This window comes from Bacillus sp. ISL-39 (assembly GCF_018613295.1).
Lineage (GTDB): Bacteria > Bacillota > Bacilli > Bacillales > Cytobacillaceae > Mesobacillus.
The window spans coordinates 230,686-328,083 of record NZ_JAGGQM010000005.1; the positions used below are offsets into that span (position 1 = coordinate 230,686).

98 protein-coding genes, 2 pseudogenes and 1 riboswitch (1 of these 101 only partly in view) are annotated in these 97,398 nt (G+C 43.8%); of the genes and pseudogenes, 23 read left to right on the forward strand and 77 right to left on the reverse strand.

Annotated elements, in window-relative coordinates; translation table 11 throughout:
• Positions 1-130, reverse strand: partial view of a flagellar motor stator protein MotA gene (gene motA, locus J7E37_RS07185; protein WP_214780339.1) — the 5' end (the start) only. It extends 665 nt beyond the left edge of the window; the window shows 130 of its 795 coding nt (coding positions 1-130); its start codon is at positions 128-130; its stop codon lies off the left edge, out of view.
• Positions 131-1,108: 978 nt separating this feature from the next.
• On the opposite strand from motA, the gene J7E37_RS22590 reads away from it, so the two are divergent.
• A complete protein-coding gene (locus J7E37_RS22590) occupies positions 1,109-1,813 on the forward strand; it encodes a methyl-accepting chemotaxis protein (protein ID WP_251009547.1) in 705 nt (234 codons plus the stop codon).
• 75 nt (positions 1,814-1,888) lie between these two features.
• Here J7E37_RS22590 and J7E37_RS07195 read toward each other — a convergent pair whose 3' ends face one another.
• Complete coding sequence (locus J7E37_RS07195) at positions 1,889-2,263, reverse strand: DnaJ family domain-containing protein (protein ID WP_192469633.1); 375 nt, start codon at positions 2,261-2,263, stop codon at positions 1,889-1,891.
• Positions 2,264-2,442: 179 nt separating this feature from the next.
• Here J7E37_RS07195 and J7E37_RS07200 point away from each other — a divergent pair, with 179 nt between their 5' ends.
• The gene (locus J7E37_RS07200; RefSeq protein WP_215023260.1) at positions 2,443-4,257 is read left to right on the forward strand and encodes a solute:sodium symporter family transporter; all 1,815 of its coding nucleotides are present in this window, start codon (positions 2,443-2,445) and stop codon (positions 4,255-4,257) included.
• Positions 4,258-4,739: 482 nt separating this feature from the next.
• Here the strand turns inward: J7E37_RS07200 and cydB are convergent, their stop codons facing one another.
• The 3 genes from cydB to J7E37_RS07215 form a co-directional block, all read right to left on the reverse strand.
• Entirely contained in the window at positions 4,740-5,768 is a 1,029-nt protein-coding gene (gene cydB, locus J7E37_RS07205) for a cytochrome d ubiquinol oxidase subunit II (RefSeq protein WP_215023261.1), read from the reverse strand.
• The gene (locus J7E37_RS07210; protein ID WP_215023262.1) at positions 5,758-7,110 is read right to left on the reverse strand and encodes a cytochrome ubiquinol oxidase subunit I; all 1,353 of its coding nucleotides are present in this window, start codon (positions 7,108-7,110) and stop codon (positions 5,758-5,760) included. Before J7E37_RS07210 ends, cydB begins: the two co-directional genes overlap by 11 nt.
• Before the next feature lie 232 nt (positions 7,111-7,342).
• Positions 7,343-7,954: a peroxiredoxin gene (locus J7E37_RS07215; protein ID WP_251009527.1), complete on the reverse strand. Its 612-nt coding sequence runs from the start codon at positions 7,952-7,954 to the stop codon at positions 7,343-7,345.
• A gap of 114 nt (positions 7,955-8,068) precedes the next feature.
• Here J7E37_RS07215 and J7E37_RS07225 point away from each other — a divergent pair, with 114 nt between their 5' ends.
• On the forward strand, positions 8,069-8,233 hold the full coding sequence (locus J7E37_RS07225) for a hypothetical protein (RefSeq protein WP_214735699.1): 165 nt from the start codon (positions 8,069-8,071) through the stop codon (positions 8,231-8,233).
• Between the two features lie 127 nt (positions 8,234-8,360).
• Positions 8,361-8,678 carry a YbjQ family protein gene (locus J7E37_RS07230; protein WP_214735700.1) on the forward strand — a complete coding sequence of 106 codons (318 nt, stop codon included), beginning with the start codon at positions 8,361-8,363 and terminating at the stop codon, positions 8,676-8,678.
• Between the two features lie 47 nt (positions 8,679-8,725).
• On the opposite strand, the gene J7E37_RS07235 is transcribed toward J7E37_RS07230, so the two are convergent.
• Together J7E37_RS07235 and J7E37_RS07240 are read right to left on the reverse strand one after the other, a co-directional pair.
• Positions 8,726-9,145 carry a GNAT family N-acetyltransferase gene (locus tag J7E37_RS07235; RefSeq protein ID WP_214735749.1) on the reverse strand — a complete coding sequence of 140 codons (420 nt, stop codon included), beginning with the start codon at positions 9,143-9,145 and terminating at the stop codon, positions 8,726-8,728.
• A gap of 54 nt (positions 9,146-9,199) precedes the next feature.
• Positions 9,200-9,631: pseudogene (locus J7E37_RS07240) on the reverse strand (NUDIX hydrolase); the annotation flags it as partial.
• 85 nt (positions 9,632-9,716) lie between these two features.
• Between J7E37_RS07240 and J7E37_RS07245 the strand changes: the two are divergent.
• Both J7E37_RS07245 and J7E37_RS07250 read left to right on the forward strand, forming a co-directional pair.
• Positions 9,717-11,813 carry a DNA topoisomerase III gene (locus tag J7E37_RS07245; RefSeq protein WP_215023263.1) on the forward strand — a complete coding sequence of 699 codons (2,097 nt, stop codon included), beginning with the start codon at positions 9,717-9,719 and terminating at the stop codon, positions 11,811-11,813.
• A gap of 334 nt (positions 11,814-12,147) precedes the next feature.
• Positions 12,148-13,416 carry an MDR family MFS transporter gene (locus tag J7E37_RS07250; RefSeq protein ID WP_214735702.1) on the forward strand — a complete coding sequence of 423 codons (1,269 nt, stop codon included), beginning with the start codon at positions 12,148-12,150 and terminating at the stop codon, positions 13,414-13,416.
• Positions 13,417-13,654: 238 nt separating this feature from the next.
• Here the strand turns inward: J7E37_RS07250 and J7E37_RS07255 are convergent, their stop codons facing one another.
• Positions 13,655-14,050, reverse strand: a complete 396-nt coding sequence (locus tag J7E37_RS07255; protein WP_214735703.1) for a hypothetical protein — start codon at positions 14,048-14,050, stop codon at positions 13,655-13,657.
• A gap of 211 nt (positions 14,051-14,261) precedes the next feature.
• On the opposite strand from J7E37_RS07255, the gene J7E37_RS07260 reads away from it, so the two are divergent.
• The gene (locus tag J7E37_RS07260) at positions 14,262-15,494 is read left to right on the forward strand and encodes an aminopeptidase (RefSeq protein WP_215023264.1); all 1,233 of its coding nucleotides are present in this window, start codon (positions 14,262-14,264) and stop codon (positions 15,492-15,494) included.
• A 506-nt stretch (positions 15,495-16,000) separates the two neighbouring features.
• On the forward strand, positions 16,001-16,273 hold the full coding sequence (locus J7E37_RS07265; protein WP_192469644.1) for an acylphosphatase: 273 nt from the start codon (positions 16,001-16,003) through the stop codon (positions 16,271-16,273).
• 40 nt (positions 16,274-16,313) lie between these two features.
• Here J7E37_RS07265 and J7E37_RS07270 read toward each other — a convergent pair whose 3' ends face one another.
• From J7E37_RS07270 to J7E37_RS07280, 3 genes are read right to left on the reverse strand one after another with little or no spacing between them, the layout of a single operon-like run.
• Entirely contained in the window at positions 16,314-17,552 is a 1,239-nt protein-coding gene (locus tag J7E37_RS07270; RefSeq protein ID WP_215023266.1) for a hypothetical protein, read from the reverse strand.
• Between the two features lie 12 nt (positions 17,553-17,564).
• Positions 17,565-17,957 carry a DUF6114 domain-containing protein gene (locus tag J7E37_RS07275; protein WP_215023268.1) on the reverse strand — a complete coding sequence of 131 codons (393 nt, stop codon included), beginning with the start codon at positions 17,955-17,957 and terminating at the stop codon, positions 17,565-17,567.
• Positions 17,958-17,971: 14 nt separating this feature from the next.
• A complete protein-coding gene (locus J7E37_RS07280; protein WP_214735707.1) occupies positions 17,972-18,544 on the reverse strand; it encodes a DUF6230 family protein in 573 nt (190 codons plus the stop codon).
• Positions 18,545-18,751: 207 nt separating this feature from the next.
• Here J7E37_RS07280 and J7E37_RS07285 point away from each other — a divergent pair, with 207 nt between their 5' ends.
• From J7E37_RS07285 to J7E37_RS07295, 3 genes are all read left to right on the forward strand, one after another.
• Positions 18,752-20,251: a response regulator transcription factor gene (locus J7E37_RS07285; RefSeq protein WP_215023270.1), complete on the forward strand. Its 1,500-nt coding sequence runs from the start codon at positions 18,752-18,754 to the stop codon at positions 20,249-20,251.
• Between the two features lie 98 nt (positions 20,252-20,349).
• Positions 20,350-20,718, forward strand: a complete 369-nt coding sequence (mscL, locus tag J7E37_RS07290; RefSeq protein ID WP_214735709.1) for a large-conductance mechanosensitive channel protein MscL — start codon at positions 20,350-20,352, stop codon at positions 20,716-20,718.
• 818 nt (positions 20,719-21,536) lie between these two features.
• Positions 21,537-21,869 carry a DUF3243 domain-containing protein gene (locus J7E37_RS07295; protein ID WP_192469650.1) on the forward strand — a complete coding sequence of 111 codons (333 nt, stop codon included), beginning with the start codon at positions 21,537-21,539 and terminating at the stop codon, positions 21,867-21,869.
• A gap of 78 nt (positions 21,870-21,947) precedes the next feature.
• Here the strand turns inward: J7E37_RS07295 and J7E37_RS07300 are convergent, their stop codons facing one another.
• Complete coding sequence (locus tag J7E37_RS07300; RefSeq protein ID WP_215023272.1) at positions 21,948-22,916, reverse strand: magnesium transporter CorA family protein; 969 nt, start codon at positions 22,914-22,916, stop codon at positions 21,948-21,950.
• Between the two features lie 153 nt (positions 22,917-23,069).
• On the opposite strand from J7E37_RS07300, the gene J7E37_RS07305 reads away from it, so the two are divergent.
• Positions 23,070-23,333, forward strand: a complete 264-nt coding sequence (locus J7E37_RS07305) for a hypothetical protein (RefSeq protein ID WP_214735712.1) — start codon at positions 23,070-23,072, stop codon at positions 23,331-23,333.
• Positions 23,334-23,422: 89 nt separating this feature from the next.
• A complete protein-coding gene (locus J7E37_RS07310) occupies positions 23,423-24,082 on the forward strand; it encodes a TrkA C-terminal domain-containing protein (RefSeq protein ID WP_214735713.1) in 660 nt (219 codons plus the stop codon).
• A gap of 14 nt (positions 24,083-24,096) precedes the next feature.
• On the opposite strand, the gene J7E37_RS07315 is transcribed toward J7E37_RS07310, so the two are convergent.
• The 4 genes from J7E37_RS07315 to J7E37_RS22220 all read right to left on the reverse strand — a co-directional run bounded on the left by J7E37_RS07315 (position 24,097) and on the right by J7E37_RS22220 (position 28,580).
• Positions 24,097-24,483 (reverse strand): DUF1284 domain-containing protein, encoded by a 387-nt coding sequence (locus tag J7E37_RS07315; protein ID WP_251009548.1) that lies wholly within the window; start codon positions 24,481-24,483, stop codon positions 24,097-24,099.
• Between the two features lie 115 nt (positions 24,484-24,598).
• Complete coding sequence (locus tag J7E37_RS07320; protein ID WP_215023274.1) at positions 24,599-25,930, reverse strand: polysaccharide biosynthesis protein; 1,332 nt, start codon at positions 25,928-25,930, stop codon at positions 24,599-24,601.
• A gap of 442 nt (positions 25,931-26,372) precedes the next feature.
• Positions 26,373-28,262 (reverse strand): ribosomal protection-like ABC-F family protein, encoded by a 1,890-nt coding sequence (abc-f, locus tag J7E37_RS07325; protein ID WP_215023276.1) that lies wholly within the window; start codon positions 28,260-28,262, stop codon positions 26,373-26,375.
• Positions 28,263-28,424: 162 nt separating this feature from the next.
• The gene (locus tag J7E37_RS22220) at positions 28,425-28,580 is read right to left on the reverse strand and encodes an RAxF-45 family protein (protein WP_285289108.1); all 156 of its coding nucleotides are present in this window, start codon (positions 28,578-28,580) and stop codon (positions 28,425-28,427) included.
• A gap of 520 nt (positions 28,581-29,100) precedes the next feature.
• Between J7E37_RS22220 and J7E37_RS07330 the strand changes: the two genes are divergently transcribed.
• On the forward strand, positions 29,101-29,295 hold the full coding sequence (locus J7E37_RS07330; protein WP_192469657.1) for a hypothetical protein: 195 nt from the start codon (positions 29,101-29,103) through the stop codon (positions 29,293-29,295).
• Positions 29,296-29,517: 222 nt separating this feature from the next.
• Here the strand turns inward: J7E37_RS07330 and J7E37_RS07335 are convergent, their stop codons facing one another.
• From J7E37_RS07335 to J7E37_RS22025, 10 genes are all read right to left on the reverse strand, one after another.
• Positions 29,518-29,700, reverse strand: coding sequence for a hypothetical protein (locus tag J7E37_RS07335; protein WP_214780211.1), 183 nt, complete (start codon positions 29,698-29,700; stop codon positions 29,518-29,520).
• 18 nt (positions 29,701-29,718) lie between these two features.
• Positions 29,719-30,351 (reverse strand): response regulator transcription factor, encoded by a 633-nt coding sequence (locus J7E37_RS07340; protein ID WP_214735718.1) that lies wholly within the window; start codon positions 30,349-30,351, stop codon positions 29,719-29,721.
• The gene (locus J7E37_RS07345) at positions 30,344-31,390 is read right to left on the reverse strand and encodes a sensor histidine kinase (protein ID WP_214735719.1); all 1,047 of its coding nucleotides are present in this window, start codon (positions 31,388-31,390) and stop codon (positions 30,344-30,346) included. The genes J7E37_RS07340 and J7E37_RS07345 overlap by 8 nt, the downstream gene beginning before the upstream one ends.
• Positions 31,387-32,121 (reverse strand): cell wall-active antibiotics response protein LiaF, encoded by a 735-nt coding sequence (gene liaF, locus J7E37_RS07350; protein ID WP_215023278.1) that lies wholly within the window; start codon positions 32,119-32,121, stop codon positions 31,387-31,389. Before liaF ends, J7E37_RS07345 begins: the two co-directional genes overlap by 4 nt.
• Positions 32,122-32,258: 137 nt before the next feature.
• The gene (locus J7E37_RS07355; RefSeq protein WP_214735721.1) at positions 32,259-32,903 is read right to left on the reverse strand and encodes a PspA/IM30 family protein; all 645 of its coding nucleotides are present in this window, start codon (positions 32,901-32,903) and stop codon (positions 32,259-32,261) included.
• A gap of 30 nt (positions 32,904-32,933) precedes the next feature.
• Positions 32,934-33,278, reverse strand: coding sequence for a lmo0954 family membrane protein (locus tag J7E37_RS07360; protein ID WP_214735722.1), 345 nt, complete (start codon positions 33,276-33,278; stop codon positions 32,934-32,936).
• A gap of 181 nt (positions 33,279-33,459) precedes the next feature.
• Complete coding sequence (gene safA / locus J7E37_RS07365) at positions 33,460-34,068, reverse strand: SafA/ExsA family spore coat assembly protein (RefSeq protein ID WP_215023281.1); 609 nt, start codon at positions 34,066-34,068, stop codon at positions 33,460-33,462.
• A 323-nt stretch (positions 34,069-34,391) separates the two neighbouring features.
• Complete coding sequence (locus J7E37_RS07370; protein ID WP_214735724.1) at positions 34,392-34,958, reverse strand: YflT domain-containing protein; 567 nt, start codon at positions 34,956-34,958, stop codon at positions 34,392-34,394.
• Between the two features lie 140 nt (positions 34,959-35,098).
• Complete coding sequence (locus J7E37_RS07375; RefSeq protein WP_214735725.1) at positions 35,099-36,241, reverse strand: trans-sulfuration enzyme family protein; 1,143 nt, start codon at positions 36,239-36,241, stop codon at positions 35,099-35,101.
• Positions 36,242-36,325: 84 nt separating this feature from the next.
• A riboswitch (SAM riboswitch) is annotated at positions 36,326-36,427 on the reverse strand.
• Between the two features lie 124 nt (positions 36,428-36,551).
• A complete protein-coding gene (locus tag J7E37_RS22025) occupies positions 36,552-37,733 on the reverse strand; it encodes a CBS domain-containing protein (RefSeq protein ID WP_251009528.1) in 1,182 nt (393 codons plus the stop codon).
• A gap of 363 nt (positions 37,734-38,096) precedes the next feature.
• Here J7E37_RS22025 and J7E37_RS07385 point away from each other — a divergent pair, with 363 nt between their 5' ends.
• Positions 38,097-38,963, forward strand: coding sequence for a YitT family protein (locus tag J7E37_RS07385; protein ID WP_215023282.1), 867 nt, complete (start codon positions 38,097-38,099; stop codon positions 38,961-38,963).
• A gap of 77 nt (positions 38,964-39,040) precedes the next feature.
• Here the strand turns inward: J7E37_RS07385 and J7E37_RS22225 are convergent, their stop codons facing one another.
• From J7E37_RS22225 to J7E37_RS07405, 5 genes are all read right to left on the reverse strand, one after another.
• Entirely contained in the window at positions 39,041-39,175 is a 135-nt protein-coding gene (locus J7E37_RS22225; RefSeq protein WP_023625781.1) for a hypothetical protein, read from the reverse strand.
• A gap of 24 nt (positions 39,176-39,199) precedes the next feature.
• Entirely contained in the window at positions 39,200-40,687 is a 1,488-nt protein-coding gene (locus J7E37_RS07390) for an amidase family protein (RefSeq protein ID WP_353049991.1), read from the reverse strand.
• A 169-nt stretch (positions 40,688-40,856) separates the two neighbouring features.
• Positions 40,857-41,999 carry a DEAD/DEAH box helicase gene (locus J7E37_RS07395; protein WP_214735728.1) on the reverse strand — a complete coding sequence of 381 codons (1,143 nt, stop codon included), beginning with the start codon at positions 41,997-41,999 and terminating at the stop codon, positions 40,857-40,859.
• Positions 42,000-42,354: 355 nt separating this feature from the next.
• Complete coding sequence (locus tag J7E37_RS07400; protein WP_215023284.1) at positions 42,355-44,742, reverse strand: immune inhibitor A domain-containing protein; 2,388 nt, start codon at positions 44,740-44,742, stop codon at positions 42,355-42,357.
• 340 nt (positions 44,743-45,082) lie between these two features.
• Positions 45,083-48,565, reverse strand: a complete 3,483-nt coding sequence (locus tag J7E37_RS07405; protein WP_215023285.1) for a bifunctional 2',3'-cyclic-nucleotide 2'-phosphodiesterase/3'-nucleotidase — start codon at positions 48,563-48,565, stop codon at positions 45,083-45,085.
• 280 nt (positions 48,566-48,845) lie between these two features.
• Here J7E37_RS07405 and J7E37_RS07410 point away from each other — a divergent pair, with 280 nt between their 5' ends.
• Entirely contained in the window at positions 48,846-49,898 is a 1,053-nt protein-coding gene (locus J7E37_RS07410; RefSeq protein ID WP_215023287.1) for a M20 family metallopeptidase, read from the forward strand.
• A gap of 34 nt (positions 49,899-49,932) precedes the next feature.
• On the opposite strand, the gene J7E37_RS07415 is transcribed toward J7E37_RS07410, so the two are convergent.
• From J7E37_RS07415 to J7E37_RS07485, 16 genes are all read right to left on the reverse strand, one after another.
• Positions 49,933-51,111 carry a hypothetical protein gene (locus J7E37_RS07415; RefSeq protein ID WP_215023288.1) on the reverse strand — a complete coding sequence of 393 codons (1,179 nt, stop codon included), beginning with the start codon at positions 51,109-51,111 and terminating at the stop codon, positions 49,933-49,935.
• 137 nt (positions 51,112-51,248) lie between these two features.
• The gene (locus tag J7E37_RS07420) at positions 51,249-52,433 is read right to left on the reverse strand and encodes an HD-GYP domain-containing protein (protein WP_215023290.1); all 1,185 of its coding nucleotides are present in this window, start codon (positions 52,431-52,433) and stop codon (positions 51,249-51,251) included.
• A 229-nt stretch (positions 52,434-52,662) separates the two neighbouring features.
• Positions 52,663-53,889 carry an ATP-binding protein gene (locus J7E37_RS07425; protein WP_215023292.1) on the reverse strand — a complete coding sequence of 409 codons (1,227 nt, stop codon included), beginning with the start codon at positions 53,887-53,889 and terminating at the stop codon, positions 52,663-52,665.
• A 177-nt stretch (positions 53,890-54,066) separates the two neighbouring features.
• On the reverse strand, positions 54,067-54,420 hold the full coding sequence (locus J7E37_RS07430) for an SCP2 sterol-binding domain-containing protein (protein WP_251009529.1): 354 nt from the start codon (positions 54,418-54,420) through the stop codon (positions 54,067-54,069).
• Between the two features lie 118 nt (positions 54,421-54,538).
• Entirely contained in the window at positions 54,539-55,330 is a 792-nt protein-coding gene (locus J7E37_RS07435) for an ABC transporter permease (protein WP_215023296.1), read from the reverse strand.
• Positions 55,331-55,341: 11 nt separating this feature from the next.
• Positions 55,342-56,130: an ABC transporter permease gene (locus J7E37_RS07440; protein WP_215023298.1), complete on the reverse strand. Its 789-nt coding sequence runs from the start codon at positions 56,128-56,130 to the stop codon at positions 55,342-55,344.
• Complete coding sequence (locus tag J7E37_RS07445) at positions 56,105-57,130, reverse strand: ABC transporter ATP-binding protein (protein ID WP_215023300.1); 1,026 nt, start codon at positions 57,128-57,130, stop codon at positions 56,105-56,107. The genes J7E37_RS07440 and J7E37_RS07445 overlap by 26 nt, the downstream gene beginning before the upstream one ends.
• 280 nt (positions 57,131-57,410) lie before the next feature.
• Complete coding sequence (locus tag J7E37_RS07450) at positions 57,411-58,946, reverse strand: SulP family inorganic anion transporter (RefSeq protein WP_215023302.1); 1,536 nt, start codon at positions 58,944-58,946, stop codon at positions 57,411-57,413.
• 109 nt (positions 58,947-59,055) lie between these two features.
• Positions 59,056-59,361, reverse strand: coding sequence for a DUF5658 family protein (locus J7E37_RS22450; RefSeq protein WP_353049992.1), 306 nt, complete (start codon positions 59,359-59,361; stop codon positions 59,056-59,058).
• Positions 59,362-59,478: 117 nt separating this feature from the next.
• A complete protein-coding gene (locus tag J7E37_RS07455) occupies positions 59,479-60,603 on the reverse strand; it encodes an LPXTG cell wall anchor domain-containing protein (protein ID WP_215023304.1) in 1,125 nt (374 codons plus the stop codon).
• Positions 60,604-60,659: 56 nt separating this feature from the next.
• Positions 60,660-61,415, reverse strand: a complete 756-nt coding sequence (locus J7E37_RS07460) for a TasA family protein (protein ID WP_215023306.1) — start codon at positions 61,413-61,415, stop codon at positions 60,660-60,662.
• A gap of 98 nt (positions 61,416-61,513) precedes the next feature.
• Complete coding sequence (locus J7E37_RS07465) at positions 61,514-62,092, reverse strand: signal peptidase I (RefSeq protein WP_215023308.1); 579 nt, start codon at positions 62,090-62,092, stop codon at positions 61,514-61,516.
• Between the two features lie 21 nt (positions 62,093-62,113).
• Positions 62,114-62,776, reverse strand: a complete 663-nt coding sequence (locus J7E37_RS07470; RefSeq protein WP_215023310.1) for a hypothetical protein — start codon at positions 62,774-62,776, stop codon at positions 62,114-62,116.
• A 272-nt stretch (positions 62,777-63,048) separates the two neighbouring features.
• A complete protein-coding gene (locus tag J7E37_RS07475) occupies positions 63,049-64,725 on the reverse strand; it encodes an acyl-CoA dehydrogenase family protein (RefSeq protein ID WP_215023311.1) in 1,677 nt (558 codons plus the stop codon).
• Positions 64,722-65,087, reverse strand: a complete 366-nt coding sequence (locus tag J7E37_RS07480) for a MerR family transcriptional regulator (protein ID WP_483297203.1) — start codon at positions 65,085-65,087, stop codon at positions 64,722-64,724. The genes J7E37_RS07475 and J7E37_RS07480 overlap by 4 nt, the downstream gene beginning before the upstream one ends.
• Positions 65,088-65,182: 95 nt before the next feature.
• Positions 65,183-66,340 (reverse strand): murein hydrolase activator EnvC family protein, encoded by a 1,158-nt coding sequence (locus J7E37_RS07485; RefSeq protein WP_215023313.1) that lies wholly within the window; start codon positions 66,338-66,340, stop codon positions 65,183-65,185.
• A gap of 190 nt (positions 66,341-66,530) precedes the next feature.
• Between J7E37_RS07485 and asnA the strand changes: the two genes are divergently transcribed.
• Positions 66,531-67,535 carry an aspartate--ammonia ligase gene (gene asnA, locus J7E37_RS07490; RefSeq protein WP_251009530.1) on the forward strand — a complete coding sequence of 335 codons (1,005 nt, stop codon included), beginning with the start codon at positions 66,531-66,533 and terminating at the stop codon, positions 67,533-67,535.
• Positions 67,536-67,797: 262 nt separating this feature from the next.
• Here the strand turns inward: asnA and sdaAA are convergent, their stop codons facing one another.
• The 5 genes from sdaAA to J7E37_RS07515 all read right to left on the reverse strand — a co-directional run bounded on the left by sdaAA (position 67,798) and on the right by J7E37_RS07515 (position 72,387).
• Positions 67,798-68,703: an L-serine ammonia-lyase, iron-sulfur-dependent, subunit alpha gene (gene sdaAA, locus J7E37_RS07495; RefSeq protein ID WP_215023314.1), complete on the reverse strand. Its 906-nt coding sequence runs from the start codon at positions 68,701-68,703 to the stop codon at positions 67,798-67,800.
• 27 nt (positions 68,704-68,730) lie between these two features.
• The gene (gene sdaAB, locus J7E37_RS07500) at positions 68,731-69,396 is read right to left on the reverse strand and encodes an L-serine ammonia-lyase, iron-sulfur-dependent subunit beta (protein WP_215023315.1); all 666 of its coding nucleotides are present in this window, start codon (positions 69,394-69,396) and stop codon (positions 68,731-68,733) included.
• Between the two features lie 149 nt (positions 69,397-69,545).
• On the reverse strand, positions 69,546-70,571 hold the full coding sequence (locus tag J7E37_RS07505; RefSeq protein ID WP_214780163.1) for a GGDEF domain-containing protein: 1,026 nt from the start codon (positions 70,569-70,571) through the stop codon (positions 69,546-69,548).
• Between the two features lie 288 nt (positions 70,572-70,859).
• Positions 70,860-71,855 carry an anti-sigma factor gene (locus tag J7E37_RS07510; protein WP_251009531.1) on the reverse strand — a complete coding sequence of 332 codons (996 nt, stop codon included), beginning with the start codon at positions 71,853-71,855 and terminating at the stop codon, positions 70,860-70,862.
• The gene (locus tag J7E37_RS07515; RefSeq protein WP_214780160.1) at positions 71,842-72,387 is read right to left on the reverse strand and encodes a sigma-70 family RNA polymerase sigma factor; all 546 of its coding nucleotides are present in this window, start codon (positions 72,385-72,387) and stop codon (positions 71,842-71,844) included. Before J7E37_RS07515 ends, J7E37_RS07510 begins: the two co-directional genes overlap by 14 nt.
• Before the next feature lie 555 nt (positions 72,388-72,942).
• Between J7E37_RS07515 and J7E37_RS07520 the strand changes: the two genes are divergently transcribed.
• Both J7E37_RS07520 and J7E37_RS07525 read left to right on the forward strand, forming a co-directional pair.
• Positions 72,943-73,287 carry an ASCH domain-containing protein gene (locus tag J7E37_RS07520; protein ID WP_215023316.1) on the forward strand — a complete coding sequence of 115 codons (345 nt, stop codon included), beginning with the start codon at positions 72,943-72,945 and terminating at the stop codon, positions 73,285-73,287.
• 3 nt (positions 73,288-73,290) lie between these two features.
• Positions 73,291-73,731, forward strand: a complete 441-nt coding sequence (locus J7E37_RS07525) for a hypothetical protein (protein WP_214780155.1) — start codon at positions 73,291-73,293, stop codon at positions 73,729-73,731.
• A gap of 214 nt (positions 73,732-73,945) precedes the next feature.
• Here J7E37_RS07525 and J7E37_RS07530 read toward each other — a convergent pair whose 3' ends face one another.
• From J7E37_RS07530 to J7E37_RS07635, 22 genes and pseudogenes are all read right to left on the reverse strand, one after another.
• Positions 73,946-74,200, reverse strand: a complete 255-nt coding sequence (locus tag J7E37_RS07530) for a hypothetical protein (RefSeq protein WP_214780153.1) — start codon at positions 74,198-74,200, stop codon at positions 73,946-73,948.
• Positions 74,201-74,297: 97 nt separating this feature from the next.
• Positions 74,298-74,759: an SRPBCC family protein gene (locus J7E37_RS07535; protein WP_214780150.1), complete on the reverse strand. Its 462-nt coding sequence runs from the start codon at positions 74,757-74,759 to the stop codon at positions 74,298-74,300.
• Positions 74,752-75,102, reverse strand: coding sequence for a MerR family transcriptional regulator (locus J7E37_RS07540; protein WP_215023318.1), 351 nt, complete (start codon positions 75,100-75,102; stop codon positions 74,752-74,754). Before J7E37_RS07540 ends, J7E37_RS07535 begins: the two co-directional genes overlap by 8 nt.
• Before the next feature lie 400 nt (positions 75,103-75,502).
• Positions 75,503-75,925, reverse strand: coding sequence for a protein-tyrosine phosphatase family protein (locus J7E37_RS07545; protein WP_214780146.1), 423 nt, complete (start codon positions 75,923-75,925; stop codon positions 75,503-75,505).
• Positions 75,926-75,940: 15 nt separating this feature from the next.
• Positions 75,941-77,713, reverse strand: a complete 1,773-nt coding sequence (arsA, locus tag J7E37_RS07550; RefSeq protein WP_215023320.1) for an arsenical pump-driving ATPase — start codon at positions 77,711-77,713, stop codon at positions 75,941-75,943.
• Positions 77,714-77,727: 14 nt separating this feature from the next.
• A complete protein-coding gene (arsD, locus tag J7E37_RS07555) occupies positions 77,728-78,075 on the reverse strand; it encodes an arsenite efflux transporter metallochaperone ArsD (protein ID WP_214780141.1) in 348 nt (115 codons plus the stop codon).
• Positions 78,076-78,134: 59 nt separating this feature from the next.
• Positions 78,135-78,557 (reverse strand): arsenate reductase (thioredoxin), encoded by a 423-nt coding sequence (gene arsC, locus J7E37_RS07560; protein ID WP_214780138.1) that lies wholly within the window; start codon positions 78,555-78,557, stop codon positions 78,135-78,137.
• Positions 78,558-78,576: 19 nt separating this feature from the next.
• On the reverse strand, positions 78,577-79,872 hold the full coding sequence (locus J7E37_RS07565) for an arsenic transporter (RefSeq protein WP_214780136.1): 1,296 nt from the start codon (positions 79,870-79,872) through the stop codon (positions 78,577-78,579).
• A 15-nt stretch (positions 79,873-79,887) separates the two neighbouring features.
• Positions 79,888-80,232 carry an ArsR/SmtB family transcription factor gene (locus J7E37_RS07570; RefSeq protein ID WP_214780134.1) on the reverse strand — a complete coding sequence of 115 codons (345 nt, stop codon included), beginning with the start codon at positions 80,230-80,232 and terminating at the stop codon, positions 79,888-79,890.
• Between the two features lie 189 nt (positions 80,233-80,421).
• On the reverse strand, positions 80,422-80,652 hold the full coding sequence (locus J7E37_RS07575) for a thioredoxin family protein (RefSeq protein WP_215023322.1): 231 nt from the start codon (positions 80,650-80,652) through the stop codon (positions 80,422-80,424).
• 19 nt (positions 80,653-80,671) lie between these two features.
• Positions 80,672-81,673 (reverse strand): permease, encoded by a 1,002-nt coding sequence (locus J7E37_RS07580; protein ID WP_214780130.1) that lies wholly within the window; start codon positions 81,671-81,673, stop codon positions 80,672-80,674.
• Positions 81,666-82,037 (reverse strand): ArsR/SmtB family transcription factor, encoded by a 372-nt coding sequence (locus tag J7E37_RS07585; RefSeq protein ID WP_215023324.1) that lies wholly within the window; start codon positions 82,035-82,037, stop codon positions 81,666-81,668. Before J7E37_RS07585 ends, J7E37_RS07580 begins: the two co-directional genes overlap by 8 nt.
• 120 nt (positions 82,038-82,157) lie before the next feature.
• The gene (locus J7E37_RS07590) at positions 82,158-82,805 is read right to left on the reverse strand and encodes a response regulator transcription factor (RefSeq protein ID WP_215023326.1); all 648 of its coding nucleotides are present in this window, start codon (positions 82,803-82,805) and stop codon (positions 82,158-82,160) included.
• Positions 82,795-84,678 carry a histidine kinase gene (locus J7E37_RS07595; RefSeq protein WP_215023329.1) on the reverse strand — a complete coding sequence of 628 codons (1,884 nt, stop codon included), beginning with the start codon at positions 84,676-84,678 and terminating at the stop codon, positions 82,795-82,797. Before J7E37_RS07595 ends, J7E37_RS07590 begins: the two co-directional genes overlap by 11 nt.
• Positions 84,675-85,598: a substrate-binding domain-containing protein gene (locus J7E37_RS07600; RefSeq protein ID WP_215023330.1), complete on the reverse strand. Its 924-nt coding sequence runs from the start codon at positions 85,596-85,598 to the stop codon at positions 84,675-84,677. The genes J7E37_RS07595 and J7E37_RS07600 overlap by 4 nt, the downstream gene beginning before the upstream one ends.
• Positions 85,599-85,733: 135 nt before the next feature.
• Positions 85,734-85,927: pseudogene (gene tatA / locus J7E37_RS07605) on the reverse strand (twin-arginine translocase TatA/TatE family subunit).
• Between the two features lie 14 nt (positions 85,928-85,941).
• Positions 85,942-87,018 carry a 4Fe-4S dicluster domain-containing protein gene (locus J7E37_RS07610; protein WP_215023335.1) on the reverse strand — a complete coding sequence of 359 codons (1,077 nt, stop codon included), beginning with the start codon at positions 87,016-87,018 and terminating at the stop codon, positions 85,942-85,944.
• 23 nt (positions 87,019-87,041) lie between these two features.
• Entirely contained in the window at positions 87,042-87,653 is a 612-nt protein-coding gene (locus tag J7E37_RS07615) for a TorD/DmsD family molecular chaperone (protein WP_215023337.1), read from the reverse strand.
• Between the two features lie 19 nt (positions 87,654-87,672).
• The gene (locus J7E37_RS07620; RefSeq protein ID WP_215023339.1) at positions 87,673-88,356 is read right to left on the reverse strand and encodes a 4Fe-4S dicluster domain-containing protein; all 684 of its coding nucleotides are present in this window, start codon (positions 88,354-88,356) and stop codon (positions 87,673-87,675) included.
• A gap of 19 nt (positions 88,357-88,375) precedes the next feature.
• A complete protein-coding gene (locus tag J7E37_RS07625) occupies positions 88,376-90,919 on the reverse strand; it encodes a molybdopterin-dependent oxidoreductase (RefSeq protein ID WP_215023341.1) in 2,544 nt (847 codons plus the stop codon).
• 27 nt (positions 90,920-90,946) lie between these two features.
• Positions 90,947-91,867 (reverse strand): NrfD/PsrC family molybdoenzyme membrane anchor subunit, encoded by a 921-nt coding sequence (gene nrfD, locus J7E37_RS07630; RefSeq protein WP_215023343.1) that lies wholly within the window; start codon positions 91,865-91,867, stop codon positions 90,947-90,949.
• A 140-nt stretch (positions 91,868-92,007) separates the two neighbouring features.
• Entirely contained in the window at positions 92,008-92,253 is a 246-nt protein-coding gene (locus tag J7E37_RS07635; protein WP_215023345.1) for a helix-turn-helix domain-containing protein, read from the reverse strand.
• Between the two features lie 214 nt (positions 92,254-92,467).
• On the opposite strand from J7E37_RS07635, the gene J7E37_RS07640 reads away from it, so the two are divergent.
• The 4 genes from J7E37_RS07640 to J7E37_RS22230 all read left to right on the forward strand — a co-directional run bounded on the left by J7E37_RS07640 (position 92,468) and on the right by J7E37_RS22230 (position 94,181).
• On the forward strand, positions 92,468-92,800 hold the full coding sequence (locus J7E37_RS07640) for an ArsR/SmtB family transcription factor (RefSeq protein WP_102264965.1): 333 nt from the start codon (positions 92,468-92,470) through the stop codon (positions 92,798-92,800).
• Positions 92,801-92,959: 159 nt separating this feature from the next.
• Positions 92,960-93,130, forward strand: a complete 171-nt coding sequence (locus J7E37_RS07645) for a hypothetical protein (RefSeq protein WP_215023347.1) — start codon at positions 92,960-92,962, stop codon at positions 93,128-93,130.
• Between the two features lie 19 nt (positions 93,131-93,149).
• On the forward strand, positions 93,150-94,013 hold the full coding sequence (locus J7E37_RS07650; protein WP_215023348.1) for a permease: 864 nt from the start codon (positions 93,150-93,152) through the stop codon (positions 94,011-94,013).
• A gap of 36 nt (positions 94,014-94,049) precedes the next feature.
• Positions 94,050-94,181, forward strand: a complete 132-nt coding sequence (locus tag J7E37_RS22230; RefSeq protein WP_285290300.1) for a hypothetical protein — start codon at positions 94,050-94,052, stop codon at positions 94,179-94,181.
• Between the two features lie 231 nt (positions 94,182-94,412).
• Here J7E37_RS22230 and J7E37_RS07655 read toward each other — a convergent pair whose 3' ends face one another.
• The 3 genes from J7E37_RS07655 to J7E37_RS07665 form a co-directional block, all read right to left on the reverse strand.
• Complete coding sequence (locus tag J7E37_RS07655; protein WP_251009532.1) at positions 94,413-95,633, reverse strand: hemolysin family protein; 1,221 nt, start codon at positions 95,631-95,633, stop codon at positions 94,413-94,415.
• A 166-nt stretch (positions 95,634-95,799) separates the two neighbouring features.
• Complete coding sequence (locus tag J7E37_RS07660) at positions 95,800-96,351, reverse strand: undecaprenyl-diphosphatase (protein ID WP_215023352.1); 552 nt, start codon at positions 96,349-96,351, stop codon at positions 95,800-95,802.
• A 98-nt stretch (positions 96,352-96,449) separates the two neighbouring features.
• Positions 96,450-96,950 carry a flavodoxin domain-containing protein gene (locus tag J7E37_RS07665; RefSeq protein WP_215023354.1) on the reverse strand — a complete coding sequence of 167 codons (501 nt, stop codon included), beginning with the start codon at positions 96,948-96,950 and terminating at the stop codon, positions 96,450-96,452.
• Between the last annotated feature and the right edge of the window lie 448 nt (positions 96,951-97,398).

Below are 97,398 nucleotides of genomic sequence, written 5' to 3' on the forward strand. Positions count from 1 at the left end.
CAGTACCCACCAATATAATTAAGATCGCTGCCGGATTGGCAAGGGCACTCGGACTAACCCCTTTGAACACCATCCCGACTCCTACCGCAATGATCGCTAATATGACACCAATGATCGACGACTTATCCATGTACGACTCCCCTGTCTGCTTTACTTCTATTTCTGTCTTTAGGTCTTCCAACAGTCATAAATATCTCTTTTTATTTCGACATATTTTAAAAAATCTTAAGTGATGGCCCGTAAAAATAATTTTTCATGAACAATAAAGATTCAGATTTCTTATGCCGATATAGTATAAGTAAGAACTAAGAACATCTAAGGAGGATTTTACGTGGAGGCTATTCAAAATCTCCGCAGGCAGGATACGAGAAAGAAAAACATCTTGATGCTCAGCACTTATTCGGTATCCTTGATTGCGACATCTGCATACACCCTCATTGAAAAAGAACCGATTTTGAAAACGATGGTTTATGTAAGCGAATTAACATTTTTTGTACTGTTTTTCCTGATATTCCAGCTATGGCTTAAGAAGGAGTCCTTGTTCCCTTATGCTGCTTTTGCGGCAATCTTCATTCATCATTACTTTTATATCGGAATGTTCGGAGGCAATGGGGGATTTTTGCTCGTCCTGCTATTCCTGGCGGTCTTTTCGGCCATCCATTTTGAAATAAAGATCTTTGTTACCGGATACACCCTCGGGCTGGTGGGAGTCGTATTGAACACGTTGCTGGCCACAGAAAACCAGGACTTTTTAAGCAGCACATTCACAGCGATTCTCCTTTGCTATATTTTGCTTGGCGCAGTGCTGTTCGTCTTGATCCGTTTAAATGGAAATGCCTTTAAATCACTGGAAGCTTTTCTTGCGGAATCTGAAAATGAAAAAGTCCGCAAAGAGCAGCATAGTGCCCTTCTGCATGGTGAGCTGCTCGTCGTGACGGAGAGTCTCGGTAAAATAAATGGACAAATCCAGACCCATCTGTCTTCGCAAACAGAAATGAAAATCGCTGTAAATGAAATTTCTGCCGGAAGCCAGGTTCAGACTGAACAGATCAACCAAATCTCCGAAAATGCAGAACTGACAAAGCAAAGAATGGATGAAATGTCCGATATGTCCGTCCTGCTCTCTGACAATACTTTGCAGGCTGCAAAAGCATCCGAGAGCGGCTCCGTTAAACTCACCGAGCTCCAGGGCGACATGAAGGAGCTGGCTGCTTCAATTTCCGAACTCAGCCAGACATTCTCCATGCTCACGAAGAAGATTGAAGAAACGAACGGGTTCATCGTCAACATCCGCAACATCACAGAGCAAACAAATCTGCTTGCGCTCAATGCCTCGATTGAAGCTGCACGCGCCGGTGAGGCAGGCAAAGGCTTCTCAGTTGTTGCCAATGAGATACGCAAGCTTGCGGAAATGACAAAAGAAACAGCAATCCAAATTACCGAGAACCTTACTTCTGTTAATGAAACAAACTCAGCAGCTCTGGAGAAAATGAACGACAGCAGTGAAAAGCTGGCAGAGAGCCGTTCCGCAGTCGGAGAGGTTTCCGGTTTCTTCACGGAAGTCAGCAGCACCCTTCGTGAACTGACGAACCAATTCAGCCAATTCGAATTGACTGTCAGTGATGTTAAAAATCAGACAGGCGGTGTTGAAGCCTCAACACGTGAGCTGGCGGCCATCATTGAGCAGGCAACAGCAGGCCTGGAAGAAATGAACGCAACGATTGAAACATTGAATGACGATAATGAGACAATCGCAGCATACGTCAGCCAAACAGCAGCAGCTGCTGAAAAAATCAAAACACTCGGAGCGTAAGCAAATCCGTAGTTGATTGAAACATCTTAATAACAGAAGGGCCAGGCTGGAGTTTTCTCCGCCTGGCCCTTTATTTTATAACAGCTTCTTTTCAATTTTCCGTTCGTAATTTTTAAATAGAGAGGAATTTGTTTTAGCTCCCCTGCTGGACATGATTTTATTGTACCTTAGGAGCTTCTGACTAAGTTCCTGGTTCAGTCTGTCTTTTTCTTCTGGATTTTCACATGTACGAATCAAATCCTCGATGGACATCACTTCCTGCCTGAGCCTCTGTTCTTCTGGAGAAAAACCTGCATTTTTCAGCATCTTGTAGGCCATTCTCAGGTCCTCTGGCACGGCTGACATATCTTCTAGATTCAAAGGCTTTCCGTAGCCAGGCAAATTTTCAAACTCTCCATCTTTGTATGCACGCTTGATTCGATCCTCCGACACCACCATTGAAAAATCCATCTGAACCACTCCAGTCGTCCATTTTTAGTATTTCTCCTATTATTATATTATTTTAATCCAGTATTTTCTAATTTAAATATTTGGTAAAAGAGATGATTTTATCACACTAAAGGTTTAAAGAGTTAGCAAGCAGGTTATTTAGTATGTAAAATAATTACACATCAAGGGGTGTCGACAAGATGTTTTTTGGGGGTATAGGATTTACTCTTATTTCAGCAGCCTTTTTCATGGGGCTCGTCGCGTGGTATTCGTATGTAAAGACAAAAGGAGAAGTCAGCGATTCAGCTGGATATTTTCTAGCCGGCCGCGGGTTGACCGGCGGCTTTATTGCAGGTTCTCTCCTGCTCACCAACCTTTCGGCAGAACAGTTGGTAGGCCTGAATGGACAAGCCTACCGTACCAATCTTTCCAACATGGCATGGGAAGTGACAGCTGCTTTTGCCATCATCATCATGGCCATCTATTTGCTGCCAAAGTATCTTCGCGGCAATTTCACAACGCTGCCTGAATTTTTGAGCAAACGATATGATGAAGGTGTCAGGCAGTACACGGTTCTTCTCTTTATGCTTGGATACATTCTTGTTACCGCGCCTTCGATGCTCTATTCAGGTGCACTTGCCGTATTGCAGCTTTTCAACTTTCCAGAGCTGTTCGGCATCTCGTATGAAGCATCTGTCTGGATTGTCATCTGGCTCATAGGAATCATCGGGGCCATCTATGCGATTTTCGGCGGACTGAAAGCTGTTGCGATTTCGGATACATTGAATGGGATTGGCTTGATTATCATTGGCCTTCTTGTCCCAATACTGGGCCTGATCGCACTAGGCGATGGCAATATTGGGGACGGGATGAAACAAATCGCTACTACGAACCCTGAAAAAATGAATTCAATTGGGACAAAGCAAGATTCCGTTCCATTCGGCACCATTTTTACCGGGATGATTTTCGCTAACTTATTCTACTGGGCTTCAAACCAATATGTCATCCAGCGTACCCTTGGGGCGAAAAACCTGGCAGAAGGCCAAAAAGGCGTTTTGATTTCCGGATTCTATAAACTGCTAGTGCCGCTGACGATGATGATTCCCGGCGTCATTGCCTTCCATATGTACGGAGATGGGCTGAAGTCAGTTGACCTGGCTTATCCAGCGTTGATTTCCGATGTATTGCCAACCTGGATGTCCGGCTTCTTTCTGGCTGTCCTGCTTGGCGCAGTACTAAGCTCATTCAACTCATTATTGAATAGCGCAGCAACGATGTTCGCGCTTGATATTTATAAAGCACGCTTTAACCCTGAAGCAGATGACCGCAAAATAATATCGGTAAGTAAAATAGCTGGGACACTGCTGGCTGTCGTATCATTATGTATCGCCCCGATGCTGATGAACGCACCCGAAGGATTATGGGATTTAATCAGAAGGTTCACAGGCTTTTTCAATATTCCAATCATCGTCATCTTGCTTGTCGGGATTTTCACAAAACGAGTACCTGCACTTGCAGCTAAAGTCGTGATCATCTTCCACGTGATCACTTACTATATGCTCGTTTGGGGTACGCAGCATCTATTCGATTTTGCTGTACCGATTCATTTTATCCACATTTACGCAATCTTGTTTGTAGTCGAAGTGGCAATCATGATCGCCATCGGAAAATGGAAACCAACAGCAAAGCCATATACTTTCCACTCCGAGGCAGCAGTCGACATGGTACCATGGAAGTACTCGTTGCCTGTATCTGTTGTCCTGCTGGCGCTCGTTGCCATCATCTACGTCGTCTTCTCGCCAATTGGATTAGCGTACGATGGAGGTTATGTTTCTTCAGCATTTTGGCCAATCATCACTGGGATACTTGCGATTACAGTCTTACTATCTTATCTGGCAATCAAAAAATGGAACAAAGCCTATGCCGGTTATCTCTTTACAGAAAATCCGGTTAAAGCAAACAAGGAAAAAACATTGGATAGAACCAAGCTTAAACCGACCACAACAGAATATTAATTTGTATTTTGAGACCTATCATTGTACTGGTAGGTCTCTTTTATTTAAATCTAATCAGGCTCGGATTACTCCCAGGGAGAATGGTTAATAGACATTTCGTAGCCTTTCCTTACCTGAAATGTCCATTAAACCTCTTTTATTAGACATTTTGCTGCTGCTCCTTGCCAAAAATGTCCATTAAACCCCTTTTATTAGACATTTTACTGCTACTCCTTGCCTGAAATGTCCATTAAACCCCTTTTATTAGACATTTTGAGGCTGCTCTTTGCTGGAAATGCCCATTAAACCCCTTTTATTAGACATTTTGCTGCTGCTCTTTGCTGGAAATGTCTATTAAATCCTTTCCAATAGACATTTTAAGATTTCGATGCTCCGGAAATGTCTATTATCCACTTTTGCCCTCTTGAAACTCTACCTGCTGGACAAGCATTAAAGCAATTCCCCACATAATCAAAGGCGTCTGGTCACCCAGACGCCTTTCCTTATTGATATCCCTTTGCGCTTTCCTTTAATATTTTATCCTTGAAAAGTGTGTAGCTCCAGGACTGGTAGGCAATGATAATTGGCACGAAAATGACTGCAACGACGAACATAATGGTCAGGTTGAGCTTGCTGCCTGCAGCATCAAAAAGTGTCACGCTGTAGGCATTGTCTATTCTTGATGGCAGCATGTTCGGGAACATCCCTACGAAGCCGAAGGCCATTTTTGTGAAAATCGTCAAGCAGACAGCGGTAAAGGCATAGCCGATTTTCTTTTTAAAAATAAAGTAGACTGCCACGAGCATCGCAGCCAGTGCGATTACCGGCACAGTCCAGAGGATCGGTTGCTGTGAGTAATTATCCAGCAATGGCGTCCTGTTCACTGTCGCCAGAAAGAACAGCGACAGCATCGCCGGAGCCATGCCAGCCATTATCCGTGATATTTTGTATGCTCGGACTGCGGTTTGCCCTGCTGTCTTCAGCTGAATCCATAATGAACCAGACAGAAGGAACAATGAGACAAACAGCAATCCTCCCAAAATGCCATAACCATTCAACAAGCTGAACAAATTGCCTTCATAGCCATTGGCACCGATCAATAATCCACGGTACAGATTGGCGAAGGTGACACCGAATAAGAAGGCGATCAAAAAGCTGCCGGTGAAGAAGCCCCATTTACACGCTGCCTGCCATAGCGGGTTGTCGTCCTTATGCATGAATTCAAGTCCGATGGCCCGAATGAACAAAGCAATCAGCACCAGGAACAACGGCGTATACAAAAAGCTGAACATGTCCGCGTAGACAGCCGGGAAGGCCGCAAATGTCGCTCCTCCAGCTGTTATCAGCCAGACCTCATTCCCGCCCCAGAAAGGTCCGACCGCCTCCTGGAGCTGGTTACGCTCCTGGCGGTTTTTAGCGATGAACGGGAACAGCATCCCGGTCCCAAGGGTGTATCCATCGAGGATAAAATAAACCGTCCAAATCAATCCCCACAAACCGAACCAAATGATTGCAAGTGTATCATGAGACATGTTTCACGCCTCCTCCAAGGCCATATTTAACCTCTGATTCCGGACCTTTTTTCGCATATTTGATGATCAAATAGACATCTGCTATCAATAAAACTGTGTAAAAAATGACGAGAGCTGCCAAGGAGAAGATCACCTGGGACAACGCGATTGGCGACACACCCTCAGATGTCTTCATCAATCCGTACACAACCCATGGCTGTCGTCCCGCCTCTGCTACCATCCAGCCGGCATTAATCGCCAGATACGGCAGCAGTACAGAATATAGGACCAGTTTCAAGTATTTTGGTGAGTTCTCCAGTTTGTTTTTCCGATAAAGGTACAAGCCGTACCAGGAAACAGCCAGGAAAAAGACTCCTAGAGCGACCATTACCCTGAACGCGTAAAAGACCAGTTCCACGTTAGGCCGTTCATCCTTGGGAATGTCTTTCAAACCAGTGACTTTCCCATCAAAGGAGTTGGTGTAGAAGAAGCTGCCCAATTTCGGAATGCTGATTGCCTCAAAAGCATTGCGCTCGTTTTCCTGATCGGGAATCTGGATAAGATGGAATGGCATGTCCTTTTGTGTCTCCCAGACTGCCTCCATAGCCGCTCCTTTTGCCGGCTGCATTTTAGCAGCGAAAACACCGGACTGGTGCCCGATGATTGGTGTGAGAGTCGCAGAAAACAAGGCCATGGCAAGACCGTACTTGAATGACTTTTTATAAAATGCCGTTTCGTTTTTCCTGAGCAGGTGGTAAGCACTGATGGCCATCATGAAAAACGCCCCCACAATATAGGCACTTACAACAGTATGTACGAACATATACCAGGCATAAGGATTAGTGACGAGCTCCCTGAAGCTGTTCAATTCGACTCGGCCATTGTTAAGAACATAGCCGACCGGGTTTTGCATGAAGCCATTGGCAGTAATGATCCAGAGAGCAGAAATATTCGTACCGAGAGCGACCATCCAGATCGAAAATGCCCGCAGTTTTGGTGAAAACTTATCTTTTCCGAACAGCCAGATGCCCATGAAGGTGGATTCAAGGAAAAAGGCGACCAGAGCTTCAATCGCGAGCGGCGACCCGAAAATATCGCCCATATACTTCGAGTATTCGGACCAGTTCGTGCCAAATTGAAATTCCATCGTAATGCCGGTAATCACACCAAGCACAAAGTTGATCGCGAACAGTTTTCCCCAATAATCAGCCATTCGCTTATACGTCTGGTCCAGGGTGCGTGCATACTTTGTCTCCATGATGGCAACGAGAATGACTAAACCAATCGTTAATGGGACAAATAAAAAATGATAAAAAACAGTCACAGCAAACTGGATCCGGCTTAATATCAGGACCTCATCCATCTTTGATACCTCCCTATTTATTATTTGTGAAATTTTTAACATAATCTCAATTCTATTTTAAAAAAACTTTGTGAGTGATATCGGAGATTTTTGTTGAGAATTTGTGACATTTTTATCCATCAATTGTGATGCTGGTCACAGACAAACAAGAATAACGTATCGCCTTGGTCAGTCACGACAAGCGCTGGAGCTTGACATAAAAACAGGCCCTGATTATCAGGACCTGCACGCATTAAATATTTCCTATATTTGATGGGTCTGTACTGACTCCTTGCTGGCCCGGCACCCAGTTCGCCGGCACACCTTTTCCTGTTTGTTTTGCATACTCGAAAGCCTGCAGCATCCTTACGTGCTCAGGAAGGTTGCGGCCGACATTTCCGGGATAAGTAAGCTTCGCTCTGATAATGCCACCGGGGTCGATGAAAACTGAAGTCCTGAAGCAGGCTCCAGTTGTCACATCTAGAACACGGTAAGCACGGCTGATTACCTGCGTCCTGTCGCTTACCATTGGATACGTAACATTTTTCAAAGAAGGAGAAGTCTCTTTAAAAACCTTGTGTGAATAAGCACTGTCAGTGCTGATTGCCAGCAATTCAGCACCCAGCGCTTTTATATAAGGGTATACAGCGGCGACCGCCGCCAGCTCTGTCGGTCAAACAAAGGTAAAATTACTTGGGTAGAAAAATAAGATGACCCACTTTCCCCGATAATCCTCAAGATTAATCTTCTTTATGTCACCATTGATCAATGCATCAGCTGTAAAAAGCGGGGCCTGGTCATCCCGGTTCGCACAAAAAACAGTCGGACATTCAACCAAATCCTCAGCGTACAATTTTTCATCCATTGCAGCCGCCCTCCTTTATTTAAATTTGTATCTATACAATCATATGCAGCTGATTTCTTATATTTCAGGTTCCAACAGGAAAAACTAGATTGAACAAGAAAGGAGGGTTCATGAATGAGCAGAGGCAAAGGGTTCAACCACAAGAAAAAAGGCCATCCAGGAGACCTGCCCTCAGGCGCATTAAAACCAAAGCGTCCTGAAACAGAGGCGCAGGAAGATGAGGAATTCCTAGTCGTCCAGGAGGCGTTCAAAAACCGTGTAGAGGAAGACGAAGCATAAATAATGGCTGGACCTGGCAAATAATAGCCGGGTTCTTTTTTTATTGAAACCTTTTTCCAGAGGGAATCGTATAAGTAGTTATTCACAGTTTTTTAACAGAATAACAAGAATTGGAGGAGGAATTAATATGATCGTAACTACAACTTCGACTTTGCAGGACAGGGAAATTGAGAAATATCTAGGGATAGTTTCTGGGGAAGCAATTATGGGAGCCAATGTCGTGCGCGACTTCCTTGCAAGTGTTACCGATGTGATTGGCGGCAGAAGTTCGGCCTATGAGAACAAGCTTGCCGAGGGCCGCGAAATTGCGATTCGAGAAATGGAAGATAAAGCCCGCCGCCTGGGTGCAAATGCCATAATTGGTGTCGACCTCGATTTTGAAACATTGCGGGAAGGCATGATGATGTGCATCGCTACAGGTACTGCGGTGTATATTAAAGAATAAAAGGTTAAGGGCCAGGCAGAGTGCCAGGCCCTTCTTCTTGCTTTGAATTAACCCTGTCGTTTTTTAAAATGGGCAAGTACAAGTCCGTTGCCTACAACTGAGTCATTCTGCCGCTTGAAGCCTAGTTTTTCATAAAGCTTTGTTGCCGGCTTGTTGTCTGCACCTGTTGAAACGAGCATTTCTGAGTATCCAATCTGTTCTAACTGAAAAATCAGCTTTTTGGCAATACCTCTGCGGAAAAAGTCAGGGTGAACCATCATCCGATGGATATCGATAACTTTCCCTTCTTTCTTAAAAGAGAGCGCCCCAGCAAGCCTGCCTTCCATATAATAGCCAATGAAGGTTTCTCCACAATCCTGAAGCTGCTCGAATGTTTCCTTTAACGGCGGGATTTCATCTGTGCCGATTAGATCTGCTTCTATTTTGTATGATTTTCTCTGCAGCTCCAGCACCTCGGCACACTCCATAATAACATTAAGATTGATATGCCTGAATTCAGGCAAGAATCCGCTGTCTTTTATTTTGTTTATAATCAGCTTTTGCCTTTCTGTTAACGAAGGCAGGCTGTTTAACGGGAAAAAGCGCAGGTCCTTGCTCTCCCCATCATTCATCTTCAGCTCGCCTTCCCAATACTCGCAGGCATACAAAGCGATCGCATTATATATCTCATCGCCATTAGGATATCGGAAATAGTATTCTTCCCCGGCAACCATTTCTAAAAATTTCAGCCTTTTTAAATGCAGACCTGTTTCCTCGAGTAATTCCCTGTGTGCCGTTTCCTGAAAGCTTTCTCCAGGCTCCATCGCCCCTCCCGGAATTCCCCACCTGCCTGTATCAGTCCTTAGCTGCAGCAATACTTCATATTCCCTATTGAAAACAAGCACAGCGGAACCGACCAGAATGAGAGGCCTGCTGCCAATAAGTGCGCGGATTTCTTTAATATAGTCGCTCATGGTCTCCCCCATTACAAAAAATCTCCTATTTCATTTATACTAAGTAAAGCATACGTAAAATTGTTGTGTTTTGAAAGGAGCAATCATGAAATCATTAGTACTTGCAGAAAAACCAAGTGTTGCCCGTGAACTCGCGCGTGTACTTGGCTGCAATAAAAGTCATAAAAGCTATTTCGAAGGAAATCAATATATCGTCACCTGGGCGCTCGGCCATTTGATTGAATTGAAAATGCCTGAGAATTACGACCCAAAATATAAGGTTTGGAAGCTTGAGGAGCTGCCGATCATCCCGGATAAAATGGGATTGAAGGTGATCAAGCAGACGAGCCACCAATACAAAGCCATTGAACACCTTGCTGAACGCAAGGATGTCGGTGAATTCATTATCGCCACCGACGCCGGTCGTGAGGGTGAGCTGGTCGCCAGGTGGATTCTCCAGCGCATCAACTGGAAGAAACCAATCAAGCGATTGTGGATTTCCTCACAGACGGACCGCGCCATCAAGGACGGTTTTAAAAACCTCAAGCCTGGCAAGCAGTATGAGGATTTGTATGAATCTGCTGTCTGCCGTGCAGAGGCTGACTGGCTGATTGGTTTGAATGTTTCAAGGGCATTGACAACGAAATTCAAGGACCCTTTATCTGCTGGCCGTGTCCAGACACCAACACTCGCCATGGTTCTGGAGCGCGAGGATGAAATCAATAAGTTCGTGCCTAAGGAATACTGGACACTCCAGGCGAAGGTCGGCTCTTTGAATGCTGAATGGGAGCATAATGGCGAAAAACGGATATTTTCAAAGGAAAAAGCAGAACAAATTCAAAAGAAGCTAACCAATAAGAAGGCTTTGCTGCAATCGATGGACCGCAAACAAAAATCAGAACCTCAGCCGCTTCCTTATGACCTGACGGAACTGCAGCGTGACGCCAATAAGCGTTTTGGCTTTTCGGCAAAGAAAACATCCAATGTCCTGCAGGGATTGTATGAACAGCATAAGCTCGTCACCTATCCGCGTACGGACTCGCGCTATTTGACGACCGATATGGAAGCGACAATGGCGGACCGCCTGCAGGGAATCATGTCCGGCTATCGTGACGAAGCGAAGCCTGCCCTTGCCCAAAAAGGAAAAGTTCAGGCGCGCCGGGTATTCAATAATGAAAAAGTAACCGACCACCATGCGATCATCCCGACAGAGGAGCGGCTTCACCTTGCCGATTTATCACCGGATGAACGGAAGCTGTATGATTTGATCGTCCGCCGATTCCTGGCTTTATTTTACCCGGCTTATCAGTATGAAGTAATCCATGCTAATTTCGATGTCGAAGGGGAATCACTGTCAGCTCGGGAAACGAACATCATGGAAATCGGCTTTAAAAAGGTACTCGGGAAAGACGAGGATGATGCAGGTACACAATCTTTGGGCCATCTTGAAAAAGGCAAGAGCTACTCAGTTGGCCAGATTAGCATGAATAAAAAAATGACCGAACCGCCGCTTCGATTGTCAGAATCGGATATCCTGGCAAAAATGGAGAAATTCGGGCTCGGCACTCCGGCAACGCGTGCGGAGATCATTGAGCGAATCATATCGTCAGAGGTCGTGGAAAGACAGAACGGCCGCCTGTATCCAACGAAAAAAGGCAAGCAGCTCATCGACCTGGTGAATGATGAACTGACTTCTCCTGAACTGACGGCAAAATGGGAAAAGGAGCTTGAAGAAATCGCCCGCGGAAAAGGCGATCCGAAGGCGTTCAAGAAACGGATCCGTGAACAGACGGCGCGCCTTGTTTCCGAAATCAAGACGAGCGATAAAACCTACCGCGCCCATAACCTGACAGGCTCGAAATGTCCTGAGTGCGGTGAATTCATGAAGGAACGCAAGACAAAGGAAGGACGCATCCTTGTCTGCTCAAGCCCCGAGTGCGGCTTCCGCAAGCATAAGGATCCAAAGCTTTCACAAAGACGCTGTCCTCAGTGCCATAAACGAATGGAAATCCACAACGGCAAGGCAGGCGCCTACTTCCAGTGCCGCCGCTGCAATGTCGTTGAAAAGGCAGAGGATAGAAAGAATAAAGGCGTATCCAAGCGTGAGGAACGAAAGCTGAAGGAAAAATACTCGCCATCCCAGGAAAACTTCGGCACCAGCCTCGGAGACTTGCTGAAGGCAGCAATGGAAGATAAAGATTAAAACTCTATAGTAATACCTAAAGCGGCCCTCGTGCCGCTTTTTTTAATCGATAGCATGTTGAACGCCAACTATTGAAAGATTAAACTTGTAAAAAATTCCTTGGGAGTAGTATGATATTCGTTGGTTGTCATTCAAATAGGCTCTTTTTTCGTAAACTTTTTTACTTTCTCAACCAAAAGTAAAAACCGGCACCTGGTTTTTACGAGTACTAAAGCAATCTTGATTCAAAGGTCTCCTCGGAAAGAGCCCCGACACCTTTTTTAGCGAGATTTTAGTATATGTCGAAAAGCAACAATCAATGCGAAAACAGCTTTTAGATAAAAGGAGTAACATCATGAGGATTAGGGATTGGGATCGAAACTTGAAGATTCGCTTGTTTGGCGAGGCTTTAATGAATATAACATTTTGGATGTTTTTCCCGTTTTTAACGATTTATTTTGCGGAAAGTTTCGGGAAGGGCAACGCGGGCTTCCTGCTCGTCTTATCCCAGGTCTTTTCGGTATTCGCCAATTTGATGGGCGGGTATACCGCCGACCGGTTCGGGCGCAAACGGATGATGGTGATTTCAGCTTTTGGCCAGGGAATTGCCTTTCTTGTTTTTGCCTATGCGGTTTCACCATGGTTCACCTCGCCGCTGCTCGGGTTCATCTGCTTTACGCTCGTCGGGATGTTCGGCTCCATTTACTGGCCGGCCAGCCAGGCGATGGTTGCGGACGTGGTCCCTGAAAAAGACCGCAGCAGTGTATTCGCGATTTTTTATACGCAGATCAATATTGCTGTTGTTGTCGGCCCGATTCTCGGAGCCATTTTTTATGTCAAGTACCGGTTTGAATTGATGATAGCGGTCGCAATCATCTCCATCCTGCTTGCGCTAGTCCTCGCAAAATGGACGCGTGAAACAGTACCTGCTTCAGCAAGGCAGGCACGTGCGGAAAATGGGAAATGGTATGACTTCCTTAAAGAGCAGATCGCTGATTACAAGGTCATTATCCAGGATAAGGTTTTTCTCATGTTCATTATCGCAGGGATTTTAGCGGCGCAAACATTCATGCAGCTTGATTTGCTATTCCCTGTTTACACAAAGGATACAGTGCATAATCAAACCGTTCTTGAACTTGGCAGCAAGGTATTCACCGTCAATGGCGAGCAGGCTTTCGGATTGATTCTTTCTGAAAATGGCTTGCTGGTAGCCCTCTTTACTGTCGTTGTAACAAGATGGGTGACCCGTTTCCGCGAACGAAACGTGTTTGTATTGTCCTCGCTCATTTATGCTGTGGCGATTTTGATGTTCGGTGCGACAAATTGGATTTGGGGCTTAATTGCAGCAATGGCTGTGTTCACGTTGGCTGAGCTGATGACAGCCGGGCTGCAGCAAACCTTCATTTCCAACCTGGCACCTGAACAAATGCGCGGCCAGTATTTTGCCGCCGCTTCATTGCGATATACGATAGGCAGGACGATTGCACCGATCAGCATCCCGCTCACTGTCTGGATCGGTTACGGCTGGACGTTCACCATCCTCAGCATTCTCGCCATTTTGAGCGCGGTACTGTTCTGGGTGATGTTCCGGATGTATGACAGTAAGAAGGCTGCCGGTGTTTGAGCGAAATTATTAAATTGAAATACGGATTTTAGTATGAATTTTGAGTTGGTCGATATATTTCAGAATGTGGTCGATATATTTGGATTTTCGCTGATTTATCGCAAAAAGTGGTCGATATATTTGGATTTTAGCCAATATATTAATTAGAAAGTACAAACATAGTATGATGAAGTCTATTAAAAATTCCAAACACATAAAAAATCCATGCAGAAGCGGATTCTGCATGGATTTTTATTTATTATTTCACCTTTGCCTCGCTATATTTAAAGGTCATGAACACAAATAGCAGGAAGCTGAGAAGCAAAGTTGATCCGCCGACGATATAAAACACCATGGTGAAAGTTTCTGGCAGCGGGAATGGTTTCACGTTATAAAGCCACATGCCCAGAGTCAAGCCGAAGCTCCCAATGATTGCTGTCCAGACATGAAATAATGCTAGTTTTGAAGTTCTGGGCACGACATAAGAACGGTAGTAACTTGAGAAAGCAAACAGACTAAGCCAGCCAACAACCAGTATATGTGCATGGACCGGGCGGATGGCATAACTGCCGGCACCAGCCATATGCGAACCGAGGAATGCCCCAATGAAAGCATAGATCGCTGATAACCGCAATAAAACTACATCAAATTTCATCTCTTAGTAACCTCCTATACCCCTTTTTATACCGCTCTATTTTACCCTACGCTGCTGCCTTGATGCTAGTTTGATAGGCTAGCAATTTTAGACAGGTAAAGAGCGTCCATTTCCGGCGCTATAATGTCTAGTTAAGTCGAATGACTTAAGTTTCTTTTTTCCTATAAAATCGTTACAATGTAAAAGAAGATTCAGAAAAGGAGCGAAATAAATGAGTGACTTTCAAACCAATTTAGAAAAATATGCGGACCTTGCTGTCAAGGTTGGCGTTAACATCCAGAAGGACCAAACGCTTGTCATCAATACAACGATTGACTCTGCAGAGTTTGTCCGTCTTGTTGTGAAAAAAGCGTACGAATCCGGCGCTAAAAATGTTGTAGTAAACTGGAATGATGATGTTGTGAACAGGACGAAGTACGACCTTGCACCAGATGAGGCGTTTGCGGAATATCCTGAATGGCGCGCACGCGAAGTAGAAGACCTTGCAGAGAACGGCGCTGCTTTCATGTCAATCGTTTCTTCTAGTCCTGACTTATTGAAAGGTGTGAAGTCTGAGCGCATCGCCAACTTCCAAAAAGCCGCTGGTACCGCACTTTCAAAATACCGTAAATACATACAGTCCGATAAAGTAAGCTGGACAGTCATTGCCGCTCCTTCTGAAGGATGGGCAAAAATGGTGTTCCCTGAGGAAACTGCGGAAACAGCTGTGCAGAAGCTTTGGGATGCAATTTTCAAAGCAGTCCGTGTGGATACACAAGATCCGGTTGCTGCATGGAAAGATCATGATGCTTCTCTTCATAAAAAGGTTGATTACCTGAACAGCAAGCGTTACAAGAAGCTTCACTATAAAGCACCAGGTACAGACCTGACAGTCGAGCTTCCTGAGAAGCACATTTGGGTTGGCGCTGGCAGCGTGAACGAGCAAGGACACGAGTTCATGGCAAATATGCCGACTGAAGAAGTCTTCTCAGTTCCGTTGAAAACTGGCGTGAACGGGTATGTTTCAAGCACTAAGCCGCTTAGCTACGGGGGAAACATCATCGACAACTTTAAGCTCACTTTTGAAAATGGAAAAATCGTCGGCGTTGAAGCAGAAGAAGGCGAAGAAATCCTGAAGCAGCTCGTGGCGACTGATGAAGGTTCACACTATCTTGGTGAGGTTGCCCTTGTACCATTCAACTCGCCGATTTCTCAATCAAATGTATTATTCTTCAACACATTGTTTGATGAAAACGCGTCAAACCACTTCGCAATCGGAAGTGCTTACGCATTCTGCGTAGAAGGCGGCAAGACGATGTCTTCAGAAGAACTGGCTGAAAACGGCCTGAACGAAAGCATCACGCACGTCGACTTCATGATCGGTTCCGATAAAATGGACATCGACGGCATCACAGCAGATGGATCTGCTGAGCCAGTGTTCCGCAATGGAGACTGGGCTTTGTAAGATTGGAAATGTGAAAGCAAACAGCCGGACATTTCACTCTGTTCGGCTGTTTTTTTACGTGTTCGGGAAATCTTTATTACAGAAGTGAGACCTGCTCCTGACAGCTCTTGCTCTTTTCCTCTCCAACCCGCCCGAACTTGGCTTTACTTCTGACAACTTTTACTCTAACCTCCTCAAACCTGTCTTAATTCAGGCGTTATTTTGACAGCTTTTCTGCTTTTGCATCCAATCTTGTCTTAATTCCTTCGTTTTCTTGACAGCTTTTCTGCTTTTGCAACCAAACCTGTTTTAGTCCAGAATTAACTCTGCCACCATATCCACCCCTTCTCCTTACTTGCCCAGTTTCTGCTGCCTGCTAGTTCGTTTCGAAACTACATTAACCAAAATATAAACTTCCTTTTCCCTTATGCACCAGATATCACTGTGCTATAATGAAGTTACCAAGCAATCATTACATATAACATTAGATATATTGTTAACCTATTTGTTTATCTGGGGGCGACGTCTTGATCCAATTACAAATTATTGTGACGGGTGAGGTTCAGGGTGTGGGGTATCGGTATTATACTCAAATGAAGGCGATCCAGTTTGGCATTACTGGCTGGGTGAAGAACCTGCAGGAGGGCGGCGTTGAAATCCTTGCTTCTGGTTCCAGACCTGACCTTGAAAAGTTCATCGATGAAGTACGGAGGGGCAATCCTTTCTCCACTGTTGACCATATTGAAGTGAACGAAACAGAGAAAACCGAAACCTATAAGTCATTCGCAATAAAATATTAAAAAGGCAGAGGAGCCATCCTCTGCCTTTGCTGTGTAAAAGTTAGAAATCAATTATAGAACCATCAGGCTCTTTTAAAATAGCCTCCCTCATCTTCTTCAGCTGTTCTTCCTCGCTTGGCTTCAATCCTAGAAGTGACAGAAGTCCGAGAGAATCGAGAAGCCCTTCTGTCCATTTTTCAAGCTGATCTGTCAACGTTGCGTCTGTCGGGCATAATTCATCTAGCATTTTGTTTTCGGCCAGCGCCTTATCGATCAATTCCAGTGCCAGCTCTTTTGTGATCTCGCCATTTGCAGCCTCCAGCTTTTCGCACGCTGTTTTGGCTGTTTCATCCATGGTCTCCTTCACCGGCTCAGCCACAGGCTCTGTCACTTTTTTTGCCGTGTCCGTCGTTTCCTTGGCGATCTCATTTACAGGTTCGGTCACTTTGCCGACTGTCTCTTCAACAGGAGATACTACCTTTTCAACTGTGTCTTTCAGTGGATCGCTCACCCCTTTTAGCGGGTCTGTCACCTTTCCGATTGTATCCTTGAGGGGATCGGTCACTTTGCCGATTAATCCATCAATCGGGTCCGTCACTTTCCCGATTGTTTCATCAAGCGGATCCGTTACTTCATCAAGCAAGTCATCGACTGGCTCGGTAACCCCCCCTATCATTTCCTCCACCCCATCCTCAGTAGCACCTTCGCAAGTTAGCGGAAGCTGGCCGCTGGTGATTTTCTCGATTTCCTTCTTCATCTGTCCAAAAGGCATTGCCCCAAGCTCCTGTAAAATTTCCAATTTGCCTGGCTTCTGTACTCCGCCATCACCATTTACTGTTTGGAGTTTTAACTGGTCGAGGCTGCTGTTTGCTGCATTCATGGAATGGGCGACCATCGTCACGCCTTCAAGAGCCGCATTCGGAATGATTTTTGCCGCGTGCACGCATGCTCCCTGGAATGAAATGGCGCTGGCATCGACCTGCATCCCTTTAATATGAACAGGGCCGCTTGCTTTCATTGTGAGGCTAACCGTCCCTCCCGAAGTCTTGAACTGTTTTGTCAGCCTCATGCCGTAAATCTTTGCTGAGTCGTAGGTGATCCGCAGCATTGGCCTAGCACTTGAGCCGGAGGTCTCGCCGACGATAATCATCGCTTTCATATTTTCGCCAACAACTCGGTCAGCCTGGATTATAAATCCCTCTGCATCAATGCCTGCTGCATTCGTTTTTTCAATAAAAGGGAAGAAGGACAATGCAGCTAGCTGAAGGCACATCACTACTAAAAATATTCGATTCTTCATTTCTTCTCCCCTTTATCCCGTTTTGGCTGGCTGCACAGCGGCATCCGCGACAGGTGCTCCTGCCGACTCTTCCGCAGGCACCATCCGCCATGCTGTCAGCAAGGCCCCGCCGATGATACCGAATATCGTTCCAAAAAGGAAGCCGCCCAGAGCGCCGATGACCGATAGTATGGATAAAAAGATGACGATGATGCCCAGCGCTTTAGAGGCACTCGGCAAAAAGAAGGACATCAGTCCCATCAGTGTGATCAGGCCGCCAAACAACAAGCCGATGACGGCTACCGATCCTGGAAGAAAGGTGCTTAGATAAAGATTCAATGGTACCCATAAAATCATCAGTCCGCTTAATACGGTCAAAATTGCTCCAAAAAAAGGCCTCGTGTGCCTCCATTTTTTAAAAACCATGCCTGTCACCTCGATTATTTCTTATCGATTTTTTCCACCGTCAATTTCATGCCAGCCATATTGATCGTTTCCTGGAATAAGTAATGAGTCTTCAATTTGGCATTTTCAAGGATAATTGTGCTCGATGTTTGCTGGAACTGTTTTGTCCAGTCCGTGCTGTTATTTTCTTCTAGCACAAGGTTTTGGAACTTGGCATTTGCTTCAATCAAGCCAGCATCATGCTGAAGTCCTGAAATCTGTACAGGTTTCGATGCCTGGATTTTAACGCGGATCCAGTCTCCGCCAACCTGAAAATCCTTGTATAATTGCAGATTGTCGATAGTCAGGGTTTTAATGATATTTGTACCTTGTGGAGCGGCGTCTGAACTGCTCGTTTCACCAAGTTTTGGGTAGAACTTGTAGCCTTCACCTTCAAGCTTATCGAACTCAACATAAAAATCTCCTACACCCGCAATCGGGACTGCATATGCGACACCTGATACACCGAACGACACCAGTAAGATTCCAAGCGCAAGAAGTCCAGCTGCCAGCGCACCCCAAAAAACCTTCTTATTCGTCTTGCTTTCCATTACGACAGCTCCGTTCAAGGAAGCCACCTCCATTAAAATATTTTTAAAATTCAAAATTAATTCTTGTTAATAACATATCCCCGAAAAATCAAGCCTACAACTCCGAAAAAAATCGTTAACAACGTGGTAACCCCGTTAAGTGTCGGGGTATAAAGAAGTGACGGACATAATTCTGAATTTTTAAACGAATGTTATTTTACCAGAATTTGAGAGTGAGGTTGCCTGATGGAACATAAGATTGAGGATTTGGCCATTAGAGGTTTATTTCTTTTAAAAGAATGCGAGAAACCGTTTCTTAAAGAATGGCTACATTTAAAGAAGGACATGAAAGCCTGGCAAAATAATCTTGTATCTGAATTTGAGAGCATGATTGTCTATGGCTTCAACAACCTTTCACGGACCACTTTTGAATCTTCAAATGATTTCATCCAGTTATTAGTCCTAAGGTGGCAAAAACGCCACCCTGAATTCGTCGATGATTTTGACGCCATCTTTCTGATCAGCGCAGTTGAGAACTTATTTCATAAAGCCTTAAAGAAAAGGAATGCTGGATTCCTCGAGCACCAGGCGGTACAGGTCTTTTTTACGAGAATTCTCGACAAGGTCCTGCGGACGCAGCAGCTGGAATACCAGGATGATAAATGGCTGAAGATGATGTTGAGCCTGCGTGCAGTTCCTAGTAACTGGCTTGCGGTCATCCGCAATGAAAAATCCCAATGCAAAGTAAACAAAATCGTTTGCGCCGATGACCTTTTGGTAAATGAACAGCTGGTCACCATATGCGAGGGGCTTCAAGCTGAGCATGCATCAGACCTGTCAGTGGCGCTTTCCAGATTGTTGTCACCAGGAGAGGAACATCCTCAAATTATCACGGTACCATGCCTGACGGAAACACTGTTAATCTGCGTGAAAGATAAAGCGGAGACTGTGACAGAGGCGCAAAAGGAAACTTTTCGAAAAATGTATCTGAAACAAATGAAGCTGAATCACCTGGAAAGTGAACTTGAGTGGAAGGATGCTACCCTTCTGTTCCAGCAGCGGCTGATCCGTTCCCAAAGCGCTTCGGAAGCTGTTAAAATGATTACCCAGGGCTTGGTTGATTACCTGCCATTTTCACGCTGCGCCCTGTTCATCTATTCCCCCGGGGAGCACAGCGGAGTCGGCGTTCATGCCTATAACGTCAATACAGGCTCTGTGCAGCACATCAAGGAGAGTATTGCCGAATTTCCGCTGCTTACGAAATACTTGAAGCAGTTCAGCCATTCCAAACCAATTTTTATCGAAGATGCAGCTGAAATTTTGCCTGTAAAATACGTCCATGATTATTGCCTGAAATCATTGGTTGTCCTGCCAATCTATGTGCCTGCTGAAAATAAACTGATTGGTCTTGCACTGCTTGACCGCGGAGAACACAAATCATTTACCGTCAACAACCAGACCCTGACCGCTCTTATCAAATTCGGACAATATGGCGGTGAATTGTTGAACCAGTACTATGAGGATGCCGTCCAGCTTTTCGGAGTCCAGCGTGCCGTACTGACTATCCGTGAACGAGAGGTGCTCAAGCTGATTGCCGAAGGTGCTTCCATCAATGAAGCTGCTGACGCACTCCACCTCAGTTCCTACACTGTGCGTGACTATATTTCAGCCATCATCCAAAAACTCGATGCGAAAAACCGGACCGATGCAGCCGTCAAAGCGTTGAAAATGAGGTTGATTCAGTAAAACTCGGGCCTGCTCCCCTGATGGGAGCAGGCCCTATTGCTTTTTGCCTCACAATCTCGCAGTATATATAAGATATAAACCTTAGGGGGAACATTAGGATGTGGAATGAATTCAAGAAATTCGCCTTTAAAGGCAATGTGCTGGATCTCGCTGTCGGAGTCATTATCGGGGCCGCATTTGGAAAAATCGTTTCATCGCTTGTCGATGACATTATCATGCCGATTGTAGGACTGGCTACTTTTGGCGCTGACTTTTCTGATCTTAAATACAAAGTAATAGCATATGGTTCGTTTCTTCAGGCCGTCGTCAACTTTTTCATCACCGCCTTTGCCATTTTCATCTTTGTGAGAATCATCAACCACTATCGAAAAAAAGAAGCGGCCAAGCCTGCAGCTCCTGTTCCTGATGTAAAAGAAGAGCTTTTAAAAGAAATCCGCGATCTTCTGAAGGAACAAAAACAAATCTAATCTTCCTATTATTGGATTTAATGCCAACTTTTAATTGAGTTTATTAAGTTTTCTGTGATTTCACGCGGGTATATGTATAGTGCAAGGCCAATACAAAACCTAGAAGGGACTGGTTAAAGTGCAAAACTTTACGGCGACTTCGGAATACGTCATTGGCTTAGCACCCGGAGGAAGATTTGCGTTGCTATCTCAAGGAACGCTGGTCTTGAATCGATGGACTTAACATCGATGGACCGCAATTTTTTGAATAGCTTGAGCAGGACACTCCTCTAAGTAAGTCCGCAGGATATGAGCAACGCCAATACTGGTTATGAAGGGACTGGTTAAGTTGAAAGACTTTACGGCGACTTCGGAATATGTCATTGGCTATGCAAGCGGAGGAAGATTCGCGCTGCTGTCTCAAGGCACGCTGGTCTTAAATCGATACATTTAAAATCGATTTACCCCAGAGCGCAAATTGAATAGCAACAACAGAATTACTCCTCCCATCGTCCGTATGTCGGACTCAAAAAAGGTGCAGGCCCAGCGGCCCGCACCTTTTTTGATTAAAGCTCTTTTCAACAAAAAATGAATTACAAAACAAAAAAAATTCGGCACCTGGAATTTTTTCTTTTTGATGTCTATTAAGATTAGTGAAAATTACTTTATCATAAGCGAAAAGAGCCCCAAAGTATCACCCCTCATCAGATATTCGCGCCAGGAAAAATTTATCTCTAGTATTTTCCCTTTTTTATCTAGTTCTGAATGTGCTCCTCCAGGTTTACTAGATTCGGCCATCAGGGTATTTAATATATATCTTTCACAAGGAGGTTTTTTACATGGAAAAAGACCATATGATTCATAAAGATGGCGAAGTCGATACTAGCAAGGTGGATGAGACCCTGGAACGGATGGATACGCAGCAGGCGGATGAGATCCTTGGGGATTTCAATGAGTTCAGGACTTATTTAAGCAAACGGATCAAGCTTGGCAAAACAGCGGGGCTTGATGAAGAGCAGCTTGCGAAAACGGCGGAAAAGGTTGCCGATTACCTTGCTGATAATGTCACACCGCGAAACAAAGAGGAGCAGCTGCTGCAGGAGCTTTGGAAGGTTGGCACAAAAGAACAACAGCATGCTCTTGCACATATGCTTGTAAAATTGGCTGAATAAAAGAATCGCCCGCTCTCCGGGCGATTTTTCTGTCCATGCTTTTATTTTTCTAAACACTAGGAAGCAGTTTATCGAACGTCATTCAAAGAATCTGTTCTTCTTTTTCACTTTCAGGATATCTCCAATCCAGCCTTTTTTCTTCAAATAATAGTATAGGCCTGCTGTTGTAGCGAATATTAACACACCGGCAAATACATAGCCGAATTTCCATTCAAGCTCCGGCATGAACTTGAAGTTCATTCCCCACACCGCTCCCCAAGCTGTTACTGGCGTAAACAGGATTGTTATGACAGTCAGGGTCTTAAAGATTTCATTTCCGCGATGGGTCGAGACGACTTCTTCTAATCTGATCATTGTATCGATTGCCTCCTGGTATTCTGTCAATAACATCCTGATGCGCTCTACACGGGTTTCAACGCGGTTGAATTCTGCCTGTTCGTGGACGCCTTTTCCATATGCCTCTTCTGCGATGAATTTTAACTCAACAATCGGAATAACTAGATTTTTCCATATCAGAAGCTCATGGCGATTTTCATAGATTCTCTCGAGGATTTCAAGGTTGTTCTGTTCCTTCATTTCCCATAATAATTCATGAAGTCGTTCTTCATAGGCATCGATCTTTTGCAAATAGCTCGCTAAAATTTTACCCAGGAGAATGAAAAAGCCTTCAACCGCATTTTCGGCCTGTTCCATCTGTTTGTGAACACCAATATCACTAACATCAAGTATGGAAAAGTCAAAATCCACCGTTATAAAGAAGTCTTCGCAGATGTAAAAATGAAAAATGTTTTTCTCTCCTTTCTCCTCGATATCCTGCTGATAAATAAGAGAGCCCCAAATGTACTCATCTCCCTTAGTCTCGGTATTCAGGTCAAGGAGATTTGCTTTGCGGTCTTTTATATTTTCTAACCATTCTCGTCTAGCGGGACTTTGTGAGATAAGCTCCTTTATCTTCTCCTCATCTTTCTGTTGGAAATCATACCATTTCCATCTTTTTTCATTAAATATATGTTTCAATGGTCTCAGACCTTTCATTATGTTTATCAACTAATTACTACTCTTCCCTTTATCAGCCAGCTTGAAACGATTCGTCTAATACTTGGCAAACCTACCATTTTAAAAATGTTTCTGAATTTTATAGAGAGGGTAAAAAAGAGTACAGACAAAAGCATAAACTAATCATTAATAGGAGGGGTAAATATGCAAGCAAAAGCAAAAAATGCAGTCATGTTAGGTGTAGGAGCCGCAGCATTATGGATGGCAATGAAGCCTGAAAATAAAGCAAAACTTACCGAGATGGCCACCCAGGTAAAAGAAAAAGTCATGCCATCCAAGACAGATGTGCTGCCAGTACAAAAAGCCGGCAACCCAGACCCAAATGATGTCGAAGACAACAAAATGGTCAGTGAAGGTTCTATGTACGGAGTGAACTATTACAACGAGAACTTACAAGAACAGCGATAAAAATGTCCGGGGAAAGCCTTCCCCGGTCTATTTTTGTTTAATTCACACCTCGTCGATCAATACTATATAGGGCGAGGGGGATGGAGGTTATGGGTATCCTATTCATTTTCATCTATCTGTTCATTGTTTTTACAGTGATTGAGATTAACACATCCATATTTGTGGCAACCGGCCTTGACCGGAAAATCGCCCGGTTCCAGGTCATTTCGATGCTAACGGGCACTGGATTCACGACCGGTGAATCCGAATTGATCATTGATCATCCTGTCAGAAGAAAACTGGGGGCTTTCCTGATTTTGTTTGGGGCATTCTCGCTGGCAGTCATCATCTCTGCTATAAGTAAGCTTTTATCTGATAGCTTTTATACCATGGAAATAGCCTATGTTGCTGTCGGACTTTTAGCATTGTTATTTATTTTAAAGGCGCCGACAGTACAAAAGAAGATCGGCCAAAAGATGAAAAGTGAATTAAAAGAGAATTACGAGTTAGCAGATTTGCCAATCAGTGATGTCCTTTTGATGGACGATGATGATGAGGTCAGGGAAATTGCTCTAAAAGAAGACTCCCGATATGCGGATAGGACGTTCGATGAAATTGTGGACAAAGAGGATGATGTCATGCTCCTATTCATCAAGAGAGGCGCAATCAATATCCGCAACAAAGCATATGATACCAAACTGGAGCCTGGCGATAAACTTATTTTATATGGCAACAACCCCCGGATAGAAGAAATATTTGAAGATGCCTGACCCGATGGTTTGGTTCATCCACCGCGAGTCAGGCATTTATTGTTTTCTCTGAGCTTGGCAATTCCTTCTTTGCACACTCCGTATTGCAGCCATGAACAGTTTTTGCAAAGCATATCAAGGTCATCTGGTTCAACCTTTTCCGCCGTCCACTGGACAAGCTCAGATTTTAGATAATGTTCTCCCGGTACCAGCCCCAGATGACGAATGACATTCCCATCCATCGTCAGCACATGTTCATTCGAACCCTCACTCGCCTCACAAATCTCAAGCCCCCTATGCGGACAAGACATGCATGCGTCATCAAACGCAGCGACCACCTTTATGTAAAAATCCTGCTCAGGGTCGCGTATATCTTTTACGATACTCTCCATCTTTTTCACAAATTCAGGGCTGTAGCCCATCCCCCGGAAACCATGCACACAGAGGAGATGGTGCCCGCGCAATACTTTTTCCACTTCATCACTCCTGAAAAATTAAGCTGTATAATTAATTCTGCGAAAGTTCTTTGTTTTCCTGTTAAAATCTCGAATCTTTAATCGGGCTCTTAGCCAGCCAGGTAATGCCGATTTTTTTGCAAATCGTCAGGTAGTGCAGCAGTAAGATGACCATACTCCCCGTATTCATTCCGACGATGACCCCTTCCATCCTCCATTCGGGTCTCGAGCCCAAGAGGTAAATAAGGGAAAAGGTAACAATCGTAGCATAAACAGAGTGAATAAAGGCGTCCTTCACCAATCCAAGTCCGATCAGATAAGCCTGCATCGGTATAGTAAAGTAGTGGAACAGGAAGTATGGCGCAAGCAGCTGCAAAAATACTGCTGCCTGCTTAGAATGAAAAAAAGTATTGGTCAGAGGCTCTGCCAGAAAGTAAAAAGCCGTTACAGCTGGCAATCCATAAAGCAATGTCAGCAGCATTACTTGCTGAAGCAGTTTTTGCAGCTTGAAGAACTCTTTTTCCGCATAAGCCTTCGATACAGTCGGAATCAGGATGATCAGGAACGAATGGGCTATAAACGCCGGGAAAAATCCAATCGTCATTGCGATTCCCGCCATCATCCCGAATTGTTCCGTTGCCATTTCGGATGATAACCCTGCACTGACAATCGCAAATTTTATCAAAAACGGCTGAACAGCATGTGTCAGCGAATGAAAAATTCTCAAGCCGGTCGTCGGCACGGAAACCTCCACCAGACTCTTTCTCACCTCTCGCCCGCTTACATGCTTACCCGGAACACTTTTAATCCTTTGGTAAGACATAACAAAGTAATGTAATAGATAAAGGAAGACAACGAGTTCGCTTCCCGCCAGTGTGCAAAAGGCAACAAGGAGAGCTGTTTCGCTCCCAAACTCAAAAAACTGAAAAACCGCTGAGAGCAGCAGGAGCTGAACAGCTCTTCTGATAAAATGGGAAATTGCGATTTTTCCCATATCCTGTTTTCCCATGAAAAATCCCCTGGCGATAGCGGATATTGTCATAACCGGTATCAGTGACAGGACGACCCATTTAAGCAGTGGGTGATAATCCTTGAACACAGGAATGATTGGAAGCACAAAAGCAGCCGCAATCAGCAAAATCGCAGTGAATACTACCGCCAGCCTGATGGCATGCTTGATCATGCTCCGGTGGTAAGACTCATCCCTCTCCGCGATCATTTTTGAAATCGACACCGGCAGCTCAAAGCTCGCGAGCATCATGATCAGGAAAATCGTCGGCAATATCGTCATGTAATGCCCCATCCCGCTTTCCCCAAGCTCCCTTGCGAGAATCATATTGACGAGGAACTCCACCACTTCTCCAAGAAAAGTAGCAACCACAAGGATAGACATCCCTTTTAAAAAAGTATTCATAGCTTCTCTCCCAATCCTGTCTCATTTACTCCTATAAACATATGAGACAAGTCCGGACAATATGAAAGGGTAAATTTTGAGGTGTATGCGTGAGTCATCTTCCACTGTTTGGCGAGTTTTCATAACAAGGATTACATTTCAATAGCGGAAAGTTTTATTTTTATAGCGATATTCTTATTATTTATACAGAGTTTCATTTTTTTATAGCGGTATTCTTATTCTTTATAGCTAATTTCTTATTTTAATAACGAGTTCCTTTTAAATATAGTGGAATTCTTATTTTTATAGCGAGTTTTCATTTTTTATAGCGGCTTTTTGTTTTTTATAGCGACTTTTCACTTTTTATAGCGACTTTCTCCTTTTTATAGCGAATTGGAAATTCCAGCATGTTTTTTCCAGTAAAATAAAGGAAGAACTGCTAATATAAGCAGTTCTTCAACTATCATGATATTTCCTCAAGCTTTGAATACAGCTGGTTTCGTTTTGACTCTAAAACTTCTTTTTCAGCATGAAGCTCCTGGAGCTTTGCGAGATCGGTCATTATGGCCATTTGCTGTTCAAGCTCGCCAATTGATTTTTCATGACTCTCGATTTCCTCAAACAGAGCTTCTTCATCTATAACAGCTTCCTTGACTGTTTCTTGCCTGATTGAATGCTTTACAGATTCCGCATGTGCAGGTGCTGCAGCCTCCCACAGCTTCCTCTTCTCCGCCATTTTCACTCTCGCCCGGTCATAATTGCCTTCTATTTCCGTCAGCTCTCCGCCCTCCAGCCAGTAAACCTTATCAAATAGCTTATTCAAGAAATAGCGATCATGGGAGACGGCCAGGAGCGTACCCTCGAACCCTGCCAGCGCTTCTTCCAGTACTTCTCGTGAATCGATATCCAGATGATTGGTTGGCTCATCTAGAATCAGGAAATTGAGATCCTGGTGCATCAACTGCGCGAGACGAAGCCTCATTCGTTCGCCGCCGCTCAGCTGGGAAACTTTCTTAAAGACATCCTGACCATAGAACAGGAAACCGGCGAGCACATTCCGGGCCTCTCCCTCATTCATGACTACCTCATTCCGGAACGCATCTAGCACGGTGCCGTCCTGGCTGGAAAGCTCCATATGCTGTGATAGGTAACCGATTTTGACATTGCTTCCGTTTCGGACTTCTCCTTGGTCAGGTGCAAGTTCACCCTGGACGAACTTCAGCAGCGTTGTTTTACCCGAACCATTTTCGCCGACAATCGCCGCACGGTCCTGATAGTGAAGCTGAAGATTAACCTTCGAGAAAAGTTGTCGATCTCCAAATGATTTATGCACATCTTTAAAAACGAGTACGTCCTTCCCGCTTCGCGCACCTGTATCCAGTTCGAAATTCATTTTCTTCCTGTTTAAAATCGGCCGGTCCAGCTTCTCCATCCTGGCGAGCGCTCTCTCCATGTTCGTCGCCCTTTTATGGAGAGCCGCACTTGGCGGGTTCGATCTATTCGCCCAGTCACGCAATCGCTTGATTGCCTCTTTCATTTTCTTGATTTTTCGCTGTTGCTCTTCAAATGCCTGGAATTCCCGCAGTAATTTCGCTTCTTTTTCCTTGATGAACCCGGAGTAATTGGCATGATAGAGGTCAATTTCTCCATCTTCAAGGTCGAGGATTTTTGTCGCTGTTTCATCAAGGAAATAACGGTCATGCGAGATAATCACAACGGTACCATCATATTCTTTCAGAAACTCAGCCAGCCACTCAGCCGCCATGATATCAAGGTGGTTTGTCGGCTCATCGAGAAGCAATAAATCTGGATTCTTCAGCAAACTCAGCCCCAGACCGACCTTCGTTTTCTCACCGCCGCTAAGGCTGTTAAAATTCGAATCAAGCATGCCCTCAATCTTCAAGCCGTTGGCAATGCGGTCAATATTTGCTTCCATTTCATAACCGCCTCCGAGAGTAAACTTCTCCTGGAGAACTCCGTATTTCGCCAGCAGCCTTTCAAGCTTATGCGAATCCTCGCCGGCTTCTGCCATCTTGGTTTCAAGCTGCTTCATCTCCGCCTGAACTTCAAGTAACTCGTCAAAGGCTGTTTCCAGAACTCCCCTGGCGGTTATCCTCTCCTCATAAACAGGAATCTGGGCCAGGTAGCCGATGTTCAAACCTTTTTTCCAATGTATCTTTCCTTGATCCGCTTCTTCCATGCCCGCGATCAGCTTCATCAACGTTGTCTTGCCGCAACCGTTGGGTCCGACCAGCCCAACCCTGTCCTTCTCGTTTATTTCAAAAGACAAATCTTCAAAAATCAGATTGCCTCCGTACATTTTGCTTATATGGTTAATACTGCAAGCTATCATCATTTTTCCCTCCTATTAACGATCCCCCTTTTCAGCTGACGCCGCCCGGTTTGTTTTAAAAGCACAAAAAAGCCAGGGGCAGATGGCTCTGCTCCTGGCTTCTGGATTCCTTGAATGCAAAGAGAGACTTAGCCTGCCCTCCACATTCACCGAAACATATTCCTAAGCGGGAAAAGAGATGATCCTACCGTTTGTATTTGATATTGAGCTGTTAAAAAAGGACATACGTATCCCATTGGCAGCTGCAACAGCAAATTTTGCACGACAAAAATAAAGGAATTCATTCCAAAATCCGCGTACAAAAACAGTCTTGATCATCTCTCCTCACCTCCGTTCAATAATAGTTAGGTTTATTTTACAATTCCATTATTATTTTAGCAAGTTTTTCCTGATTTGTTCCCGGTCTTATGATGAAATCGTAAAACCGGTAACATAAACAACGGATATGTTCCCGGTCTCATGATGGACCAGTAAAACCGGGCATATAAACAAAGGATATGTTCCCGGTTTTGGCGAGGAAAGGAACAACGGGCCACATATGTAAATGGCAGACTTCTTTCGCAAATCCCCTTGTTTCTGCTGATCACAATCCAATTGCCATATCCTATTTCAGCCACAATTTCTCCCCGTTAAAACCAACCAGTGCCAGCCACTGTTCCTGAGCGTTACTGCCTCATTCAATAACTTATCTCTGTTAATCACAGGTTTGATTAATTCCATGTCTGGTCTCTCACACTGACTTTTTTCAATTTTTCCCAGAACAATAATGTTGTATATAAAGCGTTTAAGCTAGCTTGGCTCACGGGTAAGGGATAACTAATGAAGGAGTGGGTGACAAATGCTGAGACAACTGGAACTTTCTGATTACCAGCTCTGGATGTGTAAAAAGATAAAGGAAAAGTTAGCTGAAAAGCATGACTATATAAATAGCGCTTCCCGTTATCCAAATGAGTTTGAGGAACGGGAAGTCATATCCATAGCGCTAAGCGAAATGCTTATGAAATTAGATGTAATCGACAAAAAAGCGAATTAGATTAGCGGGGGCCATTGGCCTCTTTTTTGTTGGCTGTTTTCGGAAAGATTTTTGTTGAAATCCTAAAGCCGATTTCAACGTAATATATGGCCATTTTGCAGGTCGGTATTAAGTTTGCACGCTCTTTTCTCACAAAAGAGTCAACTTTGCGAAGAAAAATAGGTCATTCCATCCTATTTTGTAGACAATAGCAACAAAGTTTGAGAAAAGAGCCTTTTTGTTTTATTGATCAAAATGATCCTGAGTTGAATCCTTCCTTCTCAACTCCGTGAGGATCTCCGTCAACAATGCTTCCTGTCTTTTTGTGCTGGTGACCAGCATGACAAAAAGGACTATTAAAACGATAGGCAGACCGATTGAAAGCAATATCCCAAACAGGCCAAACAAACCAAAAAACGGCTCCATACAGTGCACCTCCCTTTGTTATTTTACGATAGAATGCCTGAATGCATAAATGACTGCCTGGGTTCTGTCCTGGACCTGGAGCTTGCTTAAGATATTGCTGACATGTGTCTTCACCGTTTTCAAAGCGATAAACAGTTCATCGGCAATTTCCTGGTTGGTCTTTCCCTCGGCAATCAGCTTCAAGACTTCCATTTCCCGCTCTGTCAGCTCTTCATGCAGCTCGACGTTGTTCTTCTGGCGCATTTTCATCATCATCTTTCCCGTCACTTCTGGCTCGAGCACTGGCTGGCCTGAGTATGTAACTCTTACCGCATTAGCAATTTCACTGGCTTTCGAGGTTTTCAGCATATAACTCGTTGCCCCGGCTTCGAGCGCGGGGTATACTTTTTCATCATCAAGGAAGCTGGTCACGATGATGATTTTCGCTTCGGGCCATTGCTCGATAATCTGCTTTGTCGCCTCGATACCATCCATTTCCTTCATGACCAGATCCATGAGGATGATATCCGGCCGCAGCTCGAGCGCCATCTCGACACCCTTCTTCCCGTTATCCGCCTCGCCGATTACCTCAATATCCGGCTGGGCCGATAAATACGACGAAACGCCAATCCGCACCATTTCATGGTCATCTACAAACACAACTTTAATCATTCTTCTCACCCGCCACCACTAAAATTGGAACCTTGACTTCAAGCCTGGTCCCTTTGTTCTCGACACTGACTATCTTCAATGTCCCGCCGATTTCCCCCGCACGTTCGTGCATATTCTGGAGGCCATATGATCCTGCTTTTGCTTCTTCTACGTTAAAACCAATACCATCATCGACAATACGCATGATCACTTTATCATCGCGCTTGATCAACAATACTTCGAGCTCTTCCGCCTTTGCATGGCGAAGCGTATTCGAAACAGACTCCTGGAGAATGCGGAATAAATGGTCTTCGACTCCCTTATCCAACGGGAATGGCTCGACCTTCCACTTGATATCCATAGTGACTTTCTGCCTTAATTCGATCAATAATTCTTCGATTCCTTCTTGCAGGCATTTGCCCTTCAAGGCAACGGGACGCAGGTGCAGAAGCAGCGCCCTCATTTCGAGCTGCGATTGATGGATCATTTCCTCGACCATCTTCAGCTGCTTTGTTTCCCGGTCTTCGGAAGGGCCCTTTGTTTCATTGATCGCAGACATCAGCATCGATGCCGCAAAAAGCTGCTGGCTGACAGAGTCATGCAGTTCACGCGCCAGCCTGTTACGTTCCTGTGAAATGATCTCCTGGATCCGCGACTCTTGTTCCTCTGCTTTTTCAGTCGCCAGCCGCTGTGACAGCATCGCTTTTTCAGAGATTTGCTTATGAAGCTTCCCTACTCTTTTTGAAATCGAGGAAATTTCTGCGTATGTCTGATTCGATTCAATTTCGGGCTCCTGTCCTTCTTCCAGCTGAAAAAGCCAGTTATCAACCGTCCCAAATTGTTTTCGCCAGTATGTCCCAGACGCCATACCAAACGCGACACCCAACACAACACTAATGCTGAAGGTAAAAATGATGAAAGGAATATCCATCAGCTCACGGTTCCATAAATCAGAAAGCTTTGCTATAGGGAAAACAAGCACAAAAGACAAAGTCACGGCGATGAATAAAATAATTCCTAGAGTCAATCCCCATAAGATTTGGCGCATCGCTGTCGTCATATGCGTTTCACCTCGATATTACCGACAAGCATCGAGGTGAAAATTTTCACTTTCTGCTCAGCGTCGTCATAGCCAGGAGTCTGCACATACAGACTCTGGTTCAGCACCCTTCCTTCCTCATGCTCAAACACTTCAGCAGAGCCAATGACTGACGAATGCCTGAGGGTGACTTCCAAATCATATGGCACATACACTTTTACATTGCCAATGACATTACGGATGAAAACCACCGTTTCTCCCTTCGGCAGCACCGTCAGGCTCAGGTCGATGACACTGTCGCCAATTCCTGTCTGGATATTGACATCGTTCCACTCATACACATGGGAAGGCGTTTCCTGATGTCCAAACAAACGATTTTTAAAAAGAGGAGGCTTTTCGACCAGCATTTCCTTCCTGTTTTCTTTTTCAGGCTCCTGTAAAACTGGCGTGATCACTTCCGGCTTCTTTTTCGACTGGGCAAATTGATAGGCAAGATAGATCAGTACCGCTAATAGAAAAAACCTGAACGTCATCATGCTGAAAACACTGCTCAGCAAAAAGAACAAACCTGCCCAGAATAGCAGTTTCCCAGATTTCTTCGGCATCAAGGAGCGTCCGAAGTAGACCATCGCTCCGCTTGCCAGAAGGGAGAAAATCAGTCCTTCGTTAAAAAATGACACTTCTAGCAAAAGCAATATAAGTCCAGTAATCACAATCCAGCTGACATAATCATTTTTCATGTTGTCCAACATGCTGTTTTCCTCCCTTCCCCTAGATTTATTTTAAAAATGGAATATATGATAGAGGATTTTTATTATGAAGTCTTTTCGAGGTAATATCCGAAAAGGCGCAGCTGCCTGCGCCTCTATAGAATACCATGTTTTGCCTATCAAATAGTATGTGTTTCTTTATTTTTGAACTCTTTTTCGAGCTGGGCAATCCTGCTGTCAATTGTATTGCGATTATAGTTGTTGTTCACTTTCTCCTCGAGTTGGTCAAGGTAGTTTTCCATGTCTGCGAACCTTGAATAAGCTTGGTCAGAATATGGATTGTTATCGAGCACCTGGTCCATTCTATGGTGGGCGCGTGTTACATTTTCCCGGCCCATCAGTTCAAGCCTGCGGATGTGCATGTCTTTTAACTTATGCTTCATTTCTTCATACTTCCGCTCAAGCTCGAGCTGCTGCTTGACCGCATTTTCCTTTGCTTCCTTCAGCCTGGCTCCGCGCTCTTCATACTGCACCTGTTCCTGCTGTGCAAACTCCTGGAGGTCCGTTTCACCGGCTCTCATCGCCACCTCTGATTGATACTTCCGTTTTTCGGCCATTTCAAGTGCTTGCTGATGTTCACGGGCAAACTGTTCCTTCAACTGTCCTTGGCGCTCGAGCAGCTTTCTGACCTTTTCTGTTTCCGCTTCACATTCGCGAAGATACTGATTCAACAACGCTATCGGATTTTTCTTTTCCTTCTGGTCAAGTGCCTCGTGAAGATCTGCCATTACCGTGTTTTTGATTCTTGTTAATAGATTTGCCATTTACTATCTCTCCTTTTGATATTGATGATTTTATTTGTTATTCAATTGTGCCCACTGCTTTTCAAAGTTGACGAAAGGATCGTTATCTTCGCGAATCACATCCTCTTTTTTATCCCAGTTCTTGTATACAAGGTACAGGACATAAGCAGCTGCGATTCCCAGGATAGCCGGGACGTTAGAAGCTGTCGCCATCAAGATGACGAAGCCGGCGACTCCCCAGCCGATCTTTGCGGCAGTTGAATCTGTCTTTAAAAATTGTTTGACGACGAAGTAGAGCACCAGCAGGCTGACCCCAAGTCCGACGAGCGGGCCAAGGTTTGAAATCAGCACCATGGCTGCAATGGAACCGGCAACCAGTAAACCAAATTTTTTCATGTTCAATTCCTCCTTATCTCTTATGATTACATCTTACCTTTCTGGCAAAAATTCAATAACGTGCCTGAGCTTGATTTTGCACTAGGACCTGAGGCTTAGCTTGATACCGGACCATTCAATTCTGGGGCAACCAAAAAAATAACCCGGTCTCCATTAACCGGGTTATTTCCATTCGTACTATTTATTTTGCAATAAACATTTGCGTCCAATAGTGACCATAGTTGCCGCCGGTTACATGCCCGACACCAATATGGGTGTACGCAGGGCTAAGGATGTTCTTCCGGTGCCCAGGACTGTTCATCCATGATTGGACCACTTCATTTGGTGTTCTTTGGCCGGCTGCAATGTTTTCGGCAGCACTTCGGTAATTGATTCCGAAGCTCTTCATCATCGTGAAGGGACTGCCGAATGTGGGACTGGTATGGGAGAAATAATTTTTGTCTCTCATATCTGCTGATTTATATCTGGCGACCCTGGAGAGCTGCCAGTCAGCAGCAAGTGGCTTCAGGCCATTCTTGGCGCGCTCCTGGTTTGTAAGCTGGATTACCTGGCTTTCGATACTCTTTGTTGCTCTTATTGTAGGGATATTCACCCTCTGGCCAGGATAAATCAAATTTGGATTTTTAAACTGCGGGTTGGCGGCGATGATTTCGGAAAGTCCAACCTGGTACCTGACTGAAATTTTCCATAGAGTGTCCCCGGGCCGTACTGTGTGGACTTGCTGGGCAAACGAAACAGTCGGGATGGCTATTACCATTAAAAGCAGAGCTAATATTATTTTCTTGAACATTTTCCATCCTCCTCACCTGATAGGATGAGAATAATCCAAGAAATTATACTTTATTATTTTTTTATAAGAAAACATCACAAGCACGTTGCATATAGATTAATCAAGGGAGGAATGCGAATTATGGGCTATCTTTGGGTGATGACCATTGGTTTTGTCATTTGTCTCGGTATAATCGGCGGCATGTTGATGTTCTTCATCACATCCGCTTTCAATTACGATGACGCCAGTCGGATCGATTTATTGGATACGGAGAGAAAGAGTAAGTCGTAGGATGCCAAAAGGCTGCCAGAATGATCTGGCAGCCTTTTTATATGGCATGGTTATTAAAAGTCGCGTGTGTTATCAAAACGAGTGTTGGCAGGGTTGTCCGAAGTCAGCGGTGCATCAACTGGGTTTCCAGTCCTAGTGCCATCAATCGCTGTAGTACGATCATTCAGGCCAACTCTGTTTTCGTCGCGCTCGACAACAACGAGAATCTTACCTTCTTTTACATAGCCTTCGTAGCGTTCTGCTTCATCTTCCGGAATACCCATTCCGATCAGTGCTCCAGCCAAACCGCCTGCACCTGCGCCTACTGCAGCGCCAGTAAGTGTCGCAGCGATTGGGCCCGCAGCTACGATTGGACCGATTCCAGGGATCGCAAGTGCGCCGATGCCTGCCAATAATCCAGTAAGGCCGCCTAATACGCCGCCTGTTGCCGCTCCTGCAGCAAGACCTTCCTCAGTCTTTGTACCGGTAGCTTCGTTTACATCGTGAACCTCATCTTCGTTTTTACTGATTACAGAAATGTCATCGGTTGAGTATCCCTGTCTTTTCAGGTCCTCAACAGCCTGGATTGCGTCTTGCTCGTTATCATATACTCCAACAAGATGTTTTTCATGTTCAAACATATTAAAAGCCTCCTTTAGACGAGTAGTCCCTATAAAAATACCCACACACAGGAGGCGTAAACCTTATGTCGAACGATTAACTGCTGATATGATAAACCAAAGAGACTTTTTTAGTTAAATTCGAAGCAACCCGAAATTTTTTAATTTCCAGCCTCAGTCAGTGCAGCTTCAAATTGCTCGATTATATCCTGGCTATTCTCGATTCCCACTGAAATCCTGACTAGTCGATACGTAATGCCAAGCTCTGCCTGAGCCTTTGGAGGCAGCGCGCGATGGGAGGTTTTCAGCGGATGGGAGACAGTCGTTTCAACTCCCGCAAGTGTAGGCACAATCTTTATCCAACCAAGCGATTTCAAAAACCTGTCTGTATCCACGTGTTCTGCCAGTTCAATTGTTACGATGGCACCAAAACCTTTTTCACCTTCTGAAAATGGATAATATACCTTTGAAACATTCTGATGTTCCTTCAGACTGTCAGCCAGCAACCTGGCATTTTCCGATTGAGCTTTCATTCTTAAAGCAAGGGTCTTCAACCCTCTGCAAGTCAGCCACGCTTCAAACGGGCTGAGGTTCGCACCAAGATTCACGATTCTTGCGCGCGCTTCTGCTATCAATACCTTCTTGCCAACGATAACACCAGAGGTAACATCACTGTGGCCTCCGATGTATTTCGTGGCACTGTGGACGACAAGATCGGCTCCTAGCAATAACGGGCGGACATAAAGCGGTGTAGCGAACGTATTATCAACTAATACAGTAAGATTTCTTTTCTTAGCCAGCGCAATGACGTCCTCCAATTTTTCAACACGGAGGAGCGGATTTGTGATGGACTCTGTGTAAAGAAGTTTCGTATTGGATTTGATGGCCTGCTCTACATTTTCTAGGTCTGCAAACGAGACAAACGTTGTTTCGATTCCAAAGCGCTCCAATTCAGCTTTCAGCATATGAAAACTGCCGCCGTAAACATCATCAGCCGCAACAATATGATCGCCATTCTTCACCACTGCCAGGACACCAGCTAAAATCGCAGCCAAACCAGAGGAAGCTGCTGCCCCGTCTTCCGCAAGTTCAAGTGCCGCTAAGGATTGACCAAGTTCATCCGTATTCGGATTTCCAACTCTTGAATATAAATAATTTCCCTCTCCCTGATAAAAGCCCTCAAGCTCATCAAGGTCATTAAAGGTAAATGCTGATGTCTGATAAATCGGTGTCGCCTTGCTCTTAATTCCTGTTTGCTTCTTATGTATGGAATGAAGTACTTCCGTTTCAAATTTTTTCGCCATTTGGTCACCTGCTTTTAGAATTTGTAGTATGGAAAAAATAATCATAAAAAACCTCTCCAAATAAGGAGAGGTTACAGTCAGCCTCACTTATCTTCAGACTGCAATCTTCAGGAATTAGCACCTTTCATTTTAAACGATGGTTGCCGGGCTTCACAGGGCCTGTCCCTCCGCCGCTCTTGATAAGAGTTATTTCGGTTTTAAAAATAGTTTAGATAGCTGAAGTATATCAGCATCCCTGGTTTATCGTCAATGACAGTTCACACACTGAAAACACTGGATTCACGCTGGAGACAGCTGGAAGATTGGCTGCTCAATCTTCCGGATCGCTGTCAAGCAAGTCCCACGGCGTTATCACTCCAATTGGCTTCCCGTGGCGGTCTCCCGTTTCCGTAATGATGACTGCCTGCAGTTTCTTGCCTCTTGTATGGTATCGCTCGAATAATTCTTCAATATGATAAAGTGATGCAGCCTCATCCACAAAGGTCACAAAGTAATTTTTCCCCTTCGTCAAAAGCTCTTTTACACGGACATCCTCGAAATGGACCACACTGTCGGAAAAATGCTTCGCCAGCCACTGGATGATTTCCGTTGAAGTCAGCAAGGCAACATACTTATCATCCTTGTCGTAGACAGGGAATCGTGTAAAATCAAACTTATTGATCACCTTTAGAACATCTTTAAGATAGGCATCCTCGTAATAGTAAAACACCGGGCTGGTCGCGATTGATAGTGCCGTCTGCGGCTTCTCAAACTCCCTTGCGATCTCCTCAATCCGTTCGACCACCTCGATATGCGGCTCGGCAATATAATAATCTGCGTTCACCCGCTCATGGACAATCGCATTGCGGAGCTTCGCAAACTGATGCAGTTCACTTTTATATTTACGAACCAATGAATGATTTTTATACCCAGAGTACAGCAGTTCCACGAACGCATCGCTGTCCGTTCCCTTTACCATTTCCTTCAGCGCTTTGTGAATCCTGTTAAAGGCCGTCTCGAACTTGCCGGATTGCTCTTTATGCTTTACTTCTTGATCTTCTGAAGTTTTCGCTCCTGAATCAGGATTTTTGTTTGATGAATTCTTGCCGCCTTCATTCCCACCCTTATTACCATTGCCGTTTATCGATTGTTTTGAGGCTGGTTTGCCATTTTCTTTACCATTCTTGGATTGATTGGAAGATGCCTTTCCATTGCCATTGCCGGCCTGTTGGGTGGAAGACCTGCTTTTATCGTTTTTTGAATGATTTGAAGAAGAGTTGCCCTTTTCTTTTTTTGATTGATGTGATGGCTTCCCATTTTCGCTTCCTTTATTGCCATCATGCTTTTGATTTCTTTCATCAGCCCGCTTCAGTCTGTTTTCCTCATTCTCCTGCGGCTTAGGGTTAGTTCTCATATATGACTTTCTCTTATTTTTACCAGTCTGATGATTCTTCTTATTTTTTGAATCTGACTGATTATTTGATTTATGTTTAGCTTGAGTATTGTTAGCCAAAAAAAGCCCCTCCGTAATTTCAAATAACTTCCCCCTTCTCATTACCCCATTTACCGGTTTTACTAATCATGGATATATAATGAAAAAATACCAGCTAGCTTTAATGTTTGATACAATAAGTATAGTACATACATTACTAATTAATAGTAGAGTTTTTATAGAGTCTCTTTTCGTAAACTTTGTTGCTTTCATAGTCAAACGTAAAAATCAGGTTATGAATATTTACGTTTTCTTATGCATTTTCAGTTAAGGAGCTGCTAGAAAAGGGCCCCTTGAAGCTAGCCAATATGCGGTTGATAGATTAATAACGAAAAGCAACAATCAATGCGAAAACATTCTTAATAGAAAAGGGTTTGATCTTTAGTGGCAACAACGAAGAAAAAAAGAATAATCAAAGAGGTCACACAGCTTGTGACGATCACAATCGGCGCGGTTATCGCGGCATTCGGGCTCGATCTGTTCCTTGTTCCTAACGCGATCCTTGACGGAGGGGTCATCGGGCTGTCAATCATCGCAGCGGAACTGACGAACATCTCGATGAGTATATTCCTGTTAGTGTTTAACCTTCCTTTCCTATATATCGGATATCGGAGAATGGGATTGAAATTTACGTTCCGCACCTTATATGGAGTCATTATTTTATCCGGCGCGACTGCTTATTTACACCATTTTGAACCTGTGACGGATGATTTATTTTTAGCAACGATCATCGGAGCGGTAATCCTTGGCACAGGGGTTGGTCTGGTCATCCGGGCAGGCGGCGCACTGGATGGAACCGAAATCATCGCCATCCTTGTCAGCAAAAAGCGCACCGTCTCTGTCGGTCAGATTGTCATGGTCATGAACTTATTCATCTTCATTTTAGCCGCCCTGCTAGTGTTCAGCTGGGAAACGGCCATGTACTCCATCATCACCTATTTCATTGCCTTCAAGATGATCGACGTCGTCGTCGAAGGGATGGAGGAGCTAAAATCCGTCACAATCATTTCCGATGTTCCTGAAGAAATCGCCGAAGCATTGCTAAAACAATTAGGCCGGGGCATGACCTACATCCAGGGCCAGGGTGTTTTTTCAAGTGAACCAAAGAAAATCATCTACACCATCGTCAGCCGGATCGAATTGTCCACACTGCGCTCAGTTGTCAACGAAATCGATCCAAATGCGCTTGTCGCCATTGAAAATGTCGCCGACGTTTCAGGAAGCAACTTTGATAGGAGCAGCGGACATTAATAAGGCGGCATCAGCCTTGTGAATGAGGACAATTTTTAAAAAGTGCCCTGGCGAACAATCGCCGGGGCACTTTGCTGTCAATCAATCGGATTGTTGAATTTCTTTTCTTTCTGGCCTGTTGTGAATTCGACTAGTTCTTCGGGTGTATTGTTGCCCTTCTTCTTGTTGTTGTTGCGCTGGGCGTTTCCGTTGCCAAGCTTTTGTCTACCCATTCTACCTCGCTCCTTTTGATGGATTCATGAAGTAGTATGGATTTTTTCTCCGGCGTTTATTCTAAGTTCAGGCACCTGGCGCACCTTAGTTGCCTGCTCGTATGCATAGGCAAGCCTGATCAGAAATGGTTCGCTGAAGGCGGTACCTGTGAAGGTGATGCCGACTGGCTCTCCATCTTCAGTAAAAGCAGTCGGGACCGTAACGGATGGGTACCCTGCTTTTGAGCCGATTGTTGAGCCATCCATCGGGAACAGCACCGCATCCGCTCCATATTCTTTCAATGCATAGTCAATTCCCTGCTCCCTTGCCATATAAAGATTGTATTCGAGCTCTTCGAGGTACTCAGCCTCGGTCAGTGTCCCGCTTGTCGCATCCGATTCGAGCAGCACTTCCTGCCCGTATTTCAGCATTTTCTCGCCATGCTCATAATTGAAAGCAATCACGTCAGCAAGCGTCCTGACTGGAACATTCGGTGCCAGACCGTTCAGATAAGCATTCAAATCCGCTTTGAATTCATAGCTCAAAACTTTGTACCCCCAGGTTGCTTTCGCCGCCGGGATTTCTGCTTCAACGATCTCTGCGCCAAGCTCTTCCAGTTTTTCAACCGCTTTTTGAAAAATATGCTCCTGCTCCTGGGTCCACTTGCCAATATACTCTTCCCTGACAACAGCGATTTTGGCTCCTTTTAATGCATGTTCATCGAAAAGAGAGCCGTGACTGAATTCCGGAAAGCTGACCATCGTTGCCGGGTCTTGCGGATCCTGGCCGACAATCGCTTCCAAAAGGTAAACCGCGTCCTTTACAGTTCTCGCCATCGGGCCAGCTGTATCCTGAGTGTGGGCAATCGGGATGATGCCGCTGCGGCTGACAAGTCCGACTGTCGGCTTGATGCCCACCAATGAATTTTTGGAAGAAGGATTTAAAATCGAGCCATCTGTTTCTGTTCCAACCGCAACCGCAGCCAAATTAGCGGCAATTGCGGCGCCGGAACCAGCACTCGAGCCGCCGACATCAAACTTCCCTGGACCGTACGGATTCAGCACCTGGCCACCGCGGGAGCTGTATCCGCTCTTCATGCCATTCGCCATGAAGTTTGCCCACTCTGTCATATTCGTCTTGCCAAGAATGACGGCGCCTGCTTCCCTTAGCTTTGCAGCGACAAAGGAATCTTTCTGCGCAAAGGAGTCCTTTAATGCCAGCGATCCAGCACTAGTATGCATTTTATCGTTTGTATCGATATTATCTTTTACAAGGACCGGAATACCGTGCAAAGGGCCTCTGGGACCTTTCTGTTTTCGTTCAGCATCCAGTGAAGCCGCAATCTGTAATGCATCCGGATTCACCTCAAGCACTGATTTGGTTGTTTCATCAAAAGCCGCGATTCGGGCCTGATACATCAGAACAAGATCATGGGAAGACAGCTCGCCCTTCTCCATTTTCTCCTGCATCTCATCAATCGTCGCTTCCAGCAGCCACTCTGCCATCAATGTATTCAAATGTGGATTTTTCACGTTCAACATTTCCTTTCAAAAAGGCTATGTGAATTCGGCTGGTGATTACAACCGCTTTTTCATTGCCTTCAAAAATAATCTACGGAATATATATTCTGACTCTTTTTCAAAAAAACCTTTGTTTGCAGTAAAGAAGCTATAGAAGTAGATCCTATAGCTTCGTAACTCATTATTCTGGGTCGACAATTTTACCGCCGTAAAATTCTTTTTGCACCGGCGTAATATTAAGTGCCTTGCAGAACCTTTTCAAATCGCGTTCTTCCCGTTCATTAACGATCGAGATTACGGTTCCCTCCGCGCCAAATCGGCCTGTGCGTCCGGAGCGGTGGATGTATTGGTCCTGCTCTCTCGGGAAATCATAGTGGACAACGTGAGTGACACCTTTAATATCCAAACCACGCGCTGCAACTTCGGTGACTAGCAGCATTTCTCTGTTACCGTCCCGGAACTTATTCAAATAACGCTGACGGTCCTGCTTGTCCAAATCACTGTGCAGCTGGCCGACATGAATGTCCTTAAACTTCAGTTTTTCAGCAGCGATAGTCAGGTTCGCGATGTCCTTAATAAAAACAAGTGACTTCGTTCCATCCAGGCGGGCAATCTTCTCAAGAACTTTGATCTTGTCACGCTGCTCGCTGAGAAAATAAATATGCTCAACTTTGGCAGCATCGATCGTTTCGTCCTTTTTGACATTGATGATCTCTGGATCCTTCGCCAATCTCTTGATTGATTTTTCGACAGTCTCTGGAAGAGTGGCTGAAAATAGCAGAAGCTGTCTTTGATCAGCAAGTGTCGACTTGACAATGCTTTTTACCGTTTCATTATGCTCGGGGGTCAGAAGCTGATCGCCTTCATCTAGGACGACTGTATGGACTTTATGCATTTTCAGTTTCTTCTGCTTGATCAGTTCATTCGTCCGTCCTGGAGTTCCGACAATGATGTGCGGGCTCTTTTTCAGCTTGTCAATCTGGCGCTTCAGGTTCGCACCGCCGATCAAGCTTGCCGATTTGATTCCGCTGCCTTCGCCCCATTTCTGGATTTCGGACAGGATCTGCATAACAAGCTCCTGCGACGAAGCAAGGATGACTGCCTGAGTATTCTGCATTTTAGGATCGATTTTATTTAAAACAGGAAGCAGGTACGCCAAAGTTTTACCAGTACCAGTCGGTGACTCTCCGACAACATCTTTTCCTTCTATTATTAGCGGAATTGCTGTCGTCTGGACAGAAGTCATCGTCTCGAATCCGGCCTTCTCCCAGGCCTGCTGCAGGAACGGTTGTAGTTGTGCGATAATTTGTTGAGTTTCTGACATGATTTTCTCCTTCAGTTAAACATTCTAGTATTGATACTAGCTAAAACACGATTATAAGTCCAGTATTCCCCTAAAAATTGGCGTTTTGCACTTTTTATTATAGATTGTTTTTTGCCTGATTGCGTTTTATTCGCGATTTCACAACTTTATTGGCGAAAATTTAAATATATTGGCGATTCTACAGATTTATTGGCGAAAATTTTTATTATATTGGCGAAATTCCTATTTTATTGGCGAGTTGGAAATTCTGAGCGATTTTTTCCAATTCATAAAAAGACATCGAGCGTGTGCTGTCTCCGAATATCATAAAAAGACATCGAGCGAGAATTCGCCTGATGTCTTCAAAACCTAAATCTTATTTATGGATCCAAACTGCACCAGCTGAGTTATCCTTCGCTTCGCCGATGACCTGGAACTTCAATCCGTAGTTAGGCAGCTTTTTGCCTGCATCCGGGATCAGTTCGTTGATGTACTTGTGTGAGTCATCAAATGTTGCCACACCTGGAAGGCCTTCATAATCGAACACTCCGCGTGATGGAGAATCAACTGTCCAGGCAGGTGCCTTATCAAGTGAGAATGCTGCGTCAGAGATTTGGTAGCGTGTGCTGCTCTTTACAGAATCCTGTCCATTGAGCGTGCCGACGATTGCTTCTGGATGAGAGTCAACAACCCCGATGAAGCCTTCTCCCGGGTGGACGCCAACCCAGTTGTCTGTGAAGCTGTCGTCACCATACCAGACAACCAAACCAGTGTTGTACTTCACGCCGCGGCCTTCAATCAAGCCTTTGTCAGCACCAGCGTAGTTTCTCCACTCAAGATAGTAGTAGTGGTCTTTATCAAATAAACCGTTTGTAGAAATAAAACCATCAAGAGTCACTTGTTGAGTGCCTTCTGCATCGTCAGAGAAAGCAACTTCGCCGTCAACAGTCAGGCTAAGGTTATCCATTGCGAAACCTTCAGGAGCAAGTCCTCCGTCTGTTACATAATCAAACACAAGCTTCACTTTCTGTCCTGCGAACTGGCTTAAGTCATAAGACTTGTCTTCCCACTGCCCTTGAGTTGTTTCCATGCCGCCAGCAGTGTTTTCGTCGCCGATAAGATCCAATTGAACTTCCGTGCCGTCTTCAGTCACAGCATTTACATATACATAGTCATAATCGAATTCCACTTCGTACCATGCTTTGTAGTCGAAAGTTGCTGTCGTTGCAGCTGTAAGATCGAATATAGGTGTTTCCAATGCAGTGTGCAGGTCATCACCTTTCTTGCTGTAGTAGTACTTTTCACCGAAAGCAGGCTCAATGCCTTTTACCTTCTTCTTAGGAAGATTAACTTTTACAATACCGTTATTCTTCGACTTCGTTACACTCTGGTCGATAACAGCAGTTAAACCATTTTCGTCTATTTCATCGTAATTCACTTCCGTGATGTTAGCCCAGTTGCCGCCCATGATCTTTTGGAAGTACTCCTTGTTCTGTGGAGAGAAGCTTGTCGGCTCTGTGCCTGCTACTGCTCCATTCCAGCTGCCGCCGCTCATGATCGACCATGATGCAACCGGCTCACCTTGTCCAGTGTACTGTGTATCGTACTCATCTGGAAGACCCAGGTCATGTCCGAATTCGTGTGCGAATACACCAACTGCTCCATCTTCAGGCTCGATTGTGTAGTCGTAGGCAGCCATTGATCCGCCCCAGTATGGTACTTGAGCAGTTCCTTCAGTGCCAGGGACTCTATGAACGCCATTCAATACCCAGCGGTGTGACCAAATAGCATTGTCACCAAGCTTGCCGCCTCCAGCTTCCTGGCCAACACCAGCGTGAAGGACCATCAAGTGGTCAACGAGTCCATCCGGCTCGTTCTGGTTTCCGTCGCCGTCTAAATCATAAAGATCGAATTCATCAAACTGAGAAAGATCAAGGCCGCTTTCAACAGCAGCATTCAATGCATCCTTTACAAAGTCACGCGGTCCTTTAGGATTCAGGTTATCATGTCCGCCCTCTGGATTGTCGTCACCATAATCTGCTGCATTTCCAGGTACCGTCACCCAGTCCGTAACATGTCCGTCAACTGTGTAGCTGCCGCCAGACTGTTCTTCATAATATTGCTTGAACGTTTGAACCTTTTCACCATTGAATAATGTGAACTCTTCGTCACCGAACAGCATTTTTTCATAATGCTCGCGACTGAAGTCGTCTGAATACATATAGCCTTCTTCTTGCTCAATGTTATTGTGCTTGAAGTCTGCAAATTCAGCCAGAAGAACAAGAACCTTATCTTCCCTGACTGTACCATTGTAAGCAGCTTGTTTCGCAGGATCTACTTTCGCATATCCAGTTGGCTTGCCCGTTTTGTAGTTGTCATGCCCTTTTTCAAGCTGCTTAGTCAGCTTGTCCTTTTGCTTTGTCAAAAAGTCCTTGGACTTCTTTGCCATTTCATGTTCAGCAGCGTGATTATCTGTCTTGCCTGCTTTTGCTCCCTGCTTCTGTTTAATATATTCTGTTACCGCTTTATTGACTTCCTCAGGTGAAGCACCTTTCGCAATCAGGCCTCGCTCCTGCAAAGCCTTTGCCAGGCGATCCTGGTCAACAATGTTCAAGTCTATTGGTGCAGATTCAGGAGCTGTCGCAGCTGCCACACTCTTGGGTGCTGCAGTTGGCCCAGCAAACGAACCCGCAAATAATGTTGAAGCGAAGACAGCACTTGCCGCGACGCTGGATAGAACCTTCAACGAACTTTTCTTCTTCAAAAAGATAACCCCCTGCTATTTTCCAAGTTTCGATTTTTCATATTTTCAGAAGAATCTGATTGAAATTGTAGCAAGGTTTTGAAATATTGTAAATTTTTATAAAATAATTATATTTACCTATAAAATTACTCGTTTTTAATAAAAAACCTCACTTTTAAAATAAAACTGAGCCTATCATCCTGTTTCCATCTCAAAAAGAAGTGTCAATAAAACTATTTTAATAAAGCGTTATATTGGGAAATTTTCTTCGTGTATCTAAATTTGATTCTAATGGACTATCAGGAAAATAGTGGTTTACGCAAAAAAAGGAGAGCAAATATTGCGCTCCCCTTCTAAACTATTAATTTAATTTCGTTACACGACCCTCAATTTGCGGATTAACTTCACCGTGAGCCTTGATATAGTTGACCAATGCATCCAAATCGACTACATCGATTGTCTTGTCAGTAATCGTCGCAAGGATTGCATATCCATCCCCGCCTCCAGCCATGTAGTTGTTGACTGTGATTGAATAGGTTTGATCCATTTCAACTGGTGTTCCATCATTCTTCGTTATCGACACAATACGGTCTCCGGCAGCTCTTGAATCATCGTAAGTTACCTTCAAGCCTGAAATTGGCATGATACGGACTTTACTGCCCCATTGCTGCTCTAGCAATGTCTTGATGACTTCACCAGTCACATTCATTTTTACAAGATCATTACCGAATGGCTGAACGGTGAAAGCTTCTTTCCACGTGATTTCACCTGCATCAATGTCAGCACGGACTCCGCCTGAATTCATGAAGGCAAAGTCAGTGCCCGTCTGCCAGCGCATTGCATCTGCCACGAGGTTACCCATTGCAGATTCACCAGAAGCACTTGTATCACGGCTGATACGGTTTGATGCTGTCCCGATCACTTCATTCAGAATTGGTGCAACATCTGCTACATAAGTGTCCAGCATGGCTTTGATTTCAGCATCCGGCTCAATTTGATCACGGTATGTTGTGACGATTTCTGATTTGCCAACCATGACATCCTTCGTTACAGGGTTGATCAATAAATCTACATCTGAAAAAGCTGTACCAGAAGAATAGGACTGAACGACAATTTTGCCGTCAACTTTTGTGTTAGTGTAAGCGTGATTATGTCCGCCTAATAACACATCTACTTCATCATCCACATTTCGAGCGATCTCAACAAGCTCTTCACCTGCGTCAGAACCATCCATTTTTGAAAAAGATGGGTTATGCGCTAAAACAACAATTGTTTCAACACCTTGCGCCTTTAACTCCTCAGTATAGAGGTTGATCGCTTCAGTTTCGTCGGTGAATTGCACATCCTGAACTGCACTTGGAATGACAATGTTTGGTGTATCAGATAAAGCTACACCGATGACACCGACTGGTATTCCATTTACGTCGATTACTGTATATGGCTCTAAAATGTTCTCACCTGTAACTTTGTCAACAACATTAGCCGCGACATAAGGGAAGTTGGCACCTTCAAATACACCATACTTGTCCACTGTTTTCGGATGGGCTCCACCATCGATCAAGCGCATCATTTCCTCTACACCTTCATCAAACTCGTGGTTTCCGACAGTACCTGCGTCAAAACCAAGCTCGTTCAAAATTTTGATTGTAGGCTCGTCCTGAAGCAAAGCGGATACCGGGGAGCTAGCTCCTACAGCATCGCCTGCATGAAGCATCAATGTATTAGGATTTTCAGCTTCGCGTTCTTTCAAATATGCAGCAAGGTATTCAACACCGCCTGCATTGATTTTTGAGTTATAAGTGTCCAGCTGGCCATGGAAATCATTGATTCCCAAAAGCTGAAGGCCGATTGGCAGGTGCAGCTGGTACTTTGCAAAACCATCTGCAGCATTTCCAGCATAATTAATCAGACCTGTCTCCGGAAGCGCTTCTTGTGCAGAAGGTGAAGAAGTAAATGTTACATTCAGCTCTTTTTCTAATCCTGCAAAGCTCCAGTTGTTATCAGCAGATGGGTCAATTGTTTCCAGTTCACTGATATAATCGATGATTACCTGGCGATTTTCATCCGGATACATTTCCACTGCCGTTTTATTCCTTACACCCGGGAAGGTGCCGTTTGCACGATAGTTATTCGTTACAACAAGGAATTCCTGATCAAGATCGATTGGCTGTCCATTATATTGGAGGTTTTTAATCCGGTTTGCATTAGAATTAATCTCAATTCCATCCTTATCATATTTTGCTGGTTCGGTAACATCAATTTCGTAAGTTACGCCATCGATGACATCATAGTTATAAGTTGGGAAGCTAGTGTTGATTAACTCTTGTTCATCCGTTTTATTTTCGTTGATTTGGTTGAACTGTCCTGCAGACATTTCAAGCCATTCCTTAACATCCGCACCTGTCACCTTGATTGTAGCCACTGTGTTTGGATACAGATAAAGGTCTGCTACGTTCTTGATTGCAATTGTTCCCTCAGGGATATAGGTATAGTACTCTGAACCATTGCGTCCGCCTGCTTTAAAAGGAGCTCCTGCTGAAAGAATTGGCAGATTCTCATCTGCAGTGCCTTTTACTTTTTCCTCAGCATACCATTTTTGTGCATTCGTAACGATTTGGATAGATGGGTCATCCTGGACTAAAGCAAAGTAACTGTTGATATCGGCAGTCGTTTTGCCTACCGGCTGGTTGACATACTCCACCGTGCCTTCATGATCTTCTTTTACCGCATCTAAAATTTCCTCATCGGGTTTCGCCAACTCTGTCTTAGTCGTTTTATCGTAGACAGCTCTTAATTGAGCCTTGGAACTCTTCACATTCCATTTGCCTTTTTCTTTTACAATCGTAAGGTCCATGACACCAAGCTGATTTCCCCAGCTTCCTGGCATGACGACCGGAACTCCATTGATTGTGCCGTTTTCAGCATCAACGCCTGGCAATCCAGTGAAGCTTCCAGGGAAGTTCTGGTGGTTGTGGCCGGAGATGATGGCATCGATTCCTTCGACTTTTGTCAGATCGTAGGCAGCGTTTTCTTCCATCTCAACTACTTTTTCGTCGCCAATTCCAGAGTGTGCAAGTGCAATGATAATATCAGCGCCCTCTTCTTTCATTTTAGGAATTTGGGATTCTACCGATTTTACAATATCTTTGGTAATCACTTTTCCATCAAGGTTGGCTTTGTCCCACTGGACGATTTGCGGTGTCACCGCACCGACAACCCCAATTTTAATCACCTGGGTTTTGCCGTTTGCATCCGTTACCTTTTTATTAAAGACAGTATAAGGCTTAAAATAGTTCTCATCATTGTCAGGATTGTCATCGCCATCATATTTGTAGACGTTCGCATTTACATATGGCATTGGTGCGTCATCCAGCACTTCGTCAAGGTAGTCCAGTCCATAGTTAAACTCATGGTTTCCAACTGTCGCAGCATCATAGTCCAGTAGTTCCATAGCTTCAAAGACAGGGTGCATTTCCCCATCTTCAAGTACATCTACCTTGGCTTTATAGTCGCCTAGCGGATTTCCCTGGATCAGGTCACCATTATCGAATAACAAGCTGTTTTTTCCAGCAGCCTCTTCTCTTGCTTCTTTAATTAAAGTAGCCGTTTTAGCCAGGCCGAAGTCAGGAACCGCCACTCCTTTGTAGTAATCGAAGTTATATAAATTTGTATGAATATCTGTCGTTCCCATAATACGCAGCTGCACTTCATGCTTCCCTGCTTGATCAGGCTTGCCAGCTGCAAATGATTTATAAGAAACTGGGCCCGCTAACACAGACAATGCCATTGTTGTTGCGACAACCGTCTTTCCTATCTTGCGCAAAGGCTTCTTCAAGAAATCCATCTCCTTAATGATTAAATTGGTAGATACGTGTTTAATTATAGTAGGAATCACGAAATCGGAAATGGACTGATAGACCTGATTTTTCTAAACATTTTGTCATAAAAACGCTTGCATTTAGGTCTAATTCACTCAATTTTAAATACACACCCTTATAACTAAATTCCCATTCGAATGATTTAAAATAAATATATCCTGATAAGGCTCTGCCATATATTATTGAGATTGAAAATATACTAGAGTGGTAATGTAAAGTAGAACCTTTTCAAGGAGTGTTTGGACTATGAAGGAATTATTGAAAGAATTGATCCTGATTGACAGCTCCACGAAGGAAGGTGCCAATCAGGCGGTCGAGTTTTGCAAACAATGGCTTATTGAGCATGAATTGCAGCCGAGTTTGATTGAAAATAACGGATATAAAATGGTAGTCTGCGAGATTGGCGAGGGAGATAAAACGATTGTATTCAACGGACATGTTGATGTCGTCAGCGGAAAAAAAGAGCAATTCGTTCCCGTTGAAAAGGATGGCCGAATCTACGCTAGAGGCGCAGCTGATATGAAAGCTGGAGTTGCTGCGATGATGGTCGCGATGAAAGAGTTGCGCAATCAAAAAATCGGGGTGAAAATCCAGCTGCAGATTGTTTCCGACGAAGAGATCGGCGGGATGAATTGTACTGGCTACCTTGTAGAAAATGATTATCGCGGGGATTTTGTCATCTCCTCTGAACCAACTCAGCTGGGGATAGCCCTGCAGGCAAAAGGTGTATTGAGGCTAGAAGTCGAAGTCACCGGAAAATCCGCTCATGGCAGCCGGCCGTGGGAAGGCGATAATGCGATTGTCAAGGCGTATCGAGTTTACGAACAACTGCAGGAACTTCCTTTTACAAAAGAAAGCTCAGAGTTTTATCCATCACCATCTGTTAATCTTGCCATCATATCAGGTGGCGAAGTTTTTAATAAGGTACCAGATCATTGTGTCATGTCCCTTGATATCCGTTATCTTCCTGGACAAGATCCCGCTTCGATCGTGCAGCAAATCGAAGGGATATCAGAAGGTAAAGTTACCGTCGGTTTGAAGGGGATCCCTGTGGCAACAAAACAGGATAATCCATTCATCACCCAGCTGAAACCCGTTTTGGAAAAACATATTGCTGGTGAAGCAGTGATATTCGGCCAGCACGGAGCAGCAGACACCCAGTATTTTGCAGCAAACGGAATCCCGGCAATCGAGTTCGGTCCAAGCGGAGCAAACTGGCATGGAGACGACGAATACATTGAGCTAGAGTCGCTGGAAAAGTATAAAGAAATTTTGATAGATTACGTTAAATCATACTGAACCAAAATTAAAAGACAGCCACCCGGCTGTCTTTTTAACTGCTATAACGATATTTCTTTGTCCATGAATATAGCAATAAACCCAAAACTAACACTATTTGCAGCAAAAAGACAACCGAATCCCAAAAACGAATGCTGGTGATTGGTTCCAAGAATCCCGGAAGCATGATTTCGTTCACCGCGAAGATCATTTGCGGGATGTAATAGTAGGCGGTGATGATGAGTGTGAGCAGAATGCCTGCAAGGTAGAAATAGGCGTATCTGCGAACGAACTTCTCTTCTCCGGCGAAGGTCTCTGTTTCTGGCACCCTCAGAAAAGGCAGCCATTTCGCCAAAAAGTTGCGCCCATTTTCCATTAAATTATAACAACCTGTTAAGTTTTCAATGACATAGTAAAGATCTGTCTTCATAAATACGGCAGTTTGGTAAATAAGACGGATAAACGTGTCCAGTACAACCAGCTTCAGCAATCCCATAGTTATGGTATTATCACTCGCAAAAAGCTGGGCTGCCAATGCCAGGAACAATACTGCAAGATCAAAATTCATCCCGGCAAGATAAAGCTTATTGCGCTTTTCAGCCGGCAATTTCCACACCTGGGACATATCTGTTTCCAGCACAACAAAAAACAAACGGTTACCCACTTCTAACTTTGCCGGCAAACCTTCCGAACGGACCGCAAGCACATGGCCGAATTCGTGCAGGATGACAAGAAAGAAAGAGATCAACAGCAATGCGATGATATTTTGGAACATCAGGTCAAACATAAACAGGTCCGAATAGCGTGGGAATAAGTCAGGTTTAAAAAGGATCAAACCTATACTTGCCACGAGCAAAAGGACGTACAGCTTTGAACTGATTGAATTGAAGAAGAAACGGCCTAGGGATTCTGGGAGCCAGGTGAAGATGGAATGCACTTTTGTCATTGAGTCCCTATTGATCTTTTCTCCATCAAGTTCGTCAACTAGACCAATTTCAAGAAGTTGGGCAACGAAATCCACCATATTTATTTCTTCTTCAGGATATTGAGATATCAATACGTTCTCTATATTATCAAGTTGCATCCTTTGGTTAAGCAGTTCAATTGCATCAATACAAACTTTAGGCATTTCATAAAACTCTGTGGTAACTACATCTTCTACAATATAATGTTTATTATCCTTTCGAATAGTTAAAGGGCGAAGAGAAACCTTTGATTCATAGGAAAGATTCATATAATCACCTATTCAGAAATATAGGGGTGTGGCCATTTGGCAACACCCCTCCCAAAATCAACCTGGCCAATATGCACACCACCAGCAAGTAGTCTTGATTTTATTTAACTTCCGGATTTTCATGTTGTCACCTCCCTTCAACTTATATTGTTTTGAATAGGAAGGGCTTCTGGCCATTCATATCTTACATGAAATGTTATCCATTCAGGAAAAACCTCTTTAAATATTTCGACTAACTCAGGATCAAATTGTGAACCTTTACCTTCTAGTATTCTTTTATATGCTTCTTCAACCGGCATGGCTGATCTATAGGAGCGTGATGAAGTCATAGCATCAAAGGCATCTGCGATAGAAACGATCCTTGCCAAGTAAGGTATATCTCTACCTTTTAATTGTTCGGGATATCCTTTACCATCCCATCTTTCATGGTGAGACTTGATAATAGCTATACTATCCCATAAACCATTTACTTTAGTAATAGCATCAGCACCTACTACTGGGTGAGTTTTAATAATTTCGTATTCTTCCTTGGATAGTTTCCCTGGTTTCATTAGTATGGAATCTGGAATATTCACTTTCCCAATATCATGGAGCAAACACGCATATGTAAAAGAACGTAATTCATCATTAGAATACCTACCAGTAGCTATTGCAAGAGATTTCGCATAGTATGCAACTCTTTCGCTATGCCCCTTTGTATATGGGTCTTTAAGTTCAATTGTAGCGATTACACCCTTAACAATCCCTGAAAGTTGATTGTCATAAGAAGTCTTAATAGCTTCAATATAACTCTGAAAACGTTTTAAAATAATAAAACCAATTATTGTGAGAAGTAAAATCAATGCTATTGGGAACAGTACGGCAGATGTTTCTAGCAAAACACCAACAAATACATATTTGAATATAGTTCCCAAGGCAACCGTCCAATAGAAAAGAGAGTTTACGAAAATTGGAGCAAATAATATTAAAATGACTTCTACTATATTTCCGCTTTTGTATTCTAAGCCGCTACCGTAGTACGATATCGAATCGTATATAACTGTTATGAACGTATAACTTATAAAGAAAAAGTATTTAATTATAAAAAGATGTCCCTTTTTTAGCAATAAATAAACAAATGGTAATAATAAAAGCACTATACAGTAATAGTAGTATCTAGAATTACCAAAGAACTCCACTGGCTCATTCAATACAAACTTGGGATAAAAATAAAAATAAAATATATCAAAAGATATAAATGAAATATAAAACAAGGCCAAAAACCACTTAATGGCCCTTTTTTCCTCATGGTGTAAGGATGGATCTTTAAAAGAATTTTGCATTGGAGTACCTCGTTTTCTATCTATTACCGAATCATTGTTTACCTTTCTATCGCCAAAATTCTTTATAAGTTAATAGTTTTAGTAAAATATGAATAAAAAATGATTAATTTGAACTAGTTTAAAAATCGCAACATTCGACATTTTTCTTCATTATAAACCAAAAGGACTATTACAAGAATAGTCCTTTTGGTTTATTTATTCGATATTTTTTCATTATCGGAGCATGGTTTTATTTTAAAAATGGTATCGATATAGTCACAACTGTTCCTTTTTCCATTTCACTTTGAATATTTAATGTACCTTCATGCTCTTCTACGATTTTTTTTGTGACCATCAATCCTAATCCATTTCCGTTTTGCTTGGTTGTATAGAAAGGTTCACCTAACTTAGCGAGTTTCTCTGGTGGGATACCACACCCTTCATCTCTGACTGATATTATAGGACGACCGCCATCAGTTTTGGACTCAATGGTTACTGTCCCTCCATCAGGCATGGCTTCCATCGCATTTTTAATCAAATTGATAAATACCTGCTTCATCTGATTTTCGTCACATAAGAGCACAGCAGAATCATCCACATCATATTCAATGTGAATATCTTTCCTCTGGGCATGGGGATCAATAACTGATATAACATACTGGATTATATCAACAAGTCTTTTAGGAGTTTTAACTCCGGTATTAGGTTTTCCGAGAATCAACAGGTCATTTACAATTGCATTAATTCTATCGATTTCATTTAGCATGATAGGATAGTATTGTTCGTCACCCTTATCCTTCTCTTGCTGTAGTTGCGTGAAACCTTTCAAAGAAGATAAGGGGTTTTTTATTTCATGTGCAATTGCCGTTGCCATTTGGCCAATGACAGCCAACTTTTCTTTTTGTCTCAAATCTTCATAGATTGAGGTAATTGCTTTGACATATGACTGGAAGCGAGTGAGCAGTATCCAAGCAATTACACCTATGAAAATAATTAATGCCATCGCAATTAAAACTTCAGTTGTTTGAAAAATAACACCGGTAGAAAGGTATTTCAAAAAAATACCTATCGTCATGGTCCAGAAAAAACGACTGCTGACAAAAATAGGAGAAAATAATATAAAATAAATTTCTAAGATATGCCCGCTGTTGAACTCTTTATCTGTTCCCCAATAAATTAAGAAATTATTAATAAAATCCAAGAACGTAAAAGCAATAAAGTAAATATATTTTATTTTTTCAGGTTGATCCACTTTTACTAAGTATATTGCTAAAGGAATTAGCGCAAATAAGAAAACATGATATAGAAAACCTAACCCTCCTAGAGGTAAGCCAATCTCTTCCTTAGTAAAGTACGGAATTAAGTAATAATATATAAAGTCATAAGGAACTAATATGATATAAAAAGTCCACAAAAAGAACTTCACTGCTTTTACTTCTTCATACACTAAAACCGAATTTTTTTTGAATGGTTCCATTCAGAATCTCCTTAAATCTCTAACATTGATAGCCTTATTATATCAGGATGTGTCACATCATGTTACATTTTGTCTCATTATGCAACGAATTTTTAATAAGTATTTTTTATGAATGGAAAGGAATTTTTTATGGAATGTAAAAATGGACCAGGCGATTAACATGCCTGATCCATTTTTTTATGCGGTTTCGCTTAGGTTGTATTCGTTAAGTATTCCTTCTAGCTTGAGTGCGAGCCCCATGCTGCCCTGGATTTTCAACTTTCCTGTCATGAAGGCGGCTGTGCCATTGAGCTTGCCCATGATCATCTTCTTGAAGTTTTTATCTGACAGCTTCAGCGTGCAATCTGGTGTTTCTTCTGTTCCTTCAACAACCCTGGCAGTTCCATTTGTGATCAACAACTGGAATGTCCCGGTGTCATCACCAGTGATGTCATATTGATAGACTGTATTCATGCCTTGAATCGGCTCAGGTCTTTCTTTCATGACTCTTTCGATTTCCTGCCATACTTCTCTGACCGACTTGTTTTCCAACATCCTAGCCCCCTATCAACCTATTTATTTCCATCATACCCGACGGAAGTCCTATTGGACAATCCGAAAATGAACGTATTATCTGATAATTCCCTATATTCGACGGGTTGCTTTTAGCTTAACTGCCCGTACTCGCGAAGGCTTTAAGGCCTCTATTCCAGAATGCATAGGCTAGGACACAGCAAACAATCGCTGCAACAGGGGTCCAGAGAGCGAATTCCTTGTATCCGGACTTGTCGATAAAATAGGCTGCCGGATAGAATGCTGTGAATCCGTAAGGAATGATCCATGTCAGGAACATGCGGACTCCTTTGTGATAGATTGTCAGCGGGTATCTCGCAAAATCACTCAGGTTGAAGACAGCCCAGACAATCGGCAGGCTGTCGATCATCCAGAAGCTGAATGTCGCAAAAAACAAGTTAATCGCTACAAAAATCAGCCCGGATGAGATGATCATAATGACAAGCATGGCGATCTCCGTCGCTCCCCAAACGAGGTCAAGCTGTGGAATCGCTGTTCCCAGGATAATCAACCCGATGATCAGCTGGCCAAAACCGTCCTGGTGCAAACGGTCCGCAACGACATGGAACAACGGATTGACCGGCCTGATCAGCAGACGGTCGAGTTTTCCCGGACGGATATACTGCCACCCAAGCGTCCATAAATTATCAAAGAAAATCTGGTGGATCGAACGGCCCGTTGCCGCAATTCCGTAAATGAACAATATCTCGTAAAACGACCAGCCATTGATCTGCTCAATGTGGTCGAACACTACTTTCACAAAAAAGATCGAAGCAAACTGCTCAAGCATAACCGAGGCGACACCGATCAGAAAGTCGATCCGGTACTCCATCATCACCTTCATATGGCTCTTCGCAAACTCCCAATATAATCTCGTATAACGACGCATTGAATCGCCTCCTAACCTCCAAAAATCGTAATCTGTTTGATCGCCTGCGACCAGATTACCCTTACCAAAACATATAATGAAATAAGCCAGAACAACTGGACTCCTAGTGCCATGTAAACTTCTGTTCCGCTAATCAATCCGGAATAAATCGAGACCGGCAGATACACCATCGCCTGAAACGGCAGGAATTCAGTGATCGTTCTGAGCCAATCCGGGAAAAGCGTAATTGGCACTAGCGCCCCTGAGAAAAAGGTGATCAGCGATTCCTTCAGAACCCTTACTCCCCAGACATTGACTGTCCAGAACGCGAGGACACCGACGAGGAAATCGAAGAACGTACCGATCCAGATTCCCACCATCGCACTCACTATGAATAGCAAAATGGTCTCGGGTGATTTTGGGAAGCTAAGGTCCATAAAGAAGTAAGCTACCAAAATCATCGGAATCGTTCCCTGAACCAAGTACATGATTTTCTCTCCAATATCAACCGCAAACATTTTAAAAATCATATCGTAAGGACGCATCAGCTCGATTGCAACCTGCCCCTCCTTGATATTCTCGGCAAGCTCATTCCCGACTCCGCCGACAAAACCCTGAAGCAGCATCGCAATCACGATATACGTCAGCATCGTTTCCAGATTAATGTTTTCGATCGTCGTCTGGTTGGCGTAGACCGCCTGCCAAAAGAAGTAAATAATTAACAGCTTCATCACCGAAGAAACGGTCCCGGCCCAGTACCAGGCCGAATAGGCAGTATTCTCCTGCATCCGCCCTTTAGCTATTTGCCAATACTTTCCCATGCTCTCCCCCCTGTTCCTGCTTGTTGTACAGCTCCTCTACGATCGTCTCGATCTTAGGATCCGCGATATTCAAATCGCCAATTTCATACATGCTCATCATTTCAGAAATGACGAATGAGCTTTTAACAGCCTCATGGTCAAACGCTAAGCTGACCTTCGTTTCTTCTTCATTCGGTAAAACTTCCGCCTGACCGATGAGGGACGCAGGCAGTACGAACTTTTCCTTATCCGCCAGCTCAAAATGGATTACCCGCTGCTGGCCAAATTGCTTTTTAATTTGCTCAAGCCCGCCATCATATAAAATCGTACCGCCATCGATAATGATGATCCGGTCGCAGATTTCCTCGATGTCCTGCATGTCATGTGTAGTCAGCAGCACTGTTGTGCCCCAGCGCTGATTCATTTCTTTAATAAACTTTCTGATTTTTACTTTTACGGCAATATCAAGACCGATCGTCGGCTCATCCAGGTAAACAACTTTAGGCCTGTGAAGAAAAGCCGCAGCCAATTCACAGCGCATTTTTTGCCCAAGCGAAAGCTGTCTGACCGGAATACCCAGCAAAGGCTCCAGATTCAAGACCTCCGTAAACATTGCGACTGTTTCCTGATACTCCTGCTCCGGAATCTCGTAAATATGTTTTAACAGATTATAAGATTCACGAACCGGGATATCCCAGAACAGCTGCGTCCGCTGCCCAAAGACCGCTCCGATATTGACCGCGTTCTTCTGTCGGTTTTCATACGGCACCAGCCCGTTCACCGTCACCTTTCCGGAAGTCGGTGTCAGAATCCCAGTCAGCATCTTGATCGTCGTCGATTTCCCCGCACCATTCGCGCCGATATAGCCCACCGTCTCACCCTGCTCTATGGTAAAATCAATCCCTTTCACCGCATGCTTCGTCTCATACTTCCGGTTAAAAAGCGATTTGATTGCTCCCTTAAGACCAGGGTCGCGCTTCACCAATTTATATTCCTTTTTCAAATTCTCAACTGTAATCATATATATCACTCTCCAAGAACATACATTCGATTTTTAGGCACAAAAAAACCACAGACATCCCAGTCCGTGGTTACGCAATTATTTTAACATGACAAAAATAAGCGCTACTACACACAATACAGGCAGGCCGAAGGTAAACCATATGAAATTGATTTAGTTGCTTGGTTACGATCAATCATTTCGACTGCCTCCTTAGCTTACTTGAATACTTTCATATTGTACCTGTTAAAGAAAATTTTGGCAACAATATTATAAAAGAATAATTGGTCCCTGTTTTAACTCAGGTACCGTGATCTAGTTTGTTATGAAACTTTAAATAAGTGATTAATTCATCGAGGGTTTCAAAGTGGCCCGTTGCACCAAATGCATGAAATATATTCATCTTTCGCAGAATGCCGCCAAGGTCCAGATCGTTTCCGACAAGATAAAGAATTTGGTCTCGTTCTTTCAACTGATCCTTAAGCTGCAGCAGAAGCAGTGCACCAGATGCATCAACAACCGTTACTTTTTCTATATCTATAACTATATCAAGATTGCTATCCGAACTGATTGTCTTGGTTATTAGCTCTGTAGCCCCAAAGTAAAGCGGTCCTTCCAAGCTATATACCTTTATACCATTATCCGTTTTACTATTGATCTTGAAGCCTTCCTCACTCATCCGCTTCATGAAAATCAGGGCGCTCATGACAATACCTACGCCGACCGCTACCATAAGATCAATGGCTACTGTTAAAATCATCGTCACCAGCATGACCGCTGCGTCTGTGCGAGGCTCATCCTTGAGTATTTTCAAGCTGTCATAATCGAACATTGTAATACCCGTCATTATCAAAATCCCTGCTAGGACTGCGAGTGGAATTTCTTCTGCCAAGGGTCCGAAAACGAGCATGAATAGCAGAAGTGCAACACTGTGGACCATTGCCGACAAAGCCGTCTGCCCGCCGCTTCTTATGTTCACGACCGAACGGACAGTAGCCCCAGCACCAGGCATCGCGCCAAATACCCCAGCCAAGGTGTTACCAATCCCCTGGCCAATTAACTCTTTATTGCTCTTGTGCTTTGTACCTGTCATATTGTCCATAACAACCGATGTCAGCAAGGAGTCAATTGAGCCAAGAACCGCGATGCTTAACGCGGCTGGAATCAGTTGGATGATGACACTTAGGTCAGCAATCGGCAGATAAAATTGCGGAAGACCTTTTGGTATCTCGCCTATCCTTTCCGCGCTGTCAAAGAAAATGAAATCATTGATAAAAGGCAGTGCAAAATGGACGGCAGGAACTACCTTTTCCAGAAGGATCACCGCCACGGTACCTAAAATCAGCGCCATTAAACTTGGCGGGATGACCTTAATCCATTTCATCGCAACCAGCATGAAGACAATCGTCAACAGCACGACTAAAAAGCTGCCTGTTACGTACTGCAGCTGTCCCATGATAATGATGATGGCAATCCCGTTCATAAAACCGCTGACCACAGGTAAGGGAATGAATTTTAAATAATTGCCTGCTTTAAGCAGCCCAAATACAATCTGAAAAAGTCCCCCCATAAACGCGGCAATAAACGCAAACTCCAGCCCCTGAGTCGCCACAATTCCAGTAAAGATAATCGTGATCGGCCCAGTCGGCCCTGTAACCTGCCCCTTCGTCCCGCCAAACAAAGCCGCAAAAAAACCAGTGATTATGGCACCATACAATCCAATAATGGCCCCATCCGAATTACCCGTCGCCTGCATTCCAAAAGCCAACGCAAGCGGCAGCGCAACAACCGAAACCGTAATCCCGGCCAATAGTTCACGCTTCAGGGTTTGAAACATCTGTGATACGCCTTCTTTCTTATTTAATATAAGAAAATTATACGCCTGTCAGAGCGTTGTTGAATATGAAATAAATGAAAACTTGTGGAACTTTTCAAGCTTTAAGCCATTAAAAAACGAGGACAAGCCAGGAGACATGCATGAAGACAACAGCAGTATAAGCAGTTGATGCAAAAATTATAATGCCCTTGATTAATGAAGTCTGAGGGACTATTTTAAAAAGAACAAACAATAAAAGAAAAATGGAAAGAGTGACTTTTACGAGGATGAATACAAAGGGATTTATTTCATACACAGCATGCATAAATGGATTCAATTCAGAGATAAAAGAATTCTTTAAGCCAATCCAAGTTATCGCAGCGTCAAATAGATTAAGGATTATTAAATAATAGAAGAGTAATGTCAAAGGAATCACCTCAAAGAACTAGAGCATTTTTTCTTAGTTTTCCCAAACAAAAGGAACTGTTTACATTACATTTGTTAATCAAGCTAAACTAATTAAGGCCTTGAAGTAAATAACTCCAGGCCTTAATCAGTTATTGCGGCGGCGGCTTCTGCGGTTGAGTAAAAGCAGAACGCTTCCACCACCCAATAAAACTCCGCCAACAAGAAGTAAATTATAATTATTAGTAGCCGTATTCGGCAGTCGGTTAACATCCTTAGGAATCACAACAACATCTTTAACATCCGGGTTCCCAGTATCAGGCTTAGTTGGATTTTCTCCTGATCCAGGCTTTTCGGTGTCTTCAGGATCCTCTGGATTTTCACCTGGCGGTTCGCACCCATCCTGGTCCGGATTCTGCTCACAATTAGGTGGCTGTTCACAACCCGGTTGAGTTGAATCCTCCTCACAGCTCGGCGGCTGTTCACATCCTGGCTGACTTGGATTTTCTTCACAGCTTGGCGGCTGCTCACAACCCGGCTGGCTTGGATCTTCCTCACAGCTTGGCGGCTGCTCACATCCTGGCTGACTTGGATCTTCCTCACAGCTTGGTGGCTGCTCACATCCTGCTCGACTAGGATCCTCTTCACAGCTCGGCGGCTGCTCACATCCCGGCTGGTTTGGATCTTCTTCACAGCTTGGCGGCTGCTCACATCCCGGCTGGCTTGGATCTTCCTCGCAGCTTGGTGGCTGCTCACATCCTACCTGTGACGGATCTTCCTCGCAGCTTGGGGGAGTATTGGTAATTCCCTCAGCATAAAAAATAATCTCAGCCTCCGCAGCAGAACCCTGGAACTCATTCCCTAATTCGTGAGGGACTAAGACTTTAACCGATAGTATTTCACTAGTAAATATCAATAAATTCCTGGAATTTTTTAGACCTTTAAATTCACTTAATTTCCCAGAATACAAATTGTTGTTGTTTCTGTCATTTATTTCGAGATAAAGAGAGTCATAATATTCTTTTGAACCTTTTCTATATTCTGACAAAAAATTGTAATTGAAATTTAAGGTCCCCTTATTTATCACCTTAATTTGGCTTGTGATGCTGTCCCCCGGTTTCAGTCTATCCACCATAATGAAATAGTTTTTTGGCAAGGTGTCGATATCAACAACAGGGTCCATTTTATTAGCATTTGTTTCATACAAAGGATTTTGCAGGAATACAAAAATACTAAAAACTAAAAGGGTGAAGATAAGATTTAGCTTTTTCATAGGCTCCTCCACCATTTATTAAAAGGTGGGAATGTTCATCCCCACCTTTCAACATATTAGTTACCACTGTTACCTCTGTCATTGATTTCATCATTACGTTGGAATGTGCCGCCACCAGAATTTCCATTTGAGCCGTTATCAACTGCACCTTGATCAATATTTTCACCATTATATTGTAAAGCTGTGAAACTAAAGTTTATGCCCGTAGATTTCCCTTGCAAGTCGTTTTGTTCTACCCCAGTATCTTTAAATTTGATAACATATTTTAAACCTTTAGTTGTCTGATCTATAGTGCTCGCAACATTATCATTAGCATCTAAGTATCCAATGTATTTTCCAACATTAGATATAGTGTTTCCGTTAACCACAGCATTCCCAGAACCGAATACTGTTAGAACTTCCCTTAAAGTTACTTCACTTTCACCTGGGAAATATTCTGCTAATAAGTTACCATCAGCTTCATTACCTAAATAAAGCTTTTCGAACACAATAACATCCTTCATGGCATCATAAGTATTTGAAGGTGCGTCCACCTTTAAGAAAATATCAAATGGTAAGGATCCTTGGTTATTCAACATCATTGCAGGTTCTTGGTTATCAACTACAGCAGTAAGTGTATCACCCGGTTTAAAGTTCTTAATATCAAACTTTTCAAGGTAAGTAGAATTTGGAGCAATGTTAATTGTACCGTTTGTAAAAGAGTTTGCAGATGCTGTTGTGTCACTAAAGTATGCGAATGTCCCCCCCATAACTGCCATAGCTCCCATTGCAACAGAAGCCATACTCATAGCCGCTTTTTTCTTAATGCTCATTTCTTTTTCCTCCTTGCCCTTTAAGGGTATGTAATTTTTATATTTAATCTAGAAGGATTATCCCCCTAGTTTAAAACCAAACTGATTAATTAAATTGATTAGTTATTTGTGGATGATGCTACTTTTTTAGATGGATCCCATTGTTTAAAAATCTTCCAAAGTGATATAGAGTTATAAATGATTAGGATCAAACCTGGAAGAATCAAACTTAACGCAATTCCTTTTTTAGATTGTAAAAAGCCAAGTATATAACCTGCATAAGGAACATGGATATTAGCGTATTTACCTATAAGAGATTGAGCTGGCACAGCTATAGGATCCTCAGTTTTGTTATTATCCCCTTGTGTAATATATTCAATTTGGTTTCCTTGACCCTTAATTTCCTTAATCCGATGAGTTACGATCGTATTAGCCTTAATTGGGGAATAAAAGGTAATAATATCTCCTTTTTTCAATGTTAGTTTTTCTTTGTCATCAAGAGGTTTAACCCCCACTACAGACCCTGTTTTTATATTAGGCTCCATAGACCCAGACAAAACTAGCATTAATTGATTGCCCATTACAGATGGTTGACTTCCTGTTATTCTTGAACTGACCATAATATAAAGTGAGATAATCAATAATAGAACTAGAACAAAAGATATTAAACTACTAATAATCTTTACAGCGATTTTCATCTTTTTCACTCCTGATTTGTGTTATGGATTTACTTCTAAACTTTCCTCATTCTCTTCAGAAGGGGTTTCTTCACTGTCACCATTACTAACATTTTCATTTAGTTGTTCTTCATCACTTTCTTCCGGTTGTTCTTCTTTCACCAACTCCTTTGTATCCTTGTTATTCACCGTCTCTTTATTTTCAGCATTTTTTTCATTTTCGGTCGACTCTATTTTTTGATCATCTGTTGATTCTTTAGTTGGACTATCTTTATCATCTTTTGGATCTGGGTTTTCTTTATCTTCTTTTTTCTCGCTACCATTTCCGTTATTATGGTCATTGCAATTTCCCTCAGGACAGTATTCATTTTGATTGCCTGGATTATCTCCATCTCCTCTGTCGAATTGCTCTTCATCACATGGTTCGCTTCCGTTTCCTATCCCTGAGTTATCCTTACATTTTTGACATAACTCTCTATGATTTTTTTTATAATCTTTATCTTCACAAAAATCTTCCATAGTCTGTATGGAGCCAGCAAATTTAGTAGTATCTACAAAGTAAGAATATGTATCGGCGGTTATAAAACTTATAGTTATTAACAAAACGTAAACAATAAAAAGATTGGTAAGAATGAATAGGTGGCTTTTTTTTCTTTTAAATTCTTGTTTTCTTGTTCTTTTTTTTCTGCTTGGATAAGATGTCAAATTCATTCACCTCATTTCACTCATTTAGTAACCTACCTTCACACTTTTGTTCTTTTTAACGAACTTTATATTGTGAGTATATTCTAACTATCTTCCTTTGAAAAACCTTAAAATCGACTGTTTTTTCTTAATAACGCACATAAATCGTTCTTTATCTCTTAATATCTCCTGTTTTCTTATTATCTCGTAATTTAAATAGAACATTTTGTTATATATATAGAACGAACAACATACAGAAAACGCCTCCTTCATAAGGAGACGTTTTGGTATGGCTATTTTACCAGGGATTTTTCTTGAGGTAAGGTTTCTCTGACAATCTCAGAAAAATAATCCACTGGTTTTAATTGATCAGCAAATTCATATCCTGATTTCCAAGTTTCTTCTATATAGACCTCCATAACCTTCTCTGCTCGCTCGTTCCCACCTGCAGCATACTCCAAAGCATTCACACTCTCAAAAATCTTCACCATCAATTCAGCTACCCGCTTGGAGTGAAAAGATTTATGGTCATGAGATGCTGTCTGCAGAGACACCAGCAGTTTCTCCAGCTGCTCGATCGCGCTACGGACCATTTCGACGTGTTCTCCCTCCATCGCAGCAATACGCTCATTCACCTCCAGCAAAAACAACTCCCCAGCACCGAACTTCTCCATCAACCTCAATACTTCAAGTCCGAGGATATTCGCGGTCCCTTCCCATACGGTCAACACCTGCGCATCCCTCAACAACCTTGGTGTGACAAAGTCTTCGATATACCCATTCCCGCCATGCATTTCGATGGCTTCGTGTGCGAAGTGGACGGCTTGTTCTGCGGTTTCTTTTTTCAAGAGAGCGATGTAGAGTCTGTTTAATACGACGTCTTTTTCTGCTACTCCCGGTTCATTCCTCATGACTTTTTCAAACAGCGGGAGGTACTTAAACACTGTTCTGGTTTCCACTTCTAGTTTGACTGCCATTTTCACCAGGGAGTCTTTGATCATTGGGAAATCGGCGAGCTTCTTGCCGAAGGCGTCTCGTTTCAAGGCATACTCCCTTCCTTCACGGTAGGCTCGGCGCATGATTCCTAGTGAAGCGACGGTGTTGCAGACGCGAGAGAGGTTCAGTGCTTCCATCATGTAATAGAAGCCTTTTGTTGGATCGCCAACGACGAATGCTTCCGCTCCTTCGAATTCGACTTCAGCGGATGGGACTGCTCGTACTCCGAGTTTATCCTTGAGTCTGCGGATTTTGATGCCGTTCAGTATTCCGTCTTCTTTGCGCCATGGGACAGCGAATAATGTCAGGCCTTTTGTGCCGGGTGGGGCTCCTTCTTTCCTTGCCAGCACCATGGCGACACCGCACATTCCTGCGTTGGAGGCGAAGTATTTTTCACCGTAGAGCTTGTAGCCCTCGGCTGTTTGGACTGCCTTCACCACGTTGGCGCCGACGTCGGATCCGCCCTGGCGTTCGGTCAGGAAGGTGGCGCCTTCGTATAATGTTGTTTCTCCTGTTGATAAAACATGAGGCAGGAATTTCTCTTTTACCTCGTGGGATGCGTACTGGTCCAATAAATAAGCCGTGGCCATTGTCAACGTGACCGGGCAGTAAAAGCCGGCCTCGGTTTGTGACAAGAGATATCCCTGAGCGTAGGAATAGACATAATTCCCCCGGCGTCCCAATTCTGGAATTTCCTTATGAACATAGCCGACAATCCCGGTGTTATAGGAATCTTCAACTGTTTTCCGGTAGCCTTCATTCACCCACACTTCCGAGATATCGTCGCCATAGGCATCGAACTTGATCAGCTTCGGCTGGCCTTCGCGGTCTGTGAACCTGGCGTGCTGGTCGATTTCGTTGGCGCATTTTTCACCGAATGACAGCAACTCCCGATCTGCGTATTCAAAAAATTCTTCATCCAATAACTCCTTCAGCAATGCCCGAAACTGCGGTTCTTCCTGATAAAAGCTCATTCACTTAGCCTCCCTTTGAATTCGGTTAATAGCCTTTCGATTTCTTCTCTGATCTCAACCAGTTCACAAATCCTTTCATTCACTTCTGCGAGCTTTTCCTCTCCATACTGTATTGTCACCTTCAGCTGTTTTTCACCAGTCCGATCCTCGTCGAACAGGAGCACCATTTCCTTGATTTCATCTAGCGAGAATCCAAACCGCTTCCCTCTGAATACGAGTTTTAAGCGTGTTACATCACTAGCAGTGTAAATTCTCCGGCCACCTTCAGTCCTCGATGGCAACAGCAAACCGAGTTCTTCATAATAGCGGATTGTACGGGTTGTAACCCCAAACTGCTCCGCCAGGTCAGAAATCGTATACATCAGCAAAACCTCATTTTTAACAGAATAGTCAGTAAGTTTATTATACCATTGACGTTAACGTAAAGAGCAAGCCAGATTCCCAATGGAAACCTGGCTTATTTTTTCACATATAGCAGCGGGTCAACGCTGTTTGATTTTTCATAATTCCACTGGCCTTCATGGATTTCAAAATGGAGATGCTTTCCCCTGCTGTCGCCGGTGTTGCCCATAAAACCCAGCAACTCGCCTTTCTTAACGGGCTGACCTGTAGTGACTGTGCTTTTTTCTAGGTGGGCGTAAAGGGTGGTGAAGGTTCTGTCGCCTATTTTGTGGGTAATCAGCACGCAGTTCCCGTAGGTTGCGGAATAATAGGAGCGGATGACGGTTCCGGATGCGGCTGCGATCACTTCAGTTTCGGATGATTCATCGGCGATATCGATTCCTGCGTGGAGCCTCCCCCACCTTGGACCATAGCCTGAGGTCATCTCTCCCTTCGCTGGCATGATAAAAACGTCCTCTGGTTTAGCATTCTTATACTCTAGTCTCTGGTTCTCTTTTAAAATCGCAATCTCCTGGGATGCGAGGTTGATATAGACCTCGTACATGGCCACCAGCTGTGATTTGCTTTCCTCCTTAGAGGCATGAACAGTTTCAAGCAGGCGCTGCTTCTCCTCCGCCTTCTTCTCCAAGCCCGCTTTCAGTGACAGCATTTCCTGTTGGTCTTTTTCCAGCTGAATCACCTTGTCCTGTAGCGCTTTTTCCTGTTCCTTCAGCGACTCCAAATCAATTTTGTGTTTTGCCAGCAAATCCTTATCTGCCTTAATGATTTTACTGACCGCAATTGCGGTATCGAACACCTGGGATAAGTCTTTTGAATCAAAAATCAGATCCACATACATACCCAAACCATCATTTTCCTGCATCGAACGCAGGCGTTTTTTGATTAATTGCTCCCTGTGTTCGATGTTGAAGCTGAGCTTGTTGATTTCCTTTTTCATCTCCTCTGCAGCCTGTTCGGAATCAACCAAGACGAATTGAAGATCCCTGATTCTCTGATTCAGCTCTGACATCTCATCATCCAGCGCTTTCAGTTCAGAAAGATATTTACCCTCAGCCTTGTCCATTGCTTGAATTTGGTTTTCTTTTTCAGTGACATTATCCTTAAGCTGAAGGCGCTGCTGGCGGATTTCCAATTGCTCTGCCGACTCGGCAGGGTGCACGCCTGTTATGACTAGTCCGGCTATTATTGCGGCTATATAAGCATTTTTCCTCATCTCACGCCCCCTGCACTTGATTCTATCAACTAGTATATCTCTACGAAGCTACTAAACCTGTCGACTTCTGTTGTCGCTTTTCGTTTTTGCAAAAGGACAGTAGCAACTTTTACCTCCTGCTGTCATAAAGTAAATGGATGTTTGCGTAAATACACTAAAGTGCTAAATGAATCTGGAGGGATGAGGAAAATTGAGCCATGCTGCCTTAAAGTATCAGTCTAAATTGGATTTGAGGGAAACCGAAATAGCGATTAAGAAAACGAAGGATTTTTTTGAAAATCACCTTGCTGACGCATTGGAGCTGACAAGGGTTTCGGCGCCGATTTTTGTCAGGGGCGGGAAGGGAATCAATGATGATCTGGCTGGGAATGAACGGGTGATTTCCTTTGATGCACCTGGTGTGGAAAACGATGTTATGGAAATTGTTCAATCTCTTGCCAAGTGGAAAAGGATGGCGTTGAAGCGCTATGGATTCACTCCGGGGGAAGGACTTTATACCGACATGAACGCAATTCGGCGCGACGAAACGCTCAGCCATCTACACTCCCTTTATGTGGATCAGTGGGACTGGGAGAAGGTGATTTCCCGAAAGCAACGGAATGCGAAGGTGCTGAAGGCAACAGTAGAAAAAATTTATGATGTGATGAAAAAAACGGAAAGTTTCCTGGCAAATCTTTACCCTACCCTTAGCAGGATCCTGCCGGAAAAAATAAGCTTTATTTCTTCACAGCAACTGGAGGATCTGTATCCCGAGCTATCTCCAAGGGAACGGGAAGATAAAATTGCAGAAAGGTTTGGAGCAGTTTTTATTACTCAAATTGGCCATGAACTGCGGTCAGGGGTGAAGCATGATGTCCGCTCACCTGATTATGATGACTGGAATTTAAACGGAGATCTATTGCTCTGGTACCCGCCTTTAGGCCAGGCAATCGAAATGACTTCAATGGGAATCAGAGTCGATGAGAAAAGGCTTCTTGAACAATTGAAGCTTGCCGGCCAGGAGCAGCGATCACAATTAGAATATCACCAGGCATTATTGAACAAAGAGCTGCCATATACCATCGGCGGCGGGATCGGCCAATCGCGGTTGTGTATGTTCCTGCTGCGTAAAATCCATATTGGAGAGGTCCAGGTTTCTGTGTGGAATGAGGAAACGATTGAGGAGTGCAAGAAGCGGAATATTCATTTATTATAGAAGGCTGTTTTCGTAAAGATTGTTGTTAAATCCTAATGCCGATTTTAACGTAATAGAAGGCCATTTTGTTGGTCGGTACTAAGTTTGCATGCTCTTTTCTCACAAAAGAGTCAACCTTGCGAAGTAAAATAGGTCAATCAATCCTATTTTGTAGTCAATAGCAACAAAGTTTGAGAAAAGAGCCTTATAGAAAAAGCAAAAGCCACCATCAACGGTGGCTTTTCGTCTTATTCTGAATCAAATAATCTACAAATTTTTCATCTTATTTCTGAATCAAGTAATCTACCAGCTTCGTCTTTGGCTTCCCAAAGATTTCTTCTTCCAAACGGCGGCCTGTTGGTGTCGCCGCGAGACCGCCTTCTGCTGTTTCCCTTAATGCGGATGGCATTGTCTGGCCGATGGCGTACATCGCGCCGATGACTTCGTCGCATGGGATTCTGCTTGTGATGCCGGCAAGTGCCATGTCGGCAGCAGTGATGGCGTTCGAAGCACCCATTGCGTTCCTTTTTACACATGGAACTTCGACCAGTCCAGCAACGGGGTCGCAGACTAATCCAAGCATATTTTTCAGCGTGATCGCGAAAGCGTCTGATGACTGCTGCGGAGTTCCTCCAGCCATTTCAACGATTGCAGCTGCAGCCATTCCGGCAGCCGATCCGACTTCTGCCTGGCAACCACCTGCAGCTCCGGAAATCGATGCATTATTGGCAACGACAAAGCCGAAGGCAGCAGTCGTGAATAGATACTCGATCATTTCCATGCGTGTAGGGTTCAACTTTTCCTTTACGGCAAAAAGTGTCCCCGGCACGACGCCTGCTGATCCAGCAGTCGGTGTCGCGCAAATGATGCCCATTGCCGCATTCACTTCATTCGTGGCAACTGCCTTGCTGACGGCATCCAATAATAGATTGCCAGCCAGCGATTTTCCACTGGCGATATAGTTTTGCATCAATACCGCGTCCCCGCCGGTCAGTCCGGTCTGGGACTTGACGCCACTCAAGCCTCTTTCTACTGCGCGCTCCATGACCTGCAAATTATTGTCCATCTGGGCAATGATTTCCTCGCGGGAACGGCCTGAAACTTCTATTTCCTGCCGAATCATGATTTCGGCGATTTTCACCTGATTTTTTTCAGCTAATTCAACAAGCTCCGCAACATTACGAAACATGGCTTGCCCTCCTGATGTAACTCAATTTTAATCAACTAGTCGGATGACCTGGTCAACGCCATCAAGGGCAGTTAACTCCATATAAACTCCGTCCTCGAGTTTATGGTCCATTTCGATGACCATGACAGCGGTGTCTCCCTTGTCTTTGCGGGAGACCTCCATATGGCCGATGTTGATCTGATGCTTTGATAAAACGGTTGTTACGGCTGAAATCAGCCCGAATCGGTCATGGTGGACGACGAGGATTGCCGGGTTGGCCCCGGACAGCTTCAGCTTGAACGAATTGATTTCTATGATCTCAATGGTTCCGCCGCCAATGGAAATCCCGACGATTTCAAGCTCCTTTCCCTGTCCATCATATAAATTTATTTTTACAGTGTTCGGATGCTCCATAACAGCATCTTCTGTAATGAATTCCACTTCGATTCCTGTTTGCTCCGCGATTTTCAAAGCATCTGGAATTCTCTCATCAAATGTATCAAAGTCCATGATCCCAGCTACGAGCGCAAGGTCTGTTCCATGCCCTTTATAAGTTTTAGCAAAAGAGCCGTACAGAGAGATGACGGCCTTTGTCGGCTGCTTCTCGAACAATGTGCGTGCCACTCGGCCGATCCTTGCAGCGCCGGCTGTATGTGAACTCGATGGCCCGATCATCACCGGACCTATAATATCAAATGCAGAACGATATTTCATGGTGCACTGCCCCTTTACCAATCTATTGAAAGCGATTTCATATATAAATAATTTTGAAGAATCCTAACCATAGTTATCTTACCACATTCTCTATGTAGTTTAATCATAAATTATTGGAATTTAAAAACCATCCCGACCAAACAGGATGGCTAATTCATGCTGACTCTATTCCTGCCGCTGTTTTTTGATCGATACAATGCTTCATCGGCACGGTTTAGCAGGGAATCGATATTGTCACCGCTCTGGTAATCTGTTATCCCAAAGCTAGCTGTCAAACTGCCAGCCCCCTTAAAGCAATGATTCTCGACCATCTTGCGGAAATGCTCAGCTTTTTCATACGCTTGTCCACCGGTACTATTGGTGATCAGCATGAATTCCTCTCCGCCCCAGCGGCCGAAACGGTCATTATCCGCCAGATTGCCAGAGACGATCGCGGACAGCTCCTTCAAAACACAGTCACCGATTTTGTGACCAAAAACATCATTTACCTTTTTAAAATGGTCGATATCAAAAAAGATAATGGAAAACGGTTTGCCCTCTTTTTCAGCAGCCTCGAGCCTTTCCTCTAGCCAGATATCAATCTGGTGCCGGTTGGCCACTCGGGTCAGGGAATCGAGATAGGCGTACTTCTTAAGCAAATCTCTTTCTGTAAAAGCACGGAACATACTTTGCGCGTAGTAGAGAACCAGTATATAAACGATATTCGCCGCATGAAACTGCGTGAGCGAATCGATTGATTCGGAGGTCATCTGCCCGCTGTAAATCACTCCGATTGTCAGTGTTACCATGAAAACGAAAATCGAATAATACAGTCCCTTTTTTATGCCGAGTGCTAAAAAGAAAAACATGATGATGAGCGGCATCCAGACAATGAAATCTCCCAATGACCCGCCTCTTTCCGCAAGATCATTGGAAACGACATCAAACATCGTGGTGATATGATACACGCTCACCAAAAAGAGCGTGACATATTCCGCTATGCGAATCCCACGATTTGTATATGCTATAATCCAGCTGATAGAAAACCAGATAATCAGCGTTGTATTGATTACTGTATCAAACTGGCTGTTATTATTTAAAAAACTATTGATGACCAGGGCAACCGTAATAATCGGGAGCATCCACATGTACACGCTTCGTTTAAGTTCCTCAATCGTTTCAAAGTTATTAAACATCTTTCTCATCTCCCCAGCTATAAGACATCGGCAAATCCATATTGCTCGCTTCGCCTTATTCAGCAGCCCTTAGGTTCAAGATTTTTTCTCGAAAGTAATTATTTTGAATTTGAAATAAATGTCTGTGGAAGGCGGCGTCACAGCATAAAACAGCGGTCCACCCTATACTTCCATTGTACTAGAAAACTCTATTTTAGTATATTTCCAATAGCAAAAGAAGAAGCAAAAGTCCCAGAAAAGATCTTGCTTCTTCTAAGATTAATAAAATATTTTTACGATGGAAGTGCTTTACTCCTCAGACCAGTTCCAGTAAGACATATCCCCGAGGTTGGCACCCTGGATTTGTTCGTTTTCCTTCAGCTTCAGCAACTCTTTTACCGGCCCGGTCACAACAGCACCGTAGACCTGGAATCCTTCCTTCATAAGGTAATCGTAGCGCTCCTCAAGATGGGAGAGGCCAAGGAAATTCTCCCGGTAGCTGGTTGATTCATTTTCAATTAGGTTTTTCATTTGCTTCAGCATCCTTTTCTTATTTTCTTGAGTTAAGTTTTCAACAAGGAGGTTCTTACTTATTGAAGTGTAGCCATCATGTGCATCCCGGCCGCCGGTGAACCCAAAAGGTGCGACAGACATGGAACGCGTGCTCCCCCACCAGCTCTCTTCATACTCATTTAACTCACCGGTATACAGCGGCATCCATAGAACATCGAGGTCGTATGGCTTCAAAAATTTCAGCATTTCCTCAGGTGTCATATACGATTTCGTCGAGAAGGAAAGCTCGGCAACCGTGCCTTCGTGAACCTTATCCAGCTTTGTCCAGACCGCTGGATCTTCGTTCGCTTCCAGCTTGTTGCCTGTCTTTGGATGTTCTGGCAGGTAAAAGATGTATTCTTGCTCGTTTTTAGGCTTTAGGTAATCCGTCTGATTCGTTGAATACATTGGAACCAACCGTTTGGCTAACTGTTTTGTGCCTATAAGTTCCGGCTCTTTCCCAATCATCTTGTAGACTGGATAGGAAATTTTTTGCGTAAAGAAAGGTGTGATTTCGGCTGAGTCGATGCTGCCGAAGTCCTCCTGCACATTTGGCTGCGTCCAGTCCATCGCCACCCGGCTGTAAAAAAGATGTTTCTTGTCCAGCCCCAGGGCGTCATAGCTGATCGAAACAATCAACATATACAGCCAGAAGAAAAACAGCGTGGCCAGGATGACCCTGATTACCTTCACCGTCAATGCAAATCGATATTTAAAAAGGATTTTCTTTTCCTTGTCCTTAGTCCATTCCATGTTCATCGTCCTTCCATCCATGTTTTTCCGCTATTTGCGCAAGCCGTTTGCGCGCCCGGTGAAGCGTGACCTTGACCTGGCTCTCCGTCAGCTCGAGCGCTTCCGCTATTTCCTGGTAACTGAACATCTCGACCTCACGCAGATACAGGATCGACCGGTACTGCTCCGGCAAATAGGTCATCAGCTGCTGCAGGTTATCGGAAGTCTCAGCCTGAATGGCCTCGTCCTCCGGAAGCCCGTATGGACTCACCATTTCATCCTTTGAAAACAAATAATCAGCGAACGGAACCCACCTTCTTCTCTGTCGCCGGCGCCATTCATCCAGATAAGCATTGCGCGCCACCTTGAACAGCCAGGCCCTCACATCCTCATTCTGGTAAAAAGAAAGTGAGATCGTTGCCCGGACAAAGGTTTCCTGCGTCAAATCCTCTGCCAGCTGATGCGACCCCGAAAGCTTCAGTAAAAAATAATACAGGGGCTTCGTGTACTTCCTATACAAATTATCAAGTTCATTCCTTCTGCCGTCGTCCATACAACTGCCCCTCATTTTCAAATCTCGATACTAAAACGATGAACTATGTAAAATGTTACACTCAATATAAGTATTTTTGTGAAAAAGTTTTCAAAACACTATTTTCACGGTGAATGGCTTGGCTTTCTATTTTCGAAGTATGGTACATTATATAGAGAAAAGCGCAAGCGCCTTGATCAGCCCCGACAAGCGCTGGAGGTCCGACCAGTGAAGTCGTTCTTTGACTTCAGTGGGCGGACCGAAACCGAAATGTATAGCCGACTGCCCAGAAACGCAGAAACTGGAGACTCCGACCCTGCCGGCGGAGTTGAAGTTTCGGAGTTTCTAGGAGGCGACACTAAACAATTCGAAAAGCGAAGGCGACTGCAACTCCGACAAGCGTTGGAGGGCTTGACAGTGAAGTCGCTCTTTGACTTCATTGGCAGGACCGAAACGTCTCGAGGAGTTAGGAGCCGCAGCTAGACAAGCAACTCGAGGGGCTAGGCGCTGGAGCTGGACATTTCTCTATGTGAATTTTATTATTTTTGATTGCACAAAAGGAAGGGAGTTTTTCCAATGACAGAACAGAATAATACTTTACCGCCAAAAACATGTGAAATCGAGCGTCTTGTTACAATGGAAGACGACGTAAATAAGGTTTTGGAAGGCAAAAAAACAGCGACTCGCCGTAACGGCCGTTATGCCGATGTGGGCGAAGTCATGGAGTTAAAAGGAAAGAAATTCGTTGTGGACAATGTCTACTCACAATCTCTTGGTGAATTGACAGACGCTGACGCACAGCGCGAAGGCTTTGAAACAGTAGAGGAGTACAAGCAGTCAATCCTGTCTTACCACCCTGGAATGCCATGGCTTCCGCAAATGAGAGTTTGGGTGCACGAATTCAGTCCTGTCGAAGAATAAAAAATGAATCTAGCATATCGAGCGATTATTTATCTTCACGTCGCAAGCGTGATCATGTCAATTGGCCCATTCTTCATTTTGATGCCAATTGTAAAAAAACTGCCTGATGCAGTGGGGAAAGAACTGCAGGCTTATCTGGGTACATTGAAATCAGCTGTCCGGCTGTCAAAGCACGCTGGCCATGTACTGATTGGCACAGGAGTGCTGCTCGTCATCCTCGGGCCATGGACATGGAAAACACCGTGGATCATCGCAACACTGGCCTTGCTGTTTGCTTCGCTCTTTTTCCTCGCAAGGGCATTCTCGCCGACACTCAGGAAATTTGCCGAAGAAGGCGCGAACAAAATAGAACTCTCCGCAAAACTGAAGCGTACCATCTGGACCTACATCATCTTATTGATGTCGATGCTCTGGTTCATGGTTGTGAAGCCGAATTTGTGGTGAGGAAGTTAAAGCCCGGGCGGTGTTGCCCGGGCTTTAAAATTGGGGAAATCAGCGACTTGGTCGATATAATTGGAAATGTGGTCGATAAAATTTATAATCCGCTGATAAAGTCTAAAATGTGGCCGATATATTTTAACTTTCACTAATATGTTTTGGCTGTTGATGTAATTGCAACGGAGACCCGCGAAAAAAACTGTTAAACCCCAAATAATTGCTATAATCCTTTCTGATCAGCTCCTTTTTGTATATAAGTGCTAATGATTGTAACCAAAATTACGTATGGAACGATAAAAATCCCGTAACCTGTCCCGTATTCCTGAATGTCTTCTGTAAAATAAAGATACATTCCCCACTGAAAGTATAATGCATATCCTGACAACGCTATCCAAAACGCAGTCCATTTTTTCCTTAAAGCAGGTATAATGATTGGGCTGAGCAAGATTGTACCAAGTAAGATTGTTGAAAACATGGCTTAATTCTCCCTTTAAGATTCCTTATGTAAGACGCATGTTTTCTAAAAAGGTTTCAACGAAAAAAACTGCCATCCTATTATGGCAGCCTTCCCATCATTTCTCCGCTTCCTTTAAAGCTTCACTTTCCACTCGATCCATAAAATCGGTAACTACCTTCTTATTGTTCTTTTCGCCGCCCAACTTCAACAAAGTCTTACCCAGGAAATTGAGCCCCGTATTCTGGCCTTGATAAATAAACCTGGTTTCATCCTCCCCTGCCTTGACCAGCGTGAATGCCGTTTCAATCTGGAAGGCTTTGGCTAGCGTGAAACCGATTTTGTTGTGTTTTTTATCAGGAGTATTTAGGTATTCGAGGTCTTCAACGATATACGTTTCGATCCGTTTGCCTTCTTTATATTTCTGCTCGTATTTGCTGCCGACGACTCCTTCTTTCTTTTCAATCACCTTGTTCTCTACCACATTCGGCATGATTCTCTGGATGTTCTCCAGCTGAAATAATGTCCAGATTGTCTCGATATTGACCGGAATGATCCGCTCTTCGTACCATTTAATCATCTTCTGTACCCTCCACCCCAAATTCAAAGAAATCATCCATCTCTTCAATGAGTTCATTTAACTCCTGCACCAGGTTCACAAGTCCCTGTCTTTTTTTCAATAATATTTGTTCGAGATTTTCAAACGATTCATCGTTCACCACGGTCAGCATTTCCTGGATGGTAAAATTGAACCGTCTCAGATGCACCAATAACAGCGCAACCAAATAGGAACCGTTGTCATAATAGCGGTACTTATTATTCGGTTCGATGAATACAGGCTCGAGCAGCTTGATTTCTGCATAATACCTGAGCGTCTCCTTGCTGAGCCCCGTCATTTTGGAGAATTCGCTTACCTTGTACATTGCGGCCCCCCTTATAGAAACATCTTAAACTATGTAGTGCACTACAGGGTCAAATTTTTTTATCGAAAAAGCCGACGCATGATTTCATGCACCGGCTCTGTCTTCTAACAGCAATCTCTCTCATTCCCAGATAAAACGAATCCGTTTCCCTGCTCGTCAAAATCGAGCGTCGATTCCTTCGCTTCGATTTCGATCGATGGGTCGATTGCTACTCTGATTCCATTTGATTCAATGACTTCATCATCTGATTCCGGCTCATCCAGAGCCAGTCCTAACTTTGGCCTTCCTCAACTGATACCGGCAAAAAACACACGGATGCCGGTCGCATTTTGTTCCTGCAGCAGCTGCTTTAGGCTGTCACGAGCTTGATCGGTGATTTTCAAGAAAACTTCCTCCTATCTTAAGCGCCAGGGAATAATCTTCCGAGCGCTGCTTTCATTTCGGGATTCACATTGATGACACTGCGGATTCCCTTCGCCTTTGCTTCCGCTTCTTCAATGTTTTTGGCTTCACCAAGCTTTAGCAAGGTTCCAATCGCTACGGTGCCTGTCCTGTTCTTCCCGCCTGAGCAGTGGAAATAAACATTTTTTCCAGATTCATATGCGTTGATTACCTCATCAATGGCTTGCTTGACAGACTCATCCTGGTTCTCGGCATTGTCGACGATTGGCTGGTGCTTCCGATTATAATCATAATCGCCTTCTGCGTTTTCTGCACGCAAATCATACACAACATCAATTTTTTCCTTCTTTAGCAATTCAGGAATGGCGTCGGCTCCGCCAATGTAAATTCGCTGTGGGATTAATTCCTGGTATTCACTCATCTATGAATCCACCTTTCAATTATTGATCAAGTCCTTCATTTTATCGTACCCAATTTTTTCTTCAGGCTGCCATGGAACAATGCTGGTCTTCCCGGCTATCTCCTCACTGACTCTCTTAATCCAGACTTTTTCAGCATCGGCTCGGCTCTGCAGAATCGGATCAGCCGTTTGCTGTGCATAAAGGCTTTGATTGATCACCCACCATACCGGCTGGATACATGCCCGGTTTAAATCATCACGTAACCGCGTTGCTTCAAGAACAGGCGTGGCTTCCGGCAAGGTAACAATGACCACGCTTGTTTCTTCAGGATTACGCAATTTCGGCAATAAGTTCTGGACACTTTCAGAGACCGTACCCGTCGAGCGCGAAATTTCTTTATGGTACGATTCAGCAGAATTGAGCAGCAGTAAGGTATGCCCTGTTGGCGCTGTATCGATGACGACAACCTCATCCTTCGACTTCTCCACGATATCGGCAAATGCCTGGAATACGGCAATTTCTTCTGTACAAGGAGAATTAAGGTCTTCCTCAAGATAAGCAAGAGCATCCTCGTCTAACTGATCCTTATTTTGAGACAGGACTGTTTCTTTGTAAGCCTGAACTTCCTTTTTCGGATCCAGGCGGCTGATGGACAGGTTATTGTGGGCATCCTTCCTCTGGAATGTATAATCCAGATGAGCAGCCGGGTCGGTTGTCGTCAAATGGACCTTCAAGCCTTTTTCGGCCAGTCCAACAGCGATTGCTGAGGCCATCGTCGTCTTGCCGACTCCGCCCTTCCCCATCGTAAAAATGATCCTCATATCCTTTTCGGCAAAATCATCAATGAGTGTCTGCAACGAATGTAATTTTGCTTTAGACAAATCCACTTCGCTTCTTTCAGCAGAATACGTCGCCGGCTTGAACATCTTGCGGAGATTGTCCACCCCGGTCAATGAAAAAGGAAAAAAAGGTATCGAAAACATTCCCACCTGTTTCAAGGGTTTCGGCAGATCCACCAGCGCTTTCCGCTGCCGGTCATAGAATGCTTTTGAAATAGGGTCTTCTTCCACGTGACTATGTAAAAGCCCATTGATGATGACAACCTGATTTTGCATGCCGATTTCCTTTAGCTCAGCAGAAGCCCTTTCCGCTTCTAGCATGGATGATGGTTCCGGCCGTGACACAAGAATCAGTGTCGTCATGTTTGGATCAGACAACGCTTTTACCGTGGAAGTATACAGCTGCTTCTTTTCTCCAAGCCCAGACAACGGACCAAGGCAGGATGCTCCGTGAGTGCTTTCCTCTAAAAAGCTGCTCCACGCGGTCGGCAGCTGCAGGAGCCTAAGAGTATGTCCTGTCGGAGCCGTATCGAACAAGATATGGTCATACTGACTGATCAAATCCTCGTCGGTGAGCAAATTGGAGAACTCATCGAAAGCTGCGATTTCCACGGTACACGCACCGGAAAGCTGTTCTTCCATCGTCGCGACGACACTTTCCGGCAGTGCACTTCGATAAGGAGAAATCACTTTTTCGCGGTATTGCCTTGCGGATTCCTCGGGATCGATATTGCAGGCTGATAAATTCGGAACAGACGGAACTTCGACTGGCTCATTGCCGATTTCAATATCAAATACATCCTGCAGGTTTGATGCCGGATCTGTACTGACAATCAATACTTTCTTACCTGTATCCGCAAGCGCAACCGCTGTTGCACAGGCAGTGGATGTTTTTCCTACTCCGCCTTTTCCGGTAAAAAAGAGATAAGGCGTGTTGACTACATATTTCGGATGGAAAGTTTGGAACATGGCTATTCTCCTTTCTAAAGCAGCGTTTTGCGCGGCTTCTCAGGGGTCAGGTCTTTGACATCCACGCCAAGCCAGCTTGCAAATTCTTCATTAGAAGGGTAGCTGCCTGCTTTTTCGACCTTTCCGTCCACCATTACTAGCGGCAGTGCCTCTGGTCCTTTTTCATGCAATACTTGGTTCACTTCTTTATGTTCAACAAACGCAGCTGGATCATTGGCAAGATTAAAGCGGCTGATTGGATAACCTTTTTTGTCCAGGATAAAAATGGCAGAGGCTACCCTAGTTAATTCCGGATCCACATTAGGGCCGCAGACGCCTGTAGGACAACATAATGCCGGGTCAAAGATTTTAATAGTTTTCATCTCTTTTCTCCTCCCTTAGAGCAACAGCCAAGAGTTTCCCCTTGGCTGTTAGTTCCTGTTTATTTTCCAGTCTCAGCAAACGTCTTGATGCGATCGCTGATTTGGTCCCGCACGCGTTGGAATACTGCCCACTTTTCTTCATCTGTTCCTTCGGCTTTTGCCGGGTCGTCAAAGCCCCAGTGCTCGCGTTTCACATGAGGAGGTGTCATCGGGCAGTGCTCATCTGCATGGCCACAAAGTGTAACGACTAGGTCAGCATTGTTCAGGATTTCTCGATCAATCACATCTGAAGTTTGATTCGTGATATCGATGTCCACTTCCTTCATTGCTTTTACTGCATTAGGGTTCAAGCCATGCGCTTCAAGACCCGCACTCTTCACTTCCCACTCGTCGCCTAGATATTTTTTTGCCCAGCCTTCAGCCATTTGGCTTCTGCAAGAGTTTCCTGTACATAAGAAGTAGATTGTTTTTTTGTTTGACATTTAGATTCGCTCCCTTGTTTTAAATAATGAGTAACCAAATATATAGGCCTACTAATGTAATGAACAGAGTAGGAATGGTTAAAATGATTCCTGTTTTAAAATAAGTGCCCCATGAAATCTTGACGCCTTTCTGGGAAAGGACGTGCAGCCACAGCAGTGTTGCCAGTGAACCAATCGGCGTGATTTTCGGACCTAAGTCGGATCCGATGACGTTCGCATAAATCAGTGCTTCGCGGATGACACCCGTCGTGTTAGTATCCGCAATTGCCAGGGCGTCAATCATGACTGTTGGCATATTGTTCATGACAGAAGAAAGAATCGCTGCGATGAAGCCCATGCCGATTGTTGCGACAAACAAGCCCTGGTCAGCTGCAGCCTGGATGACATCGGCAAGGATGTTCGTCAATCCAGCGTTACGCAGACCGTAAACGACCACATACATACCAATTGAGAAGAATACAATTGCCCATGGCGCCCCTTTTACGACGGTAGCCGTATGGACAGCCGGGCTCCTCCTTGCCATCATCAAGAAGAAGATCGCGACGATACCCGCAATGAATGATACCGGGATGTTCAGGAATTCACTTGCAAAGTACCCGACAAGCAGCACTCCCAGTACCATCCAAGATAAGCGGAACATCTTCTCATCCTTAATAGCTTCAACAGGCTTTTTCAAATCAGACATCTCGTAATTTTTCGGAATGCTCCTTCTGAAAAATAAATACAAGACCAAAATACTTGCACCTAATGAGAAGAAGTTCGGCACGATCATGCGGGACGCATATTCGACGAATCCAATATCAAAGAAGTCAGCAGAAACGATATTCACCAAGTTGCTGACAACCAGCGGCAATGACGTCGTATCGGCAATGAATCCACTCGCGATGATAAAGGGAAATACCATTTTTTCTTCGAATTTCAGGTTCCTCACCATCGCCAGAACGATTGGCGTTAAAATCAGTGCGGCGCCGTCGTTTGCGAACAATGCAGCAACAGCAGCACCAAGCAGGGTCACGTACACAAACATCTTGACGCCGTTCCCCTTGGCAGCCCTCGCCATGTGCAGGGCAGACCATTCAAAAAATCCAATCTCATCTAAAATAAGTGAAATAATAATAATAGCGATAAAAGCGAGTGTTGCATTCCAGACGATTCCGGTAACATCGATCACATCCTGGAAGTCAACAACACCGAAGATCAATGCTAAAATTGCTCCCCCTACCGCTGACCAGCCAATTCCCAGCCCTTTAGGCTGCCAGATGACCAGTGTCAGCGTCACAAGAAAAATCAGTGAAGCGATAATCGGTAATGACAAATCCACACACCTCCGTTAATCACAGGAAATCCGTTTTCCCTGCTTTTCAAGTTCTGTTAATTTTTCTTCCTGGCTTGGAAGTGCATCCATGAGCAATTGAACAAATTCAAAATGCTCGTACTGCCGGTTCAGTGAATAAAATACCCACTGTCCCCTCCTGCTCTCTTTTACCAAACCTGCATCCTTAAGCTTACGGATATGCTGGCTGATCGCCGGCTGGCTGGTATCGAACATCGCTACAAACTCACAGACACAGCAATCGTGATCAGCGAGAATTCTCATCATCGTCAAACGTGTCTTATCACCAAGCAGCTTTAATATTGCAGCAGCCTGGTCCATTTCAATACTTTGCTTAATCAATTACTCTCCACCTCCAATGACGGTATCATCATATAATAATTTGCTTATATGTTCAAGGGTGATAGTATGTAAAAAATATTAAGATTTTGTAAAGTGTCTTTGTCCTTATTGTAAGCAGTTGATCTAGAATTTATTTTATCCAACCAAAAACGCCTGGGACTTACCCCTGGCGTTCAATGTTATTTGATATTAACCCAGCATGCCTTTCAGCTCTTTGACTGTTAACAGCTTCCCTGTGGAGACCACCTTTTCGTCGACGACAAGCGCGGGCGTACTCATTACTTTATATTTCATGATTTCCTTGATGTCTTCAACTTTTTCTACCTGTGCTTCAATCTGCAGTTCTTCAACCGCCATGCGAGTGTTTTTTTCAAGCTCCTGGCATTTTTTGCAGCCTGTACCTAGTATTTTGATATTCATCTTCATTTCCTCCTCATAATTATAAGATTGCATTAAAGCCATATCCAATTAGGATGATTCCTGTGGCGACAACACCGACGAATACAGCAATCAACTTTGGTTTGATTACCTTCCTGAGCAAAATCATTTCCGGCAGGGACAGGGCGGTGATCGCCATCATGAATGCCAGCGCAGTACCTGCTCCTACACCTTTGTTTAATAATGCTTCGACAATAGGCAGGGAACCGACGGCATTAGAGTAAAGAGGCACGCCTAGTATCGTCGCAATCGGCACAGCGAAGAAATTCCCTTCTCCGGCATATTTGACTAGCAGGTCCTGCGGAGCATATCCATGGATGAACGCCCCAATGCCAATCCCAATCAAAAGGTAGAGCCAAATCTTCTGTACCGTCTCCACTACATTCCGGGCCGCAAAAGTCGTTCTTTCCTTAAGCTCCTCCCAAGTGAATATGGATTTGATTTTTTCAGTTAGCGTTCTGGAGCCTCCCTCAGGCATAGGAATTCGTTCCTGGCCAGCCACAATTTCATAGACATATGACTCCACATGTTTTTCCATTTTCAGCTTGCCAATGATGGCCCCAGCGACAATCGCCAGAGTCATTCCGGCAAGCACATAGATTAAAGCTACTTTCCAGCCAAAAATAGAAAACAGCATGACCAATGAGATTTCATTGACGATTGGCGATGAAATCAGGAACGTAAATGTGATACCTAAAGGGATGCCAGCCTCGACAAAGCCAATAAATAAAGGCACTGTCGAACAGGAGCAGAACGGGGATAAGACACCCAGGACAGCCGCCATCACACTGGCAACTCCCTTCCTTCTGCCCTCGAGCCATTCCTTTACTTTTTCCGGCGGAAAAAAGCTCCTGATGAATGAAATCGAAAAAATCATCACCGCGAGCAAAAACAAGATTTTCGTCGTGTCGTAAATGAAAAAGTGGAGCGCCCCGCCAAGTCTTGACGTTAGCTCCATATTCAGGACATCAACGACAAGCCAAGTGGCCAGTTGATTAAACATTTAAATCGCCTTCTTTTATATACGGAATCAGAGGTGCCAGCTTTTCTTTATCCAGGCTGTAGACAGTGAACTTACCTTCTCTTCTGGATTTGATGAGCTTACCCTTTTCCATGATCTTCAAATGGTGGCTGATTGTTGAGGATGCTCCCGACAGGCCATCGACGATCTCACACATGCATAGATCCTCGAACCATAACAAGCTCATGATTTTAATTCGCGTCTCATCACCGAGTGCCTTGAAAAACGCTGCCGTTCTTTCAAGGTCTTCCTCAGCATTAACGAGCGGAAATTCTTCTTTAACCCCATCAACAATCCTCTTCATGCTGTCTGATGATTTTATTTCCCATCCTGTTCTGCAAGTCATAAAATGCACCTCCCACTTTTAGATTACAACTATTTTTCTAGTTTTGTAGTTTTGTTTTTGAACACTTTATGACATGTAAAAACCGGCAGCGATTTTTTCACTGCCGGCAACGATATTGTTTTAATCATAAGAAATCAGGTTATGCTTAATCGCATATTTAACTAGACCGGATCTTTTCGTTGCCCCAATCTTCTCCATGATCCTCGTTTTATAGGTTTCCACAGTTTTGATGGATACGAACAATTCCTCACTGATCTCCCTCTGCGTATAGCCCAGGGCAATTAATTTCAATACTTCAGTCTCACGCTGGCTAAGGTGAGGTTTTTCCATTTCTAACCCTGCGACTTTCTCATCTGCCTGTTTATAAAGATAAGGAATCAGGGTTGGATAAATATAATGCTCCCCGCTTAACACGATTCTGATCGCGTTGATCAGTTCTGTATCGACCGCTCTTTTTAAAACATAGCCCTGCGCGCCGGCTGCCAGCCCTTCCTTCAGATAGGCTTCATCAGAAAACATCGTCAGCAACAGGATTTTTACTCTACTGTTTGATTTCCGGATTTCTTTTGTTGTTTCAATCCCATCTTTCCCCGGCATGCTAATATCCATGACAATGATATCAGGATCCATATCATTCAGTTTTTGCAAAGCTTCTTCGCTGGACTGAGCCTCTCCGATAATTTCAAAGTCACTTTCACTCATCAGGATCGTTTTCAAGCCGGCTCGAAACACAGGATGGTCATCGACAATGAATAATTTAGCTGACATTGACTTCACTCCTATCCGTTAAGAGGGGAACTTTTGCTAAAATCGCCGTTCCCTCGCCAATTGCAGATTCAATATGAAGCGTCCCATTCAAAAGTGCAATCCTTTCATGCATCCCAAGCAGGCCAAGGTGTTCTTTGGAAGGGTCATTTCCCAGTACAGATTGCGTATCAAAACCCACACCATCGTCTTCTATTACAACTGAAACCTGCTGTCCAGATGAAAGGACAATGATGCTGACGTTTTCTGCTTTTGCGTATTTGGTGATATTGGTGAGCGATTCCTGTACAAGCCTGAATATCGCAGTTTCCAGTCCTGGATTCAATGTTTTAAAGGTCCCGTTTATCACGAGATCAGCATCGATATTCGTAGACTTCCTGAATTCCTCTACATATCGTTCAATTGCTACCTTAAGCCCAAATTTATCAAGAATGCTGGGCCTGAGCTGCCACGCCATATGATGGACTTCTTCAATCGTTTGCCGGACGAGCGACCTTAGCGTTTCGATCGTTCTTTGTTTTTGCCTTTCATCGCCTTCTTCCAACAGCTTCAATTCCACTAGCATTGAAGACAGGGAGTGACTCGTTTCATCATGAAGCTCCCTTGCGATTCTCTTCCGCTCATCTTCTTGTACATGAATGATTTTTTCCAATAACATAAGGCGGATTTCTTCTTTTTTCTTGACCTCTTTCCATAGCTCCAGGTTCTCAATTGCTACAGAAAGCTGAGAAGCGAGTGAGGTAAGAATTTTAAGAAATGTTACATCCAACATTGAAGTGCTGCAGATGATGATTTTTCCGATGTCATTTCCTTTTCCGGTTTTCAACGGAAAGGCATATACTTCCTTCTCCGACCTTGAGCATGTATAAAGGTCTGAATTGAAATGGGTGCAACGGATCGCACATGAAGAGGAATGGTTAAAGTATCTCTCCTTCGTTTCCTTCCAATCGATTTCGATGAAGGCACTTTTGAGATCAAGCTCCTGGACCAATTGCTGAACAAATGACTGAAGCGTTTCTTCTAGCTGGACGTGCTCTTTGAGGTTCTGGGACAAACTATTCAACAAGGTAAGCTCCTTGTTTCGATTTTTAATTTTTTCGATATATACTTCTTTATCCCTTTCCGATTTCTGCAGAGAATCTAGCATTTTGTTGAATGAAGCAGTCAATTTTCCGATCTCATCTTTCGGATAGGTGCGAATCCTTTCTGTGAGGTTTCCCGAATAGACCTTATTGGTCAAATGGACAAGGTTCGAAATCGGGATCGTCAGTATCCTGGTCAGTCCAAAGACAATGATCCCAGATAATAACATGACTCCGATCATCGTGAAAATCATCTGGTTTGTTACCTTCATTAACGCCTCTTCAAGAGATTGTTCAGTCAACCCCGCCCTCACCGTGCCGCCTAAGTCAGGGAAGATCGGTGAGGCAGAATCCAGAATCACACCCTTATCCGTAGAAAGCTTCTTACTTCTGGTCTCAAGCATGGAACCTTCAGACTTCACTTGATTTGCTTCGATTAGATCCTGGCTGATAAAACCTTTTTCTTTAGAGTGGACAACCACTTCACCGTCTTTATTCAGAACGAAGATATATTCAATATCTTCATAGCTGTTCATTGTGTCATTAATAAGGCTTTGCAATGCGAAAATATTGTGGGTCAGCAGAGGGTCAACACTTCTTGAGGCGATATCACTGCTGATTGACTTGGCACGGTCTTCAATTTGCATGGTCAGTGTATTGGATATTGAGATCCGTACGACAATCAGACTGATTACTGTCACCATCAGGACGACAATCAAGACCATTCCATAGATTTTAAGCTCAATCGAAACACTCGATAAAAAATCGATTAATCTTTGCTTCAGCTTTTTCATAGGCTTTCACCTAACAGATACAAATCCTGTCTGATTACTTGATAATCCTGCTGATTGATTGGCTCATACCGATCGACACCCAATTCCTTCAACAATTGCTTGCCCTCAGGGTGATTTCTCAAATCGTATAATATTTTAGAAAAGGCATCAACTTTCTGTTGATCGACCTTTTTTGAGGCGACAACCGGCGGAGTTCCAGCTTCATCTCCCGTTCCAATGACCCTAATGTGCGCACTCAATTCAGGTTCTGTCGCTAGCATCTGGTCAAACATGGCACCATCCACGGTTGCACCATCGACAATCCCCAATTCAACCGCCTTTACCGAATAGTCATGGCTATAGGTAAAATAAGTTTTACCAAAAAAATGTTCTGAGGTTTCTCCCTTTTTATCCAATTGGCTTAACATACTCAATCGGCCTGTATAAGAATAGGGGTCTGTATAAGCAAATCTCTTGCCCTTCAAATCATCCAAGGTCTGATAGGGACTGTTCTGATTGACGATTGTGTACGATTGATAAAAAGGTCTCCCGTTCACAACCGGCGCTGCTACATCCACAATATATCCTTTTTCCAAACCGATGACATAAGAAAGAGAACATATGAAGGCGAAATCCACTTCGCCCCTCCTCAGCATGCTATCTACTTCTTGATAGGTCTGTCGCTGGACAATCTCAACCTTCTTACCGATTTGGGATTCGATGTACTCTAGCAGGTAATCATATTTTGATAGGGAAGCTTTTGGAGAGATGACCGAAGCAAGCGCAACAGTGATCTTTTCCTGGTGGGGATCAATTTCTTTGGATGGAGAAGGTTCCGCTTTATCAGTGTAAAGGATGATATTAGACTGCTGTACTCCTTGTTGGCAGCCGCTGATCACCAATATAAATAAAATAGGAATCATATAAGCCCTGATTACCATGTTTTTACCCTCCATCAATGGTGTTGGATGCGTTCGTATAAATTATATCGTGACTATCTTGCAAAAGGAGGCTTTGTATGAAAGCAACACAAAATAGACAAAAAAAACAGCCCCAAATTATGGCGCTGACGGTTTTTATGCATGATCGGTTTTAGCTTCCTTTTTCACTTCTTCTATTTCATCTGCTGCCAGTTCTTTCATCGCTTTCTTGAATTCCTTTAACGTATTGCCTACTGCCCTGCCGATTTCCGGCAATTTTTTCGGCCCAAAAATCATCAGAGTAATACCAGTATGATAATCAACCCAGGGATACCGATATTCGAAAGCATTATATTCACATCCTTTATACAGTCATGTTTTCTTCACATTCACCGCAATACGCCGAGGAACTCAGATGCTGCTCGCCACATTGTGCGCAGTCTTTATATTTCCGATAAAATATGGTCTGCTCCTGATTCGCAAGGAATTGTTTTAAATCTAAATCGTCGTCGATTCTTTCCAGTCCTTTTATCCTGCACAGATCGATACATGACCCACATCCATTGCAGAGCATTGGCTGAAACATAGCCTTGACTGTTTCGTCATCATCAGTGAATTTCAAAGCACCTGCTGCACAAATTCGGGAACATGCTCCACAGCCATTGCACGTTTCAGTAAAAGCTAGCTTCATGGTCTTCAGGTTGTCAGAAGTTTGATAGGAACGCAAATCGTTCTTATTTTTATCCAGAATCCGATGATAGACCGTGGCCATTGAGCCCTTTTTTAGAGAAACCCTCAAATTTTCAATTTCTTCATCTTCTGGAATCAGCGGTGAAACAACCCTATTCGTCATCTTTTTCGAGAAAAAAGTGATAAGGTCCCTGCGGGTATAGCTTCTTTCTATTTTATCGTTTTGGCTTTTGTCGTTAAAAGTAACCTCAACTTCTTGAGTGCGCATGCTGTTAAAATTATGGATTGTTTCTTTAATGGAAGACATAAGGTTGGCATCATACTTGCTGCACTGCCTGCATCTTTCTTCACGGAACTGCAGGTTCACGTGGCTGCTGTTTTGGAATGCGTGCATCAGCAAGGCTGTATCGAGCTGTGCCAGACACGCAAGCCTGATATGTGATTCATTGCTCCGATCATGGTCGCAAGAAAAAGAGATAACTTCCCTGCTGGACATTTCCGTGAAATAGGAAAGGTATTTCTCATCATATATGGCTTCGGATGGACAGACGGACGCACATTTCATGCATTCTGAGCATGCATCCTCCATCACGCTAAGCCCATCCTCTAGAGAAATAGCAGAGACAGGACAAGCATCAGTGCATTTGCTGCAAGCCGAGAAGCGGTTCCTTGTGCGTACGCAACGCTGCGGGTCAACCTTCAACCGCTTTGCTTCAAGCCATTTTGTCATAAGATGGTCCACTAATAACATTGTCCTGTCCCTCCAATCCATTTTTACAGTGATGAATAATCTAGCTGGATGAACCTTTCGGTGAGATTGCCAAGATGTTTATAGATTGCCAGTTCCGCATGTTCCTGAATAGCGGCATTGAATTTCGGAATCCAATGGCTCAGGATTCGATACAAGAACTCTTTTTGCAATTCGAGATACTCTAAATCACCTGTCTCGATCAGCTTGAAATTCAGATAATACATGAACTCAAACTGGATGCTGATATGATCTGCTGGTTTTGAATGCATCGCCTGGACACAAAGTCCGCCACGCTGGTAAAACGATTCGATTGTTTGGGTGGACCTTCCCATGACCTCCCACTTATCCTCTAGATAGATAGAGGAGTAAGGAGGTGCCAGGAGTTTAAATGGTCCAACAAACAGTCTGGCGTGTTCAATCTCGTAATCTGTAAGACTCTGATTTTCATCCGCGAATATGCCGTTCATCTCATCACTTATTTTTAAAAGTGCTTCATCATCCGTTTCCTTTAATGACTCTTTGAGAAGATGAACGAAAAGACTTAAGTCTTCACCAGGTTCTTTATACATTAACGACAGCAATCGGTATATCTCCGCCCGCTTTGAAATCAAAGAATCAGTCTGCACCGTGACCATTTAACCCACTCCCTTGCTTCTATCCCCGAACATAGAACACTCTAGGTTTCGTGCCCTTTTCTGGTTTCAATACCTGGCTGCTGTACTGGGCCAGTACCTTGTTGATGTCACTGTTTGGATCATCCAAATCCCCAAATGTCCGCGCATCAGCCGGGCAGGACTCAACACAGTATGGTTTCAAATTATCTTTGATTCTATGGTCACAGAAAGTACATTTCTCAACGATTCCCTTGCTCCTGATACCTTCATAAGTAAAGGCACGATCCGTATTGTAGTAAGGCAGCTTTTGACCTGTTTTTTCCTGAAGTTCTTTACTGGTTGCTGTGCCGCCCTTGATGGCAGCTGCTGTTTCTTCCCAGCGGCGATGCGGTTTGTTTTTGTTGAAATTGATAACTCCGTATGGACAAGCTTGCATACAGCTTTTACAGCCAATGCATTTATCCGGATCATGGAGTGTCAGTCCGTTCTCATCCTTGTACATCGCCTGTGTCGGACAAACCCTTACACAAGCTGCATCTTCACAGTGATTGCAGAGAGTCGGGACATATTTATAGTTTACGTTTGGAAAGCTCCCCTTCGTTTCATGGAAGTAATGAGCCCAAAACATTCCAGTATCTACGTTATTCTCATTTTTGCAGGCGATCGAACATCCAGAACAGCCTACGCATTTATGCAAATCTATTACCATTCCGTATTTAGTCATTTTTCACACCTCCAGCAGATTATATCTTCTCGATTTTGATTCGGGCTAGGCCGCCATGACGGGCAGTTGAACCGCTTAAATGTTCATAATCGCTAGGAAGGATTTCGTTGTTATTTCCTCCGCGTGCGATTTTCTTCTGGTAATCCATCGTTGCGATTCTTCCATACGCCCAGTGGCCCTGGCCGTAGCACTTGACTGCAACTCCTGGACGTGTTCCTTCCCACTCTTTTACCGTTACTTCAATGGAGCCCTGGACTGACGTCACCTTTACCCTGTCACCTGACTTGACTCCATATTTCTTACAATCTATCGGATTGATTTTAATCACGTCATCCCATTTCTCATCCCCTGGATCCGCATCCTTGAATTCCTGGTACCAGGTTGTATTGGCGGAGCGGCCTTCACGATTGAGTCGTGAACGATGTTCAGTGAAGATAAGCGGGAATTCCTTTTCATCACCATAACGAATCGGTTCTTCATAGTGTGGAACGAATGCAAGATCGCCTCTTGCCTCATACTTCATCGCTTCCATTACTTTGTCGATGCTGGTGTTATGGCCTTTCGCGTGCTCATCTAACAGGCCTTTCAACGTTTCACTGTAAAATTCGAATTTTGTTGATGCCGTTTCGAAGCCCTCTTCCCAGTGCTTCTTATATGGTGTCCGTTTCGCGTTCCAGACGCCCACGTCGACAAATTCCTGCCAGCTGCTGATTTGGTCGCCCTTCTTCTCTTCAGATGGGTGCCAGAGTTTTTTCGATAAAAACTTCGTAGCAACTAAATTGAACTCTTTCTCATTTGTTGCCTTCTTACCTGTTTCCGGATCGACAAATTCATTTCGGTAGTAATCGTATAAATTGGAGAAGCCCTTTTTTGCAAGGCTTTCTGCGATCAGCCAGCCAATTTCTGTCTCATCCACCTTGCAATCCCATAGCGGTTCGATTACTGGCTGTTGAATTGAACCGTAAGCATTCATGTTTTGCTTACTCTTTATAACTCCCCATCTTTCGAAAAGCTGGTGGCAGGCAGGTAAAACAATGTCCGCATACTGGGTCATTTCCGCCGGATTTACCGTAATGTGTACATAGAACGGGATTTTTTCCATCGCCTTTTCCCATCGCTGTGCTCCGGTACAAGAGAAGACGAAGTTATTCCAATATCCAATTGCCATTTTAATGTCGTAAGGATCCTCGTTCAGGATTCCATCCGCCACATTATTTGTAACTACTCCCTTGTGCAGTTCGCCTTTTGCGAATGCAGGGAACTGAATCCGGCCACGCTGGTCGATTTTTTCGTGTTTCTTCCCCTTCTTGGCTATATCATCTAAATAAGAATCTAGTTCAGGAATTGACTCCAAAGGAACTTTTTCACCGCGGTTCGTACCGCCGATATTCTCGATAGATCCTACAAGGGCATTTAACGCATGTGCGCCCATGGAGGTATAGCCTCCGCGAATCTGCATCGCAGAACCTGGTGCAAGCCATGAAATTGCTCTTGGCGCTGCTTCAGCGAAGTCCCTGGCAACACGGTAAATCTGCTCTGCCGGTACACCAGAAATTTCAGCAGCCCACTCAGGCGTGCGTTCCTTCAGTTCAAGATTCCACCATTTAACGATTCCATATGTCTTGTTTTCAACAAATGATGCTTCATCAACGGCTGATCCTTTTGCGAATAGGTTTTCGCCGTCCTTGAAGTCACCGACAAATTCACGGTTCCAGATTCCTTCACTTAAAATCACGTGGGCTATGGCTGAAACCAATGCTCCATCCTGACCTGGAATGACTGGCAGCCACTCGTCGGCCTTGGAAGCTGTTGCGGAAAGACGAGGATCGATGACAGCGACTTTTGCCTGATCCAGTACTTTTCCGAACATGCTGATGGCGTGTGGCACCTGTCTGTTTGATGATACTGGATCAGTACTCCACATGATGACATATCTTGTGTGCTCTAAATCATAATCACGATAGTCCCAGTACGCTTCTGTAACAAAAGGTCCCAACTTCTCTGCTTCAGCACAAATCGCACTATGTGATATATTGTTTGGTGATCCGAAAATCGTCGGCAGTGCTTTATAAAAAATATCGGCAGCGCCGGTATAACGTCCTCTGAGTAACGCAAATTTATGTGTTTCATGGCTCTTGCGCAATTCCATCATTTTATTGGTAACCGCATCAATTGCCTCTTCCCAGCTGATCGGCACAAACTTCGGATCTTCGTTGCGCCCTTTTTTGGGATTGGTACGCTTCATCGGAACCTTGACTCTATCTGGGTCATACAACTGCTGGATGGCCAGATGCGGTCTAGGACAGATTTTGCCATGGTTACCTTTGGAGTTAGGGTTTCCTCTTACCTTGATTGCCCTGCCATTTTCGACATACACCTGAACAGGACACCATGTTGTACATCCCTGGCAGGTGGATGCCAGCCATATTCCACTTTCAGCTATTTGCTCTTTTTTGTCTGTTTCAGAAAATGCCGTGAGCATAGGTTTATTCGCTGATAAACCTGCAACGGTTGCTCCGGTTACTGCAGATGCTTTTATAAAACCTCTACGTGAAATTCCCATTTTAAAAGACCTCCTTTTTCAAATCGATTACAAACCAGCCAGTGGAATCTGGCCTGAATATAGGATGATATGCTTGAATGCATAGCTGCCGATCAAGACAATGGCAGTAAAGACCATTGCTGTGTAAAAGTTCATTTTTATCTTTTTCAATGTTGAATAGCCAGCAATCGCAAGTGGGATTATGAGCCCTATAGCTACGACAAAGATCCACCAGTACACCCCGAAGTGGCTGATCAAATTCTCGTAAGCAATGATTGCTTCTGTACCAGCTGAGTTAAGGCTGACTCTCCATGTCAGGATAAGTAAGGCTTGGATTCCAACTAGCGAAACCAATAGCTTTGAATATGTGAAAACCTGAGCATCTGAGGATACAGCTGTTTCTGAATATGCTTCTTTGCCCCTGTCGATGATTGACCTCATGAAGACCGCCTCAATGACCATCAAGACACTGCTGCCGGATAAGATTGATGAAACGAGGAACATGACTGGAATCAAGCCGTTTGCCCAGCCCGCAACCCCTAGTGACATTAGCAGAAGTCCGTGGTAGATCCCCACAGCTAGTGCGAATACCGAACCGGCTATCACCAATCCTTTAAAAAGTTCCATCTGATAGGCACTTTGTTTATACTTCCATAACACCAAAAAAATCACGAAAGACAGCAGGATGAATATTGTTTGAAGGAAACCTCCCCAAGAAGTAACGGATGTAGGGTTGACATTGACGAATGTCGATAGCATCCGGAATGGCTTACCCAATTCAGTGAGAAGCGCGAACACACCCAATCCGACGAGCACTGGTGCAAGAATAAATCCTAATCTTGTGACCTTGAATGATTTTTCCTTAAATACAAGACTGAAATAGGCTGCTAGCAGGAAAACTCCGATTCCAACACCGCCGAGAAACAAATCCAGCGCGACACGATAATCCCAATATGCGTGAAAATCCATTTCCTAGACCTCCTTATTGATTAGATATACATTTGATTACACTTCTATCATCAAGGATTCAGGCAAAAAAAAATATCAGTAAATCCCCTAATCTTTTGTAGGGAATTTACTGACATAGCATTTGCCTTATTCAAGTTTTACTATATAACGCATTTTTCAGGTTCATCACACCAGATTCTTTCCTTTAATTCGATGTAGGATACATCCAGAGCAGAAGCTAAGGCCGCGATGAATCCATCACTCGGGAACACCCTGCTACATTCAGTTTCCTGGATGAACCTGCGTGTCGTCTTGGTCCTCATTGCCAATTCATCCTGTGACATTCCTTTTCCCTCTCTAATAAGCTCAATCATGAAGCCGTAATCCTTACAAGGATCCTTTAACATGCCAAATCCCCTCGACTTTCATATAAGTTAATAAATATATGTTAATAGATTTATATTAAGGATTGATTACACCCTTGTAAATTGATTGAAAAATAAAATCAAAAATTTTTGATTTATCAGTTGCAAAATGTTTTTACAGGAAATATAATACAATATATCAAGAGATTTTGATTAAGGAGAGTTGAAAGTGGAAACATTCATTCCTTTAACAGACCTGACAACTGACACCAAAGCAGCCAAGGAACCGCCGCTTCAAAGCACCTTTGAAAAATATGAAAAGAAATTCAAAGCCCTTGCCGACCAAAAACGCCTGCACATCCTCAATCTTCTATGCCAGCAAGACTCCAGCTGCGTTTGCGATCTCAGTGAACTGATTGACATGCCCCAATCAAAATTGTCGTATCATTTGAAGATTTTGCTTGATGCCAATCTGATCCAAAAAGAAACAAAGGGAACCTGGAGCTATTACACAGTAAACACCAAAGAAATCAACCATCTATTATCTCCAGAGCTTTGCTGCCTTTTCAGACCTAGCAACTGTTGTTAAGCTCTTTTCGTACACAATTAGATTTGGCTGCCTAGAGTAAATTGCCTAATCTAACAACCATTCGAAAAGAGCAGATCCAGCAAGGTCTCTTTTTTCAGAGAATTAATCAATTTTTTTTGATAAATAAATCAACATATTTTGATTAAGGAGAGGATATACATGTTTTATCATGATTATCAAGCAATGGCGCAACTAAAGCAGCAGGAAGTTGAAAGGAAAGCCAGACACGCATGGAAGTTCTTTGAACAGCCGGAAACAAAGCGATCCCCTTGGATTTTCCGTAAACAAAAACAGCAGCCTAAATGCTGCCCAGTTCCAGTTAATTGCTAAAGGAAGAAGGTAGAGGATAATGATTGAATTTCTAAAAAGCTTTTTATGGATAGCCCTTGAATTGACGGTGCTTTTTATCGGGATTTCCTTCTTGATCAGCCTGCTCCAGGGATACATTCCATACGAAAAAATCGAAAAGAAACTGACAGGACGCAATAAAGTGCTTGCCAGCTTTGCCGCCATCCTGTTCGCGTTTATCACACCCTTTTGCTCCTGCTCCACGATTCCAGTAGTCGTCAATATGCTGAAAAAGAAAATCCCGTTTTCAATCGTTATGGTTTTCCTCTTCGCTTCTCCGGTGCTGGACCCAACAATTTTAACGATCATGGGTGTCGTCATGGGCTGGAAAGTAACAATCATTTACACAATCATCACAAGTGTTTTCTCGATTGTCATCGGCTTTACACTCGATAAGCTGGGGTTCCAGCGATACGTCAAAAATGTCATCATGTCTGGCTATGAAGAAAAGAACCAAAAGTTCAATTGGAGATTTGCTTTAGAAGAAACCTGGTCGCTTATGAAAAGTGTCTATCCTTACCTGATCATAGGTGCAGCAATCGGTGCAGTGATCCACGGACTTGTTCCAACTGAAATCATTACGAAATGGTTTGGGCATGATGCATGGTGGCTGATCCCAGTAGCGGCAATCGCCGGGATTCCATTATACATCCGACTCTCAAGCATGATTCCGATTTCACAAATGCTGATTTTAAAAGGAATGGCCCTTGGTCCTGTGATGGCGATGATGATCAGCTCAGCCGGCGCCAGCCTGCCGGAAGTAATCCTGTTAAAGTCGATTTTTAAAAAGCAGCTTGTGATTGCCTTTATCGCATCAGTTGTGACGATGTCTACTATCTCTGGTTTTGTGTTCTATTTTGTATAATAAATCAATTTTTTTTGATGAAAGGAGGTGAAATCAATGGCTAATTTTATCAAAATCCTAATGGGCAGCAACTCAAAATCTGATTGCTGCAGCGTGGAAATCAAAGAAGTCCAGGAAACAGAAGAGAAAAACGAAGCTTGCTGCAGCGGTGATGCTTCTTGCTGCTAATATTTTTACAATAATAGGAAGACGGAACGATTCTGGTTCTTTTTCGGGCAATTACCGCGCTTTATCGAGAGATTATCACCCTTTTTCGGGCAATTATGGTGGTTCTTCGGGAGAATAAGGCTCTTGATTAAGAGAATAATTTTTCCAGCAAACCTTTAATGCATCTTAACATCCAAAAACAACAAAAAAGGTGGAGCCAGGCATCCAAACAGCCTGATTCCACCTTCTTTTTTATTCTTCTACCTCTAAAACGGGCATGATTTCCACTTTAATATTACGGATACGATGATTTTCTACTTCCTTAACGATAATCCGCAGGTTTTCGTAAACAAATGTATCACCGTTTACCGGAATGGTTTCCAATGTTTCAAAAATCCAGCCGCCTAGGTTATGGTACGATGTCTCCGGCATTGGCACATTGAATAATTCGGCAAAATCATCTAGATCATAGGCTGCATCAAACTCATACGTGCTCTCATCAATCTTTGTTATAATGTTGACCTTTTCATCGTGCTCATCCCAAATCTCGCCGACGAGCTCTTCAAGGATGTCTTCAAGCGTAATCAAGCCGCTCGTTCCGCCGAATTCATCGACGACAATGGCCATATGGCTTTTCGTCCTTTGCAGCTCAGGCAGGAGGGTTGCGATTTTCATTGACTTCACGACGAACATCGGCTGACGCAGCATCTCGCGGACATTCACTTCTTTATTCTGAATCAATTCAGCGAAAAATTCACGTTCGGACAAAAATCCGATGACATTATCTATATTATCTTCATAAACCGGGATTCGCGAAAAACGTTCCTCAAGGAAAATCTGCTTGATTTCCTCGAGAGGCTGGTTTACTTCGATTGTAATCATATCCATTCGATGCGTTAAAATTTCGCCGACAAGAACATCGTTAAATTCCAGGGAACGGTGTACAAGCTCCCTCTCATCGTTGTTGATGACGCCCTCTTCTTCACTGATGTCCACCATCACCTTGATTTCTTCTTCGGTGACAGATGGCTGGACTTCCCCATCCTTCGAAAACATCCTCGATACGGATGCCTTCAATTTACTGAACACGAAGTTGACCGGAGTCAGGATTTTAATCAGCAGCAGCAGAATGGCGGATATTTTCAACGAATACTCCTCTGCATTTTCCTTGGCCATCGATTTTGGCAGTATCTCGCCGAAAATCAGGATCAGCACCGTCATGCCAAAGGTGCTCACGAGGAGACCCGTGCTCGCGCCGAACAGGTCGACGGCTACCTTGGATGATATACTCGCTGCGGCGATATTGACGATATTGTTTCCTACTAGAATCGTAGACAAAGCATCATCGAAATTCTCGGAAATATGCAAAGCATTCTTGCTTCCAGCGCGGCCTTCGGACACATAATTGCGCAGCCTGATTCTATTGACGCTGGAAAAAGCGGTCTCTGCCGAAGAAAAGAAGGCAGATAACAAAATTAAAACACCTAATAAAATGACTAAACCTATGGGAACTTCCAAAAAAATTCACTCTCCGAAAAAATATTTGTCAGAATATATTTTACTGTTCTGGCGGTTATAAATCAAATACTCTATCTCAGCCTTGTTTATGTACGGTTTACCCAGCGCAAAGGTTTCATAATCAGAGATTTTTCATTTCCTTGCCTGTCAATTTATTCTTATTAAATAAATTGATAGTTGGAATCAGGCGGTAGCCAAGATAAGCGAACGCCGATCCAAGAAATGCACCTGCGACGATGTCCGCCGGATAATGCACCCCTGCCCATATCCGTGAAAAACCAACCATCCCGGCGAGCAAGATCCATAAATATGTATGCTTCCTTTTAAAAAGCCAGAAGGTAACCGCCATTGTGAAAAAGATAATACTATGGTCGCTTGGAAATGAGTTGTTCACTTCCATCTTAATCAATTGATTAACATCGGGAAGCGTTGCAAAAGGCTGGTGATTCGAGTGAAGCATGCCCGCAATCTTCCCGGCTATCTCTGCCAATAAAAGTGCTGTCAAACCACTCACCACCATCAATCGATTCCGTTGGTTTCGGCTGAACAGGTATACAAGGACAGCCGCCGCTAAAAGGTAAATCGCATTGTTGGCAATAAGGACGATGACCGGATTCAAGGCCTCGAATTCCTTTCCTGCGTCATTGATCATTCTGAAAAGCTCAATATTCATTCCGATAAAACACTCTCCCCCTGACAAATTAATTTGATTATACAATATTTTCCGCCGTCCAAAATAAAAAAATCGAAGGCCAAGATAGCCTCCGATTTTTAGACAGGTACATACTTCTTATTTGTATTAAAAGTTTCGGCGAATTCATTGATGGATCCCAGGTCGAGATGCGAAATTTCTTCTGTCGATCCGCTTACGCTTTTCGCAATCATTTTCTCGAAGAAATTCATTTTTGAAAAAATGAATTCACCTCCGAACAATCCTTTTGCGATTGCCGCTTCCCTCAAATAGGACGGGAATGCATTCTCAAACTGAGAGTATGCTTCCTGCCCATCCCTCATGCAGCAAAGAAACAAGCCGAGGTTTTTTCTTCGCAGCACGTCCTCATGCTCTTTCATGAATTTCTTGATTTTTCCCTGGATGCTGCCGGCATGGATCGATCCGCCGATTATCACCGAATCAAACAGCTCCAAATCTGAATGGAGCTTTGTCTTATCCAGATTGATGGCAATGATATCCCCTTCAATCCGCTTCCGTAAAAGATGTGCCGCTTTTGCTGTCGTACCATGTGTTGAGCAGTAAACAATCAAACTCTTCATTAGATCGCCCCCATCAGCCCTCTGGTATTCCAGACCACCGTTCATAGTCCATTCGGGTTCATTATAGCTTTTAGCTGAAGAAAAAGTGTGAGAGTTGTATGGCAATTTTCTAACAATTTGAGTTTGTCGTGATGAGGTGATTCCCAGATGAAGTTTCTGCGGCAACCAGCTCACATTATGATTGAATGTGAACGGAAACTACTTTAACCCCTCTTTATCGGCACATTAACCCCTTTTATGTGACGATAATCTCCGCTGCATCCTCTTTATCCGCACATTAATCTATTTTATGTAACGATAATCTTCGTTGAATCCTCTTTATCCACACATTAATCTATTTTATGTAACGATAATCTTCGCTGCATCCTCTTTATCCGCACATTAACCCCTTTTATGTGACGATAATCTCCGCTGCATCCTCTTTATCCGCACATTAACCCCTTTTATG

Bases quoted from the DNA above. Each gene is read 5' to 3' on its own strand.
- J7E37_RS07235 (WP_214735749.1), bottom strand. From the start codon at position 9,145: ATGGAGTGTGCCGAGGTGCTGGAGCTGCAGAGAAAATCATACAAAATA.
- sdaAA (WP_215023314.1), bottom strand. From the start codon at position 68,703: ATGTTTCGTAATGTTGCGGAGCTTGTTGAATTAGCTGAAAAAAATCAG.
- J7E37_RS07375 (WP_214735725.1), bottom strand. From the start codon at position 36,241: ATGGCGAAAAAATTTGAAACGGAAGTACTTCATTCCATACATAAGAAG.
- safA (WP_215023281.1), bottom strand. From the start codon at position 34,068: ATGTTCAAGAAAATAATATTAGCTCTGCTTTTAATGGTAATAGCCATC.
- J7E37_RS07520 (WP_215023316.1), top strand. From the start codon at position 72,943: ATGACAGAACAGAATAATACTTTACCGCCAAAAACATGTGAAATCGAG.
- J7E37_RS07595 (WP_215023329.1), bottom strand. From the start codon at position 84,678: ATGAAAAAGCTGAAGCAAAGATTAATCGATTTTTTATCGAGTGTTTCG.
- J7E37_RS07650 (WP_215023348.1), top strand. From the start codon at position 93,150: ATGATTGAATTTCTAAAAAGCTTTTTATGGATAGCCCTTGAATTGACG.
- J7E37_RS07450 (WP_215023302.1), bottom strand. From the start codon at position 58,946: ATGTTTCAAACCCTGAAGCGTGAACTATTGGCCGGGATTACGGTTTCG.
- J7E37_RS07535 (WP_214780150.1), bottom strand. From the start codon at position 74,759: ATGATTAAATGGTACGAAGAGCGGATCATTCCGGTCAATATCGAGACA.
- J7E37_RS07405 (WP_215023285.1), bottom strand. From the start codon at position 48,565: ATGGATTTCTTGAAGAAGCCTTTGCGCAAGATAGGAAAGACGGTTGTC.
- J7E37_RS07660 (WP_215023352.1), bottom strand. From the start codon at position 96,351: ATGAATATTGAGCTTTTCAGAATGATCAATGACGCAGGAAAGGAATTC.
- J7E37_RS07540 (WP_215023318.1), bottom strand. From the start codon at position 75,102: ATGTACAAGGTAAGCGAATTCTCCAAAATGACGGGGCTCAGCAAGGAG.
- J7E37_RS07260 (WP_215023264.1), top strand. From the start codon at position 14,262: ATGAGTGACTTTCAAACCAATTTAGAAAAATATGCGGACCTTGCTGTC.
- J7E37_RS07285 (WP_215023270.1), top strand. From the start codon at position 18,752: ATGGAACATAAGATTGAGGATTTGGCCATTAGAGGTTTATTTCTTTTA.
- J7E37_RS07225 (WP_214735699.1), top strand. From the start codon at position 8,069: ATGAGCAGAGGCAAAGGGTTCAACCACAAGAAAAAAGGCCATCCAGGA.
- J7E37_RS07330 (WP_192469657.1), top strand. From the start codon at position 29,101: ATGCTGAGACAACTGGAACTTTCTGATTACCAGCTCTGGATGTGTAAA.
- J7E37_RS07620 (WP_215023339.1), bottom strand. From the start codon at position 88,356: ATGACTAAATACGGAATGGTAATAGATTTGCATAAATGCGTAGGCTGT.
- J7E37_RS07505 (WP_214780163.1), bottom strand. From the start codon at position 70,571: ATGTTTAATAACTTTGAAACGATTGAGGAACTTAAACGAAGCGTGTAC.
- J7E37_RS07445 (WP_215023300.1), bottom strand. From the start codon at position 57,130: ATGATTACAGTTGAGAATTTGAAAAAGGAATATAAATTGGTGAAGCGC.
- J7E37_RS22230 (WP_285290300.1), top strand. From the start codon at position 94,050: ATGGCTAATTTTATCAAAATCCTAATGGGCAGCAACTCAAAATCTGAT.
- J7E37_RS07590 (WP_215023326.1), bottom strand. From the start codon at position 82,805: ATGTCAGCTAAATTATTCATTGTCGATGACCATCCTGTGTTTCGAGCC.
- J7E37_RS07305 (WP_214735712.1), top strand. From the start codon at position 23,070: ATGCAAGCAAAAGCAAAAAATGCAGTCATGTTAGGTGTAGGAGCCGCA.
- J7E37_RS07315 (WP_251009548.1), bottom strand. From the start codon at position 24,483: ATGGGCTACAGCCCTGAATTTGTGAAAAAGATGGAGAGTATCGTAAAA.
- J7E37_RS07355 (WP_214735721.1), bottom strand. From the start codon at position 32,903: ATGGCAAATCTATTAACAAGAATCAAAAACACGGTAATGGCAGATCTT.
- J7E37_RS07320 (WP_215023274.1), bottom strand. From the start codon at position 25,930: ATGAATACTTTTTTAAAAGGGATGTCTATCCTTGTGGTTGCTACTTTT.
- arsD (WP_214780141.1), bottom strand. From the start codon at position 78,075: ATGAAAACTATTAAAATCTTTGACCCGGCATTATGTTGTCCTACAGGC.
- J7E37_RS07600 (WP_215023330.1), bottom strand. From the start codon at position 85,598: ATGGTAATCAGGGCTTATATGATTCCTATTTTATTTATATTGGTGATC.
- J7E37_RS07195 (WP_192469633.1), bottom strand. From the start codon at position 2,263: ATGGATTTTTCAATGGTGGTGTCGGAGGATCGAATCAAGCGTGCATAC.
- J7E37_RS07370 (WP_214735724.1), bottom strand. From the start codon at position 34,958: ATGTTTGAACATGAAAAACATCTTGTTGGAGTATATGATAACGAGCAA.
- sdaAB (WP_215023315.1), bottom strand. From the start codon at position 69,396: ATGAAATATCGTTCTGCATTTGATATTATAGGTCCGGTGATGATCGGG.
- J7E37_RS07230 (WP_214735700.1), top strand. From the start codon at position 8,361: ATGATCGTAACTACAACTTCGACTTTGCAGGACAGGGAAATTGAGAAA.
- J7E37_RS22225 (WP_023625781.1), bottom strand. From the start codon at position 39,175: ATGGGTAGACAAAAGCTTGGCAACGGAAACGCCCAGCGCAACAACAAC.
- J7E37_RS07340 (WP_214735718.1), bottom strand. From the start codon at position 30,351: ATGATTAAAGTTGTGTTTGTAGATGACCATGAAATGGTGCGGATTGGC.
- J7E37_RS07625 (WP_215023341.1), bottom strand. From the start codon at position 90,919: ATGGGAATTTCACGTAGAGGTTTTATAAAAGCATCTGCAGTAACCGGA.
- J7E37_RS07530 (WP_214780153.1), bottom strand. From the start codon at position 74,200: ATGTTTTCAACAATCTTACTTGGTACAATCTTGCTCAGCCCAATCATT.
- J7E37_RS07275 (WP_215023268.1), bottom strand. From the start codon at position 17,957: ATGGTTTTTAAAAAATGGAGGCACACGAGGCCTTTTTTTGGAGCAATT.
- J7E37_RS07335 (WP_214780211.1), bottom strand. From the start codon at position 29,700: ATGGAGCCGTTTTTTGGTTTGTTTGGCCTGTTTGGGATATTGCTTTCA.
- J7E37_RS07420 (WP_215023290.1), bottom strand. From the start codon at position 52,433: ATGCAAAATTCTTTTAAAGATCCATCCTTACACCATGAGGAAAAAAGG.
- nrfD (WP_215023343.1), bottom strand. From the start codon at position 91,867: ATGGATTTTCACGCATATTGGGATTATCGTGTCGCGCTGGATTTGTTT.
- J7E37_RS07465 (WP_215023308.1), bottom strand. From the start codon at position 62,092: ATGAAAATCGCTGTAAAGATTATTAGTAGTTTAATATCTTTTGTTCTA.
- J7E37_RS22220 (WP_285289108.1), bottom strand. From the start codon at position 28,580: ATGATCAAGACTGTTTTTGTACGCGGATTTTGGAATGAATTCCTTTAT.
- J7E37_RS07270 (WP_215023266.1), bottom strand. From the start codon at position 17,552: ATGAAGAATCGAATATTTTTAGTAGTGATGTGCCTTCAGCTAGCTGCA.
- arsC (WP_214780138.1), bottom strand. From the start codon at position 78,557: ATGTCAAACAAAAAAACAATCTACTTCTTATGTACAGGAAACTCTTGC.
- J7E37_RS07635 (WP_215023345.1), bottom strand. From the start codon at position 92,253: ATGTTAAAGGATCCTTGTAAGGATTACGGCTTCATGATTGAGCTTATT.
- mscL (WP_214735709.1), top strand. From the start codon at position 20,350: ATGTGGAATGAATTCAAGAAATTCGCCTTTAAAGGCAATGTGCTGGAT.
- J7E37_RS07455 (WP_215023304.1), bottom strand. From the start codon at position 60,603: ATGAAAAAGCTAAATCTTATCTTCACCCTTTTAGTTTTTAGTATTTTT.
- J7E37_RS22590 (WP_251009547.1), top strand. From the start codon at position 1,109: ATGTCCGTCCTGCTCTCTGACAATACTTTGCAGGCTGCAAAAGCATCC.
- J7E37_RS07415 (WP_215023288.1), bottom strand. From the start codon at position 51,111: ATGAATCTTTCCTATGAATCAAAGGTTTCTCTTCGCCCTTTAACTATT.
- cydB (WP_215023261.1), bottom strand. From the start codon at position 5,768: ATGTCTCATGATACACTTGCAATCATTTGGTTCGGTTTGTGGGGATTG.
- J7E37_RS07645 (WP_215023347.1), top strand. From the start codon at position 92,960: ATGTTTTATCATGATTATCAAGCAATGGCGCAACTAAAGCAGCAGGAA.
- J7E37_RS07425 (WP_215023292.1), bottom strand. From the start codon at position 53,889: ATGGAACCATTCAAAAAAAATTCGGTTTTAGTGTATGAAGAAGTAAAA.
- J7E37_RS07485 (WP_215023313.1), bottom strand. From the start codon at position 66,340: ATGAGGAAAAATGCTTATATAGCCGCAATAATAGCCGGACTAGTCATA.
- J7E37_RS07580 (WP_214780130.1), bottom strand. From the start codon at position 81,673: ATGTTTAATCAACTGGCCACTTGGCTTGTCGTTGATGTCCTGAATATG.
- J7E37_RS07250 (WP_214735702.1), top strand. From the start codon at position 12,148: ATGAGGATTAGGGATTGGGATCGAAACTTGAAGATTCGCTTGTTTGGC.
- J7E37_RS07545 (WP_214780146.1), bottom strand. From the start codon at position 75,925: ATGAGTGAATACCAGGAATTAATCCCACAGCGAATTTACATTGGCGGA.
- J7E37_RS07575 (WP_215023322.1), bottom strand. From the start codon at position 80,652: ATGAATATCAAAATACTAGGTACAGGCTGCAAAAAATGCCAGGAGCTT.
- J7E37_RS07460 (WP_215023306.1), bottom strand. From the start codon at position 61,415: ATGAGCATTAAGAAAAAAGCGGCTATGAGTATGGCTTCTGTTGCAATG.
- J7E37_RS07665 (WP_215023354.1), bottom strand. From the start codon at position 96,950: ATGAAGAGTTTGATTGTTTACTGCTCAACACATGGTACGACAGCAAAA.
- J7E37_RS07255 (WP_214735703.1), bottom strand. From the start codon at position 14,050: ATGAAATTTGATGTAGTTTTATTGCGGTTATCAGCGATCTATGCTTTC.
- J7E37_RS07410 (WP_215023287.1), top strand. From the start codon at position 48,846: ATGAAGGAATTATTGAAAGAATTGATCCTGATTGACAGCTCCACGAAG.
- J7E37_RS07480 (WP_483297203.1), bottom strand. From the start codon at position 65,087: ATGTATACGATTTCTGACCTGGCGGAGCAGTTTGGGGTTACAACCCGT.
- J7E37_RS07345 (WP_214735719.1), bottom strand. From the start codon at position 31,390: ATGACGACAGCGATGCGCCAAATCTTATGGGGATTGACTCTAGGAATT.
- J7E37_RS07475 (WP_215023311.1), bottom strand. From the start codon at position 64,725: ATGAGCTTTTATCAGGAAGAACCGCAGTTTCGGGCATTGCTGAAGGAG.
- J7E37_RS07510 (WP_251009531.1), bottom strand. From the start codon at position 71,855: ATGGAATGGACTAAGGACAAGGAAAAGAAAATCCTTTTTAAATATCGA.
- J7E37_RS07435 (WP_215023296.1), bottom strand. From the start codon at position 55,330: ATGCGTCGTTATACGAGATTATATTGGGAGTTTGCGAAGAGCCATATG.
- J7E37_RS07310 (WP_214735713.1), top strand. From the start codon at position 23,423: ATGGGTATCCTATTCATTTTCATCTATCTGTTCATTGTTTTTACAGTG.
- J7E37_RS07210 (WP_215023262.1), bottom strand. From the start codon at position 7,110: ATGGATGAGGTCCTGATATTAAGCCGGATCCAGTTTGCTGTGACTGTT.
- J7E37_RS07295 (WP_192469650.1), top strand. From the start codon at position 21,537: ATGGAAAAAGACCATATGATTCATAAAGATGGCGAAGTCGATACTAGC.
- J7E37_RS07245 (WP_215023263.1), top strand. From the start codon at position 9,717: ATGAAATCATTAGTACTTGCAGAAAAACCAAGTGTTGCCCGTGAACTC.
- abc-f (WP_215023276.1), bottom strand. From the start codon at position 28,262: ATGATAGCTTGCAGTATTAACCATATAAGCAAAATGTACGGAGGCAAT.
- J7E37_RS07615 (WP_215023337.1), bottom strand. From the start codon at position 87,653: ATGGTCACGGTGCAGACTGATTCTTTGATTTCAAAGCGGGCGGAGATA.
- J7E37_RS07395 (WP_214735728.1), bottom strand. From the start codon at position 41,999: ATGTCAGAAACTCAACAAATTATCGCACAACTACAACCGTTCCTGCAG.
- arsA (WP_215023320.1), bottom strand. From the start codon at position 77,713: ATGTTCCAAACTTTCCATCCGAAATATGTAGTCAACACGCCTTATCTC.
- liaF (WP_215023278.1), bottom strand. From the start codon at position 32,121: ATGTTGGACAACATGAAAAATGATTATGTCAGCTGGATTGTGATTACT.
- J7E37_RS07525 (WP_214780155.1), top strand. From the start codon at position 73,291: ATGAATCTAGCATATCGAGCGATTATTTATCTTCACGTCGCAAGCGTG.
- J7E37_RS07360 (WP_214735722.1), bottom strand. From the start codon at position 33,278: ATGAAAAAATTTGGTTTACTGGTTGCCGGTTCCATTGCAGCCATGGTG.
- J7E37_RS07200 (WP_215023260.1), top strand. From the start codon at position 2,443: ATGTTTTTTGGGGGTATAGGATTTACTCTTATTTCAGCAGCCTTTTTC.
- J7E37_RS07515 (WP_214780160.1), bottom strand. From the start codon at position 72,387: ATGGACGACGGCAGAAGGAATGAACTTGATAATTTGTATAGGAAGTAC.
- J7E37_RS07610 (WP_215023335.1), bottom strand. From the start codon at position 87,018: ATGTTATTAGTGGACCATCTTATGACAAAATGGCTTGAAGCAAAGCGG.
- J7E37_RS07585 (WP_215023324.1), bottom strand. From the start codon at position 82,037: ATGACTTGCAGAACAGGATGGGAAATAAAATCATCAGACAGCATGAAG.
- J7E37_RS07440 (WP_215023298.1), bottom strand. From the start codon at position 56,130: ATGGGAAAGTATTGGCAAATAGCTAAAGGGCGGATGCAGGAGAATACT.